Annotated in this window: 126 protein-coding genes (2 of these 126 running past the window's edge); 57 read left to right on the top strand and 69 right to left on the bottom strand. The window is 75.4% G+C overall.

Annotated features, from left to right (window positions below):
* The 3 genes in view from BM165_RS05370 to BM165_RS05360 are tightly spaced (at most 9 nt apart) and all read right to left on the bottom strand, a layout consistent with a single transcriptional unit that may run on beyond the window.
* On the bottom strand, positions 1-585 hold the 5' portion of the coding sequence (locus BM165_RS05370; RefSeq protein WP_075012450.1) for an NADP-dependent oxidoreductase. The gene continues 339 nt to the left of window position 1, outside the view; 585 of the gene's 924 nt are visible here — the first part of the coding sequence; its start codon is at positions 583-585; its stop codon lies off the left edge, out of view.
* Positions 582-1,058, bottom strand: a complete 477-nt coding sequence (gene smpB / locus BM165_RS05365) for an SsrA-binding protein SmpB (RefSeq protein WP_075012449.1) — start codon at positions 1,056-1,058, stop codon at positions 582-584. Before smpB ends, BM165_RS05370 begins: the two co-directional genes overlap by 4 nt.
* 9 nt (positions 1,059-1,067) lie before the next feature.
* Positions 1,068-1,778 carry a TetR/AcrR family transcriptional regulator gene (locus tag BM165_RS05360; RefSeq protein ID WP_208976655.1) on the bottom strand — a complete coding sequence of 237 codons (711 nt, stop codon included), beginning with the start codon at positions 1,776-1,778 and terminating at the stop codon, positions 1,068-1,070.
* Positions 1,779-1,858: 80 nt separating this feature from the next.
* Here BM165_RS05360 and BM165_RS05355 point away from each other — a divergent pair, with 80 nt between their 5' ends.
* Together BM165_RS05355 and BM165_RS05350 are read left to right on the top strand one after the other, a co-directional pair.
* A complete protein-coding gene (locus BM165_RS05355; RefSeq protein ID WP_143108032.1) occupies positions 1,859-2,845 on the top strand; it encodes a hypothetical protein in 987 nt (328 codons plus the stop codon).
* Positions 2,842-3,213 carry a DUF2834 domain-containing protein gene (locus BM165_RS05350; protein WP_075012447.1) on the top strand — a complete coding sequence of 124 codons (372 nt, stop codon included), beginning with the start codon at positions 2,842-2,844 and terminating at the stop codon, positions 3,211-3,213. The genes BM165_RS05355 and BM165_RS05350 overlap by 4 nt, the downstream gene beginning before the upstream one ends.
* Positions 3,214-3,223: 10 nt before the next feature.
* Here BM165_RS05350 and BM165_RS05345 read toward each other — a convergent pair whose 3' ends face one another.
* From BM165_RS05345 to prfB, 4 genes are all read right to left on the bottom strand, one after another.
* Positions 3,224-4,252, bottom strand: a complete 1,029-nt coding sequence (locus BM165_RS05345) for an acyl-CoA dehydrogenase family protein (RefSeq protein ID WP_075012446.1) — start codon at positions 4,250-4,252, stop codon at positions 3,224-3,226.
* A gap of 56 nt (positions 4,253-4,308) precedes the next feature.
* Positions 4,309-5,193 carry a permease-like cell division protein FtsX gene (gene ftsX, locus BM165_RS05340; RefSeq protein ID WP_075012445.1) on the bottom strand — a complete coding sequence of 295 codons (885 nt, stop codon included), beginning with the start codon at positions 5,191-5,193 and terminating at the stop codon, positions 4,309-4,311.
* A 48-nt stretch (positions 5,194-5,241) separates the two neighbouring features.
* Entirely contained in the window at positions 5,242-5,931 is a 690-nt protein-coding gene (gene ftsE, locus BM165_RS05335) for a cell division ATP-binding protein FtsE (RefSeq protein ID WP_075012444.1), read from the bottom strand.
* Positions 5,932-6,080: 149 nt separating this feature from the next.
* A complete protein-coding gene (prfB, locus tag BM165_RS05330; protein WP_075012443.1) occupies positions 6,081-7,196 on the bottom strand; it encodes a peptide chain release factor 2 in 1,116 nt (371 codons plus the stop codon).
* A gap of 46 nt (positions 7,197-7,242) precedes the next feature.
* On the opposite strand from prfB, the gene BM165_RS05325 reads away from it, so the two are divergent.
* Both BM165_RS05325 and BM165_RS25995 read left to right on the top strand, forming a co-directional pair.
* The gene (locus BM165_RS05325) at positions 7,243-7,530 is read left to right on the top strand and encodes a DUF6343 family protein (RefSeq protein WP_075012442.1); all 288 of its coding nucleotides are present in this window, start codon (positions 7,243-7,245) and stop codon (positions 7,528-7,530) included.
* A gap of 90 nt (positions 7,531-7,620) precedes the next feature.
* Positions 7,621-8,520 (top strand): NADP-dependent oxidoreductase, encoded by a 900-nt coding sequence (locus tag BM165_RS25995; protein ID WP_075012441.1) that lies wholly within the window; start codon positions 7,621-7,623, stop codon positions 8,518-8,520.
* Between the two features lie 47 nt (positions 8,521-8,567).
* On the opposite strand, the gene cutA is transcribed toward BM165_RS25995, so the two are convergent.
* Positions 8,568-8,894, bottom strand: a complete 327-nt coding sequence (gene cutA, locus BM165_RS05315) for a divalent-cation tolerance protein CutA (protein ID WP_208976654.1) — start codon at positions 8,892-8,894, stop codon at positions 8,568-8,570.
* 64 nt (positions 8,895-8,958) lie between these two features.
* Here cutA and BM165_RS05310 point away from each other — a divergent pair, with 64 nt between their 5' ends.
* Positions 8,959-9,195: a hypothetical protein gene (locus BM165_RS05310; protein ID WP_075012440.1), complete on the top strand. Its 237-nt coding sequence runs from the start codon at positions 8,959-8,961 to the stop codon at positions 9,193-9,195.
* A gap of 167 nt (positions 9,196-9,362) precedes the next feature.
* Positions 9,363-9,590: a hypothetical protein gene (locus tag BM165_RS05305; RefSeq protein WP_075012439.1), complete on the top strand. Its 228-nt coding sequence runs from the start codon at positions 9,363-9,365 to the stop codon at positions 9,588-9,590.
* A gap of 12 nt (positions 9,591-9,602) precedes the next feature.
* Here the strand turns inward: BM165_RS05305 and BM165_RS05300 are convergent, their stop codons facing one another.
* The 14 genes from BM165_RS05300 to BM165_RS05235 all read right to left on the bottom strand — a co-directional run bounded on the left by BM165_RS05300 (position 9,603) and on the right by BM165_RS05235 (position 25,712).
* Entirely contained in the window at positions 9,603-10,640 is a 1,038-nt protein-coding gene (locus BM165_RS05300) for a glycoside hydrolase family 6 protein (RefSeq protein ID WP_075012438.1), read from the bottom strand.
* A complete protein-coding gene (locus tag BM165_RS05295) occupies positions 10,637-12,631 on the bottom strand; it encodes a radical copper oxidase GlxA (RefSeq protein ID WP_208976653.1) in 1,995 nt (664 codons plus the stop codon). Before BM165_RS05295 ends, BM165_RS05300 begins: the two co-directional genes overlap by 4 nt.
* Positions 12,628-14,481: a glycosyltransferase family 2 protein gene (locus BM165_RS05290; protein WP_208976652.1), complete on the bottom strand. Its 1,854-nt coding sequence runs from the start codon at positions 14,479-14,481 to the stop codon at positions 12,628-12,630. Before BM165_RS05290 ends, BM165_RS05295 begins: the two co-directional genes overlap by 4 nt.
* 695 nt (positions 14,482-15,176) lie before the next feature.
* Positions 15,177-15,641: a hypothetical protein gene (locus tag BM165_RS05285; RefSeq protein ID WP_075012437.1), complete on the bottom strand. Its 465-nt coding sequence runs from the start codon at positions 15,639-15,641 to the stop codon at positions 15,177-15,179.
* Positions 15,638-16,036: a TadE/TadG family type IV pilus assembly protein gene (locus BM165_RS05280; RefSeq protein WP_075012436.1), complete on the bottom strand. Its 399-nt coding sequence runs from the start codon at positions 16,034-16,036 to the stop codon at positions 15,638-15,640. The genes BM165_RS05285 and BM165_RS05280 overlap by 4 nt, the downstream gene beginning before the upstream one ends.
* On the bottom strand, positions 16,029-16,235 hold the full coding sequence (locus BM165_RS05275) for a hypothetical protein (RefSeq protein ID WP_075012435.1): 207 nt from the start codon (positions 16,233-16,235) through the stop codon (positions 16,029-16,031). The genes BM165_RS05280 and BM165_RS05275 overlap by 8 nt, the downstream gene beginning before the upstream one ends.
* 30 nt (positions 16,236-16,265) lie before the next feature.
* The gene (locus BM165_RS05270; RefSeq protein ID WP_208976651.1) at positions 16,266-17,207 is read right to left on the bottom strand and encodes a type II secretion system F family protein; all 942 of its coding nucleotides are present in this window, start codon (positions 17,205-17,207) and stop codon (positions 16,266-16,268) included.
* Positions 17,204-18,061: a type II secretion system F family protein gene (locus tag BM165_RS05265; protein WP_075012652.1), complete on the bottom strand. Its 858-nt coding sequence runs from the start codon at positions 18,059-18,061 to the stop codon at positions 17,204-17,206. Before BM165_RS05265 ends, BM165_RS05270 begins: the two co-directional genes overlap by 4 nt.
* A complete protein-coding gene (locus BM165_RS05260; protein ID WP_075012434.1) occupies positions 18,058-19,302 on the bottom strand; it encodes a TadA family conjugal transfer-associated ATPase in 1,245 nt (414 codons plus the stop codon). The genes BM165_RS05265 and BM165_RS05260 overlap by 4 nt, the downstream gene beginning before the upstream one ends.
* Before the next feature lie 144 nt (positions 19,303-19,446).
* Entirely contained in the window at positions 19,447-19,944 is a 498-nt protein-coding gene (locus tag BM165_RS05255; RefSeq protein ID WP_075012433.1) for a GtrA family protein, read from the bottom strand.
* Between the two features lie 103 nt (positions 19,945-20,047).
* The gene (locus tag BM165_RS05250) at positions 20,048-22,750 is read right to left on the bottom strand and encodes a putative bifunctional diguanylate cyclase/phosphodiesterase (RefSeq protein ID WP_075012432.1); all 2,703 of its coding nucleotides are present in this window, start codon (positions 22,748-22,750) and stop codon (positions 20,048-20,050) included.
* Positions 22,751-22,826: 76 nt separating this feature from the next.
* Positions 22,827-24,377, bottom strand: coding sequence for an acetolactate synthase large subunit (locus tag BM165_RS05245; protein WP_075012431.1), 1,551 nt, complete (start codon positions 24,375-24,377; stop codon positions 22,827-22,829).
* The gene (locus BM165_RS05240) at positions 24,374-24,694 is read right to left on the bottom strand and encodes an EthD family reductase (protein ID WP_075012430.1); all 321 of its coding nucleotides are present in this window, start codon (positions 24,692-24,694) and stop codon (positions 24,374-24,376) included. Before BM165_RS05240 ends, BM165_RS05245 begins: the two co-directional genes overlap by 4 nt.
* A gap of 82 nt (positions 24,695-24,776) precedes the next feature.
* A complete protein-coding gene (locus BM165_RS05235; RefSeq protein ID WP_075012429.1) occupies positions 24,777-25,712 on the bottom strand; it encodes an NADP-dependent oxidoreductase in 936 nt (311 codons plus the stop codon).
* 84 nt (positions 25,713-25,796) lie between these two features.
* Between BM165_RS05235 and BM165_RS05230 the strand changes: the two genes are divergently transcribed.
* The 5 genes from BM165_RS05230 to BM165_RS05210 all read left to right on the top strand — a co-directional run bounded on the left by BM165_RS05230 (position 25,797) and on the right by BM165_RS05210 (position 29,789).
* Entirely contained in the window at positions 25,797-26,303 is a 507-nt protein-coding gene (locus tag BM165_RS05230; protein ID WP_075012428.1) for a hypothetical protein, read from the top strand.
* Between the two features lie 87 nt (positions 26,304-26,390).
* The gene (locus BM165_RS05225; RefSeq protein ID WP_075012427.1) at positions 26,391-27,182 is read left to right on the top strand and encodes a DUF4097 family beta strand repeat-containing protein; all 792 of its coding nucleotides are present in this window, start codon (positions 26,391-26,393) and stop codon (positions 27,180-27,182) included.
* Complete coding sequence (locus BM165_RS05220) at positions 27,179-28,153, top strand: ATP-binding cassette domain-containing protein (protein ID WP_075012426.1); 975 nt, start codon at positions 27,179-27,181, stop codon at positions 28,151-28,153. The genes BM165_RS05225 and BM165_RS05220 overlap by 4 nt, the downstream gene beginning before the upstream one ends.
* The gene (locus tag BM165_RS05215; protein ID WP_075012425.1) at positions 28,150-28,941 is read left to right on the top strand and encodes an ABC transporter permease; all 792 of its coding nucleotides are present in this window, start codon (positions 28,150-28,152) and stop codon (positions 28,939-28,941) included. The genes BM165_RS05220 and BM165_RS05215 overlap by 4 nt, the downstream gene beginning before the upstream one ends.
* A gap of 80 nt (positions 28,942-29,021) precedes the next feature.
* Complete coding sequence (locus BM165_RS05210; RefSeq protein ID WP_244274059.1) at positions 29,022-29,789, top strand: DUF4230 domain-containing protein; 768 nt, start codon at positions 29,022-29,024, stop codon at positions 29,787-29,789.
* A gap of 46 nt (positions 29,790-29,835) precedes the next feature.
* Here the strand turns inward: BM165_RS05210 and BM165_RS05205 are convergent, their stop codons facing one another.
* The 4 genes from BM165_RS05205 to BM165_RS05190 form a co-directional block, all read right to left on the bottom strand.
* Positions 29,836-31,032: an acyl-CoA dehydrogenase family protein gene (locus tag BM165_RS05205; protein WP_075012424.1), complete on the bottom strand. Its 1,197-nt coding sequence runs from the start codon at positions 31,030-31,032 to the stop codon at positions 29,836-29,838.
* 167 nt (positions 31,033-31,199) lie between these two features.
* Positions 31,200-32,153, bottom strand: coding sequence for an HpcH/HpaI aldolase/citrate lyase family protein (locus BM165_RS05200; protein WP_075012423.1), 954 nt, complete (start codon positions 32,151-32,153; stop codon positions 31,200-31,202).
* Positions 32,154-32,238: 85 nt separating this feature from the next.
* Positions 32,239-33,174: a DMT family transporter gene (locus BM165_RS05195; RefSeq protein WP_244274057.1), complete on the bottom strand. Its 936-nt coding sequence runs from the start codon at positions 33,172-33,174 to the stop codon at positions 32,239-32,241.
* Positions 33,171-34,034 carry a PhzF family phenazine biosynthesis protein gene (locus BM165_RS05190; protein WP_075012422.1) on the bottom strand — a complete coding sequence of 288 codons (864 nt, stop codon included), beginning with the start codon at positions 34,032-34,034 and terminating at the stop codon, positions 33,171-33,173. The genes BM165_RS05195 and BM165_RS05190 overlap by 4 nt, the downstream gene beginning before the upstream one ends.
* A gap of 24 nt (positions 34,035-34,058) precedes the next feature.
* Between BM165_RS05190 and BM165_RS05185 the strand changes: the two genes are divergently transcribed.
* The 3 genes from BM165_RS05185 to BM165_RS05175 are packed head-to-tail and all read left to right on the top strand — an operon-like array spanning position 34,059 to position 36,346.
* Positions 34,059-35,297, top strand: a complete 1,239-nt coding sequence (locus tag BM165_RS05185; RefSeq protein WP_075012421.1) for a magnesium transporter MgtE N-terminal domain-containing protein — start codon at positions 34,059-34,061, stop codon at positions 35,295-35,297.
* Positions 35,290-35,832, top strand: coding sequence for a DUF1003 domain-containing protein (locus BM165_RS05180; RefSeq protein ID WP_075012420.1), 543 nt, complete (start codon positions 35,290-35,292; stop codon positions 35,830-35,832). The genes BM165_RS05185 and BM165_RS05180 overlap by 8 nt, the downstream gene beginning before the upstream one ends.
* 37 nt (positions 35,833-35,869) lie before the next feature.
* Positions 35,870-36,346 carry a methylated-DNA--[protein]-cysteine S-methyltransferase gene (locus tag BM165_RS05175; RefSeq protein WP_075012419.1) on the top strand — a complete coding sequence of 159 codons (477 nt, stop codon included), beginning with the start codon at positions 35,870-35,872 and terminating at the stop codon, positions 36,344-36,346.
* Between the two features lie 12 nt (positions 36,347-36,358).
* Here the strand turns inward: BM165_RS05175 and BM165_RS05170 are convergent, their stop codons facing one another.
* Genes BM165_RS05170 through BM165_RS05160 form a run of 3 tightly spaced genes read right to left on the bottom strand, consistent with a single transcriptional unit; the run spans position 36,359 to position 37,704 of the window.
* Complete coding sequence (locus tag BM165_RS05170; RefSeq protein ID WP_075012418.1) at positions 36,359-36,673, bottom strand: chorismate mutase; 315 nt, start codon at positions 36,671-36,673, stop codon at positions 36,359-36,361.
* A 1-nt stretch (position 36,674) separates the two neighbouring features.
* Complete coding sequence (locus tag BM165_RS05165) at positions 36,675-36,992, bottom strand: AzlD domain-containing protein (protein WP_075012417.1); 318 nt, start codon at positions 36,990-36,992, stop codon at positions 36,675-36,677.
* Between the two features lie 10 nt (positions 36,993-37,002).
* Entirely contained in the window at positions 37,003-37,704 is a 702-nt protein-coding gene (locus BM165_RS05160; RefSeq protein WP_075012416.1) for an AzlC family ABC transporter permease, read from the bottom strand.
* 218 nt (positions 37,705-37,922) lie between these two features.
* Between BM165_RS05160 and BM165_RS05155 the strand changes: the two genes are divergently transcribed.
* Positions 37,923-39,083, top strand: coding sequence for an Mrp/NBP35 family ATP-binding protein (locus BM165_RS05155; protein WP_075012415.1), 1,161 nt, complete (start codon positions 37,923-37,925; stop codon positions 39,081-39,083).
* A 51-nt stretch (positions 39,084-39,134) separates the two neighbouring features.
* Here the strand turns inward: BM165_RS05155 and BM165_RS05150 are convergent, their stop codons facing one another.
* The 5 genes from BM165_RS05150 to sigE all read right to left on the bottom strand — a co-directional run bounded on the left by BM165_RS05150 (position 39,135) and on the right by sigE (position 43,099).
* Positions 39,135-39,728 carry a mycothiol-dependent nitroreductase Rv2466c family protein gene (locus tag BM165_RS05150; RefSeq protein ID WP_075012414.1) on the bottom strand — a complete coding sequence of 198 codons (594 nt, stop codon included), beginning with the start codon at positions 39,726-39,728 and terminating at the stop codon, positions 39,135-39,137.
* A 19-nt stretch (positions 39,729-39,747) separates the two neighbouring features.
* A complete protein-coding gene (locus BM165_RS05145; RefSeq protein WP_075012413.1) occupies positions 39,748-40,158 on the bottom strand; it encodes a twin-arginine translocase TatA/TatE family subunit in 411 nt (136 codons plus the stop codon).
* Positions 40,159-40,225: 67 nt separating this feature from the next.
* Positions 40,226-41,863: a trypsin-like peptidase domain-containing protein gene (locus tag BM165_RS05140; protein WP_083427071.1), complete on the bottom strand. Its 1,638-nt coding sequence runs from the start codon at positions 41,861-41,863 to the stop codon at positions 40,226-40,228.
* Between the two features lie 58 nt (positions 41,864-41,921).
* Complete coding sequence (locus BM165_RS05135) at positions 41,922-42,503, bottom strand: zf-HC2 domain-containing protein (RefSeq protein ID WP_075012412.1); 582 nt, start codon at positions 42,501-42,503, stop codon at positions 41,922-41,924.
* Positions 42,500-43,099 carry an RNA polymerase sigma factor SigE gene (gene sigE / locus BM165_RS05130; RefSeq protein WP_075012411.1) on the bottom strand — a complete coding sequence of 200 codons (600 nt, stop codon included), beginning with the start codon at positions 43,097-43,099 and terminating at the stop codon, positions 42,500-42,502. The genes BM165_RS05135 and sigE overlap by 4 nt, the downstream gene beginning before the upstream one ends.
* 233 nt (positions 43,100-43,332) lie before the next feature.
* Between sigE and BM165_RS05125 the strand changes: the two genes are divergently transcribed.
* Positions 43,333-44,001: an O-methyltransferase gene (locus tag BM165_RS05125; protein ID WP_075012410.1), complete on the top strand. Its 669-nt coding sequence runs from the start codon at positions 43,333-43,335 to the stop codon at positions 43,999-44,001.
* 7 nt (positions 44,002-44,008) lie between these two features.
* Here BM165_RS05125 and BM165_RS05120 read toward each other — a convergent pair whose 3' ends face one another.
* Both BM165_RS05120 and glgC read right to left on the bottom strand, forming a co-directional pair.
* Positions 44,009-44,521, bottom strand: coding sequence for a 2'-5' RNA ligase family protein (locus BM165_RS05120; protein WP_083427070.1), 513 nt, complete (start codon positions 44,519-44,521; stop codon positions 44,009-44,011).
* A 2-nt stretch (positions 44,522-44,523) separates the two neighbouring features.
* Positions 44,524-45,744 (bottom strand): glucose-1-phosphate adenylyltransferase, encoded by a 1,221-nt coding sequence (gene glgC / locus BM165_RS05115; RefSeq protein WP_075012408.1) that lies wholly within the window; start codon positions 45,742-45,744, stop codon positions 44,524-44,526.
* 73 nt (positions 45,745-45,817) lie between these two features.
* On the opposite strand from glgC, the gene glgA reads away from it, so the two are divergent.
* The 8 genes from glgA to BM165_RS05075 all read left to right on the top strand — a co-directional run bounded on the left by glgA (position 45,818) and on the right by BM165_RS05075 (position 55,136).
* A complete protein-coding gene (gene glgA / locus BM165_RS05110) occupies positions 45,818-46,990 on the top strand; it encodes a glycogen synthase (protein WP_075012647.1) in 1,173 nt (390 codons plus the stop codon).
* 33 nt (positions 46,991-47,023) lie between these two features.
* Positions 47,024-48,229: a PP2C family protein-serine/threonine phosphatase gene (locus BM165_RS05105; RefSeq protein ID WP_244274056.1), complete on the top strand. Its 1,206-nt coding sequence runs from the start codon at positions 47,024-47,026 to the stop codon at positions 48,227-48,229.
* Positions 48,226-49,317, top strand: coding sequence for a hypothetical protein (locus BM165_RS05100; protein WP_177225113.1), 1,092 nt, complete (start codon positions 48,226-48,228; stop codon positions 49,315-49,317). Before BM165_RS05105 ends, BM165_RS05100 begins: the two co-directional genes overlap by 4 nt.
* A gap of 40 nt (positions 49,318-49,357) precedes the next feature.
* Entirely contained in the window at positions 49,358-50,092 is a 735-nt protein-coding gene (locus BM165_RS05095; protein ID WP_075012406.1) for a GAF domain-containing protein, read from the top strand.
* Between the two features lie 139 nt (positions 50,093-50,231).
* A complete protein-coding gene (locus BM165_RS05090; RefSeq protein WP_244274054.1) occupies positions 50,232-51,272 on the top strand; it encodes a spore photoproduct lyase family protein in 1,041 nt (346 codons plus the stop codon).
* 118 nt (positions 51,273-51,390) lie between these two features.
* Positions 51,391-53,067: a SpoIIE family protein phosphatase gene (locus BM165_RS05085; RefSeq protein WP_075012404.1), complete on the top strand. Its 1,677-nt coding sequence runs from the start codon at positions 51,391-51,393 to the stop codon at positions 53,065-53,067.
* A gap of 33 nt (positions 53,068-53,100) precedes the next feature.
* Positions 53,101-54,603: a phytoene desaturase family protein gene (locus tag BM165_RS05080; protein WP_075012403.1), complete on the top strand. Its 1,503-nt coding sequence runs from the start codon at positions 53,101-53,103 to the stop codon at positions 54,601-54,603.
* Positions 54,604-54,626: 23 nt separating this feature from the next.
* The gene (locus BM165_RS05075; protein ID WP_075012402.1) at positions 54,627-55,136 is read left to right on the top strand and encodes a DinB family protein; all 510 of its coding nucleotides are present in this window, start codon (positions 54,627-54,629) and stop codon (positions 55,134-55,136) included.
* 10 nt (positions 55,137-55,146) lie between these two features.
* On the opposite strand, the gene BM165_RS05070 is transcribed toward BM165_RS05075, so the two are convergent.
* The 4 genes from BM165_RS05070 to BM165_RS05055 all read right to left on the bottom strand — a co-directional run bounded on the left by BM165_RS05070 (position 55,147) and on the right by BM165_RS05055 (position 59,067).
* Positions 55,147-56,589 (bottom strand): hypothetical protein, encoded by a 1,443-nt coding sequence (locus BM165_RS05070; RefSeq protein ID WP_075012401.1) that lies wholly within the window; start codon positions 56,587-56,589, stop codon positions 55,147-55,149.
* A gap of 9 nt (positions 56,590-56,598) precedes the next feature.
* Complete coding sequence (locus BM165_RS05065) at positions 56,599-58,116, bottom strand: leucyl aminopeptidase family protein (RefSeq protein WP_244274053.1); 1,518 nt, start codon at positions 58,114-58,116, stop codon at positions 56,599-56,601.
* 98 nt (positions 58,117-58,214) lie between these two features.
* Entirely contained in the window at positions 58,215-58,382 is a 168-nt protein-coding gene (locus BM165_RS05060; protein WP_012947303.1) for a DUF3117 domain-containing protein, read from the bottom strand.
* A 118-nt stretch (positions 58,383-58,500) separates the two neighbouring features.
* A complete protein-coding gene (locus BM165_RS05055) occupies positions 58,501-59,067 on the bottom strand; it encodes a DNA-3-methyladenine glycosylase I (RefSeq protein WP_244274052.1) in 567 nt (188 codons plus the stop codon).
* Between the two features lie 160 nt (positions 59,068-59,227).
* On the opposite strand from BM165_RS05055, the gene BM165_RS05050 reads away from it, so the two are divergent.
* Complete coding sequence (locus BM165_RS05050) at positions 59,228-60,394, top strand: HNH endonuclease signature motif containing protein (protein ID WP_075012398.1); 1,167 nt, start codon at positions 59,228-59,230, stop codon at positions 60,392-60,394.
* Between the two features lie 126 nt (positions 60,395-60,520).
* On the opposite strand, the gene BM165_RS05045 is transcribed toward BM165_RS05050, so the two are convergent.
* Together BM165_RS05045 and BM165_RS05040 are read right to left on the bottom strand one after the other, a co-directional pair.
* Complete coding sequence (locus BM165_RS05045; RefSeq protein WP_075012397.1) at positions 60,521-61,099, bottom strand: hypothetical protein; 579 nt, start codon at positions 61,097-61,099, stop codon at positions 60,521-60,523.
* Between the two features lie 125 nt (positions 61,100-61,224).
* Positions 61,225-62,115 carry a DMT family transporter gene (locus BM165_RS05040; protein ID WP_075012396.1) on the bottom strand — a complete coding sequence of 297 codons (891 nt, stop codon included), beginning with the start codon at positions 62,113-62,115 and terminating at the stop codon, positions 61,225-61,227.
* Between the two features lie 70 nt (positions 62,116-62,185).
* Between BM165_RS05040 and BM165_RS25130 the strand changes: the two genes are divergently transcribed.
* The gene (locus BM165_RS25130; protein ID WP_075012395.1) at positions 62,186-62,521 is read left to right on the top strand and encodes a hypothetical protein; all 336 of its coding nucleotides are present in this window, start codon (positions 62,186-62,188) and stop codon (positions 62,519-62,521) included.
* A 34-nt stretch (positions 62,522-62,555) separates the two neighbouring features.
* On the opposite strand, the gene BM165_RS05030 is transcribed toward BM165_RS25130, so the two are convergent.
* Positions 62,556-63,371 (bottom strand): MerR family transcriptional regulator, encoded by an 816-nt coding sequence (locus tag BM165_RS05030; RefSeq protein ID WP_075012394.1) that lies wholly within the window; start codon positions 63,369-63,371, stop codon positions 62,556-62,558.
* 106 nt (positions 63,372-63,477) lie between these two features.
* Between BM165_RS05030 and BM165_RS05025 the strand changes: the two genes are divergently transcribed.
* Positions 63,478-63,945 (top strand): DUF2243 domain-containing protein, encoded by a 468-nt coding sequence (locus tag BM165_RS05025; RefSeq protein ID WP_244274051.1) that lies wholly within the window; start codon positions 63,478-63,480, stop codon positions 63,943-63,945.
* Positions 63,942-64,682, top strand: a complete 741-nt coding sequence (locus BM165_RS05020) for a cytochrome c oxidase assembly protein (RefSeq protein ID WP_075012393.1) — start codon at positions 63,942-63,944, stop codon at positions 64,680-64,682. The genes BM165_RS05025 and BM165_RS05020 overlap by 4 nt, the downstream gene beginning before the upstream one ends.
* Here BM165_RS05020 and BM165_RS05015 read toward each other — a convergent pair.
* The 5 genes from BM165_RS05015 to BM165_RS04995 are packed head-to-tail and all read right to left on the bottom strand — an operon-like array spanning position 64,655 to position 68,580.
* Entirely contained in the window at positions 64,655-65,137 is a 483-nt protein-coding gene (locus BM165_RS05015; protein ID WP_075012392.1) for an SRPBCC family protein, read from the bottom strand. The two genes, BM165_RS05020 and BM165_RS05015, sit on opposite strands and share 28 nt — an antisense overlap.
* Entirely contained in the window at positions 65,130-65,519 is a 390-nt protein-coding gene (locus tag BM165_RS05010; RefSeq protein ID WP_075012391.1) for a DivIVA domain-containing protein, read from the bottom strand. The genes BM165_RS05015 and BM165_RS05010 overlap by 8 nt, the downstream gene beginning before the upstream one ends.
* 9 nt (positions 65,520-65,528) lie before the next feature.
* Positions 65,529-66,371, bottom strand: a complete 843-nt coding sequence (locus tag BM165_RS05005) for an LOG family protein (protein WP_075012390.1) — start codon at positions 66,369-66,371, stop codon at positions 65,529-65,531.
* Complete coding sequence (dapE, locus tag BM165_RS05000; RefSeq protein WP_244274049.1) at positions 66,368-67,465, bottom strand: succinyl-diaminopimelate desuccinylase; 1,098 nt, start codon at positions 67,463-67,465, stop codon at positions 66,368-66,370. The genes BM165_RS05005 and dapE overlap by 4 nt, the downstream gene beginning before the upstream one ends.
* Positions 67,466-67,485: 20 nt before the next feature.
* Positions 67,486-68,580, bottom strand: coding sequence for a LacI family DNA-binding transcriptional regulator (locus BM165_RS04995; protein WP_075012388.1), 1,095 nt, complete (start codon positions 68,578-68,580; stop codon positions 67,486-67,488).
* Between the two features lie 29 nt (positions 68,581-68,609).
* On the opposite strand from BM165_RS04995, the gene BM165_RS04990 reads away from it, so the two are divergent.
* Together BM165_RS04990 and dapD are read left to right on the top strand one after the other, a co-directional pair.
* Positions 68,610-69,818, top strand: coding sequence for an MFS transporter (locus BM165_RS04990; RefSeq protein WP_083427067.1), 1,209 nt, complete (start codon positions 68,610-68,612; stop codon positions 69,816-69,818).
* 10 nt (positions 69,819-69,828) lie between these two features.
* Positions 69,829-70,806 carry a 2,3,4,5-tetrahydropyridine-2,6-dicarboxylate N-succinyltransferase gene (gene dapD, locus BM165_RS04985; protein WP_075012644.1) on the top strand — a complete coding sequence of 326 codons (978 nt, stop codon included), beginning with the start codon at positions 69,829-69,831 and terminating at the stop codon, positions 70,804-70,806.
* Positions 70,807-70,856: 50 nt separating this feature from the next.
* On the opposite strand, the gene BM165_RS04980 is transcribed toward dapD, so the two are convergent.
* The gene (locus tag BM165_RS04980) at positions 70,857-71,963 is read right to left on the bottom strand and encodes an alpha/beta fold hydrolase (protein ID WP_075012386.1); all 1,107 of its coding nucleotides are present in this window, start codon (positions 71,961-71,963) and stop codon (positions 70,857-70,859) included.
* Positions 71,964-72,096: 133 nt separating this feature from the next.
* Here BM165_RS04980 and BM165_RS25990 point away from each other — a divergent pair, with 133 nt between their 5' ends.
* Positions 72,097-72,744, top strand: coding sequence for a hypothetical protein (locus BM165_RS25990; protein ID WP_208976650.1), 648 nt, complete (start codon positions 72,097-72,099; stop codon positions 72,742-72,744).
* A 4-nt stretch (positions 72,745-72,748) separates the two neighbouring features.
* Here the strand turns inward: BM165_RS25990 and BM165_RS24635 are convergent, their stop codons facing one another.
* From BM165_RS24635 to fdxA, 3 genes are all read right to left on the bottom strand, one after another.
* Complete coding sequence (locus BM165_RS24635) at positions 72,749-72,913, bottom strand: hypothetical protein (RefSeq protein WP_177225112.1); 165 nt, start codon at positions 72,911-72,913, stop codon at positions 72,749-72,751.
* A 117-nt stretch (positions 72,914-73,030) separates the two neighbouring features.
* The gene (dapC, locus tag BM165_RS04970; protein ID WP_280140687.1) at positions 73,031-74,119 is read right to left on the bottom strand and encodes a succinyldiaminopimelate transaminase; all 1,089 of its coding nucleotides are present in this window, start codon (positions 74,117-74,119) and stop codon (positions 73,031-73,033) included.
* 35 nt (positions 74,120-74,154) lie between these two features.
* The gene (gene fdxA, locus BM165_RS25120; protein ID WP_075012384.1) at positions 74,155-74,481 is read right to left on the bottom strand and encodes a ferredoxin; all 327 of its coding nucleotides are present in this window, start codon (positions 74,479-74,481) and stop codon (positions 74,155-74,157) included.
* A gap of 160 nt (positions 74,482-74,641) precedes the next feature.
* On the opposite strand from fdxA, the gene BM165_RS04960 reads away from it, so the two are divergent.
* Positions 74,642-75,397 (top strand): GNAT family N-acetyltransferase, encoded by a 756-nt coding sequence (locus tag BM165_RS04960; RefSeq protein WP_075012383.1) that lies wholly within the window; start codon positions 74,642-74,644, stop codon positions 75,395-75,397.
* Here BM165_RS04960 and BM165_RS04955 read toward each other — a convergent pair.
* From BM165_RS04955 to BM165_RS04925, 7 genes are all read right to left on the bottom strand, one after another.
* A complete protein-coding gene (locus tag BM165_RS04955) occupies positions 75,370-75,771 on the bottom strand; it encodes a hypothetical protein (protein ID WP_075012382.1) in 402 nt (133 codons plus the stop codon). The genes BM165_RS04960 and BM165_RS04955 overlap by 28 nt on opposite strands.
* Positions 75,768-76,664, bottom strand: a complete 897-nt coding sequence (gene mshB / locus BM165_RS04950) for an N-acetyl-1-D-myo-inositol-2-amino-2-deoxy-alpha-D-glucopyranoside deacetylase (RefSeq protein WP_075012381.1) — start codon at positions 76,662-76,664, stop codon at positions 75,768-75,770. The genes BM165_RS04955 and mshB overlap by 4 nt, the downstream gene beginning before the upstream one ends.
* 137 nt (positions 76,665-76,801) lie before the next feature.
* Entirely contained in the window at positions 76,802-77,953 is a 1,152-nt protein-coding gene (locus tag BM165_RS04945; RefSeq protein WP_244274047.1) for an ABC transporter ATP-binding protein, read from the bottom strand.
* Entirely contained in the window at positions 77,937-78,998 is a 1,062-nt protein-coding gene (locus tag BM165_RS04940; RefSeq protein WP_075012380.1) for an ABC transporter ATP-binding protein, read from the bottom strand. Before BM165_RS04940 ends, BM165_RS04945 begins: the two co-directional genes overlap by 17 nt.
* Entirely contained in the window at positions 78,995-79,966 is a 972-nt protein-coding gene (locus BM165_RS04935; RefSeq protein WP_083427064.1) for an ABC transporter permease, read from the bottom strand. The genes BM165_RS04940 and BM165_RS04935 overlap by 4 nt, the downstream gene beginning before the upstream one ends.
* Positions 79,959-80,882: an ABC transporter permease gene (locus BM165_RS04930; protein WP_075012379.1), complete on the bottom strand. Its 924-nt coding sequence runs from the start codon at positions 80,880-80,882 to the stop codon at positions 79,959-79,961. The genes BM165_RS04935 and BM165_RS04930 overlap by 8 nt, the downstream gene beginning before the upstream one ends.
* A 150-nt stretch (positions 80,883-81,032) precedes the next feature.
* Positions 81,033-82,694, bottom strand: a complete 1,662-nt coding sequence (locus BM165_RS04925; protein WP_208976649.1) for a peptide ABC transporter substrate-binding protein — start codon at positions 82,692-82,694, stop codon at positions 81,033-81,035.
* Positions 82,695-83,045: 351 nt separating this feature from the next.
* Here BM165_RS04925 and BM165_RS04920 point away from each other — a divergent pair, with 351 nt between their 5' ends.
* Positions 83,046-83,216 (top strand): CsbD family protein, encoded by a 171-nt coding sequence (locus tag BM165_RS04920; protein ID WP_075012378.1) that lies wholly within the window; start codon positions 83,046-83,048, stop codon positions 83,214-83,216.
* 109 nt (positions 83,217-83,325) lie between these two features.
* Here the strand turns inward: BM165_RS04920 and BM165_RS04915 are convergent, their stop codons facing one another.
* The gene (locus BM165_RS04915; protein ID WP_177225122.1) at positions 83,326-84,090 is read right to left on the bottom strand and encodes a (deoxy)nucleoside triphosphate pyrophosphohydrolase; all 765 of its coding nucleotides are present in this window, start codon (positions 84,088-84,090) and stop codon (positions 83,326-83,328) included.
* Positions 84,091-84,158: 68 nt separating this feature from the next.
* On the opposite strand from BM165_RS04915, the gene BM165_RS04910 reads away from it, so the two are divergent.
* The 7 genes from BM165_RS04910 (at position 84,159) to BM165_RS04890 (ending at position 88,288) form a co-directional block, all read left to right on the top strand.
* Positions 84,159-84,629 carry an RrF2 family transcriptional regulator gene (locus tag BM165_RS04910; RefSeq protein ID WP_075012376.1) on the top strand — a complete coding sequence of 157 codons (471 nt, stop codon included), beginning with the start codon at positions 84,159-84,161 and terminating at the stop codon, positions 84,627-84,629.
* Positions 84,630-84,660: 31 nt separating this feature from the next.
* The gene (cysC, locus tag BM165_RS04905; protein ID WP_083427063.1) at positions 84,661-85,194 is read left to right on the top strand and encodes an adenylyl-sulfate kinase; all 534 of its coding nucleotides are present in this window, start codon (positions 84,661-84,663) and stop codon (positions 85,192-85,194) included.
* 32 nt (positions 85,195-85,226) lie between these two features.
* A complete protein-coding gene (locus tag BM165_RS26285) occupies positions 85,227-85,322 on the top strand; it encodes a putative leader peptide (RefSeq protein WP_432276811.1) in 96 nt (31 codons plus the stop codon).
* A 101-nt stretch (positions 85,323-85,423) separates the two neighbouring features.
* A complete protein-coding gene (locus BM165_RS04900; RefSeq protein WP_075012375.1) occupies positions 85,424-87,094 on the top strand; it encodes a nitrite/sulfite reductase in 1,671 nt (556 codons plus the stop codon).
* Positions 87,091-87,261 (top strand): Insertion element protein, encoded by a 171-nt coding sequence (locus tag BM165_RS24140; protein ID WP_143108029.1) that lies wholly within the window; start codon positions 87,091-87,093, stop codon positions 87,259-87,261. Before BM165_RS04900 ends, BM165_RS24140 begins: the two co-directional genes overlap by 4 nt.
* Positions 87,258-87,983 (top strand): phosphoadenylyl-sulfate reductase, encoded by a 726-nt coding sequence (locus tag BM165_RS04895; protein ID WP_143108028.1) that lies wholly within the window; start codon positions 87,258-87,260, stop codon positions 87,981-87,983. Before BM165_RS24140 ends, BM165_RS04895 begins: the two co-directional genes overlap by 4 nt.
* Positions 87,984-87,994: 11 nt before the next feature.
* Positions 87,995-88,288, top strand: a complete 294-nt coding sequence (locus tag BM165_RS04890; RefSeq protein ID WP_075012374.1) for a 4a-hydroxytetrahydrobiopterin dehydratase — start codon at positions 87,995-87,997, stop codon at positions 88,286-88,288.
* On the opposite strand, the gene BM165_RS04885 is transcribed toward BM165_RS04890, so the two are convergent.
* Positions 88,285-88,677, bottom strand: coding sequence for a DUF3037 domain-containing protein (locus BM165_RS04885; protein WP_075012373.1), 393 nt, complete (start codon positions 88,675-88,677; stop codon positions 88,285-88,287). The genes BM165_RS04890 and BM165_RS04885 overlap by 4 nt on opposite strands.
* Entirely contained in the window at positions 88,674-89,540 is an 867-nt protein-coding gene (locus BM165_RS04880; protein ID WP_244274045.1) for a HipA family kinase, read from the bottom strand. The genes BM165_RS04885 and BM165_RS04880 overlap by 4 nt, the downstream gene beginning before the upstream one ends.
* Before the next feature lie 24 nt (positions 89,541-89,564).
* On the opposite strand from BM165_RS04880, the gene BM165_RS04875 reads away from it, so the two are divergent.
* Positions 89,565-90,152 (top strand): DUF1990 family protein, encoded by a 588-nt coding sequence (locus BM165_RS04875; protein ID WP_075012371.1) that lies wholly within the window; start codon positions 89,565-89,567, stop codon positions 90,150-90,152.
* On the opposite strand, the gene BM165_RS04870 is transcribed toward BM165_RS04875, so the two are convergent.
* Positions 90,074-90,442: an iron chaperone gene (locus BM165_RS04870; RefSeq protein WP_075012370.1), complete on the bottom strand. Its 369-nt coding sequence runs from the start codon at positions 90,440-90,442 to the stop codon at positions 90,074-90,076. The two genes, BM165_RS04875 and BM165_RS04870, sit on opposite strands and share 79 nt — an antisense overlap.
* Before the next feature lie 53 nt (positions 90,443-90,495).
* On the opposite strand from BM165_RS04870, the gene BM165_RS04865 reads away from it, so the two are divergent.
* Together BM165_RS04865 and BM165_RS04860 are read left to right on the top strand one after the other, a co-directional pair.
* Positions 90,496-91,635, top strand: a complete 1,140-nt coding sequence (locus tag BM165_RS04865) for a serine hydrolase domain-containing protein (RefSeq protein WP_075012369.1) — start codon at positions 90,496-90,498, stop codon at positions 91,633-91,635.
* Between the two features lie 136 nt (positions 91,636-91,771).
* Entirely contained in the window at positions 91,772-92,638 is an 867-nt protein-coding gene (locus tag BM165_RS04860; protein ID WP_075012368.1) for a DUF4394 domain-containing protein, read from the top strand.
* An 83-nt stretch (positions 92,639-92,721) separates the two neighbouring features.
* Here BM165_RS04860 and BM165_RS04855 read toward each other — a convergent pair whose 3' ends face one another.
* Positions 92,722-93,543 (bottom strand): formate/nitrite transporter family protein, encoded by an 822-nt coding sequence (locus BM165_RS04855; protein WP_075012367.1) that lies wholly within the window; start codon positions 93,541-93,543, stop codon positions 92,722-92,724.
* Positions 93,544-93,566: 23 nt separating this feature from the next.
* Between BM165_RS04855 and BM165_RS04850 the strand changes: the two genes are divergently transcribed.
* A complete protein-coding gene (locus BM165_RS04850) occupies positions 93,567-94,301 on the top strand; it encodes a monooxygenase (RefSeq protein WP_083427060.1) in 735 nt (244 codons plus the stop codon).
* On the opposite strand, the gene BM165_RS04845 is transcribed toward BM165_RS04850, so the two are convergent.
* Positions 94,286-94,804 (bottom strand): GNAT family N-acetyltransferase, encoded by a 519-nt coding sequence (locus tag BM165_RS04845; protein ID WP_075012638.1) that lies wholly within the window; start codon positions 94,802-94,804, stop codon positions 94,286-94,288. The genes BM165_RS04850 and BM165_RS04845 overlap by 16 nt on opposite strands.
* Before the next feature lie 97 nt (positions 94,805-94,901).
* Between BM165_RS04845 and BM165_RS24630 the strand changes: the two genes are divergently transcribed.
* Positions 94,902-95,054: a hypothetical protein gene (locus BM165_RS24630; protein ID WP_177225110.1), complete on the top strand. Its 153-nt coding sequence runs from the start codon at positions 94,902-94,904 to the stop codon at positions 95,052-95,054.
* 16 nt (positions 95,055-95,070) lie between these two features.
* Here BM165_RS24630 and BM165_RS04840 read toward each other — a convergent pair whose 3' ends face one another.
* Positions 95,071-95,733, bottom strand: a complete 663-nt coding sequence (locus tag BM165_RS04840) for an FAD-binding oxidoreductase (protein WP_244274043.1) — start codon at positions 95,731-95,733, stop codon at positions 95,071-95,073.
* 115 nt (positions 95,734-95,848) lie between these two features.
* Positions 95,849-96,457: a sulfite oxidase-like oxidoreductase gene (locus tag BM165_RS04835; RefSeq protein ID WP_075012364.1), complete on the bottom strand. Its 609-nt coding sequence runs from the start codon at positions 96,455-96,457 to the stop codon at positions 95,849-95,851.
* Positions 96,458-96,610: 153 nt separating this feature from the next.
* Between BM165_RS04835 and BM165_RS04830 the strand changes: the two genes are divergently transcribed.
* From BM165_RS04830 to BM165_RS04810, 5 genes are all read left to right on the top strand, one after another.
* Positions 96,611-97,315 (top strand): succinate dehydrogenase cytochrome b subunit, encoded by a 705-nt coding sequence (locus tag BM165_RS04830; protein ID WP_244274041.1) that lies wholly within the window; start codon positions 96,611-96,613, stop codon positions 97,313-97,315.
* Between the two features lie 18 nt (positions 97,316-97,333).
* Positions 97,334-99,280 (top strand): fumarate reductase/succinate dehydrogenase flavoprotein subunit, encoded by a 1,947-nt coding sequence (locus tag BM165_RS04825; protein ID WP_075012363.1) that lies wholly within the window; start codon positions 97,334-97,336, stop codon positions 99,278-99,280.
* The gene (locus BM165_RS04820; protein ID WP_075012362.1) at positions 99,281-100,054 is read left to right on the top strand and encodes a succinate dehydrogenase/fumarate reductase iron-sulfur subunit; all 774 of its coding nucleotides are present in this window, start codon (positions 99,281-99,283) and stop codon (positions 100,052-100,054) included.
* A 179-nt stretch (positions 100,055-100,233) separates the two neighbouring features.
* Positions 100,234-100,740: a winged helix-turn-helix transcriptional regulator gene (locus BM165_RS04815; protein ID WP_075012361.1), complete on the top strand. Its 507-nt coding sequence runs from the start codon at positions 100,234-100,236 to the stop codon at positions 100,738-100,740.
* Positions 100,730-101,284: a PaaI family thioesterase gene (locus BM165_RS04810; protein ID WP_075012360.1), complete on the top strand. Its 555-nt coding sequence runs from the start codon at positions 100,730-100,732 to the stop codon at positions 101,282-101,284. The genes BM165_RS04815 and BM165_RS04810 overlap by 11 nt, the downstream gene beginning before the upstream one ends.
* 22 nt (positions 101,285-101,306) lie before the next feature.
* Here BM165_RS04810 and BM165_RS04805 read toward each other — a convergent pair whose 3' ends face one another.
* A complete protein-coding gene (locus BM165_RS04805; protein WP_075012359.1) occupies positions 101,307-102,062 on the bottom strand; it encodes a glycoside hydrolase family 16 protein in 756 nt (251 codons plus the stop codon).
* Positions 102,059-102,679: an LURP-one-related family protein gene (locus tag BM165_RS24135; protein ID WP_244274040.1), complete on the bottom strand. Its 621-nt coding sequence runs from the start codon at positions 102,677-102,679 to the stop codon at positions 102,059-102,061. The genes BM165_RS04805 and BM165_RS24135 overlap by 4 nt, the downstream gene beginning before the upstream one ends.
* A 181-nt stretch (positions 102,680-102,860) precedes the next feature.
* On the opposite strand from BM165_RS24135, the gene BM165_RS04795 reads away from it, so the two are divergent.
* The 7 genes from BM165_RS04795 to BM165_RS04765 all read left to right on the top strand — a co-directional run.
* The gene (locus BM165_RS04795; RefSeq protein WP_143108026.1) at positions 102,861-104,084 is read left to right on the top strand and encodes an inositol-3-phosphate synthase; all 1,224 of its coding nucleotides are present in this window, start codon (positions 102,861-102,863) and stop codon (positions 104,082-104,084) included.
* A complete protein-coding gene (locus tag BM165_RS04790) occupies positions 104,081-104,989 on the top strand; it encodes a hypothetical protein (RefSeq protein WP_075012357.1) in 909 nt (302 codons plus the stop codon). Before BM165_RS04795 ends, BM165_RS04790 begins: the two co-directional genes overlap by 4 nt.
* A complete protein-coding gene (locus BM165_RS04785; RefSeq protein ID WP_075012356.1) occupies positions 104,986-106,008 on the top strand; it encodes a class I SAM-dependent methyltransferase in 1,023 nt (340 codons plus the stop codon). Before BM165_RS04790 ends, BM165_RS04785 begins: the two co-directional genes overlap by 4 nt.
* A gap of 97 nt (positions 106,009-106,105) precedes the next feature.
* Entirely contained in the window at positions 106,106-107,095 is a 990-nt protein-coding gene (locus BM165_RS04780) for a Gfo/Idh/MocA family protein (protein WP_075012355.1), read from the top strand.
* Positions 107,092-108,066 carry an MBL fold metallo-hydrolase gene (locus BM165_RS04775; RefSeq protein ID WP_244274038.1) on the top strand — a complete coding sequence of 325 codons (975 nt, stop codon included), beginning with the start codon at positions 107,092-107,094 and terminating at the stop codon, positions 108,064-108,066. Before BM165_RS04780 ends, BM165_RS04775 begins: the two co-directional genes overlap by 4 nt.
* Entirely contained in the window at positions 108,063-109,526 is a 1,464-nt protein-coding gene (locus tag BM165_RS04770) for a YcaO-like family protein (RefSeq protein ID WP_208976648.1), read from the top strand. The genes BM165_RS04775 and BM165_RS04770 overlap by 4 nt, the downstream gene beginning before the upstream one ends.
* Positions 109,523-110,185: the 5' portion of a sugar phosphate isomerase/epimerase family protein gene (locus tag BM165_RS04765; protein ID WP_244274036.1), read on the top strand. Its footprint extends 186 nt past the window's final position; 663 of the gene's 849 nt are visible here — the first part of the coding sequence; the start codon lies at positions 109,523-109,525; its stop codon lies beyond the right edge, outside the window. The genes BM165_RS04770 and BM165_RS04765 overlap by 4 nt, the downstream gene beginning before the upstream one ends.

Genomic DNA, 110,185 nt, shown 5'->3' with positions numbered 1-110,185 from the left:
CACCTCGGCGGCGCCGGCGTCGCGGAGGAAGCCGTGGTTGCGCGGGCTCGCGGTGCCGACGACGTGCGCGCCCAGCGCGGCGGCGATCTGCACGGCGAAGAAGCCCACCCCGCCCGCGGCCCGGTGGACGAGCACCCGGTCGCCCTCGCCGACGTCGAGCGCCTCGGTGAGCGCCTGGTAGGCGGTCAGCCCGGCCAGCGGCAGCGCCCCGGCCTCGGCGAACGACAGCGACTCCGGCATGCGGGCCACGCACCGCTGCGGCGCGGGCACGAGCTCGGCCGCGGTCCCCCACTGGACGTCGTCGCGGCGCAGGTAGCCGAACACCTCGTCGCCGGGGTGCAGGTCCACCACGGCCGGGCCCACCGCCTCGACGGTGCCGGCGAGGTCCCAGCCCGGAACGATCGGGAAGTGGTGCGGGAAGAACCCGGCGAGGCGGCCCTCGCGGATCCCGACGTCGACCGGGTTCACCCCGGCGGCGTGCGTGCGGACCAGGACCGTGTCGGGGCCGACCGGCGGCTCGGGCAGGTCGTCGCGGAGCCCGAGGACGTCGGCGTCGCCGAACCGGTCGTAGGCGACCCCCCTCACCGGCGGCCCTTCACGTAGCGGCCGAACGCCTTCTGGATCTCCCGGCGCGAGTCGCGCTCGGCGAGGTCGTGGCGCTTGTCGTAGCTCTTCTTGCCCTTGGCGAGGGCGAGGGTGGCCTTGACCTTGCCGTCCTTGAAGTAGAGGTCCAGCGGCACGAGCGTCAGGCCGCCCTCGCGGGTCTTGCCGATCAGCTTGTCGATCTCGTCCCGGTGCATGAGCACCTTGCGCTTGCGGCGCGGGGCGTGGTTGGTCCAGGTCCCCTGCGTGTACTCGGGGATGTGCACGTGCTGGAGCCACACCTCGCCGCCGTCGACGGTGGCGAAGCCGTCGACCAGCGACGCCCGGCCGGCACGCAGGCTCTTCACCTCGGTGCCGGTGAGCACCAGGCCGACCTCGTAGGTGTCGAGGATCGAGTAGTCGTGCCGCGCCTTCTTGTTCTGGGCGATCAGCTTGCGCCCCTGTTCCCGCGGCATCCCCCCAGGTTACCGGCGTGCCCGTGCGCGGGCGGCCGCCAGCTCGTCGGCGTAGCGCAGCAGGGCGACCCGGACCATGTCCTCGCCGGCCTCCCCCACCCACACCAGGTGGCCGAGCAGCTCGAGCACGACCAGCCCGTGCAGCGTGGCCCAGCCGGCGGTGAACAGTGCCGCCGCGCCCGGCGGGAGGCCCCCGAGCGCGTCGGCGTCGCGCAGCTGCGCGGACAGCGCCGGGGCGTCGTCGGGCAGCGGGACGGCGGCGAGCTCGTCGGCGCTCCACCCGCCGAAGACGGCGTCGAGGAAGGCCTCCCCCATCCGCCGGGCGGCCTGCGAGGTGGGTCCGCCCTCGGGCGCGGTGTAGTCGGCCAGCGGCACACCGAGCGCGAGCAGGAACGCGCTGCGGTTGTCCCGGCCCCACGCCCGGTAGGCCAGCCCCGCGGCGACGACGCGCTCGCGGGGGTCGCGCGCGGCCGACGCGGCGGCCGAGACGGCGCCGGCCAGCTCGTCGAAGGCGTCGGCGACCAGCGCGGTGACCAGCGCGTCCCGGGAGTCGAAGTAGTGGTAGAGGGCCTGCACGCTCACGCCCACCGCGCGCGCCACGGCCCGCAGCGACAGACCGTCCGCACCCGTGACGGCCAGCTCCCGCAGCGCCGCGGCCTTGATCTCGGCGACGGTCTGCGCCCGCCGGCGCTCGCGGAGGCCCGCTCCCGGTCCGGACACCCGCACTCTCCTTGACAGTGTCAAGCAGTCGCCCTACGTTGACGCTGCTCAGCCAGCCTAACAGTGTCAAGGAGATCGTCGTGACCCTCGCTCCCTCGCTCGGGCGGGCTCTCCGCACGGTCATCCGGTGGCACGGGCCGCTGGCGGCGCTCACCGCGCTCAGCGCCCTGCTGGTCCCCGTCGTCGCGGTCGCCTGGCTGCTCGACGACCGCACCCTGCTGGGCACGCCCGTCTGGGCCAAGCCGATGAAGTTCGCGCTCTCCTTCGCGCTGTACGCGGGGGTGCTGGCCTGGATGACCAGCCGGCTGCAGCACCTGCGGCGCACCGGCTGGTGGGCCGGCGCCGTCCTCGCCGTCGCCTCGCTCGCCGAGCTGGTGCTGATCGTGGTGCAGGTGGTGCGCGGCCGGGCCAGCCACTTCAACGTCGCCACGCCGTTCGACGCCGCCGTCTTCGGCACCATGGGCGCGCTCGTGGCGGTCATCTACGCGTGCACGCTCGTCGTCGCGGCCGGCCTGTTCCGCACCGACCTGGGCGACCGGGCCCTGACCTGGGCAGTGCGGCTCGGCGTCCTGGTGGCCGTCGGTGGCCTGTCGGTCGGCTTCCTCATGCTCGGGGAGACGCCGGAGCAGGCCGCCGCCGCGGCCGCCGGCGCACCGCCGGTGACCAGCGGGGCGCACGGCGTGGGCGTCGTCGACGGCGGCCCGGGGCTGCCCCTGCTGGGCTGGAGCACCACCGGCGGCGACCTGCGCGTCGGCCACTTCGTGGGCATGCACGCCCTGCAGGTGCTGCCCCTGCTCGCCCTGGCGCTGGCCCGCCGGGGCGGCCTGGACGAGACCGGCCGCACCCGGGCCGTGTGGCTGGCCGCCGGGGGCTACGCCGGCGTCGTCGCCCTCACCGTGTGGCAGGCGCTGCGCGGGCTGCCGCTGCTCGAGCCCGACGGCCCGGTCCTCGCCGCCGCGGTCGCGCTGCTGCTCGCCGTCGCGCTCGGCGCCGTCCTGCTCGCCCGCTCCGCCCGCACCCCGCCCGCCGTCCCGGCTCCCGCGCCCGTCCCCGAGGTGACCGCATGACCGCCACCGCCGCCCCGACCGCCCCGCCCCCGCGGCGCACGCCCGCCGCCGCCCGCGCCTGGATCGCCGGCTACCTGCTGCTCGCCGTCGTGGGCGCCGCCGGCACCTGGTACCACAACCTGCAGTACGACGGCGGGGACTACCTCGGCGCCTGGTTCGCCAACCCGGCCAGCTCCTCGGCGGCGGTCGACGTCATCGTCGCCGCGGTCGTCGCCTGCCTCTTCTACGTCCGCGAGGGCCTGCGGCTGGGCCTGCGGTGGACGCTGGTGCTGGTCCCGCTCACCGCGGTGGTGGCGCTGGCCTTCACGTTCCCGCTGTTCCTGGCCGTCCGGGAGCGGCGGCTGGCGGCGGGCGCCGGCCGGGACTGAGCGGCCCGGGTCAGCCGGCGGTCGCGACCTCCCGCCGCAGCTGCACGTAGGTGGGCGCCTGCACCGGCAGGAACGCCGCCTCGCGCACCCGCCGGGCGGTCGCGCTGGCGGCCAGGTAGCCCGGCCCGCCGGCCGCCGCGGACTCCAGCCGGACCGCCTCGGCGGCGATGTCGAGCGCGGACAGCCGCAGCCGGGCGAGGTCGCCGGGGTGCACCCCAACCCGGTCCCCGGCGAGGTCCTCCAGCCGCCGGACGACGTCGTCGCGCCGCTCGCCGAGGGCGTCGACGTCCGGCCGCAGGACGACGGCGAGCTGCTCCCCCGCGGCGGTCAGCGCGGCGTCGGCGACGCCGAGGGCGAGCGCGGTCTGCAGCAGCAGCATCGCCGGCCGGCACAGCGCCATGAACGAGGCCAGGTCGTCGGTGAGCACGTGCCCCGGCCCCACCGCGGCGTCGCGCAGCTCCACGCCCCCGGTGCCGGTGCCGCCCAGCCCGAGCAGCTCGTAGGGCGCCGACGGCGTCACGCCGTGGTCGGTGAGCCGGAAGAGCGCGACGAGCCGGCCCTCGTCGGCGGTGCGCGCGGGCGTGACCACCACGGCGTCGTCGAAGAGGTTCGACGCCCAGCGGACGGTGCCCGACAGCCGCCAGCCGGCGCCGTCGCGGACGGCCGTGACCGGCAGCGTGCCGGTGCCGGCGAGGTCGGCGACGGCGGGGGCGAGCGCGGTGGCACCCGGCACGGTGCCCGCGCGCAGCCCGGCGACCAGGTCCGTCAGCGGCTCCGGCGGCGGGCAGCAGCGCAGGTACTCCAGCACCATCCGCTGCGACCAGGCGGAGAAGGCGGTGGCCAGCGACACCGACGCCAGCCGGCGGAGCATCCGCACGGAGGCCAGCAGCTCATCGGTGGGGTCGTCCTCGTCGGTGCCGAACACCCCGACGCCGCCCAGCCGCCGCAGCGCCCCGCGGACGTCGGCCCGGCCGGCGTCGACGTCCTCCGCTCCGGCTGCCGCGTGTTCGTGGACCCCGGAGGCGCTGACCGTCGTCATGCCCGCTTCCTACCCCCGTGGCCCGCCTTTCGCGCGCGCGAGGCGCGACGGCGGGGTCAGAGGCGGACGTAGAGGCGGAGCGTCACGTAGGCGGCGACCGCGGCGAGCCCGACGCCGGCCCCGGCGATGACCGGCGCGATCGTGACGATCGCGCTCCAGTCGACCGGCGGGATGATGCCGGCCTTGATCGGCCCGGCCAGCGTCTTGTCGACGAACAGCACCTTGGTCAGCACGAGCCCGCCGACGGCGAGCATCGCGCCGATGAGCCCGGCGAGCGCCGCCTCGAGGATGAACGGCAGCTGGGTGTACCAACGGGAGGCGCCGACCAGCCGCATGATGTTGGTCTCGTTGCGCCGGTTGAACGCCGCCAGCTGGATCGTGTTGGAGATCAGCAGCAGCGCCGCCAGCGCCTGGACCACCGCCACGGCGATCGTGGCGTTGCGGGCGCCGTTGAGCAGGCTGAACAGCCGGTCGAGGAAGTCGCCCTCGTCGCGGACCTGGTCGACGCCGTTCTCACCGTTGGGGAACGCCGCGGCGATGACCTCGTAGCGCTCGGGGTTGACCAGCTCCACGCGGAAGCTCTCCGGCAGCGCGTCCCGGGGGGTGTTGTCGACCAGCTCCGGCTGCTGGGAGAACTGCTGCCGGAAGCGCTCGTAGGCCTCCTCCTTCGACTCGTAGAGGTAGCTGGCCACCTCCGGCGAGTCGGCGAGCTGGGACTCGATGGCGCTGCGCTGGTCCCCGGTGACGTCGTCGGCCAGGAAGATGGAGACCTGCACCTTGTCGTAGTAGATCTCCTTCATGTCGGAGATCATCCCGGCGATGAGCAGGCCGGTCCCCATGAGACCGAGCGAGATGGCCGTGGTCAGGATCATCGCGACCGTCATGGTCAGGTTGCGACGCAGCCCGGTGGCCACCTCGGAGAGGACGAAGTTGACGCGCATGGGTTCCCTGTCGTGAGGTGCAGGTCGTGAGGGCGGTGGCCCGGGCGGCTAGCGGCCGACGCCGTAGACGCCGCGCGACTGGTCGCGGGTGATCTGGCCCCCGTTGAGCTCGATCACGCGCCGGCGCATCGAGTCGACGATGTGGTAGTCGTGCGTCGCCATGATCACGGTGGTGCCGGTGCGGTTGATCCGCTCCAGCAGCAGCATGATCCCCTCGCTGGTCTCGGGGTCGAGGTTGCCGGTGGGCTCGTCGGCGAGCAGCACCAGCGGCCGGTTGACGAACGCGCGGGCGATCGCGACCCGCTGCTGCTCACCACCGGAGAGCTCGTGCGGGAGCCGGTTGGCCTTGCCGTCGAGACCGACCATCTCCAGCACCTCGGGGACGACGCGCTTGATGGTGCGGTGCGGCTTGTTGATCACCTCGAGGGCGAAGGCCACGTTCTCGGCGACGGTGCGGTTGCGCAGCAGGCGGAAGTCCTGGAAGACGCAGCCCATGGTCCGGCGGAGCTTGGGCACCTGCCACTTGCTCATGCCGTTGAGGGTCTTGCCGTTCACGGTGACCGTGCCGCGGGTCGGGTCGTCCTCCTTGAGCAGGAGCCGGAGGAACGTCGACTTGCCGGAGCCCGAGGAGCCGATGAGGAAGACGAACTCGCCCTTGTCGATCTCCGTCGACACGTCATCGAGGGCCGGCCGGGGGCTGGCCGGGTAGAGCTTGGTGACGTGTTGCAGTTCGATCACGAGGGGCCACGGTACCTGCCCGGGACCGCACGACGGCCGGTCCGCGCCGGGACGCACCGGCCCTTCTTCCCGATCTCCGCCCCCTACCCAGGGTGATCGCGATCGGAACCCCGGCCCCGTGTGACCGACGGCTCGCGGGGCCGCCCGGCTCAGCCGGCGGCGACGCTCTCCTGCTGACGGCGCCAGCGGATGCCGGCCTCGATGAAGGAGTCGATGTCCCCGTCGAGGACGGCGCTGGTGTTGCCGGTCTCCTGCTCGGTGCGGAGGTCCTTGACCATCTGGTACGGGTGCAGGACGTAGGAGCGCATCTGGTTGCCCCAGCTGCTGCCGCCCTCGCCCTTCAGCGCGTCCATCTCGGCCCGCTGCTCGGCCTGCCGCACCGCCAGCAACCGCGCCTGCAGCACCCGCAACGCGGCCGCCCGGTTCTGGATCTGGCTCTTCTCGTTCTGGCAGGAGACGACGATGCCGGTGGGCAGGTGGGTGATGCGGACCGCGGAGTCGGTGGTGTTCACGCTCTGCCCGCCCGGGCCGCTGGAGCGGAAGACGTCGATGCGGATCTCGTTCTCGGGGATGTCGACGTGGTCGGTCTGCTCGACGACCGGCAGCACCTCGACGCCGGCGAACGACGTCTGCCGCCGGCCCTGGTTGTCGAACGGCGAGATGCGCACCAGCCGGTGGGTGCCCTGCTCGACCGAGAGCGTGCCGTAGGCGTAGGGCTGCTTTACCGCGAACGTGGCCGACTTGATGCCGGCCTCCTCCGCGTAGCTGACGTCGTAGGTCTCCACCGGGTACCTGTGCCGCTCGGCCCAGCGCAGGTACATCCGCATGAGCATCTCGGCGAAGTCGGCGGCGTCGACGCCACCGGCCTCCGAGCGGATGGTCACCAGCGCCTCGCGGGAGTCGTACTCCCCCGACAGCAGCGTGCGGACCTCGAGCTCGTCGATCGCCTGGCGCAGGCTCTCCAGCTCCCGCTCGGTCTCGGCCGTGGTCGCCTCGTCGTTCTCCTCGGCGGCCATCTCGTGCAGCAGCCCGACGTCGTCCAGCCGGCTGCGCAGCTCCTCGACCCGGCGCAGGTCACCCTGCAGGTAGGACAGCTTCGACGTCAGCGCCTGCGCGGCCTCGACGTCGTTCCAGAGGTCGGGCGCGGCGGCCTGCTGCTCGAGCTCGGCCACCTCGCGCCGCAGCCGGTCGACGTCGAGGACCGCCTCGATGGACCTCAGGGTCGTGTCGAGTTCGTCCAGGACGACGGAGAAGTCAGCGGCCACATCGACCCAGGGTAGTGCGCCCCGGCCGGCGGGTACCGCTGCCGTCATGAGCGAGCCCCGCCGGAGGCTGACCCGTGAGGACTACGCGCGCGGCCTGCCCGACCACCACGACCCCACCGCCGGGCTGCTCGGCGCCCCGCCGGCGCGGTCGGCGCTGACCCTGCGGCTGGTGCTGGCCGCCTTCGGCCTGGTGGTCTGCGTGGTCTTCGGGGTCCTGTGGCTGCGCACCGAGCTGCCGGCCTGGCCCGCGGTGTTGCTGTTCGTGTTCGGCGCGGTGGCGCTGGTCGACCTCGCGGTGGTGGCCCGCCGGAAGCTGCGCGGCGAACCGGGCTGAGACCCCCTGCCCCCGCACGTCGCGGGCCGGGCACCGGGCCCCGCAGGGGGCCGTTCCAGCACGTCACCGCCGTCCGGGAGGGGCACACCGATGCGCGCCGTCGTCCACACGGAGTACGGGGAGCCCGAGGTCCTGGGCGTCGGGGAGGTGGCGGAGCCGCACGCCGGGCCGGGCCGGGTCCGCATCGCCGTGCGCGGGGCCGGCGTCAACCCGATCGACTGGAAGCAGGTCACCGGCCTGGTGTCCGGCGGCCGGGCACCGGCCGGGCCGGTGGTGCCCGGCTACGAGGCCGCGGGGGTCGTCGACGAGGTCGGCGAGGGTGTGACCGGGGTGCAGGTGGGCGACGCGGTGTTCGGGCTGGGCCCGTCCACGGCCGCCGAGTTCGCCGTGCTGCGCGCGTGGGCGCCCAAGCCGCCGGACGTGCCCTTCGAGGTGGCGGCCGGGCTCGGGGTGGCCGGCGAGACCGCCGTCCGCGCGCTCGACCTGCTCGGGCTGCCGGAGGGCGGCACCGTCGTCGTCGACGGCGCGAGCGGCGGGGTCGGCATCGCCGCGGTGCAGGTGGCGGTCAGCCGGGGACTGCGGGTCGTCGGCACCTCCTCACCGGCCAACACCGACTTCGTGCGGTCGCTGGGCGCGCTGCCCACCACCTACGGCGAGGGCCTGGCCGACCGCGTGCGGGAGATCGCGCCCGGCGGCGTCGACGGCGGGGTGGACACCGCCGGCAAGGGGTCGGTGCGCGACCTCGTGGCGCTCACCGGCGACCCGCGCAGGGTCGTCACCATCGCCGACTTCGGCGCCGGGGAGCTCGGCGTGCAGGTGACCACGAGCAGCGACGGCGCCGCGCCGCGGCTGGCCGAGGTGGCGGAGCTCGTGGCGCAGCGCCGGCTCGAGCTCCCCGTGCAGGAGGTCTACCCGTTCGAGCGGGCCGCCGAGGCCCTGCGGCTCAGCCGCGAGGGGCACGTGCGCGGCAAGCTGGTGCTCGTCCCCTAGTCAGGGCCCTGGTCAGGCCCCGGTCGGGCCCCTGGTCCGGGCTCCGGTCAGGGCTCGCGGGTCTCGGCCAGCACCCAGGCCAGGTAGTCGGGGTCGCCGCCGGTCACCGGCAGTGCGAGGACGCAGGGGACGTCGTAGGGGTGCAGCTCCCGGGTGCGGGCGACCAGCGCCGGCACCAGGGCGCGGCGGGTGTGCAGGGCGACGCGGGCCTCGGCGTCGTCGTGCACCGCCCCCTCCCAGCGGTACACCGAGCGGATAGCGGCGAGCCGGTGCCCGCAGGCGGCCAGCCGCTCCTCCACCAGCGTGCGGGCGTAGCCGGCCAGCCAGTCGGCGTCCGGGCCGGTGACGATGACCTCGACCACGTCGGTGTCCACGCCGCCATCCTCCCGGCGCATGTCCCGGGCGCGTGCCCCGGGCCGTGCCGGGTAGGGGCCGCCCATGAGCGACGACCTCACACTCGACATCGACGGAGAGAAGTACGTGCTGCGCCGGTCCGGCGAGGGCCTGAAGGTGGGCCGCCGCGTCGGCGACGACGTCACCTGGCTCGACGACGTCGACCCCGGCCTGCTGCCGGAGGGCGCCCTGACCGCGCTGGCGGAGGGGAACGTGTCCGACCCGGCCCTGCAGACGGCGATCGGCGGCATCGTGCAGGCCGAGGTCGAGCGCGGCGGCTGACCGCTCCCGTCCGGCCACGGGGCGGCTCCGCCGGTGCCCTCCCGCGGCCCCGGACAGGGACCTATGGCCCGCCGCGGCGACGTCGGCGAGCCCTAGCGTGGGCGGCGGACGTCGATCACCGGCGTCCGGCCGCCGGCCTCCCCGGCCGGCACCCCGAGGGAGTGGCCATGACACTGCCCGCCGGACGACCGCCCGCAGCGGTCGAGGAGCCCGCACCGACCGCCGGGACTCACGAGGCCCCGCCCACGCCGACCCCCGCCGGGAAGCGCGGCATCGAGGACCGCAGCTGGATGCTGTTCGCGGTCGTGGTCGCCTTCATCGTCCTCGCCTTCGCGGGCATGATCGTGCTCACCGCGCTGGGCGGCGGCTCGACCTACATCCCCTGGGGCGACTGACGGACCGGCTCCTCAGCCGGCGACGAGCTCCTCGGCCGCCTCGGGCCACCACTGCCCCGCGGGCGGGCCTCCCCCGCAGGTGCCGTCGGAGTCGCCGGGCTGCTTGATCCACAGCAGCGCGTCCAGCCGCTCGCCCTCGGGGGAGGTCGTGGGCGGCTCCCCGAGTGCCCGGCCCGGCGGGTTGCACCAGCGGCCCTCGGCGTCGCTCGCCTCTCCTGGCGGGCCGGCGCCGTTGCGGCTGGTGTCGATGACGAAGTGCGCCGGCGGCGTGCCCTCGGGTGCGCCCTGCTCCAGGGTCTCCGACAGCGCCACGCCGTACTCCGTGCTCGCCTCGGTCGTCTCGTAGTTGGAGACGTTGAGCGAGAAGCCGTCGGCCCGGTCGATGCCGCTGCGCCGCAGCGCGTCGGCGAGGACCGGCACGTCGGTGACCCAGCTGGCGTTGCCGGCGTCGATGTAGGTGCGGGTCCCCTGCTGCCGGTCGAGGATGTCCACGGCCTGGGCGAGCACCTGATACCGCTGCTCCGGGTCGACCCCCTCGCAGCCGACGACGGCCTGCGGCACGGCGTCGGGCTCGAGGACGACGACGGCGGGGCGGTCACCGAGGGCCGCCGCGAAGCTGCCGATCCACTCCAGGTAGGCGTCGACGTCGGCCGCCCCGCCGGCGGAGTAGAGCCCGCAGTCCCGCCCGGGGACGTTGTAGGCCACGAGCACCGGCAGCTCACCGGCCTCCTCGGCGGCCAGCGAGATCTCCTCGACCGCCTCGTAGGGGTTGTCCGGCGTGGCGATCCACGTGGCGGTCGGCTGCTCGGCGATCGGGGTGAGCGCCTCGGCGTCCTCGGTCCGCCCGTCGGCCCGGGCCTCCTCCACCGCGACCGGACCGTGTCCCTCGGGGTTGAGCCACAGCTCCTCCCCCGCGAGCCGGCTCTCGGTCGCGACCTGCTCCTGCGCGGGGGGGTCCGGGGTGTCGCCGCCGCACGCCGCCGCGGTGGCGGCGACGGTGGCCAGCGCCGCACCCCGCAGCCACCGGCGGCGACGGGTGGGTGCGGTCATCCCACGTGCACCCAGCGAGCCGGGGAGGGCACACCCTCGTCATCGAGCACGACCAACATGTACCAGCCCGAGGGCGTGAGGCCCTCCTCCTCGGGCACGGTGAGCTCGACCGTGCCGCTGCCGCAGCACCCACCCTCGGGGCAGTGCCCGGCCGCGGCGTGCTCGCCGCCGTCTTCCGGGCAGGACGAGCCGGTCCCGACCTCGAGGGCGATGGAACGCTGCTCGGTGTCGGTCTGGTGCGTCACGGCGCTGGGCCGCAGCAGCCGGGCCTCGGCCACGTCGGCGCCCGCGGTCGAGACGGCGAAGCTGCTCCCCCGGCTGATCTCCTGCGGGGCGTCGGTGATCTCGGGCCGCTCCCCGGCGAACAGGTACGGCGGCGAGTAGATCTCGATGCGCGTCTCGAACTTGCCGGGGATGGTGTTCTCCGCGTCGGAGAACAGCGGGTCCGAGCCCATCGTCATGACCCGGCCATCGGGCAGCAGGATCGCTGTCCCGTGGTAGTTGCGGCCGACCTCGTTCGGCGCGGCCTCGCTGAGGTGGCCGCTGTGCGGGTCGTAGAGCGTCGTCAGGAACAGGTCGCTCTGCGAGTTGCCCCGGTAGCCGACCGAGCCCCCGGTCAGCAGGGTCGAGTCGTCGGGCAGCGTGACGGCGTTGATGTAGCGCGCCGGGCTCGGGTAGTCGGCCGCGGCCGGCTCGTAGCGCGGCTCCTCCTCGCTGAGGTCGACGACGTCGAAGCGCGCCGTCGACTCCTCGCTGTCCCCGACGCCACCGCCGCCGACGATCGCCACCCGCTGGTCCTGGGCCGGCGCGAGCATGAACGAGGTGCTGGTCTCGTTGAAGCCGGGGTCGCGCAGGCCGTCGACGTCCTGCCAGGTGTTGTCCTCGAGGTCCCAGATACCGGGTTGACGCCCCTCCTCGGCCGGCCCGTAGCCGGTGTTGGAGCCGCTGTAGAACAGCCGGTTGCCGTCGGCGAGACGGAACAGCGCGGGGTAGGTCGGGAAGTAGCGCTCGAGGTCGGGCCGGTCCGACCAGGTGCGGGTCTCGGGGTCGTAGACCTCGTTGGCGCCCTCGATGACGTTGCCGTACTCGTCGAGGCCGGAGACGGCCAGCACGCCGCCGCCGTCGAGGCCGATGAGCGTCGGGTACCAGCGCGACTCGGTCAGCCGCCCGGTCTCGATGTACGTCTCGGTCTCGACGTCGAACTCGTACGAGGCGTCGAGGCCCTGGTAGTTCTGCTTGTCCAGGGTGATCGTGTCGCCCACGCCGTACAGGTTCTGCTGCTGCTCGGGCGTGAGGCCCTCGACCTGGAACTGCGTGCCGCCGTTGATGACGTACGCGTCACCCTCGGCCTCGGCCTCGATCCACACGTCCTGCTCGCCGCCCATGTGGCTGCCGTCGGACATGAAGTGCGCGGCCGGGACGGTGACCTGCTCCGTCGACAGGTAGGTCTTCCCCTGCGCGGTGAAGCGCGTGCCCGCGGGCAGGGTGACCGGGCCGTCGTGGCTCTCGTTCTTGACGGTGAGCACGCCCGCGGCGTGGGTGACGTCGTCGGCGAGCACCTCGTACTCCCGCGTGCCGCCGGCGACGAGCAGGTTGCCGTTGGGCAGGTACGCGTGGCCGGAGCAGAAGAGGTCCTCCGGCGTCGGCACCTCCTTGGCCTCCCCGCTCACCGGGTCCCACACGATCGTGCGGAAGGTGCCGGCCGCGAAGTCCTCGGCGTTGTTGCCCGAGCCGGCGATCAGCAGCACCTTGCCGGTGCGCAGCAGCGCGGCGTGCACGGCCTGCCCGCGGTACTGCTCGGGCAGCTCGATGGTCTCCCACGAGCCGAACTGGGCCTGGTACTCGGGCCGGCTCCGCTGGAAGTCGGTGTAGGCCTGGCCGACCGCCGACGCGACCACCGGGCCGTTGACGGCGACCATCCCGGCCACCGTGAGGGTGACGAGGGTGGCGTTGCGCAGTCGACGCGAACGTCTCGGCTTCGGGCGGATCACGGGGTCTTCTCCTGGGTCGAGGCGAGGGAGGGGCGGGTGCCGGCGAGGGCGACGGCCCTCGAACCGGGCAGGGCGGTCCCGCCGACGGCCGCGGCGGCCGGGACCGGGACCGGGACCGGACGAGCGGGGACGGCGGCGGTCGGGCCCGGGACCGGGGCCGGCGCGGGAGCCGGCTCCTCCGTCCGCCCGCGCCGCGAGCCGGCGAGCCAGATGGCCATCGGCAGCAGCGACATCACGAGGCTGACCACGGCCCAGACGCGGATCGCGCTGTGGGTGTGGCCGAGGACCTGCGAGGCCGTCAGCGCGGCGGCGAGCACGGCGGCCCACCACAGGTGCTGCCGGAAGACGGCCAGGCTGTCACCGCTGACGGCGCCCTTGCGGGTCACGTGGAAGCCGGTGTTGCGGTTGCGCACCGCCGCCCACAGGGCACTGACGTACAGCGGCGCCGACATCACCGAGATCGCCATCCCGCTGAGGCCCGAGGAGCCCTCCTCCTCGTGCGGGCTCACGTTGTGCTTGCGGTTCCACAGGTAGACGGCGACCTGCAGCACGGCGGCGTTGACGTAGAGCATCAGCCACAGCTGCGCCGAGACCAGCAGACCCGCGACGCCGGTCAGCAGGTAGGCGACGAGGTTGGAGATGCCGAGCACCCAGCTGACGGCCGCGGCCGGGTAGTAGGACATCAGCAGCCCGTAGTGCAGCGTCCGCGTGATCGGCAGGCGCCGGACCAGCTTGACGAAGCGGCGCAGGACCACCTCGTCGGTGCCGCGGGCCCAGCGGCCCTGCTGGGTGAAGTAGTCCCGCCACGTGGTCGGGCCCTCGCCGACCGCCAGGACGTCGGGGGTGTACACCGACTTCCACCGGACACCGGTCTCGGGGTTGCGGTCGGCGTGCCACACCAGGCTCGTCGCGGCGTCCTCGGTGATGGAGTCCTGGAGACCGCCGATGGCGCGCAGCGCCGAGATCCGCACGGCGTTGTTGGTGCCGACGAACATCGCGCTGCTGAACCGGTTCGCCGCCCGCTGCAGGACGCTGTGGAACAGGTACTGCTGGGACTCGGCGGACCGGGTGACGAAGTTGTCGTAGTTGCCGTACACCTGCGGGCCGACGACGAAGGCGACGTCCGGGTCGTGGAAGTAGCCCATCAGCCGCTCGGCCATGTTGGGCAGCGGCACGTGGTCGGTGTCCACGGAGACCCAGAAGTCGTAGTCGTCGCCGTGCGACTCGAGCCAGGCGTTGTAGTTGCCGTGCTTGGTGCGCGCCTTGTTCCGGCCCGTGCTCTGGTTCCACCGGGACACGCCGACCCGGGTGAAGTGCCGCACGCCGAGCTCGGAGCACATGGCGCGCACGGCCGGGTCGTCGCCCTCGTCGAGCAGCCAGACGTCGAGGACGCCGTCGTAGCGGACCGCACGGGCGGCCTCCAGCGTCCGGCGCACCATCTCGATCGGCTCCTTGCTGGGCACGATCGTGGTGATGAACGCGATGCGCTGGCAGGTGAGCGGCGTCGTCGGGACCGGGTCGCGCGCGTTGAGGGTGGACACCGCCAGCGTGAAGACGTTGACCAGGCGCAGGCACTCGATGACGGCGATGCTGCCGATCAGCGCCATGGCGAGGTACGAGTGCCACTCGCCGGTGAGCTCGGGGTAGTTGGCCGGCCGCAGCAGGAAGGCGAGGAACAGGACCTCGAACACCAGGGCGGTCGACACCAGGAGCCAGGCACGCAGGCGCGCCCCGCCGCGGGTCACCGGGCGGAAGCGGACGCGGCGGTCGTCGGCGGGGGCCTCGAGGGGCCCGGCCAGCTCGCTGAAGGCGGCGTAGCGCGGGGTGGGCTGCAGGGTGGTGTCAGCCACGGCTGGACGTGACCAGGAGGCTGCCTCCTTCCCGGGAGGCCGCCGAGGGGGAGCACGCCGCGGACGGCGCTCCCCGGCGAGGGACGGAACGGGAGGAGAGCACGGTTTTCCCTTCGGAGAGAGGTGCGGGCAGGCAGGCGGTGGCCGACGGCTCGTCGTCACGCGCCGGGGCGCGTGGGGGCGGCACGCAGGCCGGCCGGTTCCGGCCGGACTCAGGGGAAGAGGCACCTCGTCGTGCCCGGACGCCCGGCAGTGGGCGTCCGCCCAGCCGCGGACGGCTGAGCGGGTGGTCGGCCGCTCGGCGCCGGGTGCGGACCCGGCGCCGGGGAGGGGACCCGGAGGTCCCGGTCAGGTCATCGCACTCCTGGACCGGGTGGCGACCCGGGGGGCCGGCGATACCGCTACAGGTGCGCTCATGTTCCGGTTGCCCTCCCCTCGTTCGCCTGCATGACGTCAGCCCAGACGGGTCGTACGACCACGCCTGGTCACCGAGCTGACGGAGACCGCACCTTAGGCAGCTTCGTTCCACTCCGGCCAACGCATATGACGATGAGTGACGAAGGCGACTCGGATCCACGGGTGTCGGTGACGCAGAGTGAGGGAACCACGGACCCAGCGTCGAGGACGAGGGGCTCCGACGGGGTCCCGACGACGGTGCCACCTGCTCGACCACCTCCTCGCCCACCGCTCCCGGCTCAGGCATCGACATAGCGTTCGATCTCGACGACGAATCGGCCTGTCGCAGTGTTCGCGTCGACGAACTCGGGCAGCAGCGGCACGCGCACCGTCACCGTCGCGCACACCGAGAACTCCTCCCCGGGCGCCAGGGCCGGGGTCCACCCGTCCGTCGCGCCGTCACAGGCGACGCCGGCCGGGACGTAGGACAGCCGCACGTCGGCCGCGTCCACCGACTGGTCGGCGACCGCGAGCTGGGCGGCGCGCTCGGCCCGCGCCAGCCCCGTGACCGCGTCCGGCGCCGTCGCCAGCGCCCGCCCGGCCTCCCGCGCGGCGGCCGTCGCGGCGAAGACGCCGCGCTGGACGGCCGAGAAGCCCACGACCAGGTAGACGAGCGGGACGAACACCACCAGGGCCACGAACACGAACTCGACCACCGCCGAGCCGCGCTCACCGGTGCGGAGGCGCGCCCGCAGCCGGCTCACCGCGCCTCCTCGACGGCGCGGCCGGTGACGTCCAGCGGCAGCAGGTCCCCCATCCCGGCCAGCAGCGTCGGGACGCCGCCGGTGCAGCGCACCGTCACCAGCACCAGGCCGGTCGGGTCGACCTCCTCCGCCGCGGTGCACAGCAGCCCGTCGGCGGTGCCGGCCGACGTCGCTCGGGCCACCACCGCCAGCGTGCGGCCAGGGGCCTCCGACAGCGGCACGTCGGCGTTGGCCGCGTACCGGGCGCCCTCCTGGGCGCCGGCGGTCACCACGTTGCGCACGTGCACGTAGACCGCCACCTGCAGCACCGCGAGCAGGAGGACGACCACGAGCACCGAGACGAGCACGAAGTCGACGACGGCACCGCCGCGTTCGCGGGCGCACCGGTCAGCCACCGCTCGTGACGGAGGCCAGCGCGTTCTCGACGGCCGAGACGATCGCCTCGCGGAACGGCACCAGGATGGCGAGGACGAGCGCCGCCGTCATCACCGTGATCATCACCCAGCCCGGGACGTCACCCCGCTCGGGGTCGTCGTCCCCCAGGCAGGCGGCCACCGCGGCCACCGTCGTCGAGAGCCAGGCCCAGGCCCGCATCCGTCGTCCTCCTCCGTGTTGCACCGGCGCTCACCGCGCCAGCGAGACGATGCTGATCAGCCCCGGGAACAGGGCGAACAGGACGGTGACCGGCAGCACCAGGAAGACGACCGGCACCATCATGGCGATCTCCTTGCGGCCGCCGGCCTCGAGCAGCCGGCGCTTGCCGGCCTCCCGGACGTCGGCGGCCTGGGCACGCAGCACCTCGGCGAGCGGCGTGCCGCGCTCCACGGCCACGAGCAGGCCGTCGACGAAGCGGGCCAGGGCGTCGACCGACGTCCGGTCGGCGACCTCCTGCAAGGCGTCCACGAGCGGCACCCCCGCGCGGGCGCGGCCGAGCGCGCCGCCCAGCTCGCGGGCCAGCTCGCCGCCGGAGAGCCGGGTGACCCGGGCGATGGCCGCCGTCGGGCCCTCCCCCGCCGTCACCGCCAGCGCCAGGAGCTCGGCGACCACCGGGAACTCGGCGAGCAGCAGCTCCTCGCGGCGGCGGACCTGCTGGGTCAGCCACCAGTCGCGGCCGAGCACGCCGCCGAGCAGCCCGGCCAGGCACAGCAGGGCGACCGACAGCACGTTGACGCTCCCGGCCAGCAGCGAGCCGGCACCCGCGAGCACCGCGGCACCGAGCAGGCCCAGCCCGCCCCACACGACCTGCTCGACGCGCAGGTCCTCGACCGTCTGCTCCGCGCCGAGGGCGTCGAGCCGGCGCCGGACGGCGGAGCGGCCGCCGAGCACGCGGTCGACGAGGGCGGCGCCGTCGGCCACGAGCGGGCCGAACACCCGCCGCACCGCCGTCAGCAGCCCCGGCTCGGCCCGCGGGCCCAGCAGCCGCGACGGCGGCGGGGTGTCGTGGACGTAGGGCGCGAGCCGGTCGACCAGCCGGACCGGGCGGAACGGTGGCGCGAACGAGACGACGAGCAGCAGCCCGGACGCCGTGGCCAGGCCGAGCAGCATGCCGAGCACGGGCCCGCTCACCGGAGCACCCGCACGTCCTGCGGGAGCCGCCCGATGCGCAGCATCAGCCGGTAGGCCACCAGGCAGACGGCGCCACCGCCGAGCAGCAGCGCCGTCCCCACCGGGGTGTCGTAGGCGGCCAGCGTCGTCGACTGGGTGGCGAGCAGGAGCAGCACCGCCCAGGGCGCGGCGACGGCGAGCCGCGCGGCCTGCACCACCCAGCCCTGCCGGGTCTCGAGCTCGGCGCGGGCACGGGCGTCCTCGCGCAGGAAGCCGGCCAGCGTCCGCAGCACGCGGCCGAGGTCGGAGCCGCCCACCTCTCGGGCCACCCGCAGCGTCTCGACGATGCGGTCGCCCACCGGGTCGGCGAGGTCGGCCTTGAGCCGGTCGAGGGAGTCGCCGAAGCGGCCGCTGGAGCGGTGGTCGGCGGCGAAGCGGGCGAACGGGGGACGCAGCACCTCGGGTCCGCGGGTGCCCAGCGCCGACAGGGCCTCGGGCAGCGACAGGCCGGCCCGGACGCCCGACGCGAGGTTGTCGACGACCTCCGGCCACACCTCGCGCAGGTCGGCGCGGCGGCGGACGGCCAGCCGGCGCACCTGCACGTGCGGCAGCGCAGCGCCGAAGACGCCGAACGCGAGGCTGACCGTCACGGTGCCGGTGGTCAGCAGGACGACGACGGTGACCAGCAGCCCGAGCGCGGCCTGCAGCGCGACCAGCTGCGCCGGGCTGATGCCGGTCAGCCCGGCCTCGGCGAGCAGCCGCGCGCGGCGGCCGGGCGGGCGCGGGACGGGGGGACGCTGCGGGGCACGCGGCCCGCTGCGCCAGACCAGCAGCAGGCCCACGCCGAGCAGCAGCCCCAGGAGCGCGCCGGTCATCTCCACGCCGGCGCCTCGAGCAGGGCCGCCAGGTCGAAGCCGGCGGCGGCGAAGCGCTCGGGGTGGGGCGGGAAGCCCTCGGCGCGGACCAGCCGGCCGCCCCGGGTGGTGAAGACGTCGGCCAGCTCCACGACGCCGCCCTCGGCCCGGCCGGGCACCGCCACGACCTCGCGCACCCGGCGCTGACCGGAGGGTTCGGTGGCCACGTGCACGACCAGGTCGACACTGGCGGCCACGGTCGGGACGACGAAGGCGTGGCCGATGTTGTCGCCGGCCAGCAGCGGCAGGGTGCACATCTTCACCACCGCCTCGCGGGCGCTGTTGGCGTGCAGCGTGCACATGCCGGGCAGGCCGCTGTTGAGGGCGATGAGCAGGTCGAGGCACTCCTCCTGCCGCACCTCGCCGACCACGATCCGCGAGGGCCGCATCCGCAGCGCCTCCTTGACCAGCCGGCGCAGCGGGATCTCCCCCGCGCCCTCGAGGTTGGGCTGGCGCGTCTGCATCGCGACGACGTCGGGCAGCGGCACGCGGAGCTCGAACACCTCCTCGCAGGTGATCACCCGTTCGCGTGCCGGGACGGCCGCGACCAGGCAGTTGAGCAGCGTCGTCTTGCCGGCCTGGGTGCCGCCGGAGACGAGCACGTTGAGCCCGGCGGCGACGGCGGCCTCGAGGAAGCGGGCGGCCTGCACCGGCAGCGTCCCGGTGGCGACCAGCTCGTCGAGCGAGTGCGCCTGCAGCACGAACTTGCGGATGTTGACCGCCATGTGCCGGCGCGTGACGTCGGGGATGACCACGTGCAGCCGCGAGCCGTCGGGCAGCACCGCGTCGACGAAGGGCTGGCTCATGTCGATCCGCCGCCCGGAGGTGCGCAGCATCCGCTCGACCAGGTCGGCCAGCTCCCCGGCGCCGAGGATCGTCGTCGTGAGCTCGCTGCGGCCGCGGCGGGCGACGAACACCCGGCCGGGCTCGTTCACCCAGATCTCCTCGACCTCGGGGTCGTCGAGCCACCGCTGCAGCGGGCCGAAGCCGGCCACCCGGTCCAGCACGTCGCGCACCACGCCGTCGGGGTCGCCGATCGGGGGCAGCGCGGAGGTCAGGGAGCGCTCGGAGTAGTCGGCGACCACGTCCCGCACCAGGACGCGCACCGGCCCGGGGTCGGTGAACGGGTCGAGTCCGCGCCGGCGGATCAGCTCGCGCACCTCGCCGTCGACGACGTCGAGCGCACTCGTCGAAGTCGGCACCGCACCCCCGTCACCTGCCTGAACGAGCTCAGGACGGACGGACCATAGGACGGCCGGACGGGCCGCGGGGGGCCCGTCAACCGATCCGATGACGCTTGGTGACCACCGGTGGGGGACGCACCACCCGTCCGGGTGACGGGGGTGTCAGGGCCGCGCGGAGAGCACCCAGCGCAGTCCGGCGAACCGGACGAGCCCGACCACGCCGGTGACCGCGCAGACGACGAGCACCGACGCCAACGGCCCGGCCGAGGTGGTCCAGCCGTCGAGGAGCGCCAGCGTGGAGCTGCTGGCCAGCAGGCCGGTGACGGCCAGCCCGCCGCCGGCCCACTGCGCCGCCGCCCAGCCGGTGCGGGCGCCGGCGCGGAAGGTGAGGCGGCGGTGCATCTCGTTGGCCAGCGCCGTCGAGGCCACGACCCCGGCGAGGTTGGCCACCTGGTCGCCGAGGCCCGCGAGCAGGAGGAACAGCCCGACGTAGACGACGTTGGCCGAGCCGCCGACCAGCACGAACCGCGCGAACTGCGCCGCGACGTGGTCGCGGTGCCACCAGCCGGGGACCGGGCCGGACGCCAGCAGCGCCCCGGCTGCCGGTACCGCTGCCGCCGGGGCGGAGCCGCCGGGCCGGTCGAGGACCGCTGCTGTCATGCACGCAGCCTCCGCGTCCGGCACCCCGCGTCACATCCGGGAGGACCCTGGACCGCACCCTGATCCGCGGGTCGTGGCGCCCGGGGTCGTGGTGCCCGGAGGGTCAGCGGCGGGAGGTGCGCAGCGGCACGGCCCCCGGGCGCACGGCGACCTGCTCGAGCAGCAGGGCCTCGGCGTCGCAGCGCTCCAGCGGCCGGGCGAACAGGTAGCCCTGCGCGGTGTCGCAGCTGCCCGCGGCCAGCAGCCGCGCCTGGTGCTCGGACTCGACGCCCTCGGCCAGCACCTCCAGGCCCAGGGTCCGGCCCAGGTCGATGGTGCCGCGGACGATCGCCGGCAGCGGCTCGCCGGCCGCGATCCCGCTGACGAAGGAGCGGTCGATCTTGAGCACGTCCACGGTGAACTGCCGCAGGTGCGCCAGGGACGAGTAGCCGGTGCCGAAGTCGTCGAGGGCCAGCCGGACGCCGAGCGCCCGCAGCTCGGCCAGCGACGCCGCGGCCCGTTCCGGGTCGCCGACGAGCGCCGTCTCGGTCACCTCCAGCACCAACGCGGAGGCTGGCAGCCCGCTGGCGGCCAGGGCCGCGGCGATCGACCCGGCGAGGTCGGGCGACCCCAGCTGGGTCGCCGACACGTTGACCGCCATCGACAGGTCCCCCACGCCCGGGTGGTCGCGCAGCCAGGTCGCGGCCGTGGCGCAGGCCTCGTGCAGCACCCAGGCGCCGATCCCGTCCATCAGGCCGGCGGCCTCGGCCACCGGGACGAACCGGTCGGGGCCGACCGGGCCCAGCCGCGGGGAGTCCCAGCGCAGCAGCGCCTCGAAGCCGGTCACCCGGCGGTCGGCCAGCGCCACCACCGGCTGGTACAGCAGCCGGAACTGGCCGCCGGCCAGCGCGCCGCGCAGCTCCTGCTCCAGCTCCCGGGCCGCCTGGGCCGCTGCGCGCATGCCGGGCTCGAAGCGGACCGTGCGGTCGCGGCCGTCGAGCTTGGCCGCGTACAGCGCCAGGTCGGCGTCGGCGACCAGCGAGGTGGCCGCCGTCCTCCCCCGGCCGACGGCGACGCCCACGCTCGCCGACACCGTGACCGGACCGCCGGGCAGCGCCACCGGCCGGGACAGCACCTCGCGCACCCGGGTCGCGGTCGCCACGGCCTCGTCGTCGCCCTCGCCGGCCTGCTCGACCAGGACGGCGAACTCGTCGCCGCCCAGCCGGGCGACGGTGTCGTCGGCGCGGACGGCACCGCGCAACCGGTCGGCGACCTCGCGCAGCAGCGCGTCCCCCGCGCTGTGGCCGAGGCCGTCGTTGAGGGCCTTGAACCCGTCGACGTCGATGGAGAGGACGGCGGCCGACCCGCCGCCGCGCACGGTGCGCCGCAGCGCCTGGCCGACGCGGTCGGTGAACAGCGTGCGGTTGGCCAGGCCGGTGAGCCCGTCGTGCAGCACCGAGTGGGCCAGGGCCTCCTCGGCCCGGCGGCGGCCGGTCACGTCGGTCACGTGCACCACGACGCCGCCGATGTCGGGGTCGCCGGAGGCGTCGGTCAGCCGGACGCCGAGCCAGCGGTCCTCGCCCTGCAGCCGGGCGGGCACCTCGGCGTCGACGACGGTGCCGCCGGCGGCCAGGGCCCGGGTGAACAGCTCGGTGGCGGTGGCCGGGTCCACCCCGGACAGCCGGACGGCGTCGCCGGTGCTCACCGGGCCGGACGCCGGGATCCCCAGGACGTGGGCGAGCGACGCCGGGTCGCCGAGCAGCCGGCCGTCGCGGGCCAGCACGAGCACGGCGTCGGAGGAGTGCGCGGCCAGCTTGGCGGCGTACCGCTCGCGCGAGCGGACGAGCGCCCGCGCCGCGGCCTCACCGCGCAGGAGCAGGGCGGCGCGCAGGAAGACCAGCGCCGTCAGCACGGCCATCGCCAGGAAGACCGACCCCGAGGAGTCCTCGCCGCCGGTCAGGTCGGCGACGAGTTCGAGGGCCGGCGGGACCATCAGGGCGCCCAGGCACACGGCCAGCCGGGCCAGGCCGGCACCCGACCGCTCCGTCCCCGTGCCGGCCGGGACCGCCACGGGGCGCGACCAGGCGGCGGCCGCGAGCAGCAGGCTGCCCAGCAGCCAACCGGTGTCGAGCCAGGAGCCCACGGCCGTGGCCACGGGCACGAGCAGGTAACCGACGTCGGACACCAGCCAGCAGGTGCAGGCCGCGGCCACCGCCAGGGAGGACCACTCGCCCCGCCGCCGGGTCGCCAGCAGGCGCACCACGAGGCCGATCAGCGCCGCGTCCATCGCCGGGTAGAGGGCGAGCACGACCCGGCTGAGCATGTCGAGCGTGGTGTCCAGGACGGTGGCGGCGATCGAGACCTGCCAGACGACGAGCAGGGCGGCGACGAAGACCACGACGGCGTCGATCCAGCCGGCCAGCCGCTCGCCGTCCCCGTGGCCGGGCGTCCGGGCGAGCACGGTCAACCCGACGCCGAGCGCCACGTAGCTGCCGAGGTAGAACACGTCGGCCACGCTCGCGTCCCCGGCGGACCCGCTCAGCGCCGTGAGCACCTGCCAGAACGCGTCCCCGACGGCCGACAGCGTGACGCCGAGAGCCAGCCACACGGCCGGGCGCCGGCCGCTGCGCCGGGCGCCGACCCAGGCGCCGGCCACGCTCGCCCAGACGATCGACTGGTACAGCGCGACGCCGGTGCCGGTGTCGGCGGTGACGCACTGGACGCCCAGCAGCACGGCGACCGCGACGACGCCCGCCGCGAGCAGGCCGTGACCGCTGCGTGCGGTGCCGGTGCCTCCTGTGGCGGGGCGGGAGCTGGTCGGGGTCACGGGGAGCGCATCGGCACGGAACCGATCGGTCTGGAATCCCCGCGCCCCTCCGTCCCCCCCGGGGGTGAGACGGGTCTCATCCGGCGGGGCGCAGCACCGCCTGCACCAGGTGCGGACCCGGCTCGCGGAACGCCGTCCGCAGCTGGTCGGCCAGCTCCTCGACGGTCTCGGCGCGGGTGGCCGGCACGCCCGTGCCGGTGGCGAGGGCGACGAAGTCCAGCGCCGGGCCGCCGATGTCGAGCAGCTGCCCGGCCCGCTCCCCGCCGCCGGTGGCGCCGACGCGCGCGAGCTCGCCCTGCAGGATCGCGTAGGACCCGTTGTCGTAAAGGACGACGGTGACGTCGAGCTGCTCGCGGGCCATCGTCCACAGTGCCTGCAGGGTGTACATCGCGCTGCCGTCGGCCTGGAGCACGAGCACCGGCCGGTCGGGGCAGGCCACCGCCGCGCCGACCGCCATGGGCAGTCCGTCGCCGATCGCGCCGCCGGTGAGGGACAGCCAGTCGTGCCGCGGCGCACCGGAGGTCAGCTCGGCGATGCCGACGCCGGACGTGATCGCCTCGTCGACGACCACCGCCCGCTCCGGCAGCAGCGCGCCGACCACCGCCGACACCGCCCGGGGCGTGAGCCGCCCGGCCGGCAGCTCCGGGCGGGAGGCCTCGACCGGCTGCGGTGCCGCACCCGGGGCGGCCAGCTCCGCCAGCGCCCGCAGGGCCGCGACGCCGTCCTCCCCCGGCTCGGACAGCACGTGCACCGAGCAGTCGGCGGGCACCGGAGTCCCGGGGACGCCCGGGTAGCCGAAGAAGTGCACCGGCGGGACGGCTCCGGCCAGCACGAGGTGCCGCGTGCCGGCGAGGGACTTCATCGCCACCTCCGGCGGGTAGGGCAGCTTGCCGATGTCGGGCAGCCCCGCACCGCGCACCCACCGCGCCGGGAACGTCTCGGCGAGCAGCCGCACGCCGGTGGCCCCGGCGACCGCCGAGGCGGCCAGCTGCCCGTCCTCGCCCGCCAGGACGTCGCCTCCGAGCAGCAGCACGACGGGCTCCCCGGAGGCCAGCACCGCGGCCACCTCGTCCACCCGGTGCTGCGGCGGCACGGGCCGGGACCAGGGCGGCGGCGGGCCGGCGACGGCGGCGCCGTCGGACCACGAGACGTCGGCCGGCAGCACCAGCGTGGCGACCTGCCCGCGCCCGGCCGCGGCGACGGCGTCCGCGGCGTCGGCGCCGACGTCCTCCGGGGCCAGCGTCCGGCGCACCCAGCCCGACACCGTCCCGGCGAGGGAGTCGACGTCGCTCTCCAGCGGCGCGTCGAGCCGCTTGTGCGAGCGCGCGTGGTCGCCGACGACGTTCACCACCGGCGTCCGGCCGCGGCGGGCGTTGTGCAGGTTGGCCAGGCCGTTGCCCAGGCCCGGCCCCAGGTGCAGCAGCGTGGCGGCGGGCCGGCCGGTCATGCGGGCCCAGCCGTCGGCGGCACCGGTGGCCACGCCCTCGAAGAGGGTCAGCACACCGCGCATGCCGGGGACGTCGTCGAGGGCGGCGACGAAGTGCATCTCCGACGTGCCGGGGTTGGCGAAGCACACGTCGACCCCGGCGTCGACGAGCGTGCGGATGAGGGCCTGGGCGCCGTTCACCGGGAGACGTGCACCTCGGTGACCTCGTAGTGCGTCATGACCGCGCCGCCGGTGGCGAACCTCGGCACGTCCTTGGCGGTCGCCTTCCCCTGCTCGGAGGCGAACGCCGCGCCCATCGCCTGCTCGGAGTCGAAGTCGAGCTCGGCCACCAGGTAGGAGGCGGGGTGGCTGGGGTCCAGGCTCTGCGGCTTGCCCGTGGTCAGCCGGACCAGGCCGGGCATCTGCGTCGCCAGCGGGGTGTGGGTGTCCCGGTAGTAGCTGTCGAACGCCGCCGGGTCGTCGGGCTGTCCGTAGCTGACCACCAGCCTGTGCACCATCTACCGCACCTCCGCGCTCGCGCCCGGGCACCGCTGCCCGGGTCTCCCCCACCCTGGCAGGGACCGGATGGTCCCCGCGACCTCAGAAGGTGATCACCAGGCGGCCGCGGACCCCGCCGGCGGCCAGCACGCGGTGCGCCTCCGGCGCCTCCTCCGGCGCGAACGTGCGGGCCACCCGCAGCGTCACCGCGCCGGACTCGACCTGCTGGCGCAGCCGGTCGAGCGCGGCGGCGTTCTCGGCGTAGCGGCGCACGAGCGTCGGCAGCACCTCGACGCGGTCGGACCCGTCGCCGCGGTAGCCGCGGACGGTGGCCACCTTCCCGCCGTCGCGGACCGCGGGCAGCACCAGCGCGTCCTGCACCGACCCGTCAGCCAGCCCGTCGACGCCGTCGGGGAACTTAGTGCGGATCCGCTCGGCCACGTCGTCGCCGCGCCGCACGACGACGTCGGCGCCGAGGTCGCGGACGAGCTGCTCGTCGGCTTCGGAGGCGTCGGCGACGACGGTGTGCCCGTCGGCCTTCGCCAGTTGGACGACGTAGCCGCCGAAGGCGCCCGCCGCGCCGGTCACCGCGACCACCGACCCGGCCGGCAGCGCCATCTGGTCGAGCGCGAGCCGGGCGGTGAGCGCGTTCATCGGCAGCGTGCAGGCGGCGACGGCGTCGGCCCCGGCGGGCACGCGGGCCATCGAGCCGGCCGGCAGCACGAGGTCCTCGCGGTAGCCGCCGTGGGCGCCGGTCGGCACCACGATGCCCATGACCGGATCGCCGACGGCCACCCGGTCGACGCCCTCGCCGACCTCCACCACCTCACCGGCGGCGTCCATGCCGGGCACCCACGGCGGCGTCTTCACCGGGTCCCGCCCGGCGTAGGCGCCCTCCCGCAGGTGGGTGTCGGTGGGGCTGACGGCGGCCGCCCGCACCCGGACCCGGACCTGCCCGGGACCGAGCGGCTCGTCCGGGACGTCGACGACGCTGAGGGCCTCGGGCCCGCCGAACTGGGTCACTCCCACGGCTCGCACGGCCCGACCCTACGAGAACCCGCCCCGCCGGGCGTGACGTCATCCCCCTTGCGCGTGACGTCATTGTGGTGTCATGGTGACGTCATGGACCTCACGCCGTTCGTCGAGCAGCTGCGACGGGAGCTCGCGGTGGCCGCTGCACCCGGCGGCGAGGAGGCGCAGGCCCTCGCCGAGCGGCTCACCGCACCGCTGGAGTCCTCGGTGCGGCTGGCCCTGCTCAGCGCGCTGTCGGCCGCGGCCGAGGAGCTCACCAGCCAGCTGGCGCCCGGCTCGGTCGACGTACGGCTGCGCGGCAGCGACATCAGCTTCGTCGTCACCCCGCCGCCGGCCGAGGTGCCGCACCCGGCACCCGCGCCGGAGGCCGCGGTCCCTGACGCCGACGACGGCAGCACGATCCGCATCACGCTCCGGCTGCCCGAGCAGCTCAAGACCCGCGTCGAGGAGGCCGCCGCCCGCCTCGGCTCCTCGGTCAACACCTGGCTGGTCCGCGCCGTCGCCGACGCGCTGGCCCGCGCCGACCGCCCCCAGGCCGCCGAGCCCCGGCGGTCCCGGTGGTCCTCGGGCCAGTCCTACACCGGCTGGGTCCGCTAGCCGGACCCCGCCCCACACGGCGCACCCGCACCGCAACCCCCGGCCGACCGGACGGGGGCCGACCCGGCACGCCCAGGAGGCGACGCCATGCCCACCTTCGACACCCCCTCCCCCGTCTCCGCCCGCATCGACCTCGCCGCCGGCAGCGTCCGGGTGCGGGCCTCCGACCGCCCCGTGACCGTGGTCGAGGTCCGGCCGCACGACGAGCGCAGCGGCGCCGACGTGCAGGCCGCCGAGCAGGCGACGGTGACCTGCTCCGACGGCACGCTCCTGGTCCGGACCACCGGGCGCCCGCGGCTGCTGTTCCTCGGCTCCGGCGGCCGGGTCGACGTCGACGTCGACCTGCCCCAGGACTCCTCGGTGGAGGTGCGCACGTCGGCCGGCGACGTCTCCTGCACCGGGCGGCTCGGCACCACCTCCCTGGAGAGCCGCCACGGCGACCTCCGGCTCGACGCCGCCACCGGGCTGCGGGCGCGCACCAGCAGCGGCGGCATCACCGCCGGGACGGTGGAGGGCGACACCGTCGCGCACACCGACTACGGCGACGTGCGCATCGGCCGCACCGACGGCGACGCCCGGCTGCGCAGCGCCTGCGGGGACGTCACCGTCGACCGCGCCGCCGGCACGCTCGTCGGCAGCACCAACTACGGCAGGGTGCGCGTCGGCGAGGCGGTGCGCGGGTCGCTGGTGCTCGAGACCGCCTACGGCGAGGTCGAGGCCGGCATCGCCGCGGGCACCGCGGCGTGGCTGGACCTGTCGTCGGCGTCGGGCACCGTCCGCAACGAGCTCGCGGCGGCCGACGGCCCCGAGGACGCCACCGGGACCGTCGAGGTCAGGGCCCGCACCGCCTACGGCGACATCCTGGTCCGGCGGGCATGAGGGGCACCGCCGTGACCGACGCCATCCCCGTGACCGACGCCATCGCCGTCTCCGGCCTGCGGAAGGCCTTCGGTCCGAAGGCCGTCCTCGACGGGCTGGACCTGGCCGTCCCCGAGGGCACCATCTACGCCCTGCTCGGCCCCAACGGGGCCGGCAAGACCACCACCGTCGACGTCCTCTCGACGCTGCTGCCCGCCGACGCCGGCGAGGTCCGCATCGCCGGGCACGACCTGCGCCGCGAACCGGACGCGGTGCGCGCCGCGATCGCGCTGACCGGTCAGTTCTCCGCCGTCGACACCCTGCTCACCGGCGCGGAGAACCTGCGGCTCATGGCCGACCTGCACCACCTCGGCCGGGAGGAGGGCCGCCGCCGCGCCGCGGAGCTGCTCGAGCGGTTCGACCTCGTCGACGCGGCCGACAGGCCGCCGGTCACCTACTCCGGTGGCATGCGCCGCCGGCTGGACCTCGCCATGGGCCTCATGGCCCGCCCGCGGGTCGTCTTCCTCGACGAGCCGACCACCGGCCTCGACCCGCGCAGCCGCCGGGCGATGTGGGACGTCGTCCGCGACCTCGTGGCCGACGGCGTCACGATCCTGCTCACCACGCAGTACCTCGAGGAGGCCGACTCACTCGCCGACCGCATCGGCGTCCTGGACGGCGGCCGGCTGGTGGCCGAGGGCACCGCCGACGAGCTCAAGCGGCTGGTCCCCGGCAGCTCGGTGCGGCTGCGCTTCCCCGACCCGGCCGGGCTCGAGCGGGCCGCCCGCGCCCTGGGCGCCGGCACCGCCGACCCGGCGACGCTGGTCCTCGAGGTCCCGGGCGACGGCAGCGTCGCCGCGCTGCGGGCCCTGCTGGACCGCCTCGACGACGCCGGCGTCGAGGCCGCCGACCTGACCGTGCACACCCCCGACCTGGACGACGTCTTCCTGGCCCTGACCGGCCGGCCGGCCCCCGGGGAGGTGCCCTCGTGACGACGCTGGGCCTCACGCTGACCGACTCCGCGACGATGCTGCGGCGCAACCTCAGGCGCGCCGTGCGCTACCCCGGGCTGACGGTGATCGTCGCCGCGCTGCCGATCGTCTTCCTGCTGCTGTTCGTCTACGTCTTCGGCGGGACGCTCGGCGCCGGGCTGGGCGACCCCTCCGGCGGCCGCGCCGAGTACGTCACCTACGTCGTCCCGGGGATCCTGGTCCTGGCCATCACCGGCGGCGCGCAGGGGACGGCGATCGGGATCGCCATGGACATGACCGAGGGCATCATCGCCCGGTTCCGCACCATGTCGATCGCCCGGGCGTCGGTTCTCACCGGGCACGTCGTGGGTGCGGTGATCCAGACGCTGGTCGGGCTGGCGCTCGTCGTCGCCGTCGCCCTGCTCGTCGGCTTCCGGCCGGACGCGAACGCCCTGGAGTGGGCCGCGGCGGTCGGCGTCCTGACCGTGACCAGCTTCGCGCTGTCCTGGCTGTCGGTGGCGATGGGGCTGTGGACGAGGACGGTGGAGGCGGCCAGCAACCTGCCGATGCCGCTGATGCTCCTGCCGTTCTTCGGCAGCGGCTTCGTGCCGGTCGAGTCGATGCCGGGCTGGCTGCGCTCGTTCGCCGAGCACCAGCCGTTCACGCCGGTCAACGAGACGCTGCGCGGCCTGCTCACCGGCACTGCCATCGGCTCGTCCGCCGTCGTCGCGGTCGCCTGGTGCGCCGGCATCTCGCTCATCGGCTACCTGTGGGCGCGGGCCAACTACGAGCGCCGTCCGGCCCGCTGAGACGTGGGCGGCCCGGGAATGACGGCGGCGTCCCGGGCGCTGCACCGGGTGAGCACCGCGCCACATGAGTACCGCGCCGGATGAGCACCGCACCGGTCGAGCACGCCCTCCCTCCCCGCACCGAGAGGCCGCGCATGCCCACCCTGCTGTCGTCCCGCCCCGGCCCCGCCTCCTCCGACCCGCGGCCGGCGCCGCACCGCCGTCGCCGGATCCCCCTCCGCCTCCTCGCGGCCGGTGCCGGCGCGGCCGTGCTCGTGCCGGTCGGGCTGCAGGTCGCCGGCTGGCTGCCCGAGAACCCGTTCGGCCGGGACGTCGTCGACCGGAGCACGACGCCGCTCCTGCTGGCACTGGAGGACCTGCACGAGTACCACGCCGCGACGGGTGCCTTCCAGGTCGTCGTCGACCGCGAGGTGGACACGCGGTACGTGCCGTCGGCGATCAGCGGCGAGCGCGTCCAGCTCCTCGCGACCGGGACCGCCGACGCCTACGTCGACTTCTCCGGCCTCGACGCCGGCGCGGTGACCCTCTCCGGCGACGGCACCGCCGCGACGATCGAGCTGCCGGCGCCGCGCCTGGACGAGGTGCGGATCGACCCGGAGGAGAGCCGCGTCCTCGACCGGGACCGGGGGCTGGTCGAGCGGATCGGCGACGCGCTCGGCGACGACCCGGTCGACGACGCAGAGCTCTACGCGATGGCCGAGGACCGGCTGGCCGCGGCGGCCGCCGAGAGCGACCTCCGGGAGCGCGCGGAGGACAACACCCGCACGATGCTGACCGGCCTGGCCCGGTCCCTCGGCGTCGACGAGGTCGAGGTCCGCTTCGAGGACACCGCCGACAGCGCCGGCTGAACGTGCGGGCGGCCCGGGACCGAGAGGTCCCGGGCCGCCCGCACGTTCAGCGCTCGAGGCCGTACTCCTTGAGCAGGCCGCGGCTGATGATCGTCTTCTGGATCTCGCTGGTGCCCTCGCCGATGAGCAGGAACGGCGCCTCGCGCATGAGCCGCTCGATCTCGTACTCCTTGGAGTAGCCGTAGCCGCCGTGGATGCGGAACGACTGCGTGGTCACCTCGGCGCAGTACTCGCTGGCCAGCAGCTTGGCCATGCCGGCCTCGACGTCGTTGCGCTTGCCGGCGTCCTTGAGCCGGGCGGCGTTGACCATCATCAGGTGGGCGGCCTCGACCTTGGTGGCCATCTCGGCGAGCTGGAAGGCGATCGCCTGGTGCTGCGCGATCGGCTTGCCGAAGGTCTCCCGCTGCTGCGCGTACTCCACCGCCAGCTCGAAGGCGCGGATGGAGATGCCGCAGGCGCGGGCGGCGACGTTCACGCGGCCGACCTCGACGCCGTCCATCATCTGCGCGAAGCCGCGGCCGGGCTCCCCGCCGAGGACCGTGTCGGCGCCGATGCGGTAGCCGTCGAACACCAGCTCGGTGGTGTCGACGCCCTTGTAACCCATCTTGTCGATCTTGCCGGGGATGGTCAGGCCCGGGGCGACGGTGCCGAAGCCGGCCGGCTTCTCCACCAGGAACGTCGTCAGGTTCTGGTGGGCCTTCTGCGCGCCCAGGTCGGTGCGCACCAGCGTGGCCACCAGCGTGGAGGAGCCGCCGTTGGTCAGCCACATCTTCTGGCCGTCGATGACGTAGGAGTCACCGTCGCGCACCGCCTTGGTGCGGATGCCGGCGACGTCGGAGCCCAGGCCCGGCTCGGACATCGAGAACGCGCCGCGGACCTCGCCGGTGGCCATGCGCGGGAGGAAGTGCTCCTTCTGCTCCTGCGTGCCGTGCTGGCGGATCATGTAGGCGACGATGAAGTGGGTGTTGATGACGCCGCTGACGCTCATCCAGCCGCGGGCGATCTCCTCGACCACCAGCGCGTAGGTCAGCAGCGACTCGCCGAGGCCGCCGTACTCCTCGGGGATCATCAGGCCGAAGATGCCGAGCTCCTTGAGCCCGTCGACGATCTCCTGCGGGTAGGCGTCGGCGTGCTCGAGCTCCTGGGCGTGCGGGATGATCTCCTTGTCCACGAAGCTCCTGACCGTCGACAGGATCTCCTGCTGGACGTCGGTCAGGTCGGCGGTCTGCGCCAGTCGGGCCACGCTTCCTCCTCGGGACGCCGGTGTCCGGGTTACCGGCGAGTATGGGCCACTCCCCCGGCACCGTCGCCGTGTCCCGGGTCACCTCGAACGGTGCTCCAGGCACAGGAGGCGATCCAGACGTCTCGGGGCCCCGGACGTGGGGATCGCTTCCCATGCCTGGCCGGGGCTCAGCCCTCGGGCGGGGTGAACGACGACGTGCGGGACATGCCGGCGGCGCGGCCCTTGCCCGCGATGACCAGGGCCATCTTGCGGCTGGCCTCGTCGATCATCTCGTCGCCGAGCATCGCCGAGCCCTTCTTCCCGCCGGCCTCCGACGTCGCCCAGTCGTAGGCGTCGAGGATCAGCTCGGCGTGGTCGTAGTCCTCCTGGGACGGCGCGTAGATCTCGTTGGCCGCGTCGATCTGGCCCGGGTGCAGCACCCACTTGCCGTCGAAGCCGAGCATCGCCGAGCGCCTCGCGACCTCCTCGAACGCGGGCACGTCGCGCACCTGCAGGAACGGCCCGTCGATCGCCTGCACGCCGCGGGCGCGGGCGGCCATGAGGATGGTCATGAGGATGTGGTGGAAGGGGTCGCCCGGGTAGTCGGGGTGCAGGGCGCCGACCACGAGCGACTTCATGTTGATGCTGGCCATGAAGTCGGCCGGGCCGAAGATGATCGTCTCGATCCGGTCGCTGGCGAACGCGATGTCGTTGACGTTGATCAGGCCCTGCGCGGTCTCGATCTGCGCCTCGATGCCGATCCGGCCGACCTCCAGGCCGTTGGCCTTCTCGAGCTGGGTGAGCAGCATGTCCAGCGCCTTCACCTGGGCGGCGTCCTGGACCTTCGGCAGCATGATGCAGTCGAGCTCGGCGCCGGCACCGCCGACGACCTCGAGCACGTCCTGGAACGTCCACTCCGTCGTCCAGTCGTTGACCCGGACCGTGCGGATCTTCCCGCCCCAGCCGCCCTCGTTGAGCGCCGCCACGATGTTCTTCCGGGCGCCGGGCTTGGCCAGCGGCGCGCACGCGTCCTCCAGGTCGAGGAACACCTGGTCGGCCGGCAGTCCCTTGGCCTTCTCCAGGAAGCGGGGGTTGCTGCCCGGCACGGCCAGGTTGGAACGGCGGGATCGGAGCTCGGCCACGGTGCCTCCGGCTGGGTGGTGGGGTGGGCGGACGACGCTGCCGGGGAATCGGCTACCGGAGGGTAACCAGCGCCTCCCGGGCGTCTCAGGTGACCGGTTCGACCGGCGTCGGCGGCCGCCCGGCACGGATCACCAGGGCCACCCCGGCGACGACGGCGACCATCCCGGGCAGCGCCAGCAGCGGCGGGGTCTGCTGCAGCAGGACCAGGGCCACGAGCAGCGCCCCGGGCACCTCGAGCAGCACCGCGAGCCCGACCACCGTGGGCCCCACCGTGGACAGCACGAGGTTGAGCAGCGTGTGCCCGAGGATCTGCGCGCACACGGTGATGGCCGCGATGAGCCACCAGTCGCGGGCGCTGAACCCGGCGAGCGGCGTGGTGGTCAGCAGTGCCGCGACGGCGAGGGCCGCCGCGCAGGTGGAGTAGCAGACGACGGAGTACGCCGACGTCGCCAGCCGGGTGCGGGCCCGAGCGCCCGCGAGCATGTACCCGCCGGCGCAGATCGCCCCCAGCAGCGCCAGCCCGTCGCCGGCCAGGGCGCGCAGGCTCACCGTGACGTCGACCCCGGCGATCAGCGCCGCGCCGACGACGGCCAGCGCCAGGCCGGCCCACACCTGCCCGGGCAGCCGGACGCCGGAGACCCGCGCGGCCAGCGCCGTCCAGATCGGCGTCGTCGTCACCAGCGCCGTCGAGGCGGCCACGGTGGTCATCGACAGGCTGGGCAGCCACGCGGCGAAGTGCGCGGCGAGGAAGAGCCCCGCCACCACCGACGTCGTCAGGTCCCGCGGCCGCAGGCCGGTGAGCGTGTCCCGCTCCGGGCCGAGCAGCACCGGCACGAGCAGTGCGGCGCCGGCGGCGTTGCGCCAGAAGGCGATGGCGAGGAACGAGGTGCTCACCAGCGCGGTGAGCGGGCCGGAGAAGGACACCCCGACGACGGCGACCGCCATCAGCCCGACGTCGCGGGTGCCGGGCCGGTGGACCGCCCACGGGGACGGCGCCGCCGTCGCCCGGGCCGCGCTCACGGCACGCGGATGCGGCCGGCCGCCACCGGCACCACCGCGCCGGCCACGGTGGCCGCCGTCGCCCGGCCGCCCTCGGCGGTGACCGTGCAGGTGAGCACCGACGGCCGGCCCATCGCCTCGCCCTGCCGCACGGTGTAGGACGACGTCCCGTCCGGCGCCAGCAGCCCGGAGGCGACCAGCCACACGCCGGCACCCAGCGCGGCGGAGCCGGTCGCCGGGTCCTCGCCCCAGCGCAGGTCGTCCGCGAAGACGCGGGCGGAGGCGGTGGTGCCGTCCCACGACAGCACCGAGACGCCCTCCCCCAGGCCGAACGCGGCGAGCACCGCGGGCTGTGGGACGGCGCGGCCGACGACGCCGGGGTGGACGGCCAGGAAGGTCCAGGGCAGCCCGCACCCGGCCACCGAGGCGGGCACCCCCACGGCGTCGGCGGCGGACAGCCCCACGGCCTCCGCCAGCGCCCCCGGGTCCGGCCCGTCCTCGAGGGTCGGGCGGCCGCCGGTCAGCGTGGCGCCGTCGGCGTCCACCTCGATCGGCAGCACCCCGGCCCCGCACTCCTGGTGCAGGGTGCCCGCGGGCAGCCGCCCGGTGCGCACCAGCGTGTGCGCCGCCCCGACGCTCGGGTGCCCGGCGAAGGGCAGCTCGGCCCACGGGGTGAAGATGCGGACCCGGTAGGACGCGCCGGGCTCGGTGGGCGCGCAGAGGAAGGACGTCTCCGACAGCGCGAACTCGTTCGCGAGGGCCTGGCACTGCTCCGTGGTCAGGTCGTCGGCGTCGAACACGACCGCCAACGGGTTGCCCGCGAACGCCCGCGGGGCGAACACGTCGACGACCTCGTACTCGACGGACCCCGGGGCTGGCACGCGCCGACGGTAACCTCAGCAACCGTGAGCACGGTGACCAGGGCATACGTCTCCCGGCTCGCCGGACTCCCCGTCTTCGACCCCAACGGGGACCGGGTCGGCCGGTTGCGGGACGTCGTCGTGGCGATGCGGGTGGGCACCGCCTGCCCGCGGGCGCTGGGCCTGGTCGTGGAGGTGGTGGCCCGCCGCCGCATCTTCGTCCCGATGGGCCGGGTCACCACGGTCGACCCGGGCGCGGTGGTGCTGTCCTCCGGCACGCTGAACCTCAAGCGCTTCGAGCAGCGGCGCGGCGAGACGCTGGTCCTGGGCGAGCTGCTCGACCGCACGGTCACCATCCGCGAGTCCGGCCGGCCCGCCACCGTCGTCGACGCGGGCATGGAGCACACGCGTACCGGCGAGTGGCAGATCACCCGGCTCGCCGTCCAGGAGCCCGGCCGCCTCGGCCGCCGGGGACAGCTGCACCAGCTGGCGTGGGCCGAGGTCGAGGGGCTGGCACTGTCCGAGACCGGTCAGGGCACCGAGACGCTGCTGGCCACCTACCGCGAGCTCAACGCCGCCGACCTCGCGCACGCGCTGCAGGACCTGCCGGTCAAGCGGCGGCACGAGGTGGCCGAGGCCCTCGACGACGAGCGGCTGGCCGACGTCCTCGGCGAGCTGCCCGGCGGCGAGCAGATCACCATCCTGGGCACGCTGGAGGAGCGCCGGGCCGCCGACGTCCTCGAGGAGATGGACCCCGACGACGCCGCCGACCTGCTCGCCGAGCTGTCGAACGTGGACCGTGACCGGCTGCTCGAGCTGATGGAGCCCGGCGAGGCCGAGCCGGTGCGCCAGCTGCTGAAGTACTCCGAGGACACCGCCGGCGGGATGATGACCAGCGAGCCGGTGATCCTCGCCCCCGACGCCACGATCGCCGAGGCGCTGGCCCGGGTGCGCGAGCCCGAGCTCACCCCGTCGCTGGCCAGCCAGGTCTACGTCTGCCGGCCGCCGTCGGCCACGCCGACCGGGCGCTACCTGGGCCTGGCGCACATCCAGCGGCTGCTGCGCGAGCCCCCCTCGACGCTGGTCAGCGGCGCCCTCGACGACCTGGAACCGCTGCGGCCGGAGGCCCCGCTCGCCGAGGTCACCCGCTACTTCGCCACCTACAACCTGGTCGCCGCGCCGGTGGTCGACGAGCAGGGCCGGCTGGTCGGCGCGGTGAGCGTCGACGACGTCCTGGACCACCTGCTGCCCGAGGACTGGCGCGAGCGGGCCCGTCGTGGCTGAGTCCGGGCGCCGCCTCGACGTCCCCCGCGGCTCGACGCGCAGCCTCAGCGACTTCCTGCGGCTGGACCCCGACGCCGTCGGCCGCTTCGCCGAGGGCATCGCGCGCTTCCTCGGCACCGGCCGCTTCCTCGCCGTCCAGACGTTCATCGTGATCGTGTGGATCGGCCTGAACGTGGTCGCGGTGGACCTGCGGTGGGACCCCTACCCGTTCATCCTGCTCAACCTGGCCTTCTCCACCCAGGCCGCCTACGCCGCGCCGCTGATCCTGCTGGCGCAGAACCGGCAGGCCGACCGCGACCGCGTGCAGGCCGAGGAGGACCGTGCCCGCGCCGCCTCCACCCGCGCCGACACCGAGTACCTGGCCCGCGAGCTCGCCGCGCTGCGCCTGGCGATCGGCGAGCTGGCCACCCGTGACTTCATCCGCGGCGAGCTCACCCGGCTGGTCCCGGAGGAGGCCGAGGAGGCCGAGCGCCGCGAGCGCAAGCGCCGGAAGGCGGAGCGGGCCGAGCGGGAGCGGCGCGAGTCGGTCGGCTGAGCGGGAACCGTCGTCCCCCCGCGGCACACTGCCGGGCATGCGCGCGCACGCGGTGCTGCCCTCGCCGGTCGGGCCGCTGACCGTCGTCACCGACGACGGGGTGCTCGTCCGGCTGTACCTCTCCCCTCCCGATCCGCAGGCCGACCTCGGCGCGCGCGACGACGCCGCGCTGTCCGCGGTGACCGCGCAGCTCGGCGGGTACCTCACCGGCGAGCGGGAGACCTTCGACCTGCCGCTGCGACCGCGGGGCAGCGACTTCGAGCTGGCCGTCTGGGACGAGCTCGGCCGCATCCCCTACGGGCGCACGAGCACCTACGGCGCCGTGGCGCGGGCCGTCGGACAGCCCGGCGGCGCCCAGGCGGTCGGCCTGGCCTGCGGCCGCAACCCGCTGGCGATCGTCGTGCCCTGCCACCGGGTGGTCGGCGCCGACGGCAGCCTGGTCGGCTTCGGCGGCGGGCTCGCCCGCAAGCGCTTCCTGCTCGACCTCGAGCAGCGGGAGGACCGCCTCTTCTGAGCGGGTCCCGCGTCAGGCGCCGGCCGGGCCGCCCGGTCCGTCGTCGCGCACCTCGGCCACCGACATTTCCAGGTCGACGAACGCCGCGATCATCGCCCGGTACACGCGCTCGGCCACCTCGGGGCTGCCGCCGGAGGCGCCCGCCAGCCGCCGCGCCCGGGCGACGACCTGCTCGACGCGGTCGGGGGCGCGCACCGCCGCCGCGTCCGCCTTGAACCGCGCCGCCGCGCGCACCAGCCGCTCGCGCCGGGCCAGCAGGGTGACGAGCTCCCCGTCGAGCCCGTCGATCGCGGCGCGGACGCCGGCCAGGTCCCGGAACTCCGCCACCTCAGCCTCCGATCACGTGCACGAGGGCGCCGGTGGCGCCGGCCACCACGAGCACCACGACGAACGGGGCGCGCAGCGCGAGGGCGACCGCGGCGGCGGCCAGCCCGGCCAGCCGGCCGTCGACGACCAGGTCCTGACCGGACGCCACGGCCTGCACCGCCACCAGGGCGGCCAGCAGCGCGGCCGGGACGAAGGTGACCATGCGCATGACCCACGGCCGCTCCACCCAGGCCGCCGGGACCGACAGCCCGGCGAGCTTGAGCAGGTAGCAGCCCAGCGAGCCGGCCAGGACCACCGCCCACAGCGTCCCGCTGCTCACGCGATGCCCCTCACGCGGCCGCCTCCCGCTGCTCACACCGCGGCCGGCCGGCCAGCGCGACCGCGACGACGGCGGCGACCACCTGCACGCCCGGCGGGACGAACGGGGTGAGCGCCAGCGCCACCACCGCGCCGCCCAGGGCGACCCGGCGGGCGACGGCGGGCTCCTCGGCGCCGGCGCGCAGCCGCGGCCAGAGCAGCGCGAGGAACGCGGCGGGCACCACGGCGTCCAGCGCCGCCTGCGCGGTCGCCCCCAGCGCCGCGGCCCCGAGCGCGCCCACCACGGTCGTGGCGTTCCAGACGGCGAAGATCGACGCCCCGCCGGCGAGGAACGCCAGCCGGGCCAGCGCGCGGTCGGGTGCGGCCACGGCCAGCGCCGTCGTCTCGTCGATGACCCAGTGCGCCGTCCCGAGCCGGCGCAGCAGGCCGCGCGGCGACAGCAGCGGCAGCAGCCGGACGCCGTAGACGGTGTTGCGGGTGCCCAGCAGCAGGGCGCTGCCGACCGCGGCGACCGCTCCCCCGCCGGCCCCCAGCACGCCGACCAGCGCGAACTGCGAGGCGCCGGTGAACATCAGCAGCGACAGGGCCAGCGCCTGCCAGGGGTCCAGGCCGGCGGCGTCGGCGGCCGCGCCGAAGGCCACGCCGTAGAGCCCGACGGCGACACCGAGCCCGACGGCGTCCCGGAGCACGGCGGCGCGGGCGGGTCCGGACACGGGAGCCGAGGCTAGCGACCCACGGCGGACGGGGAAGGGACGCGCCCGGCACGGCGTTGACCTGTGCGGGAGTGCCGCCGCGGTGCGCAGCACATCACCCCCGCGCCGGGCGGCACCCGGTGCCGACCGCCGTACAGTGACAGGTGGCCCGGGAGGCGGTCCCCGCCGTGTGCGGCGCCCGCAGCCGGGTCCCCCCGTCGAAGGAGACACATCCCCCCATGTCCGACACGCTGACCGGCTCGCCGGCGCTCGACGCCGTCACCGCCGCTCTGGCCACCGTCCAGGACCCGGAGATCAACCGTCCGCTGACCGAGCTCGGCATGGTCAAGGACGTGCAGATCGGCGTCGGCGGCGACCCGGGCGCCGTGCGGGTCGAGGTCTACCTCACCGTGGCCGGCTGCCCGATGCGCGAGACCATCACCAACCGGGTCACCACCGCGGTGTCCGCCGTCGCCGGCGTGACCTCGGTGCAGGTCGGCCTGGACGTCATGAGCGACGAGCAGCGCGCCGAGCTGCGCAGGACCGTGCGCGGCACCGACGCCGCCGAGCCGGTGATCCCCTTCGCCCAGCCGGGGTCGCTGACCCGCGTCTACGCCGTCGCCTCCGGCAAGGGCGGCGTCGGCAAGTCCAGCGTCACGGTCAACCTGGCCGCCGCGCTGGCGAAGAAGGGCCTGTCGGTGGGCGTCGTGGACGCCGACATCTACGGCCACTCGGTGCCCCGCATGCTCGGCGTCGACGACAAGCCGACGCAGGTCGACAACATGATCATGCCGCCGCAGTCGATGGGCGTGAAGGTCATCTCGATCGGCATGTTCACCCCGGGCAACACCCCGGTCGTGTGGCGCGGGCCGATGCTGCACCGCGCGCTGCAGCAGTTCCTCGCCGACGTGTGGTGGGGCGACCTCGACGTCCTGCTGCTCGACCTGCCGCCCGGCACCGGCGACGTCGCCATCTCCATCGCCCAGCTGCTGCCCACCGCCGAGATCCTCGTGGTGACCACGCCGCAGCTGGCCGCCGCCGAGGTGGCCGAGCGGGCCGGCGCGATCGCCACGCAGACCCACCAGCAGGTGGTCGGCGTCATCGAGAACATGTCCTGGCTCGAGCTGCCCGACGGCTCGCGCATGGAGGTCTTCGGCTCCGGAGGCGGTCAGGCGGTCTCCGACGCGCTGACCCGCACGCTCGGCGCCCGGGTGCCGCTGCTCGGCCAGATCCCGCTCGACACGCGGCTGCGCGAGTCCGGCGACGCCGGTGCGCCGATCGTGCTCGCCGACCCCGAGACCCCCGCCGCGAAGGCGCTGTCGGCCATCGCCGAGTCGCTCGCCGTCCGCCAGCGTGGGCTGTCCGGCATGTCGCTGGGGCTCACCCCCGTCCGCCGCTGAGCGCACCGGAGGCCCGGTCCCACCAGGGACCGGGCCTCCGGCGTTCCCGGCTCAGGTCACCGGCGGCGCGTGCGGCGCCCCCGTCAGCTCGTGGAAGCCCGGTGTCCCGGTGACCAGCAGGACGCCGTCCCACAGCCGGCCCGCCGCCTCGCCGCGCGGCACCCGGGACAGCACCGGGCCGAACCAGGCGACCGGGCCGTCCGCGCCCGGCACCGCCACCACGGGCGTGCCGACGTGCGTGCCGACCAGGGAGATCCCGGCCCCGTGGGAGGCGCGGACCAGGCCGTCGTGCTCCTCGGAGCCCATGACGGCGGCCAGCTCCCGGGGCAGCCCGGCCGCGGCGAGCAGGCCGCCGACCTCGGGCCACTCCCCCCGCGTGTGCACCGCCTCGCCCCACGCGCGGTGCAGCGCGACGAACGCCTCCTGCGCGTGGCGGTCGGCGACCACCGCGAACAGCCGCGCCGGCTGCCACAGCCAGCCCTCGGGATCGCCCTCGGGGTCGTCCTCGCGGCCCTCGTTGAGCACCGCCAGGCTCATCACGTGCCAGCGGACCCGGACCTCGCGGGCCCGCTCGACCTCCGCCAGCCAGCAGGCGGTCACCCAGCTGTAGGGACAGCTCGGGTCGACCCAGCAGTCGGCGTCCACCGGCGCTGTGCCCGGCGGCTCAGGTGGCGTCGACGTCGAACGGCGGCGGGACGCTGCGGTCGCGGTCGACGCGCGCCGGCTTGACCAGGCTCGCCGCGGTGGCCCCCGCGGCGGCGCCGTTCGCGCCGCCGGGGGCCCGGGGTCCGCCGGCGCTGCCGCGGCGCACCGGCGGGGCGCCGTCGTCGTCGAAGAGCTGCGACCGGATGAACGTCTTGGGGTGGTACTTGCGCAGGTCGAGGTCGCGCAGGCCGGCCAGCTCGTCGCCGAGCGAGTCGTCGACCTGGGCGCGCACGCCGGTGAGCGCCGTCCGGACCTTCTTCAGGCCCGCCGCGGCGTCCTTGGCCAGGGTGGGCAGTCGCTCGGGCCCGAAGATGAACAGCGCGGCCAGCGCGAGGACCACGATCTCGCCCCAGCCGATCGAGTCGAACACCCGCTGCTCCCGTCGTCCTGCCGCCGGCGCGGCCCGCGCCCCAGGGTAGTTCGCTGCGCGGCCCCGACTAGGCCTGGTCGAGCGTCGCCTGCACCGTCGTCGAGGACCCGTTGCGGACGAGTTCGACGGTGACCACGTCGCCCGGCCGCCGGGAGTCGACGGCGACGACGAGCTCCTCGGAGCTGCCGACCCGCCGGTCGTCGACGGCGATGATCACGTCCTGCTCGCGGATGCCCGCGGCGGCGGCGGCGCTGCCGGGCTCCACGTTGAGGACCAGGGCACCGTCGCGGGTGCCGTCGGTGACCGACCGCGTGTTGACCCCGAGCGCGGCGTGCACCGCCGAGCCGGTGGCGATCAGCTGCTCGGCGATGTCGCGGGCGGTGTCGATGGGGATGGCGAAGCCCAGGCCGACGCTGCCGCCCCCGAGCGAGGCGATGGCGGTGTTGATGCCGATGACCGCGCCGGTGGCGTCGACCAGCGCCCCGCCGGAGTTGCCGGGGTTGATCGGGGCGTCGGTCTGCACGGCGCTGATGACCGCGTTGGTGTCGCTGCCCTCCCCGGCCAGCCGCACCGGCCGGTCCAGGGCGCTGACGATCCCGCTGGTGACGGTGCCGGCCAGGCCCAGCGGTGAGCCGATGGCCACCACGGGGTCGCCCACCACGACGTCGTCGGCGCTGCCGAGCGAGGCGGTGACCAGCCCGGGCCGCTCGACCTTGACGACGGCGATGTCGCTGGCCGGGTCGCGGCCGACGATGCGCGCCTCGGACCCGTTGCCGTCGCTGAACACCGCGCGGATCTCGGCGCCCTCGACGCCGTCGGCGCCGGAGATGACGTGGTTGTTGGTGACGATGTAGCCGTTCTCGCCGTCGACGACCACGCCCGAGCCGGTGGCCCCGGCGTCGCCGATGCGCACCTCGATGGACACGACCGCGGGCGAGACGCGGTCGGCGATGTCGGACACCGACCCCGGTTCGCGGGTGACGCCCTCGTCGGTCTCCGACAGGGTGGTCCCGGGCGCGAGCAGCGGCGTCTCGGCGGCCTCGCGGGTGAGCAGGTAGCCGACGCCGCCGCCCAGCGCGCCGGCGAGCAGGACCGCCAGCACCACGAGGGCGGCCACGCGCACCGACAGGTCGCGCAGCCGGAGCTTCCTGCGGCCCCTGCGGTCGACGACGACCGGGCCCTCCTGCTCGGACTCCTCCTCGAACACCGCCGGGCCGGTGAGGCCGGCCGGGGCGTGCGGGTCGCGCCAGGGGTCGCTGCGGGCGTCGGACTTCCACCACGGCCCGGCCGAGGTGCGCCGCCGGCCCGGGCGCCCGCCGGGCGGCTCCTGCAGGCCGGCCTGCCCGCCGGAGGCGCGGAAGGCACGCAGGACGGCCTCCGGCGGCGGCGGCGCGACCGGCCGCGGCGGCGGAGTGGGACGGTCACCGGCGAAGCTGCCCGCGACGGCGGCCGGCCGGCCGAACGCCGCCTGCTGGGCGGGGCTCGCCGGCGGGGGCGCCTGCACGACGGGGCGCCGGCGCTCCGGCGGGTCGAACGGGCCGTCGGCGCCGGCCGGGCGCGCGAAGGCCCCGTCGTCACCCTCGGTGCGGGTGGACCCCGCGGGAGCGGTCTCGGCGCGGGTCGAGCCGACCGGCGGGCGGAGGACGGCCTCGACGGTGCGGTCGCCGTCGTCGGAGCCGGGCTGCCGGGCGTCGGGTGGCGTCACGGGTACAGGGTCCTCCCGGGACCTGGCAGTCGGGTGTGGCGGGTCCGAGTGTCGCAGGTCAGGGGGTGCCGCCGGCCGCGTCCTGCGGCGCGGACCGCGTCAGCGTCCGGACCACGGGCGGCACGACCTCGGTGCGCTCCTCCGGGACCGAGCCGCCGGCCACCGACGCCGGGGGCGAGCCGGGCACCGTGCGGTCGGGATCGGGCAGGTTGACGGTCAGCACGGCGACGCCGAGGCCGAGGCCGGCGAGCGTCCCGGCGACCCCGCGGCGCAGCCAGCGTGCCTGGGAGGCCGACGAGGGGCGGGCGGGCGGGTCGTCGAGGGCCACCGTCCAGCGGCCCGAGGAGCCGGTGACGGTCAGCTGGCCGGGGCCGGCCATGACCGTGCCCAGGCCCCCGGCGCCGGGGACGTCGGTGGTGAAGGGGATCGCGCACAGCCGGGACAGCAGGTCGCCCGGGACGGCGACGTCGGAGGCGGCGTGCAGCGCGTCCTTGGCCTCGCGCTGCGCCTGCACGAGCACCCGGCACTCGGAGCACCCGGCGAGGTGGCGGGCGGCGCGCGCGGCCGGACCGGCGGCCAGCTCGCCGTCGACGAGAGCCGCGATCGCCTCCTGCGCCAGGTGGCTCTCCGGCAGGCTCACGCCGGAGCCCCCGGTGTCGGCACCCCGCGCGGGGCGAGGTGGGCGAGAGCGGCACGCAGCTGCACGCGGCCGCGGTGGATGCGGCTGCGCACGGTGCCGAGCTTGATGCCGAGGGTCGCCGCGATCTCCTCGTAGGTCAGGCCCTCGATGTCGCACAGGACGACGGCGACGCGGAACTCCGGCGGCAGCCCGTCGAGGGCCGCCTGGACCTGCGGGTCGAGGTGGGTGTCGGCGTAGACCTGCTCGGGGCTGGGCGCGGTGCCCGGCAGCCGCTCCGTGTCCTCCGGCAGCGCGTCGAACCGGATGCGCTGCCGGCGGCGCACCATGTCGAGGAACAGGTTCGTGGTGATCCGGTGCAGCCAGCCCTCGAAGGTGCCCGGCGAGAAGTCCGCGAGCGAGCGGAACACCCGGACGAAGGTCTCCTGGGTGAGGTCCTCGGCGTCCTGCGCGTTGCCCGACAGGCGGTAGGCGAGCCGGTACACGCGGGCGGAGTGGTCCCGCACGACCTGCTCCCAGGTGGGCGCGACCCACACCTCGCCCGCACCGGAGGCGGCCGGCTGCTGGTCGGCGACAGGGGGGACGGCGGCCTCGGACACGCTCCCAGTATCGCGGACGCGCACGCTGCCGACCTCCCCCGACGGGCGGGTGGGGACGGCGGCACGCTCGGGTGTCACGTCGGGGTCAACGGACGGCCGGCGACCGGGTGTTCCCGTTCACAGGCAGCTCACAGGTCCGGGTCCCCCGTCCGGGTCGTCCGTCCGGGTCGTCCGTCCGTCTCCGCCTCCGGGTCCCGGGTCCGGACCGGTGCGGCCACTACCCTCGGCCGGTGATGAGCGCCGAGGGACCCCCGTCGCGCACGGACCCCGCCGACGGCGCCGCGTGGGCCGACCGCTACGCCACCGAGGACCCCGTCCTCGCCACCGCCCGCGCCCGGGCCACCGCCCTGGGCGGGCCGCCGCCGGTCGCGCCGTCCGTCGGGGCGACCCTCGCCGTCCTCGCCGCGGGCGGCAACGCCCGCACGGTCGTCTCGATCGGCAGCGGCGGCGGGGTGGCCGGTCTGTGGCTGCTGCGCGGCATGCGGCGCGACGGCGTCCTCACCGTGCTCGACACCGACCCCGAGCAGCTCCGCGCGGCGCGGCGCGCCCTCGCCGAGGCCGGTGTGGCCCCCGGCCGCACGCGGCTCATCTTCGGCACGCCCGCGGAGGTGCTGCCGCGCCTGTCCCCCGGCGCCTACGACCTGGTGGTCTGCGCCGCGCCGCCCACCGAGTGGTCGGGACACCTGCCCGCGGTGGTCGGGCTGGTCCGCCCCGGCGGCACACTGGCCTGCCACGGCCTGCTGGCCGGCGACCGGATCGGCGACCGTGCGGCGCGCGACCCGGAGACCGTGGCCTGGCGCGACCTGGCCCGCACCGTCCGGGAGGACGAGGACCTCGTCTCCGCCGTGCTGCCGATCGGCGCGGGCCTGCTGCTGGCCACCCGCCGGTCCCCGGCCCGGTGACCCGCGGTCAGCCGGCGAAGGGGTGCTCGGCGAGCGGCTCCCACGGGCCGCCGAGGTAGCGCCACAGCCCGAGCCCGCGGGCCGGCACGGCGTGCGGCGTGAACCCGGCCGCCAGCCGGTCGCGCAGCTCCCGCGCGACCGCGGGCTCGACCTTGTTCTGCACCGTCACGTGGGGCGAGAGCCGCTGCCGGTCCTGCCGGGTCAGCCAGGGGTCGAACTCCGCGGCGAGGCCGGCGTGCAGCGCCGACAGCTCCCCCGACCGCAGCCGGTAGGCCACGCCGCGGCCGAGCAGCTGCAGCCCGGACACCTCGACGTCGAAGGGGGGCCGCGCGGCGGCGCGGGCCAGCGCCGCGTCGACGGCGGGCCGCTGCCCGCCGGGCAGCGCGTGGAACAGCGTCACGTGCGCGGCCAGGTGGTTGCGCTCGGCCGGGAAGTGCTCGGCCCGCAGCCGGTCGAACCGCGCCTGCGCCTGGTCCTCGAGCAGCAGGGTGACGATGAGCGCCCGCTCGTCGCCCGCCACCGCTAGGGCAGGGCGCGGGCGCCCTTGCCGAGGACGGCCACGCCCCCGGCGCTGACGTGGTAGCGCTCGCGGTCGGCGTCGGTGTCGACCCCGATGCGGGCCCACGCCGGCACGACGACGTTCTTGTCGAGGATCGCGCGGCGGACGTAGGCGCCCTCGCCGATCTGGACGCCGTCCATGAGCACGCTGTCCTCGACGCGGGCGCCGCGGTCGACCCGCGCCCCGGGCGAGACGACGCTGTTGTGCACCGACCCGCCGCCGATGATCGCCCCGGCGCTGACCATCGACTCCTCGGCCCGCCCGCCGAGGACGAACTTCGCCGGCGGCAGCTGCGGCGGCAGCGTGTAGATCGGCCAGCGGTCGTTGTAGAGGTTGAACACCGGCGTCACCGACACCAGGTCCATGTGCGCCTCGTAGTAGGAGTCGATCGTCCCGACGTCGCGCCAGTAGCCGTGGTCGCGCTCGGTGGCCCCGGGGACGACGTTGGTCGAGAAGTCGTACACCCACGCGTCCCCGGCGGCCGCGAACATCGGCATGATCGAGCCGCCCATGTCGTGCGCGGAGTCGGCGTCCTCGGCGTCGGCGCGCAGCGACTCGATGAGGGCGTCGGTGGTGAAGACGTAGTTGCCCATCGAGGCGAAGGACTCCTCCGGGGAGTCCGGCAGGCCCGGCGGGTCGGCGGGCTTCTCGAGGAAGCCGCGCACCTTCCCGTCGGCGTCGGCGTCGATGACGCCGAACTCGGTGGCCTCGCGCCGCGGGACCCGCAGCCCGGCGATGGTGACGCCCGCGCCGGTCTGCAGGTGCTGGTCGACCATCTGCGACGGGTCCATCCGGTACACGTGGTCGGCGCCGAAGACGACGACGATCTCCGGCCGCGCGTCGTAGATGAGGTTGAGGCTCTGGTAGATCGCGTCGGCGCTGCCGGTGTACCAGCGCGGCCCCAGCCGCTGCTGCGCCGGCACCGGGGTGATGAAGTTGCCCAGCAGGCTCGACATCCGCCACGTCGTGGTGATGTGCCGGTCGAGACTGTGGCTCTTGTACTGGGTGAGCACCGCGATCTGCCGGATCTCGGCGTTCACCAGGTTGGAGAGCACGAAGTCGACGAGCCGGTAGTTGCCCCCGAAGGGGACCGCCGGCTTGGCGCGGTCGGCGGTCAGGGGCGCCAGCCGCTTGCCCTCACCACCGGCCAGGACGATGCCGAGCACCCGAGGACTGCCACGCATGGAGCGAACCTAGCCGCTGCGCGGGACCCGCGTCGCCCCGCCCGCATCCCCGGCGCCCCCTAGGGTGACCGAGGTGCGCATCGGCATCGTCACCCGGGAGTGGCCCCCCGACGTCTACGGCGGCGCAGGGGTGCACGTGGAGCACCTCGTCGCGGCGCTGCGGACGCTGCCCGCGGGGCCCGAGCTCGACGTCCACTGCTTCGGCGCCCCGCGCCCCGACGCCGTCGGCTGGGCGGTGCCGCCGGGCCTGGCCGGGGCCAACGGCGCGCTGCAGGCGCTGGGCACCGACGTCGAGATCGCCGCCGGGCTCGGCGGGGTCGACCTGGTGCACAGCCACACCTGGTACGCCAACGGCGCCGGGCTGCTGGCCGGGCTGGTGCACGGCGTCCCGCACGTGGTCACCGCCCACTCCCTCGAGCCGCGCCGGCCCTGGAAGGCCGACCAGCTCGGCGGTGGCTACCGGCTGTCGTCCTGGGTCGAGCGCACCGCCTACCTGGCCGCCGACGCCGTGATCGCGGTGAGCCACGGCATGCGCGCCGACGTCCTCGACGCCTATCCCGACCTCGACCCCGCGCGCGTCCACGTCGTCGGCAACGGCGTCGACGCCGGGGCCTACCGGCCGACGCCGGCGCCCGACGTCGTCCGCTCGCTGGGGGTCGACCCCGACCGGCCCTACGCGCTGTTCGTCGGCCGGATCACCCGGCAGAAGGGCGTCGTCCACCTGCTGCGGGCGGCCGACCGGCTGCCCGCCGACGCCGGGCTGGTGCTGTGCGCCGGCGCCGCCGACACCCCCGCCGAGCGGCAGCAGGTGGCCGACGCGGTCGCCGAGCTGCAGTCGCGGCGCGACGGCGTGGTGTGGATCGAGGCGATGCTGCCGCGCGAGCAGCTCGTCCCGCTGATCACCGGCGCCACGGTGTTCGTCGTCCCGTCGGTCTACGAGCCGCTGGGCATCGTCAACCTCGAGGCCGCCGCCTGCGGGACGGCGGTGGTCGCCAGCGCCGTCGGCGGCATCCCCGAGGTCGTCGCCGACGGCGTCACCGGCCTGCTGGTCCCCTACGACCCGCAGGACCCCGGCGCCTTCGAGGCCGGGCTCGCCGAGCGCACCGCCGAGCTGCTCGCCGACCCGGCGCGCGCCGCGGCCATGGGCGCGGCCGGCCGGGAGCGGGTGCTGTCGGAGTTCGGCTGGCCGGCGATCGCCCAGCAGACCGTGCAGGTGTACTCCGCGGTCCTCGACGCCCGCGGCTGAGCGCTCCGCGGCACGGGTGGGAGGCTGCCTGCGGTGACACCCCCGCCCCCGTCCGCCGAGGACCCGATCCGGGCACTGGTGCGCGCCTCGCACCAGCTGCCGGCGCACCGGCTCGGCACGGTCGTCACCGAGGAGGCGCGGCGGCTGGGGATGCTCGACGCGGTCGTCCACCTGGCCGACTACGCGCAGCACGAGCTGATACCGGTCGCCGGGGACGGCGTCCCCGAGCGCCCTCCGCTCACCATCGACGGGTCGGTGGCCGGCCGCGCCTTCCGCCGGGTCGCCCCGGTGCGCTCCACACCACACGGCGGCCCGGGGTCGCTGTGGCTGCCCCTGCTCGACGGCGCCGAGCGGATCGGTGTCCTGGAGCTGGTCCTGCCGGCCGAGCCGCCGCCCGACCTCGAGGACGACGCGCGGACGTTCGCCTCGCTGGTCGCCGAGCTGGTGGTCACCCGCGACGCCTACAGCGACGTCTTCAGCCGCCTGCGCCGGCGCCGGGAGCTGTCGCTGGCCGCCGAGATGCAGTGGGAGCAGCTGCCGCCGCTGACCTACGCCAGCGACCGCGTGGTCGTCACCGGCGCGCTGGAGCCGACCTACGACATCGGCGGCGACACGTTCGACTACGCCGTGAACGGCCACCTCGTCGACCTCCTGGTGCTCGACGCCGTGGGGCACGGCCTGCCCGCCGCGCTGCTGTCCACCGCGGCCGTCGGCGCCTACCGCCACGCCCGCCGCCGGGCGCTCGACCTGGCCGCGATCGCCGCGGCCGTGGACGCCGTCGTCGCCGGGCAGTTCACGGGCAGCCGGTTCGCCACCGCCGCGATCGCCCGCCTCGACCTGGAGACCGGGGTGCTGCGCTGGGTCAACTGCGGGCACCCGGACCCCCTGCTGGTCCGCGACGGCGTCCTGCTGCACCCACCGGCGTGCCGCCCGGCGCGCCCGCTGGGGCTGCTGGCGGCCGCGCCCGAGGTCTGCGAGGTGCACCTGCGGCCCGGCGACCGCGTCCTGCTCTACACCGACGGCGTGGTGGAGGCGCGTTCCCCCGGCGGGGAGTTCTTCGGCGAGGAGCGGCTCGCCGACCTCGTCGTCCGCGCCGAGCTCGGCGCCGAGCCGCCGCCGGAGACGATGCGCCGGCTCATGGGCAGCGTCATGGAACACCAGGCCGGGCAGCTCCAGGACGACGCCACCATCGTCATGGTCGAGTGGCGCACCGGGTCCGAGGGTCAGCTGCGGTTGTGAGCGCGGAGCCCACGGGGGACGACCGGCCCGGGGGCCCGCCGGGGCGGTGGCCGGCCGACGTCGTCGTCGGGCTGGTGGCGGCGCCGGGCGCGGCCGCCGAGGTGGCCGCCGAGCTGGCCGCCGACCTCGCCGCGGCGCTGCGGGAGCGCCATCCCGAGGTGGTCTGGGACCTGCGCGTCGTCGAGGACGGCCTCGTCCGGCCGCCGGCCGAGGACGCCGAGATCGTCGCCGCCGCGCGCGAGCGGCTGCTCGCCGAGGAGTGGGACCTCGCCGTCTGCCTCACCGACCTGCCCCTGGCCGTCCATCGTCGCACGGTGGCCGCCCACGCCAGCCCCGTCCACGGCGTCGCGGTGCTGTCCGTGCCGGCGCTGGGTGCCGTGGGCCGGCGCCGCCGTGCCCTGCAGACGGCGGTCGGGCTGGTCCACGCGCTGCTCGGCGACGACGGCGCGGGCGACCCCGCGGCGCTGCGCCGGCGGGTGCGCGAGCTGGCCACCGACCCGGCCGGGGTCGACCGGGGCGTCGGCTTCACCGCGCGGGTGCTGACCGGGAACCTGCGGCTGCTGGTCGGCATGGTGCGGGCCAACCGGCCGTGGCGGCTGACCACCGGCCTGTCCCGGGCGCTGACCGCCGCCGTCGCCGCGGGCGTGTTCGCACTGGTGACCGCCGACATCTGGCGGCTGGCCGACCGCTTCGGCCTGCTGCGGCTGTCGGCGGTCGGGCTCGGCTCGGTCGTGGCGATCTGCGCGACGTTGGTGGTCGGCGCGGAGCTGTGGGAGCGCGCCCGGTCGCGGCGGGTGCGCAAGCAGGTCGCCCTGTTCAACCTGGCCACGGTGGCCACCGTCGTCATCGGCGTGCTGACCCTCTACGCCGCGCTGTTCCTCCTCGCGCTGGCCGGGGCGCTGCTGCTGGTGCCCTCGGGCCTGTTCGCCGAGGGCCTCGGGCACCGGGCCGCGCTCGGCGACTACGTGGAGCTCGCCTGGCTGACCAGCTCGCTGGCCACGGTCGGCGGCGCGCTCGGTGCGGGACTGGAGTCCGACGAGGCCGTTCGCGGCGCGGCCTACACCCACCGGCCGGACGCGGGGCGCTAGCTGGCTGTCCCGATGCCGGCCGGCGGGGGGAGGATGCTCTGTGACCATCGCCACGCGGTTCGCCGCGGCGCTCGAGCACGAGACCGCCGGCGGCCCCGCGGGTGCTGACCTCCTCCCCGTCCGGCTCGCCCGGGCCTCCGCCGCGACGCTCGGTGTGGACGCCGCCGGCCTGTCCGTGGTCGACGCGGCGGGCACGCGGATCCCACTCGGCGCGAGCAGCACCGCGGCCGCGTGCGCCGAGCGGCTGCAGTTCACCGTCGGCGAGGGCCCGTGCTGGGAGGCCCAGACCACCCGGCAGCCGGTGTTCGCCGTGCTGGCCGACCTGCAGCGCCGCTGGTCGCCCTTCGCCGAGCTGCTCACGGCGCAGACCCCGTTCCGGGCCGTCGTCGCCTTCCCGCTGCGCGAGGACCTCGCCGGCGCCGGCGCCCTGGACCTCTACTTCACCGACGAGACGGCGGTGCCGGCGCTCGACGTCTTCACGGCCGTGGCGGTGGGTGAGCTGGTGACCGCGGCGCTGACCGAGGCGGCCGTGTGGTCGGACTGGCCTGCCGAGCGCGGGCCGGCCTGGCTGCACGGTCCGGAGGCCCGCCGCCGCGCCGCGGTGCTGCGGGCCGCCGGCCGCGCGGCGATGGCCCTCGACACCGACCCCGCGTCCGCGCTGTCGCTGCTGCGGGCCGCCGCGTACGCCGGTGGCCGCACCGTCGAGGACGTCGCCGAGGACCTGGAGACCGGCCGGCTGCGCCTCGAGGACATCACCGCGGGGCCGGTCGCCTGACCCGCCCCGTGTGACCGTTCCCGCAGCTCAGGGCTGGAATCGGTGCACGGTGGGCCGCGCTGTACGACGCGTGACCGCAGCGCCCCCGCCGTCTCCCGTCGTCCCTGCGCCCGTCCCCTCCCCCACCCGCCTTCTCGACGTGCGCACCGTCTACGCCGAGCCGGCCGCCCTCGACTCCGCCCGCGGCCGCGAGGTGCTCGCCCGCTTCCCCGGCGCCGAGGTGGTCGAGGTGCCCTCGCACTGGCAGATCCCCGAGCTCAACGGCAACGAGGGCAACGTCGAGCGCTGGGTGCGGGTCAAGACCGAGACGCTGGTGCTCGGGGTGAAGAAGTCGCTGTCGGCCCGGCCCAACAGCCGCTCGTCGAACTGGATCGCGCCCTCGACGGCGAACGGCTGCGCCATGGCCTGCGCCTACTGCTACGTGCCCCGGCGCAAGGGCTTCGCCAACCCGATCACCGTCTTCACCAACATCGAGCAGATCACCGGCTACCTGCGCCGGCACGTCGCCCGGCAGGGCCCCAAGACCGAGCCCGACCAGTGCGACCCGGTGAGCTGGGTCTACGACATCGGCGAGAACAGCGACTGCTCCGTCGACGCCCTGGTCAGCGACAACGTCGCCGACCTCGTGGCCACCTTCCGCGGGCTGCCCACCGCCAAGGCGTCGTTCGCGACCAAGTACGTCAACCGCGAGCTGCTCGACCTCGACCCGCAGGGCCGCACCCGGGTCCGGTTCTCGCTCATGCCCGACACCGACAGCCGCGTCATCGACGTCCGCACCAGCCGCATCGCCGAGCGCGTCGCCGCCGTCGACGACTTCGTCGCGGCCGGCTACGAGGTGCACCTCAACCTGTCGCCGGTCGTGCTCCGCGACGGGTGGGAGACCGACTGGGCGCAGCTGCTGCGGCAGCTCGACGACGAGCTGGGGCCGGCCGCCAAGGCGCAGGCAGCGGCCGAGGTCATCATGCTGACCCACAACCGGGACCTGCACGAGGTCAACCTCGGCTGGCACCCGAAGGCCGAGGACCTGCTGTGGCGGCCGGACCTGCAGCAGCCCAAGCGCAGCCAGAACGGCCAGTGGAACGTGCGCTACCGCAACGACGTCAAGCGGGCCGGCGTCGAGCGGCTGCAGGAGCTCATCGCCCACCACGCGCCGTGGCTGCGCGTCCGGTACGCCTTCTGAGGCCCGTCCGACCGGCGTTCCCGTCCGGGAGCGGCCGCCGCCTGTGGGATCGTTGACGGCGAGGACGACCGCCGGCGCGCCCGGCGGCCACCGCAGCACCACAGGTCGGGGGGAGACCATGGCGCCCACGTCGGGTGCGGGAACGCCGGCACTCCCGGCACCGGCGCTCCTCGAGGCCCTCCCCGACACCGTAGTGGTCGCCGACGGGGCCGGGCGGATCGCCTACGTCAACCCCTCGGTCCGCACGTTGCTCGGGCACGACCCCGTGGACCTGGTGGGCCGGTCGCTCACGGTCCTCATGCCCGAGCGCTTCCGCAGCAGCCACGGTGCAGGCTTCGACCGCTTCCGGAGGACCGGTGTCGGCGAGCTGGTCGGCTCCACCACCCAGGTGCCGGCCCTGCACGTGCGCGGGCACGAGATCCCGATCGACCTGACCCTGTCCCGACTGGACCCGGTACCCGGTGCGGACCCGGACGGCGCCGTCGTGGTGGCCGTGCTGCGGGACGCCAGCACGACGGTCCTGCTCGAGCGGCAGCTGGAGGTCAGCCGGTACCTGGCGGCCACGCTGCGGGTCACCGCGGCGCTCACCGAGGCGCCCGACGCCGACGCCGCCTTCGCGCGGCTGCTGGCGACGCTGTGCGCCGAGCTGGACTGGGACGCCGCCAGCCTGTGGGAGGCCGACGAGGGCACCGGCCAGCTGCGGTACACCAGCACCTGGACCGCACCGGGACGGGACGCCGGTGCCCTGCACGCCGGGACGGTCGGGCGGTCCCTCGCCCGGGGCCAGGGGCTGCCGGGGCTAGCCTGGTCCTCCCGGGCGCCGGTCGTCATGGAGGACCTGTGGACCGACCCCCGGTTCCTCCGGGCCGCCGAGGCGCGGGCCGACGGCCTCCGGACGGGTGTGGCCTTCCCCGTGCTGCGCGGGGATGCCGTGGTGGCGGTCTGCGAGCTGTTCTCGCGGCAGTCGCGACCGGTGCCCGGCGAGCTGCTCGACGTCCTGGCCCACGCCGGCCGGCAGATCGGCCAGTTCCTGGGCCGGCTGCGCGCCGAGTCCGACGTCCGGCACCTGGCCGACACCCTGCAGCGCAGCCTGCTGCCCTCGCACCTGCCGACGATCCCCGGGCTCGACATCGGTGCCCGGTACCGGCCCGGCGGCGGGTCGGCTCTGGTCGGCGGCGACACCTACGACGTCACACCCCTGCCCGACGGGCGCTGGATGGTGCTCATCGCCGACGTCTGCGGAACCGGCGCCGAAGCGGCCGCGGTGACCGCCCTCGCCCGTCACACCGCCCGCGCGACTGCAGCCGCCGGGGACCCGGACGAGGTGCTCCGGGCGGTCAACGCGGCGCTCCTGCGCGAGCAGGCCTCCGGTCCGCTCCGGTTCGTGACCGCCTGTTGCCTGGTGCTCGGACCGCGGGACGGCGGTGGCGTCCGCGCCGACGTGGGCGTCGCAGGCCACCCCCTCCCGCTGTTGCGCACGCCTGCGGGCTGGTCCGAGGTCGGCCACCGGGACCTTCCCCTCGGAATCGACGCCGACGCCCGGTTCCGGCCGCAGACCGTCCCCCTCCCGCCCGGCGCGGCCCTGGTCCTCTACACCGACGGGGTCACCGAGGCGCGCGACGACTCCGGCGTCCAACTGGGCGAGGACGGGCTGGTGGCCCTGCTCGACCGCCCTGGGGCGGACAGCGCCGAGCAGATCGTCGAGCTGATCTCGACCGGTGTCGAGAAGCGGCTGCGCCACTCCCGCTTCGAGGCCGACGACCTCGCCGTCCTGGCCCTGACGATCCCGTCCTGATCCCGGGCGCGAGCGCCGCACTACGGTGACGGGGTGGCGCGGGTGGTGGTCGTCGGCGCCGGACTCGGCGGACTCGCCGCGGCTGCCCGCCTGGGGGCGCTCGGGCACCGGGTGACGGTGCTCGAGCAGTCTGACTCCGTCGGCGGCAAGCTCGGCTGGTACGAGCGCGGCGGGCACGCCTTCGACACCGGCCCCAGCCTGGTCACCCTGCCGCAGGTGCTGCGGGACCTCTTCGACGCCACCGGCGGCCCGCTGGAGGACGCCGTCGACCTGGTCCGGCTCGACCCCGCCGTCGACTACCGGTTCGCCGACGGCACCCGCTTCGCGATGCCCGGCCGGCTCGACGACGTCCCCGCCGCCCTGGACGCCGCTCTCGGCGACGGCGCGGGCGCGCAGTGGCGGGCGGTGCTCGACCGCGCCGAGGCGATGTGGGCGATCACCGAGCAGCCGTTCCTGCGCTCGCCGCTGCGCGGCGCGGCCACTCTCGCCCGGCTGGCGCGCGACCCGGCCGACGTCGCCGCCGTCGCGCCGTGGCAGACCCTGCGCGGCCTCGGTGCCCGCCACCTCCGCGACCCGCGGCTGCGGGTGCTGCTCGACCGCTACGCCACCTACTCCGGCTCCGACCCGCGGCGGGCCCCGGCGGTGCTGGCCACCGTGCCGTGGGTCGAGCAGGCCTTCGGCTCCTGGTACGTCCGCGGCGGCCTGCACCGGCTGGCGGAGGCGGTGGCCGACCGGGCCCGCGAGCACGGTGCCGACGTCCGCACCGGCACGCCCGTGCGGCGGGTGCTCCGCGACGGCGGGCGGGTGTCGGGCGTGGAGCTGGCCGGCGGGGGCGAGATGACCGCCGACGTCGTCGTGTCCGGGGCCGACGCCGCCGCGCTCTACGACGGCCTGCTGCCGCCCGACCGGCGGACCCGGGCCGTGCGGCGGGGACTCACCCGGGCCACGCCGTCGCTGTCGGGCTTCGTGCTGCTGCTCGCGCTGCGCGGCCGGACGCCGGGCCTGACCCACCACACGGTCGCCTTCCCCGCCGACTACGACGCCGAGTTCGACGCCGTCTTCGGCACCGGCCGGCACCGCGGCGTCCCGTGCCCGGTACCCGACCCGACGGTCTACGTCAGCGCGCCCGACGACCCCGCCACCCGTCCCGACGACGACAGCGAGTCGTGGTTCGTGCTGGTCAACGCCCCGCGCCACGACCCCGACGCCGGCGTCGACTGGGACGCCCCCGGCCTGTCCGACCGCTACGCCGGCCGGGTGCTGGAGGTCATGGCCGCGCGCGGGCTGGACGTGCGCGACCGGGTGCGCTGGTGCGTGGCGCGCACCCCGGCCGACCTGGCACGGGAGACCGGCAGCGTCGGCGGCTCGATCTACGGCACGTCGAGCAACGGCGCCCGCGCGGCGTTCCTGCGGCCGGGCAACGCCGCCCCGGTGCGCGGGCTGTACCTGGTCGGCGGCTCCTCGCACCCCGGCGGCGGGCTGCCGCTGGTCACGCTGTCGGCCGAGATCGTCGCCGGGCTGGTCGGCCCCGCCTGACCCCGGCGTGCCAGGGTGCCCCGGTGCGCACCGACCCGCCCGAGAACGCGTCCGAGACCGCCACGCTGACCGCCTACCTCGCCTTCCAGCGCGAGACGCTGCTGCTGAAGACCGAGGGGCTCACCCGCGAGCAGCTGGGCCGGGCGCACCCGCCGTCCTCGCTCACCCTCGCCGGGCTGCTGTACCACCTGGCGCTGGTGGAGGAGTCCTGGGCGGTGGAGCGCTTCGCCGGCGGGCCGCTTCCCGGGCCGTGGGCCGGCGTCGACTGGGACGTCACGCCCGACTGGGAGTTCGACACCGCTCCCGGCCTGGAGCCGGAGGTGCTGCGCGAGCGCTACCGGGAGGCCGCCCGGCGCACCGACGCGGTGGTCGCGGCCGCCGGCGACCTCGACGCGCTGTCGGCGGTCCCGCTGCGCAACGGCAACGCCTTCAGCCTGCGCTGGATGCTGCTGCACCTGGTCGAGGAGACCGCCCGGCACGCCGGGCACGCCGACCTGCTGCGCGAGGCGGTCGACGGCGCCGTCGGCGAGTGAGGCGCTGGCGTCAGCCGCGGGCGGCGCCGAGGCCGAGCACGGCGGCCAGCCCGAGCGCGCTGCGCGGCGCGTAGGCCGTCCGCCACAGCCCGCCGTGGACGGCGGCGTGGGCCTCGTCCTGCCACGGGTGCTCGTGCTGGGGCCCGCCGCCGGTGTGCAGGTCGTGGACGAGCAGCGCGGCCATGAGCACGTTCGACGTCGCCGGCTCGAACACCTCGACGCCGAAGCGGTGCGCCCCGGCGTAGGCGGCGGCCAGCGCCCGGTTCTTCACCACGGAGCGGGTGCGGGTGGGCGGCGCGACGTTCATCGACACCGTCGTGCCGGCCGCCCGGGCGACGGTGGCCCGCCACCGCTGCAGCCGCTTGGCGAGCGCGTAGTTGGGGCCCTGCTGGGCGACCAGGCTGTCGTTGATGCCGGGGTCGGCGCCGGCGACGTAGGCGCGCTGCAGCAGCCGCCCGGCCGACAGCGTCCGCAGCGGGCGGCCGAGCAGCTTCCCGGCGGCGGAGCGCCCGGCGTAGTTGCGCACCGACTGCGCGACGGCCTCACCGGGGACGGCGAAGACGTCGGTCGGCGTGGCGAGGAAGCCCAGCGCGGTCTCGGGCCGGGCCTGCAGCACGCGCAGGGTGAGGGCGTCGACGGCGGCCGAGACGCGGACGTTGGTCGCGCCGTCGGCGTAGACGTAGTTCCCGAGCACCGGCTCGCCGGGCAGGCCGGCCAGCCACTCGGCGACGGCGGGAACCTCGCGCACGAGGTCGGCGCCGTCGGTGCCTCCGGTGGGCACCAGCAGCGTCCCGGCGCCCCGGCGGGCGGTGTCGAGGACCCGGCGCCACAGGTCGGGGCGGGGCAGGTCGACGCCGGCCACGGTGGCCCCCCAGCGCAGCAGCGCGGTCAGCGGGCCCATCTCCGCCCCGGCACCGAGCACGGCGACGGTGCGACCGGGCAGCGCCAACCACTCCGGGTGGGCCGCGACCTCGCGCACCGCCTCGGCCGCGCTCGGCTCCAGCACCCCGCACTCGACCCAGGTGTCCAGCCGCCGGTGCAGGTCGTCGCCGCGCAGCCGGGTGCCGCGGAAGGGCAGGCTGAACGAGCGCTCGGGCTCGCCCTCGCCGGCGACCTCGCGCGTGCCCAGGGACTGTCCGGCCGGTGCGGTGAGCAGCGTCGCGAGGGGCTGCTCCCCGCCGTCGCCGGCCACGTGCAGGCGGCCGTGGACGGCGTCGAGCCCGGCAGCGGCGATGGTCCGCGCCGCGTCCGGTGAGGCCAGGCCGGCCTCGACCAGCCGGCGGAAGTGGGTGAGGTAGCCGGCCCGCCAGTTGGTCTCCTGCTCGGCGGCGCGGGCGCCGACGGGATCGACCGGGCGCAGCGCGTCGGCCACGACCGCGCGGCCGACCGCCGCGGTGCTGCGCCGCCCGTCTGGGCCGGCCGGGAAGACGACGCCGGTGTCGTCGGTGCTCATCGGGCTCCCTCAGTCCGTGACGGTCGGCAGCGGGTCGAGCGGGGCGCCGGCCTCCAGCCAGCGCAGCAGCGTGCGGGCGCCGAAGCCGGTGCCACCCTTGACCACCTCGGCGTCGTCGGAACCGGCGCGTGCGGGGCCGGCGACGTCGAGGTGGGCCCAGGGCAGGTCGCCGGCGAACGGGCGCAGGAACAGCGCCGCGGTGGTGCCGCCGGGGTTGCCCGGGGCGTTGTTCGCGTCGGCGACGTCGCTGGCGAGCAGCTCGGCGTACTCCTCGGCCAGCGGCATGCGCCAGACCCGCTCGCCGGCGTGCAGGGCCGCGGTCGAGAGCGCGGCGGCCAGCCCGTCAGCGGTGGCGTACAGGCCCGCCGTCCGGGTGCCGAGCGCGACCTTCGTCGCGCCGGTCAGCGTGGCGACGTCGACCAGCACGGTGGCGCCCAGGTGCAGGCGGGCGTGCGCCAGCGCGTCGGCGAGCACCAGACGGCCCTCGGCGTCCGTGTTCTGCACCTCGGTGGTGCGCCCGCTGACGTGCCGGACGACGTCGGCCGGCCGGTAGGACGACCCCGAGACGGCGTTCTCCGCGGCCGGGACGACGGCGGTCACCGCGACCGGGAGCTCCAGGCGGGCGGCGGCGTCGAGGGCGGCCAGCACCGCCGCTCCCCCGGCCATGTCGGTCTTCATCTCGCGCATGCCGGCGTTCGGCTTGATCGAGATGCCGCCGGTGTCGAACGTGATCCCCTTGCCGACCAGCACGGGGTGCGCGGGGCCGGTGCCGGGCGGCGCGTAGGAGGCGACCACGAGCCGCGGCGGGGACGCCGAGCCGCCGCCGACGGCGAGGACCCCGCCGAAGCCGCCGGCGACGAGCTCGTCGGGGCCGAGCACGGTGACGGTGACGTGCGGCAGGCCCGCCAGCCGCGCGACGGCCTGGTCCGCCAGCCAGGCGGGGTCCCCGGTGTTGCCGGGGGTGTTGACCAGGTCGCGGGCCCAGGCGACGGCGTGTCCGGTGACCTCACCGGCGCGGGCGGCGGCGACCACGGCGGGGTCGGTGGCGTCGGTGGCGACGAGGGTGACGGTGGGCAGCCGCGGTGGGTGCGGCCGGGAAGTCTCGCGGAAGCGGTACCCGGCCAGCAGGGCGGCCTCGACGGCGGCGCGCACCTCGTCGGCGCCCGCGGGGGCGAGCGCCGCGTCGAGAAGCAGCACGAGGCGTCTCGCGCCGTGCTCGGCGAGGGTCTGCGCGCGACGGACGGCGGTGGCGACGTAGCCGCGCAGGTGCGGCAGCGTCCCGTCGCCCAGCCCGACCGCGACGACGCTGCGCGGGCGGCGACCGGGGACGGGCAGGTTGGTGATGGCGCCGGGCTTGCCGGTGTTGCCGGTGTCGGCGAGCGCGCCGGCGAGCCACCGGGCCGGCACGGGCGGGAGCGTCCCGAACGCCGGCGAGGTCAGCCAGGGCGGCAGCGTCGTACCGGTGCCGACCGGGACGGCGAGGACGTCGTCCTCGCCGAGCCGGGGCAGCGCGGCCAGCAGCTCCACCCGCGGCAAGGGGGCGGCCCCGGTCGCCGGCGTGCTGCCGGCGGCCGGGGCCGCGTCGTCCTGCGCGGGGCTGCCCGAGGGCAGGCTCGCGGAGGCGTTCAGCTGGTCGCGCCCTTCAGGGCCTCGGAGAGCGCCGCGGCCTCGTCCGGCGACAGCTCGACGACCAGGCGGCCACCGCCCTCGAGCGGCACCCGCATGACCAGGCCGCGCCCCTCCTTGGTGACCTCCAGGGGACCTTCACCCGTGCGCGGCTTCATGGCCGCCATGCGTGCCTCCTTCGCCGGCCACCCGTCGCTCCTGTGCGGCTGCGGTGTGGCTGTACCTCGGTGCTGAGCTCTGCGCACATGATCCCGTATCCCCGCCGTGGCACCAACATGAGCCCCCTCAGGGGGTCGCTCGGAAGCAGGTCCGGACGTGGTCGTCGACCATGCCAGTGGCCTGCATCAGGGCGTACGCGGTCGTCGGCCCGACGAAGGCGAACCCCCGCCGCTTGAGCTCCCGGGCCATCGCGGTGGACTCCGGGGTGGTGGCCGGGACGTCGGCCAGCGTGGCCGGCCGGGGGCGCGGCGCGGTGGGTGCGAAGGACCACAGGAGGTCGGACAACCCCTCCTCGACCCGCTGGGCGGCGCGTGCGTTGGAGACCGCAGCGGCGATCTTGGCGCGGTTGCGGACGATCCCCGCGTCGGCCATCAGCCGGGCCTCGTCCTCGGTGGTGAAGGCCGCGACCGCGTCGATGGAGAACCCGGCGAAGGCGGCGCGGAAGGCGGGGCGCTTGCGCAGGATGGTGATCCAGGACAGGCCGGACTGGAACGCCTCGAGGGAGAGCCGCTCGAACAGGGCGTCGTCGCCGTGCAGCGGGGTGCCCCACTCCTCGTCGTGGTAGCTCACGTACTCCGGTGTGCTGTCGCCCCACGCGCAGCGGATGCGGTCGGCTGTCGGCGGGGGTCCCACAGGGGAGACGCTAGTGCCGGGCTGGGACAGGACGGTCGTCATGTCCCCCTTCCTCCACCCCGCCGGAGGTGGTACGCCAGGGTGCCAGGTGATCTGTGGACGGGCTGCTGACCTGGGGATACGGGTCGCCGGATGCCTCCTGGTGCGCTACTGTTCGATCATGTGTTCGAGTGCACTGGTCGACGGTGACGTCCTCGACGACGTCGCCGCGCTGGTCACCGAGCGCAACCGGATCGACGCCGCGCTGGCCCGGGCGGTGCGGGCGGCGGAGCTGGCGCAGGCGCCGGAGCGGGACGGGCAGAAGTCGATGGCGTCCTGGCTGCGGGGGCACGGCCGGCTGTCGGGGTCGGAGGCCCTGCGGCTGGTGACCGCCGGGCGAGCGCTGGAGCACCTGCCCGCCCTGGCCAAGGCGGCCGAGGCGGGGCTGGTGTCGGCCGGTCAGGTGGCCGAGGCCGCCCGGGCGGTGACGCCGCGGCGGCTGGCCGCGGCCGCCGAACGAGGCGTGGACCTGGCCGTGGTCGACGCGGTGTTCACCCAGGTCGCCACCGAGCAGCCGCACGCCGACCTGGTGGCGGTGGTGGCCCGCTACCTGCTCGGTCTGGAGCCCGACGGGCCCGAGCCGGACCCCACCGAGGGGCGGCGGCTCGTCTTCGTCCGGCACGCCGACGGGTCGGTGTCCTTCTCCGGGCACCTCGACGCCGTGGGTGGGGAGAAGGTCCAGACGGCGGTCGAGGCCCACGTGCAGGCCGACCGCCCCGCCGGGGACGAGCGCACCCGCGCCCAGCGGCAGGGCGACGCCCTGTTGCAGATCGCCGACAACGCCCTCGCCACCGGCGCGGTGCCGGTGCTGCGCACGGTCCGACCCCATGTGGCCGTGCGCATCGACCTCGACGACCTCGCCACCGGACAGGGCGCCGCGGACATGGGCTTCGGCGCCACCATCTCCGCCGCCCGCGCCCGCTGGCTGGCCTGCGACGGCCGCATCTCCCGCGTGGTGTTCGGCCCCGACGGCGTACCGCTGGACGTGGGACGGGAGCAGCGGCTGGTCTCCGGAGCGCTGCGGCGGGCGGTGGAGTTGCGCGACGGCGGCTGCGTGTTCACCGGCTGCGACGCACCCAGCCACTGGACCGACGTGCACCACCTCGTGCACTGGATCGACGGCGGCGAGACCTCGTTGGAGAACTCCGCGCTGCTGTGCGAGCGGCACCACACGAAGGTCCACCACGGCTTCCGCGTCGAGCGACAACCGAGCGGGCGATGGCGCACCTGGCGACCCGACGGCACCGAGATCACCACCCCCGAACCGCTGCTCTCCCCCGCCGCCTGACCGGAACACCGCCCGGCCGCCCGCTCCCCGGAGCAGATGGCCGCGCGAGGCGTGCCCGCGGTCAGGGCACCGGGTGGCCGCGCCCGAGCCGGGTGCGGCCACCCGGCGCACGGTCGAGGGAGTGGGTCAGCAGGAGAAGCCCTGGTCGGCGGGGCGCACGGTCCACAGATTCTCCCCGGCGTAGTCGGTGTAGAGGTTCATGAGGTAGGGGCCGCCGGAGACGTAGCGGTCGACGCGCATGGTGTGCCCGTCGGACCAGTGGACGGTGAAGCCGAGCGTGTACGTGTCGCCGTCGACGTTGCACGACTTGCCGGACAGGCTCACCCACGAGTCGACCTGAGGCCTCGGCGCCGGCGCGGGAGCCAGGGCCGGCGCGGGAGCGGGCACCGGGCGGGGCGCGGACGAGTTCTGCGGCGCCGGGCGGGAGGCGACCGCAGTGGCCCCGCGGGCGGCCTCGGCCGCAGCGGCTGCCTCGGTGGCGGCGGCCTGCTCGGCAGCGATGCGGGCGGCCTCGGCGGCGGCGGCCTCCTGCTCGGCTGCCAGGCCGTTGGCGGACGGCGCGGGAGCCGGCGCTGGAGCGACCGACGCGGACGCCCCCGCAGGGCCACGGCTCCCGTCCGCGGGACCGTCCCCGCCGCACGCCGGCAGCCCGAGGGCTGCCACCGCGGCGAGCACGGAGAGGAGAGGGCGGGTGGTGCGGGCCACGGAACGAACTCCCATCGACGGGTGCCGGCGAACACGCCCCACGTCGGCCACCGACCGACCGGCCTGGACCGTCGCGTCCGGCGACATCACTCGGAGGGGCACAGGAGCCCCCGGACCGCCCGCCGTCAGGGCACCGGCGACTCGACCGGGGCGGGCGCCGGGGCGTTGCGGCGCGTGGCCAGGACGCAGCCCAACAGGACCAGGGGCAGCCCGACCGCCAGCCCGAGCGTGAACGGTTCGTCGAGCAGCAGGACCCCGGCCAGCACCGCGACGGCCGGGTTGACGAAGGTGATCACCAGCGCGCGCTGCGGCCCGACCTCGCGGATCAGGGCGAAGAAGAGCACCAGCGCGACCCCCGTGCACACCACCCCCAGGGCCGCCAGCGACCCGAGTGCCTGCGTGGAGGCCGTCGTCACCTGCTCCCACCGCGGCACCGCGAACGGCGCGTAGACGACCGCCGTCAGCACCAGCGCGATCGCGCTGACCGCCACGCCGGGGACGTCGCCCAGCGCGCGGCTGGCCACCAGCGGCGCCGTCCCGTAGCCGAGCACGACGAGCACGACCGCCAGCACCGGCAGCAGCGCGATGCCCTCGACGTCGAACCCGAGGAGCGCCGCGATGCCCAGGACGCCGAGGCCCATGCCCGCCAGCCGCACCGGCGTCAGCCGCTCCTCGTCGCCCAGCAACCGGGCGGCCAGCGCGGCGACGAAGGGCACCGAGGCCACCAGCAGCCCGGTCAGCGAGCTCGACAGCGTCACCTCGGCGTAGGACAGCAGCAGCCACGGGGCGGTCATCTCCAGCGCGGTGAAGACCAGCAGCGCCCGCCAGTGCCGCAGCGCCGGCCGGACCTGGCCGCGGGCGAGCACCCACGGCAGCAGCAGCGCCGCCCCGACGACGCAGCGCACGAAGACGACGACCACCGGCGACACCTCGTCGACGGCCACCTTGATCAGCAGGTACGGCACGCCCCAGATGACCGACATCGCCACGAACAGCACCCACCCGCGACGGCTCACCGCGACAGTCTCCCCGCCGTCACCGACACACCCGTTTGCGCATCCCGCCGAGCGGCGCTGGACTCCCTGCGTGGACCCCGGCCAGCGCTTCGCCCTCCTGGTGGAGGCCCTCGCCACCCGGCCTGGCGTCGGCCCGCCCGGCGCCGGCGGACGGTGGGGCTTCGGCGCGGCCGCGCTCACCATCGAGGGGTCGGTCTTCGCGATGGTGGTCGGCGGTGCGGTGGTGCTGAAGCTGCCGCGGCACCGGGTGGAGGGCCTGGTCGCGGCCGGCACCGGCCTGCCCTTCGCCGCGGCCAACGGCACCCCGATGCGCGAGTGGGTCGCGCTCGACCACGGCACGCCGGAGTCCGACCTCGCCCTCGCCGAGGAGGCGATGGCCTTCGTCGCCTCTCTCCGCCGGACCTAGCGGCGCCCCGGCCCGCTCCGCCCGGGGCGACCCGCTACCGGACCGGCCAGGCCACCTCGACGTGCGGCTCGTCGGGGTCGACGTCGCGGTCGCCGACGTAGACCTCGGCCGGACTGCCCGCCCGCTCCAGGCCGTGGGCGTCCACCCACGCACCGACTGCGTCGTAGGCCCCGAGGATGCCCGGGAACTCCGCCTGCCCGCGCGTCAGGCAGGTGACCGCCTCCCGCCCGCCCGGCTGCAGCCGGATCCGCAGCTCACCGGCCGGTTCGACCCGGCCGCTGAACGGGCGCACGACCTCGACCGGCCCGTCGCCGTCCTCGGTGACCATGCCGTGGTAGACGACCCGCAGCGGGCCGGCCGGGGCGGCGCCCGACCGTGTCAGGTGCGCGTCGATCTCCTCCGCCGCCGTCGTGATGAAGTCCTCCAGCTCGTCCACGGTCAGCCGCCGCTCGGCGGTCAGCACCGTCTGCTCGCGCACCTCGCGCAGCGCCACCTCGTACACGTCGTCCTCCTCGCCGTCGTCCGGTTCCACCGTCAGGGCGCCGACCCACGTCCGGCGGCGCCGCAGGTCCTCCTCGACGCCGTCCCACCAGCGCGCGACCGCCGACCGCCGTGCCCCCGGCTCCAGGTCCACCACCTCGCGGACCCGGGCCAGCGGCATGCCGGCCCGGCGCAGCGCGGCGATCAGCCGGGCCCGCTCCACCTGCCCGGCGGCGTAGCCGCGGTGGCCGCTCCACGGGTCGACGGCGTCGGGCACCAGCAGCCCCTGCTCGGCGTAGAGCCGCAGCGCCTTCGCCGACAGCCGGGTGCGGCGCTGGAACTCCCCGGCCCGCAGCAGGTCTCCGCCCATGAACCCGAGCGTGCGGCACGCCCCAGGGGCCGGGTCCAGCCGGACGCCGGTTTCCCCCCGGCGCGGCGCGGGCAGCGCGGGGGGACCTGCGACGACGGGAGGCCCCGTGGCCGACGCACTGCCCCGCCCGCCGGCCCGGCGGCGGTTGCTGGTCTCCGGCCTGCTGCTGGGCCTGGGCGTGGCCGGCGCGGTCGACGAGATCGTCTTCCACCAGATCCTGCACTGGCACCACTTCTACGACCGGGCCAGCGGTGCGGCCGGCCTGGTGTCCGACGGCCTGCTGCACGCCGGCACGTTCTCCGCCGCCGTCGCCGGCATGGCCCTGTTGGCCGACGCCCGCCGTCGCGGCTCCTTCGTCCCCGCCCTGTGGTGGGGCGCGGTGCTCACCGGCGCCGGGGCGTTCCAGGTGTGGGACGGCGTCGTGCACCACAAGCTGCTGCGGCTGCACCAGGTGCGCTACGGCGTCGACCTGACCGGGTACGACGTCGCCTGGATCGTCCCCGGGGCGCTGCTGCTGGTCACCGGGGTCGTGCTGCTGCGGCGCTCTCGCGAGCGGCCGGCAGCCCTCCGGTGAGCGTCCTGCTGGTGCTCCTGGCGGCCGCGGCCGCCGCGTACGTCGCCGCCACCTGGCGCTGCCGCAGCCCCTGGCCACTGGCCCGCACCGCGGCCTGGCTGGCGGGCGTGGCCGCCGCCGCGGTCGCCGTCGCCGGGCCGCTGACCGTGCACGGCGACCTGCGCGCGCACATGGCCGGGCACCTGCTGGTCGGCATGGTCGCGCCGCTGTTGCTGGTCCTCGGCGCGCCGGTGACCCTCGTCCTGCGGGCGTTGCCGGTCCCGGCCGCCCGGCGGGTCAGCCGGCTGCTGCGCGCCGCTCCCCTGCGGTGGCTCGCCGACCCGCTGGTCGCCGTCCCGGCCAACGCCGCGGGTCTGTGGCTGCTCTACGGCACCGGGCTGCACGGCGCGGCCGGGCACTCCCCCGGCTGGTCGGCGCTGCTGGCGGCGCACCTGCTGGTCAGCGGGTACCTCGCCACCGCGTCGGTGCTCGCGGTCGACCCGGCGGCGCACCGGCGCGGCGTCGGCGTCCGCGCGGTCGCGCTGGCCGGCGGTGCCGCCGCGCACGACGTGCTGGCGAAGGTCCTCTACGCCCACCCCCCGGCCGGCGTCACCGGCGCGGAGGAGGGCGCGCGCCTGGTGTACGACGGCGGGACGGTGGTCACGCTGCTCACGGCCGCGCTGCTGTGGCACCGCTGGTACGTCAGCCGGGAGGCGGTGCGCGCCGCGGCTCAGCCCGCGGCGCCGGTGGCGGCGTAGCGGGCGAACCGGCGCAGCGAGAGCCGGAAGCCGAGGACGACGAACGGCTTGACCAGCGGCCAGCCCAGCCGGCCGGCGATCCCGAAGGGCAGGTACAGCCGCTCGGTCCACACCATGTCGGTGCCGTGCGGGGCGGGGGTGAGCTCGAAGATCCCGGGACCGCGCACGATGCGGCCGGTGTGCTGGACGACCACGCGGGTCGGCGGCTCCCACTCGGTGACGACCATCGTGTCCAGGACGCCCAGGTGCCGGGTGCTGCCGTGCCGGCCGCGCCGCCACGGCAGCGGGACGCCGGTGCGCGCCGCCAGCCGGACGCCCACGCCCTCGTCGTGCGCGGTGACCACCTCGACGTCGGTGGCCAGCATCCAGCGGCCCTGGGCCCGCCAGTCGGTGAGCGCCGCCCACACCCGCTCCGGAGGTGCCTCGACGGCGACCGGCAGCACCAGCTCAGGCACCGTTGCGCGCTCCCTCGTCCACGTCGTGTCCTTCGCCGGTGGCCCCGCTGCCGGATGCGGTCCGGGGCGCGCTGCCCGTCCCGGGGGCGGACCGCTCGGCGCGCAGCGCGGCGATGACCTCGTCGCGCTCCTCCAGCGCCTGCGCCAGCTGCTCGAGCAGCCAGTCCACCTCGGTCATCCGGTACCCGCGCACCGCCACCGACACCTGCAGCCCGCGCACGTCCTCGCCGGTCACCGGCCGGTCGTCGGGCAGCTCGACCGGTGAGCGGTCGAGCTCGGCCGGCGGCTGCGTCTCGCCGCGGCCGAGCAGCACCGAGCCGCCGAGGAACAGCAGCGCCCCGACGACGGCGACCGCGGCGATCGTGACGAGGAAGGACAGCACGGCCGGCTCTCAGCCCTCGACCGGCTCGACCGGCCCGGACAGCGGCGCGCGCATCCCGCCGCCGTTGTCACCCGGCGTACCCGCCGCCTCCGACGCCCGGATCAGCGCGAGCGCCTCCTCGACGTCATCGGTGACGGTGAACAGGTCGAGGTCGCCGGCGCTGATCGTCCCCGAGTCCAGCAAGCTGCCGCGGATCCAGTCGACCAGCCCCGCCCAGTACTCGGTGCCGAACAGGACGACGGGGAAGCGGGTCACCTTGCGGGTCTGGACGAGGGTCAGCGCCTCGAACAGCTCGTCGAGCGTGCCGAAGCCGCCGGGCAGGATGACGAAGGCCTGCGCGTACTTCACGAACATCGTCTTGCGGACGAAGAAGTAGCGGAAGCTGATGCCGACGTCGACCCACTCGTTGAGCTCCTGCTCGAACGGCAGCTCGATGCCCAGCCCGACCGAGAGCCCGCCGGCCTCCGAGGCGCCGCGGTTGGCCGCCTCCATGGCCCCGGGCCCGCCGCCGGTGATGACGGCGTAGCCGGCGCGGGCCAGCGCGGCGCCGATCCGCACGCCCGCCGCGTAGTGCGGGTGGTCGGGCCTGGTGCGCGCGCTGCCGAAGACGCTGACCGCGCGCGGCAACTCGGCGAGGAGGCCGAAGCCCTCGACGAACTCGCTCTGGATGCGGAGCACGCGCCAGGGATCGGTGTGCACCCAGTCGGTGGGCCCTCGCAGGTCCAGCAGCCGCTGGTCGGTCGTCGTCCCGACCGTCCGCGGGTCGGGCTCGCCGCCGCGGAGCATCACCGGCCCGCGGTGGCGCGTCGGACGGGGGTTCCGGGCGCCGTCGGGTGGGGGGATGGTCGTCATGCACTGCCTCCGGACAGATAGGCGGTCAGGGCGTCCTCGGTCGGCTGCAGCCGCTCGACCAGGACGTGCTCCTCACGGGTGTGCGCGAGCTTCGGGTCGCCGGGGCCGTAGTTGACCGCCGGGATGCCGAGCGCGGCGAACCGGGCGACGTCGGTCCAGCCGAGCTTCGCGCGGGCCGGGCGGCCGACGGCGGCCACGAACGCGGCGGCGGCGGGCTCGGTGAGCCCCGGGAGCGCCCCGCCGGCGTTGTCGACGACGGTGAGCGTGGCCCCGGCGTCGAGCGCGCCGGCGAACACCTCGCGCACGTGCACCTCGGCGGCGTCCTCGTCGCGGTCGGGCGCGTAGCGGAGGTTGACCGTCACCCGGCAGGAGTCGGGGACGACGTTGCCGGCCACCCCGCCCTCGATCCGGACGGCGTTGAGGCCCTCCCGGTAGGTGCAGCCGTCGATCTCCACCTCACGCGCCTCGTAGGCGGCCAGCGTGGCGAGGATGCCGGCGGCGCCGTGGACCGCGTTGACGCCCAGCCAGCTGCGCGCGCTGTGCGCCCGCCGGCCGGTCACCTCCAGCACCGCCCGCAGCGTGCCCTGGCAGCCGGCCTCGATCTCGCCGTCGGTGCCCTCGAGCAGGACCGCGAGGTCGCCGTAGAGCCAGCCGCGCCGCTCGCGGGCCACCCGGCCCAGCCCGCTCTTCGCCGACTCGACCTCCTCGTTGTCGTAGAAGACGAACGTGAGGTCGTGCGCGGGCTCCGCCCCGGCGACGCCGAAGCGGCCGGCCAGCCGCAGCATCACCGCGTCGCCGGACTTCATGTCGCTGGAGCCGCAGCCGTAGAGCCGCCCGTCCTCCAGGCGGCTGGGCACGTTGCCGGCGATCGGGACGGTGTCCAGGTGCCCGGCGAGGACGACGCGGGTGTCGCGACCGAGGTTCGTGCGCGCGAGCACGGTGTCGCCGACCCGCTCGACCTCCAGCCCGCCCAGCGCGCGGAGGGCGGTCTCGACGGCGTCGGCCAGCGGCCCCTCGTCGCCGGACACCGACGGCGTGTCGACCAGCGCCCGGGTGAGGGTGAGGACGTCGGCGGACAGGTCCAGGTCGGGCACGCCGGTCACGGTGCCCGAGCCTACGGGCGGCCGGGTCCGACCCGCTGCCCCGCGCGGGGAGCCGGGGGCGGCGCGCCGGAGGACCGCACGACCAACTCGGTCGGCAGGGTCTGCGGGGACGGGGTCTCCCCGGCCAGCAGCGCGAGCAGTTGCTCGCCCACCCGTACCCCCTTGTCCCGCAGCGGCTGGCGCACGGTCGTCAGCCCGGCGCGCGCGGCGGCGGTGGTGTCGTCGAAGCCGGTCACGGTGAGGTCGCCCGGCACGGTCAGGCCGGCGTCCGCGGCTCCCCGCACGACGCCGAGCGCGAGCTCGTCGCTCATCGCCAGCACCGCCGTGGGACCCAGGGGCAGGAGCTCGGCGATCGCCCGGACGCCCTCCAGGAAGGCGTTGTGCGGGCACTCGTGCACGGGCACGTCGGCCCAGTTGAGCCCTGCCGCCTCGACCGCGGCGCGGTACCCGGCGAGCCGGTCCCGCGTGACGGTGAACGTCGCCGCCCGCTGTCGCTCGGCACCGGCGGGACCCTCCCGGCCGTCGGCGGTGAGCTCGAAGGCGACCACGGCGGGCCGGCGGTGCCCCAGACCCAGGACGTGCTCGGCCACGGCGCGTGCGCCCGCCTCGTCGTCGACCCGGACGCCGGCGACGCCGGGCAGCGCGGGCTGGTCGACCGTCACGAGCGGGAGCCCGCGGTCCCGGACGACGGCGATCGCCGGGTCGTCGTCGGCCAGCGAGTAGGCGACGACGGCGTCGACGACCGCCGTGCGGACCGCCTCGGGAGCCGGCCCGCCGCCGGTGCGGGCACCGGGCAGCACGAGCAGTGCGTAGCCCTCGTCCTCCACGGCCTCGGAGAGCCCGTCGAGGAAGACCGCGGCAGCGGGGTCGCTGAAGGCGTAGCCGAGCCGGTCGCCGAGCAACACGCCCAGGGCCCCCGCCCGGCCGCGCCGCAGCGCGCTGCCCGCGGGGCTGGGCCCCGGGTAGCCGATGCGGGCCGCGGTCGCCAGCACCCGCTCGCGCGACTCGGCGCTGAGCTGGTCGGGCCGGTTGTAGGCGTTCGACGCCGTCGACCGGCTGACCCCCGCGGCGGCCGCGAGGTCGCGCAGCGTCGGTCGTCGTGGCACGGCGGCAGGCTACGACCTACGCTCGACCCATGGTTCTGGATCGATCCAGAAGATCCCTCGGCGGAGCGAAGGTAGCGGTCGCCTCCGTCTTCTTCCTCAACGGCGCGGTGTTCGGCAACTGGGTGACGCGCATCCCCGCCGTGAGCGACCGCACCGGCGCGAGCCCGGGGTCGCTCGGGCTGGCGCTGCTGTGCATCGCCGTCGGCTCGATCGCCGCCATGTCCCTGGCCGGCCGAGGGGTCGACCGCTTCGGATCGGCCCGCGTCACGGTGGTCACGGGCCTGGGGACCGCCGCCGCGATCACGCTGCCGGGGCTCGCCGGCGACGTCGTCGTGCTCGGTGCCGTGCTGTTCCTCTACGGCGCCACCTTCGGCGTCCTCGACGTGGCGATGAACGTCGGGGCGGTCCAGGTCGTCCGGCGCTCGGGACGGCCCCTCATGCCCGCCTTCCACGCCGCGTTCAGTCTGGGCGGGCTGGCCGGTGCCGGCACCGGCGCGCTGGCCGCGGGGACCGGTGTCCCTCCGGCGGTGCACCTCGGCCTGGTGGGCGCGGCGTGCGCCGCCGGCGTGCTCGCCGTCGCCGCGCGGCTGCCGGCCGACGAGCCCGAGGAGCGCCCGGCGGGCCCGGGGAGCCGCAGCGCCTGGCGGCACCGGGACGTCTGGGTCTTCGGCCTGATCGCGCTGTTCGCGGCCTTCAGCGAGGGCGCGATGGCCGACTGGACCGCGCTGTTCCTCCGGGACGAGACCGGCGCCGGCGACGGCGTGGCGGCCCTGGGCTACGCCGCCTTCGCGCTGAGCATGACCGTGGCCCGGCTGGCCGGCGAGCAACTGCTGAGCCGGCTGGGCCGGGCCCGCACCCTGGCCGCCTCCGGGGTGGTGGCCGCCGCCGGCGTCCTGCTCGCGGTGCTGGCCGCCGCACCCGCCGCGGCGCTGACCGGCTTCGCCCTGGCCGGGCTGGGTCTGGCCAGCGCCTTCCCGGTCGCCATGCAGGGCGCCGCCGAGGCCGTGCCCGGCGGCCGCGGGGTGTCGGCCGTCTCGGTCATCGGCTACGGGGGGTTCCTCGCCGGGCCGCCGCTGATCGGCCTGCTCGCCGAGGTGGTCACGCTGCGGTGGGCGCTGGGCGTCGTCGCGCTGCTGGGGCTGCTCGGTGCCGTCGTGGGTGCCCGGGCGCCGCGCCCGCCGGCCCCGGCCGGCACCGCTGTACCGGTGGCGCGGGAACCCGCCGACCGCGCTGGGTAGCGTCGGGACCGTGACCGCTCCCGCCGCCCGCTCCGCCGTCGCCGCCGGTCTCGCGACCGTGACCGCCTCCGGCACCGTCCTCGACACCTGGTACCCCGCGCCCGCGCTGGGCGCCGAGGGCGCGACCGGCACGCAGCAGCTCGGCACGCTGGAGCTGGAGGCCGAGCTCGGCACGGAGTTCTCCGGCCTGGTGCGCAGTGACGACGCCCGCGGCGTGGAGGTCATCGGCGTCCGGACGACGATCGCCGACCTCGACGCCCCGCCGGCCGACACCCACGACGTCTACCTGCGCCTGCAGCTGCTCTCGCACCGCCTGGTGCGGCCGCACGAGGTGAACGTCGACGGCGTCTTCGGCCTGCTGGCCAACGTCGCCTGGACCAGCGCCGGGCCGGTGCTGGCCACCGAGCTCACCCCCGCCCGCCGCGCGCTGCTGCGCGCCGCCCACGGCAGCCTGACCGTGCTGTCGGTGGACAAGTTCCCGCGGATGGTCGACTACGTGCTCCCGGCGGGCGTGCGGGTCGCCGACGCCGACCGGGTGCGCCTGGGCGCGCACCTGGCCGAGGGGACGACGGTCATGCACGAGGGGTTCGTCAACTACAACGCCGGCACGCTGGGGCCCTCCATGGTGGAGGGCCGGATCAGCGCGGGCGTCGTCGTGGGCGCGGACAGCGACGTCGGCGGCGGCGCGTCGATCATGGGCACGCTGTCCGGCGGCGGCAAGGAGGTCGTGTCGATCGGCCGCGGGTGCCTGCTCGGCGCGAACGCCGGCATCGGCATCTCCCTCGGCGACGACTGCGTCGTCGAGGCCGGCTGCTACGTCACCGCCGGCTCGCGGGTGACGCTGCCCGACGGCTCGGTGGTCAAGGCCCGCGAGCTCTCCGGCCGCGACGGCCTGCTGTTCCGCCGCAACAGCGTCTCGGGGGCGCTGGAGGCCCTGCCGCGGACCGGCACCTGGGGGGAGCTCAACGCGGCCCTGCACGCCAACTGACCCGTGCACATCCGCGGAAGTGCACCGTGCACTTCCGCGGATGTGCACGTTCAGGTCAGGTCCGCCGGCTGCGACGCGGGCGTCTCGAGGTGCTCGAGCAGCGCGGCGACGGACTCCTCCGGCCGCTCCACGTGCGGCGAGTGCCCGACGCCGGGCAGCACCACCTCGCGGTAGGCGCCGCCGGAGGCCGCGTACCGGTCGAGCACCGCGCGGGTCTGGGTGACCATCGGCTGCGGGGGGCAGACCTCCGCGCCGGGCCAGCCGGGCACCGCGCCGAGCTGCCCGAGGAACGCCAGGTCGAACGCCGAGGTGTCGGAGACGATCGCGTCGGCGTCCCCGCGCAGCCACAGCACCGGGGGCTTGACCGGCAGGTCGACGATCCCGGAGACGTCGAACACCGTCGGCGCCATCGTGTTGAGCACCCCGCGCGGCCCCGGCGCCGTCCCCGGCCAGGTGTCGCTCGGGACGGCGTCGCCCGGGTAGTGGTCCTCGCCGGTGCGGGTCGAGAGCATCGCGGCGACGTAGACGTCCTCCAGTCCCGGGTCCAGCGGCAGCGACCCCGGCGCCACGTAGAAGGCGCGCAGGATCGACCGGGGACTGGTCGGCGCGGCGTCGGTGGTGTCGCCGGCGGCCAGCGCCGCCACGAACTCCGGGTTGGCCGCTCCCCCGCCCGAGCCCGCGCCGTCGTCGGCCAGCCGGCGGCCCTGCGGACCGGCCGTGCCGCCGAAGCCGTACGGCGAGACGGGGGCGACCAGCGCCACCGAGGCCACCCGCGACGGCGCGTCGAGCAGGTACTGCAGGACGACGCCGGCGCCCATGCTCCAGCCGACCAGGTGCACGCGGTCCAGGCCCAGCGCGGCGACGAGCGCGGCGACGTCGTCGGCCCAGTCCCGCACGCCACGCCGGGCGTCGACCGGCCGCGGGTCGGTGCCGCCGTAGCCGCGCAGGTCGACGGCGAGCGCACGGTGCCGGCCGGTGTCGTGGACGGCGAGCAGGGTCGGCTGCCAGAACAGCGCCGAGCTCACGTTGCCGTGCACGAAGAGCACCGCCTCGCCGGGCCCGGCCGGGTCGGTGCCCTCGGCGTGCAGCACGTTCTGGGTCAGCCGCCGGGTGGACACGCGGGTGCTGGTGACCCCCGGGAGCAGGACGTCGGCCATGGCGGTACTCCTCGGGTCGGTGGGCGGCGCGCACACGCTAGCGACGAGGGCCGCGCCGCGGGTGTCCCAGGCACACCACCGCTCCCCGCGACCTCCAGGGACCTGCCAGGGAACCGACCTAGAGTCGGCCGCGATGACCAGTGCTCGTACCGCCTCCCGCCCGGCCCCCGCGCGGCGACCGGCCGCCCGGCGGCCGGCGGCGAAGCGGTCCGGAGCCGGGAAGCGCCGCGCGCGCCGGGGCGGGGACGCCTGGGCGCTGCGCCACTGGTGGCCGGCGATGACGCTCGGCGTCGCGCTCGTGCTGGGACTGGCCTGGCAGGCCGACGGCTCCGAGCCTGCCCCGACGACGCGGGTCTGCACCGTGCCGTCGACCTCCGTCACCCTCGGCGAGGCGCAGTGGGCCAACGCCCGCACCATCGCGCAGGTGGGGTACGACCGCGGCCTGCCCGAGCGGGCCGTGGTCATCGCGCTGGCGACGGCGGTGCAGGAGTCGACGCTGCGCAACCTCGACCACGGTGACCGCGACTCCCTCGGCCTGTTCCAGCAGCGGCCGTCGCAGGGCTGGGGCACCCCCGAGCAGGTGCAGGACCCGGTCTACGCGGCCGGCCGGTTCTACGACGGCCTGGTGCGCGTCCCGGGCTGGGACACGATGCGCCTGACCGACGCCGCGCAGGCCGTGCAGCGGTCCGGCTTCCCGGAGCTCTACCAGCAGCACGAGCCGCTGGCGACCGCGCTGGTCACCGCGCTGCGCTCCGACGACCGGACGCGCGACTGCGGCTGACCGCTCAGCTCACCCGGGCGCGGCTCCTGCCGTGGAGCTCGGGGCGGTCGAAGGCCGCCGCCACGCCGGAGGGGCCGGCGACGTCACGGGCACGGTGCAGACGCGTCTCGAGGGCCAGCAGGCCCGCGAGCGCGACGACGGGCACGAGCAGGAAGAGCACGAGGAACACGGCGGCCTCCGCGGTGGGACCGGGCGGGCTGCCCGGCTGGTGCGACCACCGTGGCGCGCGGCCCTTGCGGACGTCTGGCGGAGGACTGCCGTCGCGGTGCGGCCGGCTTGCGAGCGGCTAGGACGCGTTCCTCAGCCGGGTCACCGCGGCGTCGATCCGCTCGTCGCCGGCGGTCAGCGCGAACCGCACGTGCCGCTGACCGGCGGGGCCGTAGAACGAGCCCGGCGCGGGGACGATGCCGAGGCCGGCGAGCCAGTCGACGGTCGCCCAGCAGTCCTCGTCGCGGGTGACCCACAGGTACAGGCCCGCCTCGGAGTGGTCGATGCGCGCGCCGGTCGCCCGGATCGCCGCGGCCAGCCGCTCGCGGCGGCCGCGGTAGCGCTCGCGCTGCGCGTCGACGTGGGCGTCGTCGGCGAGTGCGGCGGTCATCGCCGCCTGCACCGGCCCGGGCACCAGCAGGCCCAGGTGCCGGCGCACCTCCCACACCCGCCGGACCAGCGCGGGGTCGCCGGAGAGCAGGCCGGCGCGGTACCCGGCCGCCGTCGACTGCTTGGACAGCGAGTGCACGGCCATCAGGCCGGTGTGGTCGTCACCGGCGACGGCGGGGTGCAGCAGCGAGCGCGGCTGCACGTCCCAGCCGAGGGTGGCGTAGCACTCGTCGGAGACCACCGGGACGCCGTGCGCCCGGCCCCAGGCCACCCACGCGCGCAGCGTCTCGTCGGGCACCACCCGGCCGTGCGGGTTGCCCGGGGAGTTCAGCCACACCAGGCCGATGCCGGCGGCGTCGTCGGGCGGGGTGTCGGTGCGCCGCACGGCCAGCCCGGCCAGGACCGCGCCCACCTCGTACGTCGGGTAGGCGACCTCCGGGATGACCACGGTGCCCTCGTGCAGGCCCAGCAGCGTGGGCATGAGCGCCACGAGCTCCTTGGAGCCGATCGTCGGGACCACCGATGGGTCGGCGCCGAGCGGGTCGGCCAGGGTGACGCCCAGCCGCCGCTGCAGCCACCCGGCCGCGGCGGTCCGCAGCTCCCGCGTGCCGAGCGCCATCGGGTAGCCCGGCGAGTCCCCGGCCGCGGCGAGCGCGGTGCGCAGCACCTCCGGGGTCTCGTCGACCGGGGTCCCGATGGAGAGGTCGACGATGCCGTCGGGGTGCTGCGCCGCGCGGGCGCGGGCGGCCTCCAGGCTGTCCCAGGGGAAGTCGGGCAGCCGGTGGCCGGCCGCCGTCCCCGGCGCGGTGGTCGTCAGTGCCCCTCGCCCTGGGGCGGCAGGGCCGCCACGAGCGGGTGGTCCTTGGCGATCTTGCCGGTCTTGGCCGCGCCGCCGGGGCTGCCCAGGTCGGAGAAGAACTCCACGTTGGCGTTGTAGAAGTCCTTCCACTTGTCCGGGACGTCGTCCTCGTAGTAGATGGCCTCCACCGGGCACACCGGCTCGCACGCCCCGCAGTCGACGCACTCGTCGGGGTGGATGTAGAGCATCCGCTCGCCCTCGTAGATGCAGTCCACCGGACACTCGTCGATGCACGCCTTGTCGAGGACGTCGACGCAGGCCTGGGTGATCACGTAGGTCACGGTGGGTCCTCCCGGGGACGTGCGGGGCAGCGGTCCGGCGGGGCGGCCGGGTCGCGCGTGTCTGGGCCCAGTATGGCCCCGCGGGCGCGGGTGAAACGCGACGGGTGGACGGGCCCGCCCCGGTGGGGGGACGCCGCCGCGCACACCCCAGGATCGGGGCATGGGACAGAGCCGCTCACCCCTGGGCGTCACCGACCTGGAGCGGCTGGCCGCCCGCGGCTGGCGGGGCAGCGAGGAGGAACCGCTCGGCGGCTGGCTGCTGCGCGCCGGCGGCGGCTTCACCGGCCGGGCCAACACCGCGCTCGTCACCGGCGACCCCGGGCGGCCCCTGCCGGAGGCGGTCGGCGCGGTGGCCGCCTGGTACCGCGCGCGCGGTCTGCGGCCCGGCGCGGCCCTCCCCGGCGTGCAGGCGCGGCGCGCCGACGCGGCCTTCGCCGGGGCCGGGTGGACGCGTGACGAGGACGTCCTCGTGCTCACCGCCCCGCTGGTCGCCGGCCCGGAGCCCGGTGTCCCGGTGGAGCTCTCCCCCGTCCCGGACGAGGGCTGGGTGGCCGCGTACCGGTACCGGGGACAGGTGCCGCCCGCCATCGCCCGCACCGTGCTGACCTCCGGCGGGCGGGTCGCCTTCGCCGCCGTGCGCCCCGGCCCGGGCGAGCCCCCGGTCGCCGTCGCCCGCGGGGTGGTGACCGACGACTGGCTCGGCGTCAGCGCGGTGACCGTCGCCGAGGACCACCGCCGCCGCGGCCTGGCGACGTCGGTCATGGGCGCGCTGACGCGGTGGGGTGCCGGGCAGGGCGCGGGCTGGGTGTACCTGCAGGTGTCGGCGTCCAACGCGCCGGCGCGGGCGCTCTACCGCCGGACCGGCTACGTCGAGCACCACCGCTACCACTACCGCTGGGCGCCCGAGGGGGCCTGAGCCGGGGGGACGGCGACCACCCGGCCGACGGCGACCGCCGCCCCCAGCACGCCGAGGCCGAGGAAGGCGAGGGTGACCGTGCCCAGGCCGCCGGTGCCCACCGCGACCAGGTCGCCCTCCGGCCGGCGCACCGTGGCGGTGACCGCCACCGCCAGCCAGGTGATCGCCGGCAGCACGGCGACGGTGCGCGAGCCGGTGAGCCGGTGCGCGCCGGTGACCAGCAGGTAGTTGGCGACCACGGCGGCGGGGACCGACAGCGGCACGAGCACCCCCGCCACCCGCAGCGGCAGCCAGAACACCTCGACGAGCGCCAGCCACCCCGCCACGGCCACCACCGCGGCCGCGGCGGCGGCCAGCGTGGCGACCCGGCTCATCCGGGCAGGCCGGCGAACAGGTCGTCCTCCCAGCCGTTCGGCGCGTCCCCGGCCGGGGCGCGCTCGCCGCGCACCAGCCGGTAGTGCTCCACGCCGAGCACCTCCTGGCCGAGGTTGTTCGACAGGGCGAAGAAGGGCCCGTCGACGGTGATCTGGGTGGCGTGCGCCCGCATCGCGGCGTCCTTGTGCCCGGCGTACGCCCGGCCGTCGACGGCGGCGGTGACCAGCTCGTCGGGGACGGCGAACGGGATGTCGTCGACCTCGCCGAGCTGGGCGAACGGGGAGGTCTCCCCCAGCGCCGCCATCGCCTCGGCGCCCTCGCGCAGCACCGAGCGCGGCACGCAGCACCAGTAGACCTTGGCGACGTCCCACGCCTCGCCGAGGTCGGGCCGCCACGCCGGGTCCGCGGCCCGCTCGACGGCGGCCATGGCCACCCGGTGCGCCTGGATGTGGTCCGGGTGGCCGTAGCCGCCCTCCTCGTCGTAGGTGACCACGACCTGCGGCCGGACCTCGCGGACGACGGCGACCGCGTGGCCCACGGCCTCGTCGAGGTCGGCGTTCCAGAACGCGCGGGGCTTCTCGTTGGCCGGCGTCCCCATCATCCCGGAGTCCCGGTAGCGGCCCGGGCCACCGAGGAACCGCCAGTCGGTGACCCCGAGGGCGTCCATGGCGGTCCGCAGCTCGGCGATGCGGTACCCGCCCAGCTGGTCGGCCTGCTCCGGTGCGAGCAGCTCCAGCTCGGGCACGAGGACCTCGCCCTCCTCGCCCAGCGTGCAGGTGAGCAGCGTGACCTGCGTGCCCTCGGCGACGTAGCGGGCCATCGTGGCGCCGTTGTTGATGGTCTCGTCGTCGGGGTGGGCGTGCACCAGCAGCAGGCGGCGGTCAGCGGTCACGGGGACATCCTCCCCGAGCACCGGGACACGGTGTGCGGCAGTCCGGGCGGCGTCCTCCCGCACCGCAGGGCGTCCTCCCTCACGGCAGGAGGTGAGGGAGGACGCCCGACGATCAGGTGACCTGATGGTGGCGCGGACTACTCGACGTCGACCGGGACCACCGTGCGGGCCTCGGCGAAGTGGCAGGCGCTCGGGTGGCCCTGCCCGCGGTCGACCAGCTGCGGCGGGTCGGTGGCGCAGACGTCCTGCGCCTTCCAGCAGCGGGTGCGGAACCGGCAGCCCGACGGCGGGTCGGCCGGGCTCGGCACGTCGCCCTGCAGCAGGATCCGGTCCTTCTGCCCGCGCAGCGCCGGCTCGTGCAGCGGCACCGACGACAGCAGCGCCTGGGTGTAGGGGTGCGACGGCGAGGAGTAGACCTCGTCCGCGGTGCCCTCCTCGACGATGCTGCCGAGGTACATGACCGCGACCCGGTCGGAGATGTGCCGCACCACCGACAGGTCGTGGGCGATGAACAGGTAGGACAGGCCGAGCTCGTCCTGCAGGTCCTCGAGCAGGTTGACCACCTGGGCCTGGACCGAGACGTCGAGGGCCGACACCGGCTCGTCGCAGACGATGACCTCGGGCTGCAGTGCCAGCGCGCGGGCGATGCCGATGCGCTGCCGCTGGCCGCCGGAGAACTGGTGCGGGTAGCGGTTGACGTAGTCGGGGTTGAGGCCGACACGGTCGAGCAGCTCCTGGGTGCGCTTGAGCCGGCCCTTCCTCGGGGCGACGTCGGCGTGCACCGCCCAGCCCTCGGCGACGATGTCACCGACGGTCATCCGCGGGTTCAGCGACGCGTAGGGGTCCTGGAAGATGATCTGGACCTCGCGCCGGTAGTCCTTGAGCGCTCGGCCGCCCATGCGGGCGACGTCGCGGCCCTTGAAGAAGATGGACCCCGCGGTCGGCTTCTCCAGCGCCACGATCAGCTTCGACACCGTCGACTTGCCGCAGCCGGACTCGCCGACCAGACCGACGGTCTCCCCGCGGCGCAGCGTGAGGTCGACGCCGTCGACCGCCCGCACGTGGCCCACGGTGCGCTTGAAGACGATGCCCTGGGTCAGCGGGAAGTGCTTCTGCAGACCGCGGACCTCCAGCAGCGCCTCGCCCATCTCGCCCCGGGCGCCGGTCGCCGCCACCCCGGAGGTGAGCTTCGTCAGGGACGAGTGCTCGTGCTGGCCCGGGACGGGCGCCGGCACCGACGTCGGCAGGGACGACGCCGCGGTGGCGCCGTGCTCACTGGGCTGGGACACCCAGCACCTCCTCGCTGTAGTGGCAGGCCGCCTCGCGCCCGGGGACGACCAGCCGCAGCGGCGGGACGTCGGTCGAGCACTCGCGGCCGGGCGGGGCCTCCGCGCCGAGACGGCGGCGGGAGCAGCGCGGGTGGAACGGGCAGCCGCTGGGGATGTGCGCCAGGTTCGGCGGCTGGCCGACGATCGGCTGCAGCCGCCCGCCCTTGGCCTCCACCTGCGGCACCGATCTCATCAGCCCGTCGGTGTAGGGGTGGGAGGGGCGGGTGAAGACGTCGTCGACGGTGCCCCGCTCGACGATCTCGCCCGCGTACATGACCGCCACGTTGTCGGCGACCTCGTTGACGACGCCGAGGTCGTGGGTGATGAGGATGAGCCCCATCCCCGTCTCGGACTGCAGGTCCTTGAGCAGGTCCATGACCTGGGCCTGCACGGTGACGTCGAGGGCGGTGGTCGGCTCGTCGGCGATGAGGATCCGCGGGTCCAGGGCGATGGCCATGGCGATCATCACGCGCTGGCGCATGCCGCCGGAGAACTGGTGCGGGTAGTCGTCGACGCGCCGCGCTGCGGCGGGGATCCGCACGCGGTCCATCATCTCGATGGCGCGCTTGCGGGCGTCCTTCTTCGACATCCCCTGGTGCGCCCGGAACATCTCGCCGATCTGGAACCCGACGCTGTAGACGGGGTTCAGCGACGACAGGGCGTCCTGGAAGATCATCGAGATGCCCGGGCCGCGGATCTGGCGCTGGTCCTCCGCCGACATCTCCAGCATGTTGCGGCCCTCGAACCAGATGCCGCCGCCGGTGACGACCGCCGGCGGGGACTCGAGGATCCCCATGATGGCCTGGGCCGACACCGACTTGCCGGAGCCGGACTCGCCGAGGATGGCCAGGGTCTCCCCCGCCGCCAGGCTGTAACTCACGCCGTTGACGGCGTGCACCGTGCCCGAGCGGGTGCGGAACTCCACGTGCAGGTCGTCCACGTCGAGCAGCGGGGTGCCGGCGGGGGTCGCCTCGGCCGTGGGCTTGGACAGGTCGAGGTGGGTCATGCGCGCTGCCTCGGGTCGAGGGCGTCGCGGAGGGCGTCGCCCATCATCACGAACGCCATCACGGTCAGGGTGAGGATCAGGCTGGGGAACAGCACCAGGTGCGGCGCGGTGCGGATGGAGGCCTGCCCGGCCGCGATCTGCAGGCCCCAGGAGATCGCGGGCCGCTGCAGGCCGACGCCGAGGTAGGTCAGCGTGGCCTCCGCGGCGATGATCACGCCGATGGTGATGGTCGCGTAGACCAGCACCGGCGCGACGGCGTTGGGCAGGATGTGCCGCACCAGGATGCGGCGGCCCGACGCGCCCATCGCGCGGGCCGCGGCCACGTAGTCGGAGCTCTTGACCGCGATCACCTGCGAGCGGACCAGCCGCATCGCCGTCATCCAGCCGAAGAGCGCCAGCGCGATCGCGACCGCGCCCGGGCCCCGGCTGTTGATGATCGGGATGCCGGTCGAGGGCCCGACCCGGAGCAGCACCAGCGCGCCGAGGATCAGCGGCAGCGCGTAGAAGATGTCCGCGATCCGCGCGAGGATCCCGTCGGCGATCCCGCCGTAGTAGCCGGCGATCGCCCCGACGACGACGCCGAGCAGGAGGATGACCAGCACGGCGGTGACGCCGATGATCAGCGAGTTGCGGGCGCCGTAGACCACGTTGGCGAGGTAGTCGCAGCCCTGCTGGTCGAAGCCGAACCAGTGCTGCGCCGAGGGCAGGTCCTGGGAGTTGGCCAGGTCGCACGCCCGCGGGTCGGCCCCGCGGGCGAAGACCTGGGGCACGAGCGCCATCAGCACGAAGAACACGCCGAGGACGGCGCCGATCCAGAACAGCGGGTTGCGCCGGAGCTCGCCCCAGGCGTCGCTCCAGAGGCTGTTCTGCCGCTCCTTGGTGACGTCGACGGACGGGCTGGCCAGGCCGGTGGTGGTGCCGGCCTGGACCTCGTCCTTGCGCAGGTCGAGCTGCTGCTGGTCAGTCATAGCGGATCCTCGGGTCCAGGACGGCGTAGAGGACGTCCACGACCAGGTTGAAGAAGATGAAGAAGAACACCATCAGGGTGACGATGCCGACGACGACCGCGCCCTCCTGGGAACGGATCGAGTTGAACACCTCGCGGCCGATGCCGGGCAGGTTGAACACCGTCTCGGTGACGATCGCCCCGCCGAGCAGCGTGCCGATGTCGGCGCCGATGAACGTGACCACCGGGATCAGGCTGTTGCGCAGGGTGTGCCGGACGATGACCGTCCGGTTGGGCAGGCCCTTGGCGCGGGCCGTGCGGACGTAGTCGGCGCGGAGGTTCTCGGCGAGGCTGGTGCGGGTGAGCCGGGCGACGTAGGCCAGCGAGCCGGAGGCCAGCACCAGGCCCGGCAGCACGAAGCTGTAGAGGCCGTCGTTGGTGCCGGCGATCGGGAACCAGCCGAGCCGCAGGCCGAACAGCAGCTGGGCGAAGAACGCCAGCACCAGGATCGGGATCGAGACGATGAGCGTCGTCGACACCAGGACGAGGTTGTCGAAGTAGCTGTTGCGCCGGATGCCGGCCAGCACGCCAGCGACCAGGCCGATGACGGCCTCGAAGAGGATCGCGACGAGCGCCAGCTGGACGGTCACGGGCAGCGTGCGCTCGATGGTGTCCAGGACCGGCCGGCCGCGGAAGTCGGTGCCCAGGTCCCCCTGGAAGAGGCCCTTGAGGTACTCCCAGTACTGCACGTACAGCGGGTCGTTGAGGTGGAAGCGATCGCGCAGCTCGGCGATGACGGCCGGCGACAGGGGGCGGTCGCCGCCCAGCGCGCGGATGGGGTCACCCGGCAGCGCGTACACCATCGAGAAGATCAGGAAGGACGCGCCGAGCAGTACCGGGATGGTGAGCAGCAGGCGGCGCGCGACGTAGCGGCCCATGGTCCCCCTCGGGGTCTGTGGCGGCGCGCGCGAGCGACCGCGCCGCCGGTGTCCATCGTGCTCCCGTCCGGCCCCGCACGCGCCGCCGGGGGCGACCGTCCACGTCGGACAGGCGCCCCCGGCGGGCAGTGCGGGTCCTGCGGGGTGAGGTCAGCTGTTGACGGTGACCTCGGAGGTGACGATCCGCTGGAAGAGGTCCAGCCGGACGCCGGAGACGTTCTCGGAGGTCACCGACTGGATCTCGGTGAAGAACATCGGGGCCATCGGCATGTCCTCGGCGACGATGTCCTCGGCCGCCTGGTAGTCCTCGATGCCGGCCTCCGGCGTCTCCGCCTGGTCGCCCTGGGCGATCAGCTCGTCGACCTCGGGGTTGGTGTAGAAGGAGTAGTTCGAGCCGGCCGGCGCGAGCGACGCCGCCGTGAACAGCGGGGTCAGGTAGCTGTCCGCGGCCGGGTAGTCGAAGCTCCAGCCGTACCGGAACGGCCCGGTGGCACCCCGCGCCTCGAGCAGCGGCAGGTACTCGGCGAAGTCGAGGTTGCCCTGCAGCGTGTACTCGAGACCGAGGTTCTCCCGGATCTGGTTGCCGACGGCCTCCATCCAGGCGTCGTGGCCGGCGCCGGAGTTGAACCACAGGTCCACCGGACGGCTGCGGTCGAAGCCGGCCTCGTCGAGCAGGCGGTTGGCCTCGTCCGGGTCGAGGGTGCAGTAGGTGCAGCTGCCCTCGCGGTAGCCGTCGATGACCGGCGGGATGAACGAGTCGGCCGGCGCGCGGGTGCCCTGGAAGATCGCCTCCGAGATCGCCTCCCGGTCGACGGCCATGGAGAACGCCTGCCGGACCCGGGGGTCGGCGAAGCGCTGGTCGTAGGTCGGGAAGGAGAGGTAGGTGATCTGCGAGGACTCGGTCCGGATGAACCGGTCGCCGAACTCGCCCTCCGCCGACTCGATGACGTCGGGCGGGATCACGTCGACGATGTCGAGGTTGCCGGCCTGCACGTCCGTGTAGGCGGTGCTGACGTCGGCGTAGACGTTGTACTCGACGGAGTCGGCCTGGGCGGCGTCCTCACCGGCGTAGTCCTCGTAGCGGGTCAGGGTGATGCCCTGGCCCGGGACGAAGTCCTCCTCCGCCTGGAACGGGCCGTTGCCGATCGGCCGGGTGCCAAAGGCCTCCGGGTCCTCGAAGAACGAGTCCGGGAGCGGGTGGAAGGAGTTGTAGCCGGTGATCGCCGGGAAGTTCGAGAACGGCGAGGACAGCGTGACCGTGAAGGTCTGCTCGTCGACCACCGCCAGGCCGCTCATCTGCTGCGCGGCCGGCTCACCGGTGGCGTTGCCCTCGGCGTCGACCGGGGCCTGCAGGTCGTCGTAGCCCTGGATGCGCGAGAGGTAGGACGCGGCACCCTGGGCGTTGGGGCTGTAGGCGGTGTAGTTCCACGCGTCGACGAAGGACTGCGCGTCCACCGGCGTCCCGTCGTGGAAGGTCCAGCCGTCCTTGAGCGTGACGGTCCAGGTGGTGTTGTCCTCGGACTCGATGGACTCGGCGACGCCGGAGTAGTCGACCTCGCCCTCCTCGGTGTAGCGCACGAGGCCGGTCCACAGCGAGCTGATGACCTGGTCGCCCTCGGACTCGGTGGTGTTGCCGGGGACGAGCGGGTTCTCGGGCTCGCCGATGTAGACGCTGAAGGTGCCACCGGTGCTGCCCTCACCGCCCCCACCGCCACCGGAGCCGCCGTCGTCGCCGCCGCCACAGGCGGACAGCAGCAGCGCCCCGGACAGGCCGGCTGCCAGGAGCGCCGACCGGCGCTTGCTCAACTTCACGTGCGTTGCCTCCCTCGTCCCGCACCTGCGGGGGGAACGGACTGGTCGATGCCCACCCGGACTCGATCGCCGGGCGTCGGCGTCCATCAGGTGAACACCCGGGATCGTCCCGGATCGCCGCGAGCGACCCTAGGCAGGCCCGACGAGGACCGTCCACGACCGTCATCGATTTGTGACCCAGGCTCACGACCTCACGGTGCGCGATGCAAACGGCACGGTACGCCCGGCCGATCACGACACGTGTTGCGGCCCCCGGGCGCTCATCCCGCAGGACTTCCGCCGTCCGGGTGGACGGGTGTCGGGACCGCTGCGCCGGGTACCCCGATCCCCACTCGACGAGAGGAGCTCATCGTGAGCGGGATCGACAAGCTCAAGAACAAGGCGCAGGAGCTGTCCGGCGAGGGCAAGGAGCGCGTCGGCGAGGCCACCGGCGACCGCGACCTCCAGGCCGAGGGCGCCAACGACAAGGCGGCCGGCAACATCAAGCAGGCCGGCGAGAAGGTCAAGGACGTCTTCAAGTGAAGGACCCCGTCCTCCTCACCCCTCGCTAGCTCGGGGTGAGCCTCCGGACGGGGCCGTTCCAGCACGTCGCCACGGCGCCGCCCCGGGAGGGGACGGCGCCGTGGCGCGTTCAGGGGCGGGTGAGCAGGTCCCGCACGGCCGGCAGCAGCGGGCGGTCGGCGGCGATCCAGTCCAGCGTCCCGAGGCCGGCGGCGCCGACCCAGCGCAGGTCGCGGTGCTCGTGGGCCACCGGCTCCCCCGCGACCAGCCCGGCCGCCCACACGCGCAGCGTCGAGGTGCCCGGCGCCCCGCCCGCCACGGCGCCGTCGAGCGGCACCTCGCCGAGGAACTCCCGCGGCACCACGGTGACGCCGAGCTCCTCGGTGCACTCCCGCACCAGGGCGGCCTCGTGGTCCTCGCCCGGCTCGACCTTGCCGCCGGGGAACTCCCAGAGCCCGGCCAGGGGCCCGGACCCGCGCTGGGCCACCAGCACCTCCCGGCCGGCCGCGTCGCCCCGCACGATCGCCGCCCCCACCACCTGGACGACGTCGCGGGCCCGGAGCTCCGCCACGGCCGCGTAGCCGTCCAGGTGCCGCCGCATCGACCGCCGCACGCGCCGGCGCAGCACCGCCCGGTCGAGGAGGCCGGCCAGGAGGCGGGGCAGGCCGGTGTCCCAGTCGACCTGCTCGTCGACGACGGTGCCGTCGGCGGTGGCGGTGAACCGCCGCGCGTGGACCAGCCGGCGCCGGCCGCGGCCGGGCCCGGCGGCGTAGAGGTCCGACACCGGCCGGACCGACTCGACCTCCTCCAGCGGGAACGGCCAGGGGCGCCCGAGGGCCCGGGCGACGTCGAAGGCGACGGTCAGCGGCGCCGCCACGACGGTGGTGAAGGACATGCGGGACACGCCGCCACGGTCCCAGACGGGGCAGGATGGGCCGCAGGACCCGACAGGAGGAGGGCGCGGTGCGCATCACGGCCCGGGTCGACTACGCCGTCCGCGCGGCCGTCGAGCTGGCCGCCGCGGCGCCGGACGCGCTGACCTGCGACCGGATCGCCCGGGCCCAGGGGATCCCCTCCCGCTTCCTGCAGGGCATCCTCGGCGACCTGCAGCACGCCCGCCTGGTGACCAGCCAGCGCGGCCGCGAGGGCGGCTACCGCCTGGCGCTGCCGCCGACGGAGATCTCGATCGCGCGCGTGATGCGGGTCGAGCAGGGCTTCCTCGCCGAGGTGCACGGGCAGCGGCCCGAGGACGTCAGCTACCCCGGGAACGCGGCGGAGCTGGCCGGCGTCTGGGTGGCCGCCCGCGCCGCCTACCGGCGGGTGCTCGAGGAGGTCACGCTGGCCGACGTCGTCGCCGGGAAGCTGCCCGGTCACGTGGCCGAGCTGGCCGCCGTCGAGGACGCCTGGCGCTCCTTCGGCGACTCCCCCTCCTGAGCGCCGGGGACGGCTGGGCGAGACTCGCCCGGTGAGCAGTGCGCAGCACGGTGGTGTGACCGTCTTCCTCACCGGCCTGTCCGGCGCGGGCAAGTCGACGATCGCCGACGCACTCGTCGCGGGGCTGGAGGCCGACGGCCGGCCGGTGACCGTCCTCGACGGCGACGTCGTCCGCACGCACCTGTCCAGCGAGCTGTCCTTCACGCGCGAGCACCGCGACCTCAACATCCGCCGCATCGGCTTCGTCGCCGGCGAGGTGGTCAAACACGGCGGCACCGTCGTCGTGGCGGCGATCGCGCCCTACGAACAGGCGCGCGAGGAGGCCCGGGCGCTGGTCGAGCGGTACGGCCGGTTCGTCCTGGTCCACCTGGCCACGCCGCTGGAGGTCTGCGAGGCCCGCGACGTCAAGGGCCTCTACGCCCGGGCGCGCGCCGGGGAGATCCCCGGCTTCACCGGCGTCGACGACCCCTACGAGCCGCCCACCGCCGCCGAACTGGTGATCGACACCTCGGTCACCCCGCTGGCGGAGTCGGTGGCGTTGATCCGGGCGGCGGTCGACGGCTGAGTCCCGCCGGCCCCCTCCGCGGGTGTGCGACCATGGACGGCGTGACGGATCGCGGCAGCCTGCTCGTCGCGCGCCTCCACGTCGACCTCGCCCGGGTCAGCAGCGCCGCCTGTCGCGCCGCGCGCTGACCTCCAGTCCTCCCCCGCGGCCCGGCCGCGACCCCGACCTGGCAGCGCCCTCCCGCCCGGGCCGGCGAGCCCGGCGAGGACGGCGCAGGAAGTAGTGCACCGTGTCCGCACCCCCCCGTTCGAACCGGCCGGTCCGCGGCCAGGGTCAGTGGGCCCTCGGGTACCGGGAGCCGCTGAACCCCAACGAGCGGATGAAGAAGGACTCCGACGGCCTCGAGGTCCGTCAGCGGATCCTCGACATCTACTCGAAGACCGGCTTCGACGGCATCGACCCCGGCGACCTGCGCGGGCGCATGCGCTGGATGGGCCTCTACACCCAGCGTGCCCAGGGGATCCCCGGCGGCAAGACCGCCGTCCTGGAGCCGGAGGAGCTCGAGGACTCCTACTTCATGATGCGGGTCCGCATCGACGGCGGGCAGCTCACGAGCGACGCGCTCCGCGTCATCGGCGGCATCAGCACGGAGTTCGGGCGGGACGTCGCCGACGTCACCGACCGGCAGAACGTCCAGTACCACTGGATCCGCATCGAGGACGTGCCCGAGATCTGGCGGCGCCTGGAGTCGGTCGGCCTGTCGACCACCGAGGCCTGCGGCGACGTGCCGCGCGTGATGCTCGGCTGCCCGCTCGCCGGGATCCTCGAGGACGAGGTCATCGACGCCACCGACGTCATCGCCGCGACCGTGGCGGAGTACGTCGGCAACCCCGAGTTCAGCAACCTGCCGCGCAAGTGGAAGACGTCGATGTCCGGCTGCGTCGACCACTGCACCGAGCCCGAGATCGACGACGTCTCCTTCGTCGGCGTGGTGAACGAGGCCGGCGAGGCCGGCTACGACCTGTGGGTCGGCGGCGGCCTCTCCACCAACCCGATGTTCGCGCAGCGGATCGGCGTGTTCGTCCGGCCCGACCAGGTCACCGACGTCTGGGCCGCCTGCACCGCGGTCTTCCGCGACTACGGCTACCGCCGGCAGCGCAACCGCGCCCGCATCAAGTTCCTCATGGCCGACTGGGGCCCCGAGAAGTTCCGCCAGGTGCTGCAGGACGAGTACCTGCACGAGGCGCTGCCCGACGGCCTCGCGCCCGCCCCGGCGAAGCACGACCAGCGCGACCACGTCGGCGTCTCGCGGCAGAAGGACGGCCGCAACGCCGTCGGCTTCGCGCTGCGCACCGGCCGGATCAGCGGCTCGCTGCTCACCACGATCGCCGACCTCGCCGACGAGTACGGGCAGGGACGCATCCGGACGACGACGCAGCAGAAGCTGGTCGTCCTCGACGTGCCGGACGAGCGGGTCGAGGACCTCGTCGCCGCTCTGGCCGAGCACGACCTCCAGGTCCGCCCGAGCGCGTTCCGCCGCGGGACGATGGCCTGCACGGGCCTGGAGTTCTGCAAGCTGGCGATCGTCGAGACCAAGCAGCACGCGCAGGACCTCTACGCGGAGCTGGAGAAGCGGCTGCCGGACTTCGACACCCCGATCGGGATCAACGTCAACGGCTGCCCGAACAGCTGCGCCCGGTTCCAGACCGCCGACATCGGCTTCAAGGGCTCGATGGTCCGCGACGACAACGGCGAGATGGTCGAGGGCTTCCAGGTGCACCTCGGCGGGCACCTCGGCGTGGAGGCGACCTTCGGCCGCAAGTTCCGCGGCCACAAGGTGACCAAGGCCGAGACCGCCGACTACTGCGAGCGGCTGCTGCGCGGGTTCCTCGAGCGGCGCACCCCCGGCGAGTCCTTCGCCCACTACGTCTCCCGCGCCGAGGAGGCCTGGCTGCTGTGAGCGAGGGCGAGCCGTCGTCGTCGACGGGAAGGACCCGTCAGCTGCCCGTGTTCCACTGCCCGTACTGCGGCGAGGAGGACCTCACGCCGCACGAGGAGGGCTGGCGCTGCGGTGCCTGCCTGCGGGCCTTCTCGGTCCGCCTGATCGCGACGGGGGTGCAGGAGTGACGGCTGCAGGAACGGCCAGGGCCATCGCGCCGACGCCGGAGCTCGCGGCCGACGCCGACGCCCGCTTCGAGGGCATCGCCGACCCGGTCGAGCAGGCCCTCGCGGTGCTGCAGTGGGCCGGGGAGACCTTCGGCGACGCCTTCGCCGTCACCTCCTCCATGGCCGACGGGCTGCTCGCCCACCTCGCCTCCCGGGCGGTCCCCGGGGTGCACGTCGTCTTCCTCGACACCGGCTACCACTTCGCCGAGACGATCGGCACCCGCGACTGGATCAGCAGCGTCCTGCCGATCACGCTGGTGGACGTGACGCCGCCGCAGACGGTCGCCGAGCAGGACGCCGAGCACGGTCCCGCACTGCACGACCGGGACCCCGACCTGTGCTGCTCGCTGCGCAAGGTGCAGCCGCTGGCGCGGGCGCTCGCCGGCTACGTGGCCTGGGGCTCGGGCGTGCGCCGCGACGAGGCGGCCACCCGGGCGGGCACGCGGGTCGTCGACTGGGACGCCAAGCGGGGCATGGTGAAGGTCAACCCGCTGGCCGCCTGGACGCAGGACGACGTCGACGCCTACCTCGCCGAGCACCGGGTGCCGGTGAACCCGCTGCAGGAGATCGGCTACGCCTCGATCGGCTGCGCGCCCTGCACCCGCCCGGTCGCGCCCGGCGAGGACCCGCGGGCGGGGCGCTGGGCCGGCCGCGGCAAGACCGAGTGCGGCCTGCACCTCTGAGCGGACCGACCGTGCCCCGGCCACCGCGCCTGTCCCCCGACGAGGTCGCGGCCGCGCTGCGCGACCTGCCGCTGTGGCGCGGCGACGTCACCGGCCTGCACCGCACCGTCGGGCTGCCGTCGTTCCGGGCGGCGGTGCAGGCGATCGTCGCCCTCGCCGACGTCGCCGAGGAGCTGGACCACCACCCCGACGTCGACCTGCGCTGGCGGACGCTGCACCTGACGCTGGTCAGCCACTCCGAGCAGGGCGTGAGCGCCCTGGACCTCGAGCTGGCCCGGCGGATCGACGAGCTGCTGCCGACCTAGTCGGTCACGGGGAGCACCAGCAGCTGCAGCAGCCGGTCGGCCTCGGCGTCGGGGTCCTCGGTCAGGCCGGTGTGCACCGGCCCGGGCTGGACGACGGTGCTGCGCGGGGCGGTGAGCCAGCGGAACCGCGAGCCGAGCGCCTCCCGTCCCGCGGCGCCGGCGGCCGGGTCGGCGGCGCAGACGTCGGCGGCGGCCTGCAGCGCCTGCCCGATCGCCCGCGGGTCGGCGGTCGGGTCCAGCGCGCGCAGCCGGTCGACGTCGAGGTGCACCCGGCTGCCGAGGTAGTCGCGCTGCCGGCAGTAGACGAGGACGCCGGCGTTGAGCGACTCCCCGCGCTCGACCCGCGGCACCACCCGCAGGACGGCGTACTCGAAGGTGTCCCGGCTCACCGCTGGGTGATCCCCTCGGGTGGCGGCGGGCCCAGCCAGGCGGGCCGGTTCTCCCCGCGCGGCGCCCGCCGGCGCGACCTCCCGGAGGCCGCCGCGGCCACCACCCCGGGCAGCCAGGCGTCGCGGGCGGCCAGACGTGCCAGCAGCTGGGTGACGTAGCGCTCCCGGACGTCGTCGGGGGGCTCCTCGGGCGTCGGGCCCTCCAGCCAGTCGTCGGGCACCTGGGCCAGGACGCCCTCCAGCAGCGGCCGGGTGACCCGGCCGCCGAGCGCGGTTTCGGCGGCCCGGACGTCGGGTGTGCACTCGACGAGGGCGTGCTGCGCGGCGTCGTAGGGCCGGGTGACGGCGGCCTGCGCGCCGGACCAGGAGTGGTGGAACGTCAGCGCGGCGCCGTGGTCGATCAGCTGCAGCCGGCCGTGCCAGAACAGCATGTTGGGGTTGCGCCAGGAGCGGTCGACGTTGCCCACGAGCGCGTCGAACCACAGCACGCGGCCGGCCAGCTCGGGGTCCACCCCGTCCACGCCGGCCTCGAGGTCGAGGGCCCCGGGGAGGTAGTCCAGGCCGAGGTTGGTCCCGGCCGAGCGCTGCAGCAGCTCCTGCACCTCGGGGTCGGGCTCCCCCACCGCGAGCTCCGGAGCGACGTCGACGGTGACCAGCGCGGGCACCGGCAGCGCCAGCGCCCGGGCGAGCTCGCCGCACACCACCTCGGCGACCAGCACCCGGACGCCCTGGCCGGCGGCGCGCCACTTGACCACGTAGGTGCCCAGGTCGTCGGCCTCCATGAGGCCGGGCAGCGAGCCACCCTCACGCAGCGGGGTGACGTAGCGGGTGGCGGTGACGGCGGGCAGCACAGTGCCGGACAACCTACGCCGGTCCACACTGGGGTCATGGGCCTCTTCCGGGCCGCGTCGCCCGAGGGCCTGCGCGACGCGCCGTTCACGTACGCCGAGGTCGGCGCCACCCGCGCGCCGGAGCTCCCCGCCGGCTACCTGCCGGGCGAGTCCACCGAGGTCGTGGGGTCCGGCCGGGAGACGTTCGAACGGGTGGCCGCCGCGATCCTCGACTGGACGCCGCAGCGCAGCGTCGGCCTGCGGGTGCGCGCCACCGGGTCACCCGGCGAGGTCGGCACCGTCGTCGTCCTGACGGCGGGGCTCCCGCGGTTCGGCTACGACATCCCGTGCCGGGTGGTGTGGGCATCGACCACCGGCGACGAGCGCGGCTACGCCTACGGGACCCTGCCCGGGCACCCGGAGAGCGGCGAGGAGTGCTTCACCGTGCGGCTCACCGACGCCGGCGACGTCGTCGTCTCCATCCGGGTGTTCTCCCGGCTGGCGACGCCGGCCGCCCGGTTGCTGCCGCCGGTCGCCCGGTTCGTGCAGGGGCTGGCCACCCGCCGCTACCTCTCCTCGCTGCGCCGCGCCGCGACCGCGGACGCGATCCGCTCGACCAGGTCGCCGGGCACCGGCGAGCGGTAGGCCAGGTGGACGGCGTCCTTCCCCGACCGCAGGGGTGCGACCTCGGCCTCCAGGTCACCCTCCCCCGGGCCGTCGAACACCGGCACCGGGTACAGCGCCGCGTGCCGCTTCCACGCCGCGTAGTGCAGGCCGTGGCGGGTGCCGACCATCGCGGCGGGCATGCCGTAGCGGATCGTCTCCGTGGCACCGGGCATGCCGCGCAGCACGGCGGCGCGCACCTGCTCCAGCGCCGACCTCGCCTCCGGGGGCAGGGCGGCCAGGTACTCCTCGACGGTGGCGGGCGCGGTCACGTGCGGATGGTGCCGCACCGATGAGTTCCCGTCCCGGGTCCGGTCGACCCCGCATGGGACTGGCGGAGGAGATCGAGCGCGTCGTCGGCGCGGCGGTGGCGGCCGACGCGGTACCGGGCGCGGCCTGGCGGGTGGAGCGCGACGGCGAGGTGGCCCGAAGCGCCGCCGGCACGCACACGCCCGGCCGCGACGACCCAGTCGCGCCCGGCACCGTCTTCCGCATCGCCTCGGTCACCAAGCCGGTGGTCGCCGTCGCCGCGCTCGCGCTCGTCGAGGAGGGAACGCTCGGCCTCGACGACCCGGTCGACCCGCACCTGCCCGAGCTGGCCGGCCGGCGCGTGCTCGCCGACCCCGCGGACCCGGCGGCCGGCACCGTGCCGGCGCGGCGGCCGATCACCGTCCGCGACCTGCTCACGTTCCGCCTCGGCCTGGGCCTGGACTTCACCGCACCGTGGCCGACGCCCACCGTCGCCGCCCTGGGCGAGGCCGGGCTCCCGGCCGGGCCGCCGCAGCCGCAGGCCGCTCCCCCGCCGGACGAGTGGCTGCGCCGGCTGGCCTCGGTCCCGCTGGCGTACCAGCCCGGCGAGCGCTGGCTGTACCACACGGGCGCGAGCGTCCTGGGCGTCCTCGTCGCCCGCGCGGCCGGCCGGCCGCTGCCCGAGGTGCTGGCCGAACGGGTGCTCACGCCGCTCGGGATGGCCGACACCGGCTTCGGCGTGCCCGACGCCGCGCGCGACCGCCTGGGCCCGCACTGGACGCCGCCGGACGACGGCGGCACGCGGCAGGTGTACGACCCCGCCGACGGGCAGTGGGCGCACCCACCGGCCTTCCCCGACGGCGGTGACGGGCTGGTCTCCACCGTCGACGACCTGAGCGCGCTCGCGCGTGCACTGCTGGGCGGCGGCGGACCTGTGCTCCGCCGCGACACGGTGGCCGCGATGACGACCGAGCAGGCCGGCCCGGTCGACGAGGAGGGCGGCGGCTGGGGGCTGGGCCTCGGCGTCCGCCGGGAGGACGAGCCCGGCGGCCGGCACGCCGGCTCCTGCGGCTGGGACGGCGGCCTGGGCAGCTCGTGGTGGACCGACCCGGTCACCGGGACGACGGCGGTGCTGCTGACCAACCAGATGTGGTCCTCCCCCGCGCCGCCGGCGCTGTTCGGCGCCTTCCGGGCGGTCGCGTTCGGCCCCCGGTGACCGCGTGGTGACCCCCCGGAGCGGAGGCCGGAACGGACGGAACCGTCCGCCGAGACGGTGAACGCCCAGGTCGGGCGCCCGTAGACACAGGTGCACGCACCTCACGGTCGAGGTGCCCGCTCATCGGGAGAAAACCATGCGCAAGGGACTCACCACCGCCCTGACCCTGTCCGCCGCCGCGGCCCTCGGGGTCACCCTGGCACCGACCCTGGCCTCGGCCGACAACGGGAACAACGGCAGCTACTCGGCGTCCGGGCAGAACCGGCTGCAGGCCATCGGCCTGGCCGGCGACCGCACGCTCGTCCAGTTCGACACAGACCGGGCCGACCGCGGCCGCACGCTGGGCGACGTGCAGGGGCTCGACGCCGCCGACCAGGAGATCGTGGGCATCGACTACCGCGTGCAGAACGGCGCGCTCTACGCCGTGGGCCGCGGTGGCGGCGTCTACACCGTCGACACCCGCTCGCTGAAGGCGACGAAGGTGCTGAACCTGACGATCCCCCTGGACGGCCAGAGCTTCGGTGTCGACTTCAACCCCGCCGCCAACGCCCTGCGCGTCGTGAGCGACACCGGCCAGAACCTGCGCCAGCCCTTCGCCACCCCCGGGGCTGCCACCGTCGCCGACACCCCGCTCACCTCCCCGCCGACCGTGGGGACGACGACCGGCGTGACCGGCGCGGCCTACACCAACAACGACCTCGACCCCGCCACCTCCACCACGCTGTTCGACCTGGCCACCGCCACCGACCAGGTCGTGATCCAGGCTCCGGCCAACGCCGGCACCCTCTCGGCCACCGGCGCCACCGGGGTCGACCTCACCGGGGACACCGGCTTCGACATCTACACCTCCACCCGCGGTCGCTCGGCCGGCCAGCTGTCGGCCTTCGCGGTCAACGGCGGCACGCTGTACGCCGTCGACCTGCTCAGCGGCCGGTTCGCCCAGGCCGGCCGCATCGGCGGCGGCCAGGTCACCGACATCGCCATCCCGCTCGGCCAGCGCTGATCCCGGGGCCGGCTCCCGCACGCGCGGGAGCCGGTCGCTGGGTCCCGGTGGACGGGGCGCCTGCTGCGGGAGGCCCGGCCGGGTCAGTCGTCGTCGGCGGCGTCGGCCCGTTCGCGCTGGATCAGCTCCTTGCTGCGCACCAGGCGCAGCAGCGTGACCACGAGCAGCCCGCCGGCCATGTTGAGCAGCGTCACGTACCAGAACCAGGCCAGCCACTCGCCGTACCCGAACGGCGCGGTGCCGGTGTGGATGGCACCGAAGACCAGCAGCGTGTCCAGGACCGAGTGGAACAGCTGCAGCCCGGCGAGGACGAAGGCGCCGGCCACCGCGGCGACGATCTTCGCGCCGTCGGCCGGGGTGCCGTTCTGCATCCGCGTCATCAGCGTGATGACGGTGCCGCCGAGGAAGGCCAGGCAGACCGCGCGCAGGTCCAGCGGTGACTCGACGAAGTGCCGCGCGGACTCGACCATCGTGGGCCCCAGCTCGGGGAAGCCGTGCGCCACCACCCACATGAACGCCCAGCCCCCGACCAGGTTGGCCGCCAGCGTGCCCGACCACAGCTTCGCCAGCTGCGCCCAGCTCGCCCGCCCGGCCACCACCGCGGTGACCGGCAGCAGGAAGCCCTCGGTGAACAGCTCGCTGCGGGCGAGCAGGAGCGCGATGAAGCCGACGGAGAAGGCCAGCCCGGCCAGCAGGTGGCTGCCGGTCCCGGCGTACACGGCCACCAGCGCGAGCACCCCGACGCCGACCTCCAGCCCGCCGGCCAGCCCGGTGGTCAGCACCTCGCGCCAGGTGCGGTGCAGCCGCTGCGCGCCCTGGCTGACCACCCGGTCGAAGGCCTCGACCAGCTCGTCCTCGGCCGGGGCGTCGGTGTCGCCGAGCTGGACGCGGCGCTGGTCGGTCATGGCGCGCACCTACCCTCGGCGGCGTGCCCCACTCCGAACCGCCCCGCGCCCCGGGGGCCGTGACGCTGCACCTGTGGGGCGTCCCCGGCCGAGCGGTGCCGCGGGCGGCTCTGCGGATGGCCTCGGTGCGCCCGGCGCTGGCCCGCACGCCCGGCCTGCGGTTCGCCAAGCTGCTGGGCACCGGCGACGGGCGCACCTTCACCGTCCGTGACGCCGACCCGCGCCGCTGGGGTCTGCTCGCCGTCTGGGACGACGCGGCCGCCGCCGACGCCCTCGACGACGGGCCGGTGACCCGGAGCTGGCGCCGGATCGCCGACGAGGAGTGGTCGGTGCGGCTGCGCCCCCTGGCCGCGCGCGGCCGGTGGTCGGGCCGCGAGCCGTTCGGCAGCCCCCGGCCGCAGCGCTGGGACGGCCCGGTCGCGGCGGTGACCCGCGCGCGGCTGGTGCTGCGCCGGGCCGCGCGGTTCTGGTCGGCGGTGCCGCCGGTGTCGGCCGACCTGCACCGGGCGCCGGGCCTGCGCATGGCCGTCGGGATCGGGGAGGCGCCGCTGGGCCTGCAGGGCACCTTCAGCGTCTGGGACTCCGGCGCGGCGCTCAACGCCTTCGCCTACGACCGGCCCGAGCACGCCGCCGTCGTGGCGCGGACGGCGCGGGAGGGCTGGTACGCCGAGGAGCTGTTCGCGCGGCTGGCGGTGCTGTCCTCCCGGGGCACCGTCGACGGCACCGACCCGGCAGCGACGGGCTACAGCACCGCGTAGAGGTGGACCTCCTCGCGGTCGTCGCCGGGCCCCAGCCGGATCGCGCCGGGCATCCGGCCGAACTCGCGGTACCCCAGGCCCGCGTAGAACCCCTCGAGGCCGTAGCCACCGCGCACGGTCAGGTGCAGCATCTCCAGGCCCAGCGCCCGGGCGGCGTCGTGCACGCCGGTCATCAGCACCCGGCCCAGGCCCTGCCCCTGCCGGGCCGGGTGGACCTGCACGCGCAGCACGGTGGCCCAGTGCCGGCGCAGCGGGCTGACCGACAGCGACAGCACCGCCCAGCCGGCCAGCTCCCCGCCGACCTTCACCACCACCAGCTGCTCACGCCCCTGCGCCACCCGCCCGAGCAGGGCGTCGAGCACCGGCTCGACGTCGTCCTCGGTGACCGGCGGGACGAACCCCACCGCGCCGCCGGCGTTGCTGACCTCCGTCCAGCACGCCAGCAGCGCCCGGCGCAGCTGCGGGCCGACGTCGCTGACGGCGGTCACCTCGGCAGCGGGCATGCCGTCGATCATCGTCCGCGGCGGAGGTCACACCGGCAGCACCCCTGGACCGCGAGCCCCTGGACCGCGGGCTCCGTCCCGCGCCAGGCTCGTCGCCATGAGCGACGCACCCGGTCCGGTCCCGACCCCGCGCCCCGTGGACGACGAGCTGCGCGTCCCCTTCTGGATCGTGCTCGCCGGGGTGGGCGCCGGCGCCTTCTGGGCCCTGGCCGGGGTGGCCCTGGGCTCCTGGCTGCGCTCCCGGCGCTGAGTCCGGTGCGCGCCGGTCAGCTGCCGCTGGGGCCGAACCGCTCGACCCGGACGTCGGCGGCCGGCACGCCCAGCCCCACCAGCAGCCGGCCGGCCGCCTCGGCGAACGGCGTGGAGCCGCACACGTAGGCGGTCTGCCCGGGCTCCCACAGCGGCACCAGGTCCGCGGCGGTCAGCCGGCCGGCCGGGCGGATGCCGGAGGGCTCACGGGTGGTGACCACCAGCGCCCCGGCCGCGCGCAGCTCGTCGGCGTAGGGCAGTTCGGCCACCGTGCGGGTGGACACGGCGATCCGGAGCAGGTCGGTGCGCCCGAGCTCGAGCGCGGTGCGCCACATGGCCACGAACGGCACCACCCCGGTGCCGCCGCCGACCAGCAGCGCCGGCCCGTCCCCCTCCCACACGAACCAGCCGCCGATCGGCCCGCGCACCTCGAGGGCGTCGCCGGGCTCGACGACGTCGGCCAGGTGGGTCGACACCTCGCCGTCGTCGAGGCGCTCGACGAGCAGCTCGACCAGCGGGTCGCCCGGCGACGAGGCCACCGAGTACGACCGCTGGGCGCGGTAGCCGTCCTCGGCGGTCAGCCGGACGACGTAGTGCTGGCCGGCGAGGTGGTCGACGCGGTCGGGCACCGCCAGCCGCAGCCGGACCGTGCGCGGGGTGGGCCGGTCGACCTCGCGCACCGTCGCCGTCCGCCACCCGCCGGCCGGGGCCCGCCGGCCCGGTGGGGGACCCGTCGGCCCCGCTGCAGGGTCCCGCCGCGAGCCTGCGAGCGGTGGGGGGCAGCGGGGTCCTTCCTCAGTCACCCTGGTAGCGCTGCTCGCGCCAGGGGTCACCGCGGTCGTGGTAGCCGTTCTGCTCCCAGAAGCCCTGCTGGTCGCGCTGGAGGAGGGTCAGCCGGGTGACCCACTTGGCGCTCTTCCAGAAGTAGAGGTGCGGCACCAGCAGCCGCACCGGGCCGCCGTGCTCGACCGGCAGGGGCTCCCCGCCGAACTCCCACACGATCCACGCCTTCCCACCGGTGACGTCCTGGAGCGGCAGGTTGGTCGTGTAACCGGTCTTGGCCGTCGCCATGACGAAGTGCGCGTCGCCGGTCGGGCGGGCGGCCTCCAGCAGCGTGTCCACGCTGACACCGGCGAAGTGGGTGTCGAACTTCGACCACGTCGTCACGCAGTGGATGTCGCCGCGGTACTCCGACGGAGGCAGCCGGTGGACCTCGTCCCAGGTCCAGGTGGTCGGGTCCTCCACCCGCCCGTCGACGGTGATGCTCCAGGTCTCCGGCGCGATGCGCGGGGTGGGCTCGGCGGTCAGCACCGGCCAGTCGCGGCCGACGTCGTACTGGCCAGGGGGCAGCCGGGGGTCACGCTCGCGGCGTCTGCCGAGGAAGCCCCGGGTCGGTCCTGCCACGCGTCCTCCTCGTTCGGGTGGTGTGCCGGGCACGCTGCCATGCCCGCGAGCGACCACCAACGTCCTGACCTGCGCTGAGGGTTCCCTCACATGACATGGCTCACTGCGTGTTCACATGGCCGACACCGGGTTATGGAGCCTAACTTTGGTGGCGTGGTGACGGTGACGCACTCGGGCCAGCGCAGGACCCCGAAGGCCGCGAAGACCAGTTCGGTCTTCAAGAAGGCGGTGATGGCGGTCAGCGGCATCATCCTGGTGCTGTACCTGGTCGCGCACATGATCGGGAACCTGAAGATCTTCTCCGGCCGGGAGTCGTTCAACGGCTACTCGGAGTGGATCCGCACGATCGGTGAGCCCGCGGTCCCGGCGCAGACGACGCTGTGGATCATCCGCGTCGTCCTGCTGGCCGCGGTCGCGGCGCACATCTGGGCCGCCGTGTCACTGTGGCGCCAGGCCAAGCGCGCCCGTCCCGTGCAGTACGTCGCCCGCAAGCAGGTCGCCCAGAGCTACGCCTCGCGCACCATGCGCTGGGGCGGGGTCATCCTCGCGCTGTTCGTGATCTACCACATCCTCGATCTCACCGCAGGTGTGGCGAACCCCGAGGGCACCGCCTCGACGCCGTACGACCGCGTGATCGCCGGCTTCTCCAACCCGTTCATCACCGCGGTCTACATCGTCGCGCTGCTCGCGCTCGGGTTCCACCTGCGCCACGGCATCTGGAGCGCCACCCAGACGCTGGGGCAGAGCAACAAGAAGCGGGAGCGGACGGTCAACGCCTTCGCCACCGTCTTCGCGGTGGTGCTGACCGCGGGGTTCCTGATCCCGCCGCTCAGCATCCTCTCCGGGCTCGTCGGCTGACTAGGAGCGACTACGACCATGGCCCTCGAACTGTTCACCCTCGGCGACCCGATCGCCGACACCTCGGCCCCGCGCGACGTCCCGATCGGTGAGCGCTGGAGCGAGCGCCGCTTCCGGGCCAAGCTGGTCAACCCGGCCAACCGCCGCAAGCTGACGGTCATCGTCGTCGGCACCGGCCTGGCCGGCGGCTCGGCGGCCGCCACGCTCGGCGAGGCCGGCTACAAGGTCAAGTCGTTCTGGTACCAGGACAGCCCGCGCCGCGCGCACAGCGTCGCCGCGCAGGGCGGCATCAACGCCGCCAAGAACTACCGCAACGACGGCGACTCGGTGCACCGGCTGTTCTACGACACGGTCAAGGGCGGCGACTTCCGCGCCCGCGAGGACAACGTGCACCGGCTGGCCGAGGTCAGCGTCAACATCATCGACCAGTGCGTCGCCCAGGGCGTGCCCTTCGCCCGCGAGTACGGCGGCCTGCTCGACAACCGCTCCTTCGGTGGCACCCAGGTGTCGCGGACGTTCTACGCCCGCGGCCAGACGGGTCAGCAGCTGCTCTACGGCGCCTACCAGGCTCTCGAGCGGCAGATGGCGGCCGGCACGGTCGAGCAGTTCGCGCGCACCGAGATGCTCGACCTGATCGTCGTCGACGGCCGGGCACGCGGCATCGTCGCCCGCAACCTCATCACCGGCGAGATCAGCACCCACTTCGCCGACGCCGTCGTCCTGGCCACCGGTGGCTACAGCAACGTCTTCTACCTGTCGACGAACGCCAAGGGCTCCAACGCCACGGCGATCTGGCGGGCCCACAAGCGGGGGGCGCTGTTCGCCAACCCCTGCTACACGCAGATCCACCCGACCTGCATCCCGGTGCACGGCGAGTACCAGTCGAAGCTCACGCTGATGAGCGAGTCGCTGCGCAACGACGGCCGGGTGTGGGTGCCCAAGGAGCGCGGCGACACCCGCGACCCGCGGGACATCCCCGAGGAGGAGCGCGACTACTACCTCGAGCGGATCTACCCCGCGTTCGGCAACCTGGTCCCCCGCGACATCGCGTCACGGCAGGCCAAGAACGTCTGCGACGAGGGCCGCGGCGTCGGCCCCGAGGGCAAGGGCGTCTACCTGGACTTCGCCGAGGCCATGCAGCGCCTGGGCCGCCCGGCCATCGAGGCCAAGTACGGCAACCTCTTCGACATGTACGCCCAGATCACGGGTGAGGACCCCTACGAGGTCCCCATGCGGATCTACCCGGCCGTGCACTACACGATGGGCGGGCTGTGGGTCGACTACGACCTGCAGTCCAACATCCCCGGCCTGTTCGTGATCGGCGAGGCCAACTTCTCCGACCACGGCGCCAACCGGCTGGGTGCCAGCGCCCTCATGCAGGGCCTGGCCGACGGCTACTTCGTCCTGCCGAACACCATCAGCCACTACCTGTCCTCCGGGCCCTTCGACAAGGTGGACCCGCAGCACCCGGCCGCCGTCGAGGCGCTCGAGGGCGTCCGGGCGCAGACGGAGCGGCTGCTGTCGATCAACGGCAACCGGACCACCGCGTCGTTCCACCGCGAGCTGGGCCGGCTGATGTTCGACCTGTGCGGCATGGAGCGCTCGGAGGAGAGCCTGCGCAAGGCGCTCGACCGCATCCCCGAGATCCGCCAGGAGTTCTGGACCAACGTGAAGGTGCCCGGCGAGCTGGGCCGCTTCAACCAGAGCCTGGAGCACGCGGGCCGGGTGGCCGACTTCATCGAGCTCGCCGAGCTCATGTGCGTCGACGCCCTGCACCGCAACGAGAGCTGCGGCGGCCACTTCCGCGCCGAGAGCCAGACCCCCGAGGGAGAGGCACTGCGCGACGACGAGAACTACGCCTACGTCGCCGCGTGGGAGTGGACGCCGGAGGGCGCCCCGCCGGTCCTGCACAAGGAAGACCTCGAGTTCGAGTACGTCCACCTCGCCCAGCGGAGCTACAAGTAAATGGACCTCAAGCTGCGCGTCTGGCGTCAGCGGGACGCGACGGAGAAGGGGAAGATGGTGACCTACGAGGTCACCGACATCTCCCCGGACATGTCCTTCCTCGAGATGCTCGACGTCCTCAACGAACAGCTCATCCTCGACGGGCAGGAGCCGGTCGCCTTCGACCACGACTGCCGTGAGGGGATCTGCGGTTCCTGCGGTGTCATGATCAACGGCCGCGCGCACGGCAACGGCCTGCACGACTCGCACCCGCAGACGGCGACCTGCCAGCTGCACATGCGGTCGTTCAAGGACGGCGAGACGATCGACATCGAGCCCTGGCGGGCGACCGCGTTCCCGATCATCAAGGACCTCGCCGTCGACCGGAGCGCCCTCGACCGGATCATCCAGTCGGGCGGCTACATCAGCGCCCCGACCGGGACCGCGCCCGAGGCGCACTCGATCCTGGTGGCCAAGAAGGACTCCGACGCCGCGTTCGACGCCGCCACCTGCATCGGCTGCGGCGCCTGCGTGGCGGCCTGCCCGAACGCGTCCTCGATGCTGTTCACGTCGGCGAAGGTCGTGCACCTGGGCCTCATGCCGCAGGGGCAGCCGGAGCGCAACGACCGCGTGATCAACATGATCCACCAGCAGGACCTCGAGGGCTTCGGCGGCTGCACGAACATCGGTGAGTGCTCCGCCAGCTGCCCGAAGGGCATCTCGATGGAGAACATCTCGCGGCTCAACCACGACCTCCTCGGCGCCCTGCGCGCCGGCGCGCGTCCGAAGAGCTAGCGGAAGGACCCCCTCGCCCCCCCACCGCTCGCACGCTCGCGGCGGGACCCTGCGAGGGGGCCGTTCCAGCACCCCACCTGCGGGCGGGGACCCCACCCGGGGTCCCCGCCCGTCGCCGCTCCCGGGCAGGCACGTCCCGGGGGTGGCGGCCCGTCGGTTCGACGTGCAAACTGACTCGGGTGACCGCGTCCTTCGACCTCGCCGGGCTGCCCGGCCGCCCCTGCACCATCGCCGCCGCCCTCGAGCTGGTGGGCGAGCGCTGGTCGCTGCTGGTGGTCCGGGAGGTCTCGCTGGGCAACCACCGGTTCAGCGACATCGCCCGCGGCACCGGCGCCCCGCGGGACCGCCTGACCGCGCGGCTCAACGCCCTGGTGGCGGCGGGGGTGCTCGAGCGCCGGCAGTACAGCGACGCACCGCCCCGCTCGGGCTACCACCTGACCGCGTCGGGCCGCGACCTGCTGCCGGTGCTGCAGGCCCTGCTGCAGTGGGGCGACCGCTGGGCCGCCGAGGAGCCGCCGGTGCGGCTGCACCACGCCCCGCACGGGCACGAGGAGCACCAGGTCGACGCCGAGTGGGTGTGCCGCACGTGCGGGGAGCCGGTCAACCGGTCCCGGGTCGAGCGCGTCCTCACCCCGGCCGGCCGCGCACTGGCCGGCGTCCCCGAGGAGCAGCGGCATGAGCACTGAGGCCGACCCGCTGACCGACCCGCTGACCGGCGCCGTGCCCGCCTCCTGGGGGGAGCCGCGCTCCCGGACGGTCACCTGGTACGACCCGATGGTCACCGCGGCCGGCGCCGTGGAGCGCTCCGGCCTGGAGACGCTGGAGGCCATCCGCGACGGCGTCCTGCCGCCCCCGCCGATCTCCGTGCTGGTGAAGATGGGCGTGGTCTCCGTCGAGGCGGGCCGGGTCGAGTTCACCTGCGCCGTCGACGAGTCGGTCTACAACCCGATCGGCGTCGTGCACGGCGGGCTGGTCTGCACGCTGCTGGACACCGTCGCGGGGTGCGCGGTGCACTCCACGCTGCCGAAAGGCGTCGGCTACACCTCCATCGAGCTGAAGGTGACCTACCTGCGGGCGGTGACGCGGGACAGCGGCACGCTGACCGCCGTCGGGACGGTGGTCAAGCCCGGCCGCCGGGTGGCCTTCGCCGAGGGGCAGGTCCTCGACGGGGCCGGGAAGCTCGTGGCGACGGCGTCGAGCTCCCTGCTGGTCTTCCCGCTGCCGACCTGATCGCCCGCGGCGCCCCGCGCGGTCAGCCGGACTCCCCGCGGATCCAGTCGACGACGAGCTCCGGGACGACGTAGGGCTCGCCCGGCACCGCCTTCTCCGGGAAGTCGAAGACGGCCAGCATCGTCTGCACCGGGTAGTCGGGGGTCACCGCCACGCGGCGCACCTCGGCGCCGTCGACGGAGAACACGGCGCCGTCGGGCCGCCAGTCGACGGCGTAGGTGTGCCAGTCGGCGACGTCGATCCCGGGACGCGGCGCGGCGAAGTCGTCGACCAGCCGCGGGTCGCGGAAGGGGTGCACGCCCATCCCGACGGCCGCACCCGCCACCGGGTCGACGGCGTCGCCGAAGACCTCCATGACGCACAGCTCCCCGCTGCGCCCGGGCTCGTCCTCCAGGCCGACCGTCCACCAGGCCACCATCGACCGCGGGGTCACCGTGGCCCGGGCGCGCATCTCCAGCAGCCCGTGGTGCGGTGTCCAGCCCCACCGCGCCGGCTGCTCCTCCCGGACGACGGCGCCCGGCCGCACCGGCTGCTGCCCGACCGTGCTGCCCACCGGCCCGGAGAAGACGCCGGACTGGATGCCCGAGACCCGCAGCGGCGGGTGGTCGTCGGGGCACCACAGCGGCGCGTCGTCGGGCAGGTACAGGCGCAGGCAGGAGTCGCGGACCTCGTAGCGGGCCGCCGTCGCCGCGCGGGAGCTCCACTGGGGCAGGTAGTGCGGCACCCAGACGTCGCGGTCGAGGTCGGCGCCCCCGAAGTCGTCGACGAACGCGCTCACCGGCTCTGCAGGGCGTCCAGTGCCACGGCCATCGACGCCGCGACCCGGAAATCCAGCCGCGGGTCGGGCACGGAGACGTCGTAGCGGTCGCGGATCGACTTCCGCCGCTCCACGACCAGGACCGGCGCCCCGGTGGCGGTGTCGACGAAGTCGAAGTGGAAGACGAAGGGCACCCAGACGTCGCCGAGGAACGGGATGAGCTCCCACACGCGCCGCAGGATCGCGATGAACGGCCGGCGCTCCTGCCCGACGGCGGTCAGTCCCGGCACCGACAGGTCCCAGGTCGAGCGCAGCAGGCTCGCGCCGAAGCGCTTCTTGAACGAGCCGAGGACCTGGCCGGACTCGTCGAACACGTCGTGCTCGGCGCGCACGTCGAGGCGCTGGCGCGCGCGGAAGGAGAAGACCGGCCGGCTCCCGCCCTCGTCGGCGGTGAACACGACCTCCTCCTTGAGCTTGAGCCGCTTCTGCTGGGCCATCGCGAGCAGCTGCTGCTCGCTGCCGTCCGGCCCCACGGCGCGGACCTCGTAGCGGTTCACCATCACGGTGATCCGCTGACGGACGGCGAAGCGCGGCACGACCATCGCGGCCGACGGCTGGTCGGAGTACGGGACGGTCACGGTGCTCTCCTCGGGTGTCGGCGGGTGGTCAGGACCCATCGTGGCCCCGCCGTCCAGGGACACGCCGTGCGCGACCGGATTGTGGAGCAGAATCTCGATTCCACCCAGCGAGTGCACAACCGCTGTGCCAGGCTCGGTCGCGGCACCGGGGGAACAGCCCCCCAGTCTCGCGGAGGTCGTTGTGGTCCAGCAGTCCCGTCGCGTCGGCGTCGCTGTGGTCGGACTCGGGGGTGCGGTAGCCACGACCGCGGTCGCCGGCCTGGAACTGGTGCGGATCGGGGCGGCGGGCACCGACGGCCTGCCACTGGCGGGGCTCCAGGTGGCCGGCGGTCCGGTCGAGGAGACGACGGGCCTGGTCGGCTACGAGTCCCTCGTCGTCCGCGGCTGGGACCTCGACGGATCCGACCTGCGCAAGGCCGCCGAGCAGCACGGCGTCCTCGACTCCCGCCAGCTCGAGCAGGCCGGCCCGGCGCTGTCGGCGCTGACCCCCTGGCCCGCGGCTGGCGACGCCGACTTCTGCCGCAACGTCACCGGCGGCAACGTGGTGCTGGCCGAGACCCGCCGCGCGCAGGTCGACGCCGTCCGCGCCGACCTCCGCCGCTTCCGCGAGGAGGAGGCCCTCGACGGCCTGGTGCTGGTCAACCTGGCCTCCACCGAGCGCTGGCCCGACCCCGCCGCCCCGGCGCTGCAGACGGTCGAGGCCTTCGAGGCCGGGCTCGACGCCGACGACCGCGCCATCACCCCGGCGATGGTCTACGCCTACGCCGCGATCGCCGAGGGCGCCGGCTACGTCAACTTCACGCCGTCGTTGGCCGCCGACGTCCCCGCGCTGGTGGCATTCGCCGAGCAGCGCGGCGTCCCGGTCGCCGGCAAGGACGGCAAGACCGGCCAGACGATGATGAAGACGGTGCTCGCGCCGGCCTTCCGCGCCCGGTCGCTCACCGTCGAGGGCTGGTACTCGACCAACATCCTCGGCAACCGCGACGGCCTGGCCCTCGACGACCCCGACTCGCTGGAGAGCAAGCTGCAGACCAAGGGCAGCGTCCTGGACTCGATCCTCGGCTACCCGGTCGAGGACCACGTCGTCCGGATCGACTACTACCGGCCGCGCGGGGACCAGAAGGAGGCCTGGGACGCCATCGACCTGGTCGGCTTCCTCGGCCAGCGGATGCAGATCAAGGTCGACTTCCAGTGCCGCGACTCGATCCTCGCCGCGCCGCTGGCCGTCGAGCTGGCCCGGCTCACCGACCTCGCGCAGCAGCGCGGCGAGGGCGGCGTGCAGCGGCAGCTCGGCTGGTTCTTCAAGGCGCCGATGACCGCCGACGGCAGCGTCCCGGAGCACGCGTTCCACCGGCAGGAGACCGCGCTGCTCGACTGGCTGGCCGCCGGCGTCTCCGCCCGGTGACCGCGCTCGCCCCTCCGCTCGTCCCCCTCGCCGCCCTCCGGCCGCTGCTCGCCGAGATCGGTGACGCCAAGCGGGTCCGGGTCGCCGGCCGGCCCGGCTCGCTCGCCGAGCAGGCCTTCGCCCGCGCCTGGGCGCGGCTGGTCTCCGGCGAGGACGTCGCGGCGGTCGCGTACTCGGAGACGGCGGCCGCCGTCGCCCGCGCCCGGCTCGCCGGCATCGACGCCGGCGTGCTGACCGGTGCCGGGCTCTCCGACGGCGAGGCGCTCGCCGTGCTGGAGCGCGGCTTCGACGAGGTCGCCGGGCCGCTCGACGCCGGCCTGCGCGATCGTCTGCGCGCGGCGCTGGGGCCGCTCCCCTCCCCCGGCACGCCGCCTGCGCTGGCCGGGGCGCTCAACGCCCAGCCGCGCGCGGGGGCCACCGCGCCGGGCCGCCAGCGGATCGTGGTCGAGCCGCCGGAGAGCCACGGCGACCACTGCCTGACCGTCGCCGTCTACGGGGCCCTGGTGGCCCCCGTGGTCGGTGCCGACCCGGTGCCGCCGTTCCTGCTCGGGCTGACCCACCACCTGCACAACGTCGTCCTGCCCGACGCCGGGTTCGCCGGTGAGGTGCTGCTCGGCGACGCCCTGGAGCGGGTCATGGCCACGCTCGAGGAGCGGGAGCTCGCGGCGCTGCCCGCCGACCTGGCCGGGCAGGTGCGCGAGGTGCTGGCGCTGCGGCCCGGCGCCGACGTGCCCGGGGCGCGGGCCTTCCACGCCGCCGACGTCCTCGACCGCGTGCTGCAGGTGCACCACCACGCGCGGGCGGCGGCGTTCACCGCGTCGCAGGCACTCGACGACCTCGAGCTCGTGCACGCCGGCCCGGTGCAGGCCTACCACCTCGACGTCCTGGCGGCGGCCGGGCTGTGAGGCTCACGCTCGACGCCCCCGTCGTCGACGGGATCCCGTTCGCGCGGGCCGGCCGGGACGACCTGCGCGCGGAGGTGGCCGGGCTGCTCGCCGCCGGGGAGAACGACCGCGCCCGAGTGCTGCTGCTCGCCGACGCCGACGACTGGTGGACCGAGCCACCGCCCCCGCCCGAGCAGCTCGCCCGGGTGCCGGCCGCGCGGACGCTGCGCGAGGCGATGGAACTGCTCGGCATGGGCCGGGTCGCCGACTACTTCGCCCACCGCTGGTCCGACCCCACCCACCTCGCCGGCCTGGCGCTGCTGCAGGCGCACTGGCCCGGGGACCGGCCGGTGGTCGACGTCGCCTGCGGGGTCGGCGCGCACCTGCGCGAGCTGTCCCGCCGCGGGGTGGGCGACCTGCTCGGCGTCGACGTCGTCTGGGCGAAGCTGTGGCTGGCGCAGCGGTTCGTCTGCCCCGCCGCGCGCTACGTCTGCGCCGACCTCACCGCGGCGCCGGACCTGCGGGTGCGCACCCCGGCCTACGTCATGTGCCACGACGCCTTCTACTTCCTGCGCGACAAGCGGGCCGCCGCCGCGGCGATGCACGCGCTGGCCGGGGACGGCGGCACCGTCGTCGTCGGGCACGCGCACGTGGCCGACCCGCACGGGGAGCCGCTGACGCCGGAGGGCTACGCCGGGGTGCTGCGCACCGGCCTCCTCTACGACGACGACGAGCTCACCCGCTCCCTGCTGCAGAGCCGCCCGCCGCGCCCGTCGGCACCGGCGGACCTGCACGCCAGCGAGGCGATCGCCCTGGTGGCCGGCGACCCGCTCGGGCCCGCCCCCGCCGACCTCGGCGAGCCGCTGCCCCCGCTGACGCCCAACCCGCTCTACCGCGACGGCGTGCGCACGTGGCCCAGCGAGCGGTACGCCGCCGAGTACGGGCCGCGGTCGGCGTACCTGCCGGAGCGCTGGCCCGACCCCGTGCCCCCCGACGCCGCCCGCCGCCGGCTGCTCGTCGACCTCCCGGAGGCCTGGTGAGCCGGCGAGTTCCCCGTCGAGATCGCGCGATCTCGCACGTCCACGGGGCCCTCCGCGTTCGAGATCACGCGATCTCGACGGGAGGGGGGACGCGGTGGTGAGCACCGTCGGCTGGGGCATCGCCGGGTGCGGCTGGGTGGCCCGCGACCACGCGCTGCCCGCGCTGCTCGCCGTCGACGGGGCACGCGTGGTCGCGCTGCACGACCTCGACCCCGCCGCGATCGACCGGATGCCGGTCGAGGGGGCCCGGCGCACGACCGACCTCGCCGAGTTCCTCACTACCCCCGGCCTGGACGCCGTCTACGTCGCGGTGCCCAACGCCGGGCACCGGGCGCTGGTCGAGGCGGCCGCCGCGGCCGGCACGGCGGTGCTGTGCGAGAAGCCGCTGGCCGCCGACGCCGGCGACGCTCAGGCACTGGTCGAGGCGTGCGCACGGGCCGGCGTGCTGCTCGGCACCGCCTACGACCAGCGCTGGCACCCCGCGCACGTGCGGCTGCGCGAGATGGTGCCCGACCTGGGCACCGTCACCGCCGTCCGGATCGTCTACTGCTGCTGGCTGCCCGGGGACTGGACGCCCGACGGCCGCCCGCACGACAACTGGCGGGTCGACCCGGCCCGCGCCGGCGGCGGCGCCGCGATCGACCTCGCCCCGCACGGCCTCGACCTGGCCGGCACGCTGCTCGGCGAGGACGTCACCTCGCTCTCGGCGGTGCTGCAGACCCGCGTGCACGACTACGGCGTCGACGACGGCGCCCTGCTCACCGGGACGACGGACGGCGGGGTGCTGGTCAGCCTGCACGTCGCCTTCAACACCCCTGACGCGCTCCCCCGCCGCCGCCTGGAGGTGGTCGGCACCCGCGGGATGGCGGTCGCCGTCGACACGATGGGCCAGACGGCGGGAGGCTCGCTGACGCTGTACCGCCCCGATCCCGTGGACGTGCCGTTCGCCGACACCCCGCCGTTCCGGGCGCAGTTCGCCGCCTTCACCGACGCGGTCGCGGGCCGCACCGGGTGGCCGTACGCCCCCGCCCGCGACCTCGCCCTGCACCGCCTGCTCCTCACCGCACTCTCCGGAGGATCCCCGTGAGCTCGCCCGACGTACCCGGGGCCATCGACCGGGCCACCGACCCCGCCGCCGACCTCACTGCTGACGGCACGGGCGCGCGGCACGCGTCCAGTCAGGTCGACACCAACCCCTACCGCGGCCTGCTGCCCGACCTGCCCGCCTACGCCTGCACCAACTGCGGGCACTGGCAGCGCTGGCCCGCGCCCGGGCCGCTGGTCTGCCCCGTCTGCGCCGACGTGCGCAACGCGCTGCCCGAGCACGGCTTCGAGTTCGTCACCGCCAAGCAGGCCGACGAGCTGGTCACCGGCTCCTGGCGGCCGGCCCCGGTCGACGGCGTGACCGAGTTCGGCACCGAGCCGCGCTTCGGCCTCGACAGCCGCGGCTGGGTGATCGAGACCGACATCGGCCTGGTCGGCTTCGAGTGCGCCCCCTGGTACACCGCGGACATGCTCGCCGAGCTGCGCCGGATGGCCGCCGAGAAGGGCGGCTTCCCGGTGCTGGCCTCCAGCCACGTGCACGGCTACGGGGCGTTGTGGCAGCTGCAGATGGAGCTCGAGCCGCGGGTGGTGTGCGTCAACGTGCACGACCTGACCTGGACCAAGGCCTTCCGCGTCACCTGGCCGGCCGACGACGTCCTGACCCTCGCCCCCGACCTCACCCTGCACCGCACCGGCGGGCACTTCCCCGGCCACTCGGTGCTGCACGACTCCCGCCGCGGCATCCTCTTCTGCGGCGACTCGCTCAAGGTCGACCTCTCCCCCGACGGCGACCCGGTCGCGCTGAGCGCCCACAAGGCGTTCCACGCGCAGATCCCGCTCTCGCACGGCGAGCTGCGGGAGATGCTCGCCGTCGTCGCCGAGCTCGACTTCGAGGTGGTCGCGACGCCGTTCGAGATGGTCCCCGGCGTCACCACCGACAACGTCGTCCACCTCGTGCAGCGGCTGCTGTCGGGGCCGCCGGACGCCGCCCCCGTCCCCCTGGAGGAGCTGTGACGACCACCGAGGTGACGCCGTCGCAGCGGTACCGCGACAGCTTCCCCACCCCGGTCGAGGACTTCGCCATCGAGGGCATCGATGTCCTCGACGTGCCGCTGCACTCGGCCGTCCTGCCCCCGACGCCCGCGCACCCCGGCGGCAGCGGGCTCGGCTACGGCGCCACCCGCGAGGAGGCCCGCACCGGCGCGATGGGCGAGATGGCCGAGATGGCCCTGTCGCTGCGCGCGCGCCAGGGCGTGCAGCGCGAGCAGGGTTCGTTCGCCGAGATGACCCGCCGGCACGGCCGCGACCGGGTCGCCGACCCCCGCGAGCTGTGCCTGGAGGCGGGCAGCGACTACTCCGGCGACCGCGTCCTGCAGTGGCTGCCGATGACGCGTCTGCGCGACGGCGAGCGGGTGCTGGTGCCGGCCGAGCTGGTGGCGTCCGCCCCCGACGACCTGCCCGGCGACCCGCCGCCCGGCGGCTGGCTGACCACGGTCATCACCAACGGGCAGGGCGCGGCCTTCGACGCCGACCGCGCGGTCACCCACGCGCTGCTGGAGGTGCTGCAGCGCGACGGCAACGCGACGGCGTTCCGGGCGATGGACCGCGGCGTCGTCGTCGACCTCGCCGGGCTCACCGACCCCGACGCGCTGGCGCTGCTCGACCGGCTCGACGCCGCGGGCATCGACGTCGTGGTGAAGCTCGCGTCGACGGAGTTCGGCGTCGTCGACCTCTACGCCGTGGGCTGCTCGCGGGACGGCTCGGAGCCGGTACCGGTGATGGCCACCGCGTGCGGCGAGGCCGCGCACCCCGACCGCGACACCGCCGTCCGCAAGGCGCTGCACGAGTTCGCCTCCGCGCGCAGCCGCAAGGCGTTCATGCACGGGCCCTTCGACGTCGTCCTGCCGGCGACGCCGCCGGGCTACCTGGACCACTGGCGCGGTGGGCACCCGCCGGAGCGGCTGGTCGAGGAGGACCGCGCGCTGCAGGCGATGCTCGAGTGGACGCGGATGGGCACGTCCGCGCTGGTGGACCTGCTGCAGGACACCGTGCTGTCCCGCCGGTCGACCGTGGCGCTGACCGACCTGCCGAGCTGGTCCGGGGACGACCTGCACGCGACCGTGACCGGCGCGGTGCAGGCCGCGGGGCACGACGTGCTGGTGGAGCTGCAGCCCTCCGCCGGCGACGCGGTGGCGGCCAAGGTCGTGGTCACCGGGCTGGAGGTCGAGACGATGTCCTACGGCCGGATCGGCGAGCGGGGGGTGCGGAGGCTCGTCGAGGCCGACGCGGGGCTCGCGGCCGTCGGCGCCGACCCCGGCGGCTGGGCGCGGGTGCACCTGACGCCCGCGGCCGAGGAGCGCCTCGGCGGGCCGGCCTGGTTCGACCGGGCGGGCGCCGACCGGCGGGTGGGCGCGCTGTACGCGCTGTACCGGGAGCCGGGCCGGCACGTGGTCGCGGAGGTCCTCGAGAAGTGACGGCCCTGCGGTACGCCTACAACACCAACGGGCTGACGTCGCACCGGCTGTCGGACGCGCTGCCCCTCCTCGCCGACTGCGGCTACGCCGGCGTCGCGCTCACCCTCGACGTCGTCCACCTCGACCCGTTCGCCGACGACGCGTTCACGCAGGCCGAGCGCGTGCGGGCCCGCTGCGACGAGCTCGGCCTCGGCGTGGTGGTCGAGACCGGCGCCCGGTTCCTGCTCGACCCGCGGGCCAAGCACGAGCCCACGCTCGTCACCGCCTCCGCGGAGGACCGGGCCCGGCGGCTGGCCTACCTGCGGCTGGCCTGCGACCTCGCGGAGGTGCTCGGCGCGGAGGCGGTCAGCTTCTGGGCCGGCGTGCCGAAGCCGGGCGTGGACCGCGACGCCGCGTGGGGCTGGTTCGCCGACGGCGTGCGCGCGCTGGTCGACAGCCACGGCGGGCGCTCCTACGCCCTCGCCGTCGAGCCCGAGCCCGGGATGCTGGTGGAGGACTGCGACGGCTGGGCACGGCTGGCCGCCGAGGCGCCGGGCATCGCGCTGGCGCTGGACACCGGGCACTGCGTCGTCGCCGGGGCGTACGAGCCGGAGGAGGCGGTGACCCGGTTCGCGCCGCACCTGGGCACGGTCGCCGTCGAGGGGATGCGCCGCGGGGTG

This window comes from Geodermatophilus obscurus, from assembly GCF_900115395.1.
In the GTDB taxonomy this organism is placed as follows: domain Bacteria; phylum Actinomycetota; class Actinomycetes; order Mycobacteriales; family Geodermatophilaceae; genus Geodermatophilus; species Geodermatophilus obscurus_B.
The sequence above is the reverse complement of the archived record's forward strand: the minus strand, read 5'-3'. Positions and strand labels throughout refer to the sequence as shown.

Bases quoted from the DNA above. Each gene is read 5' to 3' on its own strand.
- smpB (WP_075012449.1), bottom strand. From the start codon at position 1,058: ATGCCGCGGGAACAGGGGCGCAAGCTGATCGCCCAGAACAAGAAGGCG.
- BM165_RS05350 (WP_075012447.1), top strand. From the start codon at position 2,842: ATGACCGCCACCGCCGCCCCGACCGCCCCGCCCCCGCGGCGCACGCCC.
- BM165_RS05345 (WP_075012446.1), bottom strand. From the start codon at position 4,252: ATGACGACGGTCAGCGCCTCCGGGGTCCACGAACACGCGGCAGCCGGA.
- ftsX (WP_075012445.1), bottom strand. From the start codon at position 5,193: ATGCGCGTCAACTTCGTCCTCTCCGAGGTGGCCACCGGGCTGCGTCGC.
- BM165_RS05325 (WP_075012442.1), top strand. From the start codon at position 7,243: ATGAGCGAGCCCCGCCGGAGGCTGACCCGTGAGGACTACGCGCGCGGC.
- BM165_RS25995 (WP_075012441.1), top strand. From the start codon at position 7,621: ATGCGCGCCGTCGTCCACACGGAGTACGGGGAGCCCGAGGTCCTGGGC.
- BM165_RS05310 (WP_075012440.1), top strand. From the start codon at position 8,959: ATGAGCGACGACCTCACACTCGACATCGACGGAGAGAAGTACGTGCTG.
- BM165_RS05305 (WP_075012439.1), top strand. From the start codon at position 9,363: ATGACACTGCCCGCCGGACGACCGCCCGCAGCGGTCGAGGAGCCCGCA.
- BM165_RS05300 (WP_075012438.1), bottom strand. From the start codon at position 10,640: ATGACCGCACCCACCCGTCGCCGCCGGTGGCTGCGGGGTGCGGCGCTG.
- BM165_RS05275 (WP_075012435.1), bottom strand. From the start codon at position 16,235: ATGCGGGCCTGGGCCTGGCTCTCGACGACGGTGGCCGCGGTGGCCGCC.
- BM165_RS05265 (WP_075012652.1), bottom strand. From the start codon at position 18,061: ATGACCGGCGCGCTCCTGGGGCTGCTGCTCGGCGTGGGCCTGCTGCTG.
- BM165_RS05255 (WP_075012433.1), bottom strand. From the start codon at position 19,944: ATGACAGCAGCGGTCCTCGACCGGCCCGGCGGCTCCGCCCCGGCGGCA.
- BM165_RS05240 (WP_075012430.1), bottom strand. From the start codon at position 24,694: ATGGTGCACAGGCTGGTGGTCAGCTACGGACAGCCCGACGACCCGGCG.
- BM165_RS05230 (WP_075012428.1), top strand. From the start codon at position 25,797: ATGGACCTCACGCCGTTCGTCGAGCAGCTGCGACGGGAGCTCGCGGTG.
- BM165_RS05225 (WP_075012427.1), top strand. From the start codon at position 26,391: ATGCCCACCTTCGACACCCCCTCCCCCGTCTCCGCCCGCATCGACCTC.
- BM165_RS05220 (WP_075012426.1), top strand. From the start codon at position 27,179: ATGAGGGGCACCGCCGTGACCGACGCCATCCCCGTGACCGACGCCATC.
- BM165_RS05210 (WP_244274059.1), top strand. From the start codon at position 29,022: ATGAGCACCGCACCGGTCGAGCACGCCCTCCCTCCCCGCACCGAGAGG.
- BM165_RS05175 (WP_075012419.1), top strand. From the start codon at position 35,870: ATGCGCGCGCACGCGGTGCTGCCCTCGCCGGTCGGGCCGCTGACCGTC.
- BM165_RS05155 (WP_075012415.1), top strand. From the start codon at position 37,923: ATGTCCGACACGCTGACCGGCTCGCCGGCGCTCGACGCCGTCACCGCC.
- BM165_RS05125 (WP_075012410.1), top strand. From the start codon at position 43,333: ATGAGCGCCGAGGGACCCCCGTCGCGCACGGACCCCGCCGACGGCGCC.
- glgC (WP_075012408.1), bottom strand. From the start codon at position 45,744: ATGCGTGGCAGTCCTCGGGTGCTCGGCATCGTCCTGGCCGGTGGTGAG.
- BM165_RS05085 (WP_075012404.1), top strand. From the start codon at position 51,391: ATGGCGCCCACGTCGGGTGCGGGAACGCCGGCACTCCCGGCACCGGCG.
- BM165_RS05070 (WP_075012401.1), bottom strand. From the start codon at position 56,589: ATGAGCACCGACGACACCGGCGTCGTCTTCCCGGCCGGCCCAGACGGG.
- BM165_RS05060 (WP_012947303.1), bottom strand. From the start codon at position 58,382: ATGGCGGCCATGAAGCCGCGCACGGGTGAAGGTCCCCTGGAGGTCACC.
- BM165_RS05050 (WP_075012398.1), top strand. From the start codon at position 59,228: ATGTGTTCGAGTGCACTGGTCGACGGTGACGTCCTCGACGACGTCGCC.
- BM165_RS05030 (WP_075012394.1), bottom strand. From the start codon at position 63,371: ATGGGCGGAGACCTGCTGCGGGCCGGGGAGTTCCAGCGCCGCACCCGG.
- BM165_RS05005 (WP_075012390.1), bottom strand. From the start codon at position 66,371: ATGACGACCATCCCCCCACCCGACGGCGCCCGGAACCCCCGTCCGACG.
- BM165_RS04990 (WP_083427067.1), top strand. From the start codon at position 68,610: ATGGTTCTGGATCGATCCAGAAGATCCCTCGGCGGAGCGAAGGTAGCG.
- BM165_RS04980 (WP_075012386.1), bottom strand. From the start codon at position 71,963: ATGGCCGACGTCCTGCTCCCGGGGGTCACCAGCACCCGCGTGTCCACC.
- BM165_RS25990 (WP_208976650.1), top strand. From the start codon at position 72,097: ATGACCAGTGCTCGTACCGCCTCCCGCCCGGCCCCCGCGCGGCGACCG.
- BM165_RS04960 (WP_075012383.1), top strand. From the start codon at position 74,642: ATGGGACAGAGCCGCTCACCCCTGGGCGTCACCGACCTGGAGCGGCTG.
- BM165_RS04955 (WP_075012382.1), bottom strand. From the start codon at position 75,771: ATGAGCCGGGTCGCCACGCTGGCCGCCGCCGCGGCCGCGGTGGTGGCC.
- BM165_RS04940 (WP_075012380.1), bottom strand. From the start codon at position 78,998: ATGACCCACCTCGACCTGTCCAAGCCCACGGCCGAGGCGACCCCCGCC.
- BM165_RS04935 (WP_083427064.1), bottom strand. From the start codon at position 79,966: ATGACTGACCAGCAGCAGCTCGACCTGCGCAAGGACGAGGTCCAGGCC.
- BM165_RS04930 (WP_075012379.1), bottom strand. From the start codon at position 80,882: ATGGGCCGCTACGTCGCGCGCCGCCTGCTGCTCACCATCCCGGTACTG.
- BM165_RS04915 (WP_177225122.1), bottom strand. From the start codon at position 84,090: ATGTCCTTCACCACCGTCGTGGCGGCGCCGCTGACCGTCGCCTTCGAC.
- BM165_RS26285 (WP_432276811.1), top strand. From the start codon at position 85,227: ATGGACGGCGTGACGGATCGCGGCAGCCTGCTCGTCGCGCGCCTCCAC.
- BM165_RS04875 (WP_075012371.1), top strand. From the start codon at position 89,565: ATGGGCCTCTTCCGGGCCGCGTCGCCCGAGGGCCTGCGCGACGCGCCG.
- BM165_RS04865 (WP_075012369.1), top strand. From the start codon at position 90,496: ATGGGACTGGCGGAGGAGATCGAGCGCGTCGTCGGCGCGGCGGTGGCG.
- BM165_RS04860 (WP_075012368.1), top strand. From the start codon at position 91,772: ATGCGCAAGGGACTCACCACCGCCCTGACCCTGTCCGCCGCCGCGGCC.
- BM165_RS04855 (WP_075012367.1), bottom strand. From the start codon at position 93,543: ATGACCGACCAGCGCCGCGTCCAGCTCGGCGACACCGACGCCCCGGCC.
- BM165_RS04845 (WP_075012638.1), bottom strand. From the start codon at position 94,804: ATGCCCGCTGCCGAGGTGACCGCCGTCAGCGACGTCGGCCCGCAGCTG.
- BM165_RS24630 (WP_177225110.1), top strand. From the start codon at position 94,902: ATGAGCGACGCACCCGGTCCGGTCCCGACCCCGCGCCCCGTGGACGAC.
- BM165_RS04825 (WP_075012363.1), top strand. From the start codon at position 97,334: ATGGCCCTCGAACTGTTCACCCTCGGCGACCCGATCGCCGACACCTCG.
- BM165_RS04820 (WP_075012362.1), top strand. From the start codon at position 99,281: ATGGACCTCAAGCTGCGCGTCTGGCGTCAGCGGGACGCGACGGAGAAG.
- BM165_RS04810 (WP_075012360.1), top strand. From the start codon at position 100,730: ATGAGCACTGAGGCCGACCCGCTGACCGACCCGCTGACCGGCGCCGTG.